Genomic DNA, 111,612 nt, shown 5'->3' with positions numbered 1-111,612 from the left:
GCCATTCTCTCGCTCGGCGCCAAAAAAGTCATCGCGGTTGAGCGCGACAGCCGCTGCCTGCCGGCGCTGGCGGAAATCGAAGCGCATTATCCGGGACGTCTCGAGGTCATTGAGGGCGATGCTCTCAAGACCGATTTCGAGGCACTGATTCCTCCCGGCGAACCTGTCAGGATCATCGCCAACCTGCCTTACAATGTCGGCACGCAATTGCTGGTCAACTGGCTTCTGCCGAAACAATGGCCGCCCTTCTGGCTCTCGATGACGCTGATGTTCCAGAAGGAAGTCGGCCAACGCATCGTGGCGGAAGAAGGCGACAATCATTATGGTCGCCTGGGTGTTCTCACCGGCTGGCGCACGGTCTCGGAAATGGCCTTCGACGTTCCGCCGCAGGCATTCAGCCCGCCACCAAAGGTAACCTCCACCGTCGTGCACCTGCTGCCGAAGGAAAAGCCGCTGCCCTGCGATGTCGCCAAGCTTGAGAAGGTAACGGAGGCCGCCTTCGGCCAGCGCCGCAAGATGCTGCGCCAGAGCCTGAAAAGCCTCGGTGGCGAGACACTGCTGGAAAAGGCGGGTATCGATGCGACCCGGCGAGCGGAAACGCTGTCTGTTGAGGAATTCGTGACATTGGCGAATAGCCTGTGAGTAGCGCGGAGCTTCGGCAACGCCATTCATGGGCGCACGCCAAACCGATTCGTCGATAGAGGTCGAATAAGGAGACCAGTGCGTGGAGAATGCCGGTTTTCACTACGAACTCCACACCCCTGCCGGATCGCCTGATTGCGTGGTCGTTTTGCTGCATGGATCTGGGCGAACGGAAGATGACCTCGTTTCCTTTGGCCGCACGGTCTTTCCCGATGGAGTTTTATTTGCGCTCAGAGGGGCAGTCCCCTGGGAAGATGGCTTTGCGTTTTTTCGCAGAAAGCCCGACCGGCAACTGGATGTCGATGATCTGAAACATCATGCCGAAAGCCTTTGCCGGTTCATCGACTTCGTCTTTCAGGAAACGGGACAACGGCCCTTCCTCGTGGGATATTCGAACGGGGCGATTATAGCCGCTGAGACGATCTGCCAGAATCATCGTCTGTCGAGAGGCGCCATTCTGCTACGGCCGTTATCGCCTCGAGAAGGCGAGCATTTTCCGGCCCTCACCGGATATCCCGCACTTCTGCTTGCAGGCGCCCATGACGAACGGCGGCAGCCTGCCGATGCGCCTCATCTGGCGGATCAACTTGCAAGAGCCGGAGCAGATGTTGCGCTGGAGACAATTCCCACAGGACATGGCTGGGCAGAAGATGCTGCGGATGAGCGCTTCTCTCGCCAATGGCTGCTTAATCACTGGACAAAGTAGATATCGCGGTCTGACTGCAACAATCAGAGCTTCGGCTCTTCCTCAAGCAGCGCCCGCACGAAATCGAACATGCCGTGGCGGCGGTCGCGGCGCACGCGTTCGGCCTTCACGATCGCCTCTACGGCCTCGAAAGCGGCCTGCAGGTCGTCGTTGAGGATGACATAGTCATAATCGCGCCAATGCTCGATCTCGGCGCGGGAATTGAGAAGCCGGGTCTTGATCACTTCCTCGGTGTCTTCGGCGCGGCGGTGCAGGCGCGATTGCAGCTCTGTCATCGTGGGCGGCAGGATGAAGATCGACACGACATCTGCCTTCATCTTGTCCTGAAGCTGTTCGGCGCCCTGCCAGTCGATATCGAACAGCATGTCGCGCCCGGCGGCCATTGCCACTTCAACAGGTTCGCGCGGCGTTCCGTAAAAATTGCCGTGAACCTCCGCCCATTCCAGAAGCGCGTCGCCATCACGCAGGCGCTCGAATTCGCGCGGCGAAATGAAGTGATAGTGGATGCCTTCAATCTCGCTGTGACGGCGCGGGCGGGTCGTCACGCTGACGGACAGGCTGATATTCTTGTCCTTGTCGAGCAGATTACGGGCAATCGTCGACTTGCCTGCACCCGATGGCGACGAGATCACCAGCATCAGCCCTCTGCGGGCAATCGTGACGGGGGAATCGTTCATCGGGACCATGGGTCTACTCCAGATTTTGGACCTGCTCGCGGAACTGGTCGATAACCACTTTCAGCTCTATGCCTGCTGCGGTTACCGCACTGGCGTTCGATTTGGAACAGATTGTATTCGACTCGCGGTTAAATTCCTGTGCAAGAAAATCGAGCTTGCGGCCGACAGGCCCGCCATTTTGCAAAAGCTCGCGCGACGCCTCCACATGGGCGTGCAGCCGGTCGATCTCTTCGCGCAGATCGGCCTTAGTGGCGATCAGCGCCGCCTCGGCGTGAAGACGGTCGCGATCAAGCCCGTGCATGCCCTCGCCGATCAGGGCGATCTGCTGGGCAAGCCTTGCCGCGATCTGCTCCGGCTGGCGGGACGGGTCGCTTTCAATGATGCCCACAAGCTGCTCGATCCTGTCGATATGGCCGGAGAGGATGGCAAACAGGGAAGCCCCTTCCCGCTCGCGCATGTCCTTCAGCTTCAATACGGCGGCGGCAAAGCCGGCCAGCACATCGCTGTTACGCGCAGCCTGCGCCTGCGCATCGTCTTCCGCCTCGCGAAAATCGACCAGCCCGCGCAGCGTCAGCAGCGTATCAAAGCTCAGCGGCTTGTCATCGACGACATCGCCCAGCTCCTTCTTCAGAGCGAGGACTGCCGCAAGCGCATCGCGGTTGATCACCGCTTCCAGCCGGTTCTCCGCAATAGACAGCGTCAATCCCGCCTGGATATTGCCGCGCGAAAGATACTCACCGGCAATCTCCCGCAGGTTCGTTTCCAGCGCTTCCAGACCGGTTGGCAGGCGAAGGCGCACATCCAGCCCCTTGCCGTTCACGGAGCGCAATTCCCACGCCCAGCGGTAACGGCCGGATGTTCCCTCGCTGCGCGCAAAGCCGGTCATCGATTGCAATGTCATATTCAGAAAGCCCCCCATCATGCCTTGCAAAACCGGGCCTTGCGATGACAAGGCCCGGTCAGGATTATCAGTTGTTGGCGGGTTTTTCCGCCTCGGCGCCGCCGGGCTGTCCATCCACGGCAACATCGGGATTAGCGCCGGCAGCCGCCTTTTCCGCCTCGATCTTGCGCCAGCGGCGCACATTGGCGTTATGCTCGTCCAGCGTTTTTGCAAAGACATGGCCGCCCGTGCCATCGGCAACGAAATAAAGGTCGTCCGTGCGCCACGGATTGGCAACCGCCTCCAGCGCTGCCCTTCCCGGATTGGCGATGGGAGACGGCGGCAGGCCCTTGATGACATAGGTATTGAACGGCGTCTGCTTCTGCAGGTCCGACTGGTAGATCGGCCTGTCGGAAGGCTTGCCGTCGCCGCCAAACAGACCATAGATGATCGTCGGATCGGACTGCAGGCGCATGCCCTTCTTCAGGCGATTGTAGAAGACGGAAGCGACGTGGGCGCGCTCGTCATCCTTGCCGGTTTCCTTTTCGACGATCGAGGCGAGCGTCACGAATTCCTCGACCGTCTTGATCGGCAAATCGGGGTCGCGACGCTCCCAGATCATGTCGATCAGCTTGTCCTGCGCCGCGCTCATCTGGTTGATGATTTCCTCGCGCTTGGTGCCGCGCGTAAAGCGATAGGTATCAGGACGCAGGCTGCCTTCCGGCGGCAGGGCCGAGGGAAGTTCACCGTCCAGAACCTCATCAGCGCCAAGGCGTGCGAACATCTGCTTGACGGTCAGGCCTTCGGGAAGCGACACGGAATAGAGAATAGACTTGCCGGATTCCAAGAGCATCATGATGTCCTTCATCGATGCCCCGGCCTTGATCTCGTATTCGCCCGCCTTCAGCGTCTGGTCTTTTTGCAGGTAGCTGCCCGTCATGAGGCGGAATACACGGGCGTTCGAGACGACGTCGTTGCGCTCGAGATTATTGGCGATCTCGATGATGCCGGCGCCGTTGCGCACCGTGAAATGCGTATTCGTCTGGAGCGGACCAGGCTCCTGGAACGCGTTGATCATGTAATAGAAGGCGGCGATGGCAAGCACACACACTGCAACGGCAAGCGTCATCAGAAAATTCAGGAAGATCACCAGCTGGCCGTGAGCCTTGCGGGAGCGCTTCGGCGGTGCCGGCACCTTTTCCGGCCGCAGCGCCTCGGTCGGGGATTTCGGAATGATCGGGCCGCGATTGCCCTCGCCCGCGCCGTTCTGTCCGTATGGTCCCTGGCTGTTCTGGTTCGTGTCGCTCACCGTCGGTCCTTTTCAGTTCGGCGTTGTCAGCGCTTTTTGCGCAGGTAATGCGGCAAAAACAGGTTCGGAATGTCTTCCTGCACCACATAGAGACATCGTGAAGGCCTGTTGTTCGGCTTCACGACCATCGTTTCGGACAAAGCCGATGAAGGAGGCCGTCTACGGCCGGAAATCAACCGAACCCACAAACGTCTTCCATAAACGACTACAATATCGGCGCGAAAACCGGAATGGCTTTCGCAAGCCGCAAATGCGTTCTTCAAGTGAAAGAACACCCTTTTCAGCGCCCGTCAGGAGAGCACCGCACCCGCCGGAGACGGTTTGCGGCGCGGGCGCAACCGCGACGGCAAAACCGCCGCCGCAATTTATGCTTCGTAACGACGCAGCACGAGGGAGGCGTTGGTGCCACCGAAGCCGAAGGAGTTCGACAGGGCGACGTTGACCTGCCTCTTGCGCGCCTTGTGCGGCACCAGATCGATCTTCGTCTCCACGTCGGGATTGTCGAGGTTCAGCGTCGGCGGAACGATGTTGTCGCGGATCGCAAGCGTGGCGAAAATCGCCTCGATCGCGCCGGCTGCACCGAGAAGATGGCCGGTGGCCGACTTGGTCGACGACATCGAGATTTTCGAGGCCGACTCGCCAACAAGCCGCTCGACGGCGCCAAGCTCGATCGTATCGGCCATGGTGGAGGTGCCGTGGGCGTTGATATAGTCGATATCATCAGGCGTCAGGCCCGCGCGCTTCAGCGCCATAGCCATGCAGCGATAGGCGCCCTCGCCGTCCTCGGACGGAGCCGTGATGTGATAGGCGTCACCGGAAAGGCCGTAACCGACGACTTCGGCATAAATCTTTGCGCCGCGTGCCTTGGCATGTTCCAGTTCTTCCAGAACGACGATGCCGGCGCCTTCGCCCATGACGAAACCGTCACGGTCGCGGTCATAGGGGCGGGATGCCTTCTGCGGATCGTCATTGTGCTGGGTGGAGAGCGCCTTGCAGGCAGCGAAACCGGCAAGCGCAATGCGGCAGACCGGCGATTCGGCGCCACCCGCGACCATGACGTCGGCATCGCCGAACGCGATGAGCCGTGCGGCATCGCCAATGGCGTGCGCGCCGGTCGAGCAGGCCGTCACAACGGCATGGTTCGGTCCGCGCAGCTTGTGGCGGATGGAAACCTGGCCGGACACGAGGTTGATCAGACGGCCGGGAATGAAAAATGGAGAAATGCGGCGTGGACCCTTGTCGCGCAGCGTATAACCCGCCTCGACAATGCCTTCCAGACCACCAATGCCGGAACCGATCAGAACGCCGGTTGCGATCTGGTCCTCGTCCGTTTCGGGATGCCAGCCAGCGTCGGCAAGCGCCATGTCGGCTGCCGCCACACCATAAAGGATGAACGGATCGATCTTGCGCTGCTCTTTGACTTCCATCCAGTCGTCGGCATTGAAGGTGCCGTTGGACCCATCGCCGACGGGAATGCGGCAGGCGATCTTGGCGGGCAAGTCTTCGACTTCGAATTCAGTCACGAGACGGGCGCCGTTCTGGCCGGCCAGCAGCCGCTCCCAGGTCACTTCCGTTCCGCATCCAAGAGGAGATACCATGCCGGTACCGGTGATAACGACACGCCTCATCGCCAACGCTCCGCCCTTATCCAAATCATCGGTCTTCTTTGCAACGTCAAACGTCTTGGAAGAGACGCTGCAACATTTTCTGTTTCCGCATGACGCCAACCACAGACCTGTTCCGGTCAAGAGGGTCAGGCGTCAGCCCGGACTATGCACCATCTCGGGCGCGATCCGTCTCACGATAAAATATTGGCCCGGACAAGCCGGGCCAAGACGGGAGGGTATTTCACCTCCCCTGCGAAGGTCGATCAGGCCTGGGCCTTCTCGATGAACTTGACGGCGTCGCCGACAGTCAGGATCGAGTCAGCTGCGTCGTCGGGAATTTCGACGCCGAATTCTTCTTCGAAAGCCATGACCAGTTCAACGGTATCGAGCGAATCAGCGCCCAGATCGTCAATGAAGCTAGCGCCTTCAACAACCTTGTCGGCGTCAACGCCAAGATGATCAATTACAATTTTCTTTACGCGTTCTGCGATATCGCTCATGTCGGTTTCCTCGACCTTTATTTTGAAGGGAATGCCTCGCGGCACCCTGCCCTGTTAGAAGCCCTCATGCGCCGTTCAAATCCGGCACTGCGGGCAAACCCGTTCAACCCGGTCCAAGCTAGACATCGTCGCGCAAAACCGCAACGGCTTCCTGTCTCTCCGGGACGACTGTTCACAGTCTTGGCCCGCTTAACATGGTTTCAATCGGTCGAAAAGCCTGAAAACGCGCTAAGCACAGCGTATGACAGGCAATTTCGCCGGAAACCCGTCGGCGGAGCTTGCGGCGCCAGCTACCCAAGAAGGTGCTTAAACAGCGCCGCAATCGTTTTCAAGACGGCCTTCAGCGCCGTCAGATCATCGCCATGCCGCCATTGACGTGCAGAGTTTGACCCGTCATGTAGCCCGCCTCATTGGAAGCCAGATAAAGAACGGCGGACGCGACTTCCGCACCGGTTCCCATGCGCTTCATGGGAATGGCGCCCATAATGGCGTCCTTCTGCTTGTCGTTCAGCTTGCCGGTCATGGCGCTTTCGATGAAGCCGGGCGCCACGCAGTTGACGGTGACGTTGCGGGTGGCGATTTCCTGCGCCAGCGACTTCGAAAAACCGATCATGCCTGCCTTGGAGGCGCAATAGTTGGCCTGGCCGGGATTGCCGGTGACGCCGACGATGGAAGTGATGTTGATGATGCGGCCGAAACGGCGGCGCATCATCGGGTGCGTCAGTTCACGCGTCAGGCGGAACATCGCGGTCAGGTTCACTTCGATGACGTTGTCCCAGTCCTCGTCGCTCATGCGCACGAAGAGGCCGTCCTTGGTGATACCGGCATTGTTGACGAGAATATCGACGCCTTCCAGCTCGGCTTCGGCCTTTTCGCCGAGTGCCTTGACCTCGGCGCGATCGGCAAGGTTGGCCGGGAAAATCTTGACGCGTTCGCCAAGGTCCGCCGCCAGCGCTTCGAGCTTTTCGACGCGCGTGCCGTGCAGGCCGACGGTTGCGCCCTGGCTGTGCAGAAGGCGGGCGATTTCTTCGCCGATGCCGCCGGTCGCGCCGGTTACGAGAGCCTTGCGGCCTGTCAGATCAAACATGTTCCGTTCCTTCTTTAGAGCAATTCCGCAAAAGCCTTTTAGCGGAATTGCGTCGGGAATTACCGTAAAACAAAAGGCCGTTACGGGGCGAGGCCCGTCTCAGCCGATAAGGGTGGCGAGAAGCTGGTCAATATCGGCAGCGCCGTTGACGGCAACGCCGTTCACCGTCTTGTCGATGCGGCGGGCAAGGCCCGTCAGCACCTTGCCGGAGCCGATCTCGTAAAGCTGCGTCACATTGTTGGCGGCGAACCATTCAACCGTTTCGCGCCAGCGCACCTGGCCCGTCACCTGCTCAACCAGCAAGGCGGCGATCTCATTGGCGTCGGAAACGGGAGCGGCGCGCACATTGGCGATAACAGGCACGACCGGGTTGTTCTTTTCGACGGTCGCCAGCGCCTCGCGCATCGCTTCTGCAGCAGGCGCCATCAGCGCCGAGTGGAAGGGTGCGGAAACCGGCAGCATGATGGCGCGCTTGGCGCCCTTTTCGGAAGCGATGGCCGCAGCCTTTTCAACCGCAGCCTTGCTGCCGGAAATGACCAGCTGGCCGCCGCCATTGTCATTGGCGATCTGGCAGATGCCAAGAATGGCGGCCTCCCCGCAGATCGCCGAAACCGCATCATGCTCCAGCCCGATGATCGCCGCCATGGCGCCCTCGCCAACCGGCACGGCGGCCTGCATGGCATTGCCGCGGATGCGAAGAAGACGGGCGGTGTCGGCAATCGAGAAGGTGCCGGCAGCACAGAGCGCCGAATATTCGCCGAGCGAATGGCCAGCAACATAAGAGACGGCGTCGGAGAGCTTCAGGCCGCGTGCTTCCAGAACCCGCATGACCGCCATGGACACCGCCATGAGCGCCGGCTGGGCATTCGCCGTCAGCGTCAGCGTTTCCTCCGGGCCGTTCCACATGATGTCGGAAAGCTTCTGGCCAAGCGCCTCATCGACTTCCTCGAAGACGGCGCGCGCCTCGACATAAGTGTCGGCGAGTTCCTTGCCCATGCCGACGGCCTGGCTTCCCTGACCGGGAAATGTGAATGCAATACCCATGGGATGTGGTCCTTCTTGTCTGGCCTTGCCTTTATTCTTTCGGACTTCCATTCACATTCCGGCCCGCGAAGTCAAGGCTTCAAGCCCTCAGACAGCCCCACCCAAGGGGTTTTGCCGACCTATTTTCCGCATTCTTTTCATCATATTTTTTCTTGCACTGCGGCAATTCCCCATTACTTTCATGCCACCTTTCAAAACATCTCGCCAAGTACCGGGACATTTCCATGAAACAGAGACTATTGGGCCGCACGGGTATTTCCGTGTCCGAAATTTGCCTTGGCACGATGACGTGGGGCACGCAGAACACCGAAGCCGACGCGCATGCGCAGATGGATTACGCCGTTGAGAACGGTGTCAATTTCTTCGATACCGCCGAACTTTACCCCACCACGCCGGTTTCCGCCGAAACCCAGGGGCGCACCGAAGACTATATCGGCACATGGTTCGAAAAGACCGGCAAGCGCGACCAGATCGTGCTCGCCACCAAGGTTGCCGGCTCCGGTCGCGACTATATTCGCGGCGGCCGCGATATCGACGCCGCAGCCATTCGCGAGGCGGTGGACACCAGCCTCAATCGCCTGAAGACGGATTACATCGATCTCTATCAGGTCCACTGGCCGAACCGCGGCACCTATCATTTCCGCGGCGCCTGGAGCTTCGACGCTTCGGGTCAGGAAAAGCAGCGCACGCTCGCCGAAATCACCGAGAAGCTCGAGACGCTCGGCGAACTGGTGAAAGCCGGCAAGATCCGCGCCATCGGCCTTTCCAATGAGAGCGCCTGGGGCACCCAGAAATATATCGACATCGCCGAGGCCCACGGCCTGCCGCGTGTCGCCACCATCCAGAACGAATATAACCTGCTCTATCGCAGCTTCGATCTCGACATGGCGGAAGTCGCCCATCACGAAGATGTCGGCCTGCTGGCCTACTCGCCGCTCGCGGCGGGGCTGCTTACCGGCAAGTATCAGGACGGCGCGCGCCCGGCCGGTTCGCGCGCCACCATCAACAAGGACCTCGGCGGCCGCCTGCAGCCGCTTCAGGAAGCGCCGGTCAAGGCCTATCTGGAGCTTGCCGCGCAACACGGTGTGGATCCGGCAAAGCTCGCCATCGCATTTTGCCTCACGCGTCCCTTCATGGCCTCCGTCATCATCGGTGCAACCACGATCGAACAGCTGAAGACCGATATTGCGGCCGCCGATGTGGCACTGTCGGAAGAGGTGCTGAAGGGCATCGCCGCGATCCATCGGCAATATCCGATGCCGATCTGACACGATCACGGCGCGCTTTTTCGTCCCTTGCCCTTGCATTCCGGGCAAAATTGCGTATAAGCGCGCTGTTCACAACACCCGGTCCAATTGGCTGGTGGCTGAACGGAGGGCTGGTTTCGGTAACGAAACAGCAGGAACCATAAGGTTTTTCCGGCCTCCCGTGTCTCCGCTCTCGACCGTCTCGAACAACGCTTTTCTTGCTTTAAGGCTTTACCGCCTACCCAAGAGCAGTCGTTGAGGCTTAGCGCCGTTGCCGGGTGAAGGACGAAACGCAAGAAAGGCAAAGCTTAAATGGCTCTTTACGAACACATCTTCCTTGCCCGGCAGGATATTTCTGCCCAGCAGGTCGACGCACTTGTCGAGCAGTACAAGGGCGTTATCGAATCGTTCGGCGGTAAAGTCGGACGCGTCGAGAACTGGGGTCTGAAGTCCCTCACCTACCGCATCAAGAAGAACCGCAAGGCTCACTACGCTCTCATGGACATCGACGCTCCGGCGGCTGCAGTTCATGAAGTCGAGCGCCAGATGCGCATCAACGAAGACGTTCTTCGCTACATGACCATCGCCGTCGAAGCCCACGAAGAAGGCCCGTCCGCGATGATGCAGAAGCGCGACCGTGACGACCGTCCGCGCCGCGATGGCGACCGTCCGGACCGTGGCCCGCGTGAAGATCGTGGCCCCCGCGCACCGCGCGAAGGTGGCTTCGGCGACCGCGAAGACCGTCCGCGCCGTCCGCGCGAAGACCGTGCATAAGGAGAATTGACCAATGGCTGATACATCCTCTTCCCAGGCACGCCGCCCGTTCCACCGCCGTCGCAAGACGTGCCCCTTCTCCGGCGCAAACGCTCCGAAGATCGACTACAAGGACGTTCGCCTCCTGCAGCGCTACATTTCCGAGCGCGGCAAGATCGTTCCTTCCCGCATCACGGCCGTTTCCCAGAAGAAGCAGCGCGAACTCGCCCAGGCGATCAAGCGCGCCCGTTTCCTCGGCCTGCTGCCTTACGTCGTAGCGTAATGAATTGAAGCGAGGCTGCGTTTCGGCGCGGCCTCGTTTTCTCTAAAGCAACTGACTTTTAATCAGTAGGTTGCGAGTTCAGATCCTTCCGCGTTGGGCGCGGATCGATACCATAAAACCCATGTTGGGGATGAGGCTCTCAGGAGCGATCCTCTAACTGCTTTAGTTTCAGCAGGACAGCGAAGTGCAAAAGTTGAACCAGACAGTGCTGATCACCGGCGTTCTCGCCGGCATATGCGCCGCGTTTCTAACGCTTGGCGCAACGGCACAGTCGTCCTTTTCCTTCCTGCTCTACGCCGGTTCGGCCATGCCCATCTTCATCGCCGGCATGGGCTGGGGCAATCGCGCCGCCATTGTTGCAATCATCACCACGGCCATCATCGGCGCTCTTGTCATCTCGCCGCTTTTCGCGCTGACCATCGCGATCTTCACGCTGATCCCGGCCGGCTGGCTTTCGCATCTCGCCAATCTCGCACGCCCGGCCTCCGAACTTGGCGGCCCGGATGATCTTCTTGCCTGGTATCCGCTCTCCGGCATCATCCTGCATCTTTGCCTTCTGGTTGCGGTTGCCGTCGTCATTCTTGGCTGGATGATCGGTTACGGCCCTGATCTCGTCGCGCGCATGGTCGACCTGATGATGACCTCGGTGCAGAACCGCGAGCCGCTGTTCGAACCCAATGCCGAGGCGCTCGCCCAGACAAAATCGCTGCTGGTGCTGATGCTGCCGATCGTTCAGGGCGGCCTGTGGGTCATCCTTTTGTTCGCGGCTTATTATTTCGCGACCCGGTTGGTCGGTTCCTTCGGCAAGGGCCTTCGCCCGCGTGAGGACATTGCTTCCGCGCTGCGCATGCACCGCAACGCGATCTTCATTTTTCTTGGCGGTATCGTCGCCATGTTCTTCGGTGGCGTCGCCGCCATGGTTGGCGCAGTCGTCTGCGGCACCTTTGGCGCGGGCTTCCTGATGGCTGGTTATGCCTCGCTGCATAAACGCGCGCGTGGAAAAGACTGGCGTCTGCCGGTTCTCATCCTCGCCTATCTTTCAGCGGTCTTCGTCTTTCCGCTGTTCATCATTCTCGTGCTCGGCTTGAGCGACGTGCGCAGCACGATCTCGCTGACGCCTGCACGGAAAACCGACAATACGAACGAAACCAACACATAGAAAGGATCAAGAAGATGGACGTTATTCTTCTCGAACGCATCAACAAGCTCGGCCAGATGGGCGAAACCGTAAAGGTTCGCGACGGTTACGCACGTAACTTCCTGCTGCCGCAGGGCAAGGCGCTGCGCGCCAACGCCGCCAACAAGACCCGTTTCGAAACCGAGCGCGCAACGCTTGAAGCCCGTAACCTCGAGCGCAAGTCGGAAGCCCAGAAGGTTGCCGAAGCACTCGAAGGCAAGTCCTTCATCGTCGTCCGTTCGGCTGGCGAAACCGGTCAGCTGTACGGTTCTGTTGCTGCCCGCGACGTCGTCGAAATCCTCGGCGCAGAAGGCTTCAACATCGGCCGCAACCAGGTTGAACTGAACACGCCGATCAAGACCATCGGCCTGCACAACGTCACCCTGCACCTGCACGCCGAAGTCGAGCTTCAGGTCGAGCTGAACGTTGCCCGTTCCGCCGAAGAAGCCGAGCGTCAGTCCAAGGGCGAAAGCCTCACCTCCGCCGACGCCATCTACGGCGTTGACGAAGACGCCCTGCGCCCGGAAGACTTCTTCGATCCGGAAGCTGACGGCAACGACGACGACGAATAAGATCTGGCCTAGCGGCCATAAGGAAAACCCCGGGTGGAAACATCCGGGGTTTTTTGTTGGGTTGTGTTCGCGGGAAGGTTTACCCCCCTCTGCCCTGCCGGGCATCTCCCCCACAAGGGGGGAGATCGGCAAGAGGCGCTGTCACCACTTCATTCGCAACTATTGAGATGGGCGAGACCCAACCGCGAGTCGATCTCCCCCCTTGTGGGGGAGATGTCCGGCAGGACAGAGGGGGGTCCTCCCTCTCCGCACACTCCCAAGCAAGACTACTTCGCCGCCGTCTCCGCCGCCTCCGGCGCGATGCTCTTGTCCAGGTGCACGACCACCGACATGCCCGGCGACAGATCCGCCACCAGCGGCTGATCGGGATCGATCGAGATGCGCACGCCGACACGCTGGGCGATCTTCACGAAATTGCCTGTCGCATTGTCGGGTTTGATGACGGCGAATTCCGACCCCGTGGCGGGCGAGAACCGCTCGACGCGGCCGTTGAGCTTGCGGCGATGCAGCGCATCCACCGAGATCGTCACCGGCTGGCCGACCTGCATGCCGGAAAGCTGGGTCTCCTTGAAATTGGCGATGACCCAGACATCATGCGGCACGACCGCCATCAATTGCGTCCCTGCCGTGACATATTGACCGGTGCGCACGCTGACTTCGCCGAGCCTGCCGTCGACCGGCGCATGAATCTCGGTATTGTCGAGATCGATCTTCGCGAGTTCGACGGCGGCCTCAGCATTGGCGACTGCCGCCTGCAGGGAGCTGCGGTTGACGATGATCGTCTGCAGATCTTGCCGCGAGACCTCGAGGGCCGCTTTCGCCTGCGACAGGGATGCGTGCGCCTTTTCAAGAGCGGCATGCGCCTCTTCCTGAAGGCTTGAGGTGCCGACGCCGCTCTTGATGAGATTATCCTGCCGGTCGGATGCAAGCTGCGCCTGCTTCAGAGAGGCCTCAGCGGCATCGACTGCCGCCTGGCTGGAAAGGATATTGGCATTGGCGGCGTTTTCCTGCTGACGGGAATTATCGAGCGCCGCCTTCTGCGTATCGAGCGTGGCTTCCGCCTGCGCCTGTTTCTGGCGGTAGATGCGGTCATCGATCTTTGCCAGCAAGGTGCCCTTCTTGACCTCCTGATAGTCCTTGACCGGCACGTCGACGACATAACCGCTGACCTGCGGGCTCATGGTCGTGACGTAACCGCGCACGAAGGCGTTGTCGGTCATTTCGACCGTGGAGAGGAACGGCGGCAGCCGCCAGGCGTAAAGCACCAGTGCGACGCCGGCGAGGCCGCCGAGCAGCACGAGAATGGAAACGGGGGTAAAAAACTTCTTCAGCATTTTATCACTCTTGGAAGGTTCAAGACTGTTGTGCCGGTGCGGCATCGACATTGTCCCTCAGGAGGAACGGGCGGATGCGCAGCCATGCAAGGTGGATCAAAAGCGCGACGAGCGCCAGCGCCGAAACAACGGAGATCAGCAGGAACGTATCATTATAGGCGAGCACATAGGCCTCCTTGCTGACCTGCTGGCCGAGAAGGGAAAGCCCCTCGGCCTTCAGCAGCGCCGGGTCGGTAATGACATGGCTGTAGGCGCCGGAAAGCTGGGATACGCGCTGGGCGACCACGGGATTGGTGAGCAGGACATTTTCCACCAGTATATTGGAATGGAATTTTTCGCGCAGCGTCACGAAGCTACCAAGCAGACCGGTCATCAGCATCGAACCCGTGATCTGGGTGAACAGGAAGATGGTGATGAAATTCACCAGATAGGGTGCGCCTCTGGCAAGTGCTGCGGCAAAACCCTTGGACATGACGGGCGGCAGGAACATGGCCGCGCCGAAGGCAATCATCATCTGGCTGAGATACATTTCGCCCGGCCGCGTCAGATTTGTTGACTGGCTGTCCATGAACGAGCCGGCGGCGATCAGCGCCAGCGCAATCACATGCGCCGTATCCACGTATTTCGTCAGCATCAGCCAGGCGCAGGCCGCACCGCCAAGCACCGTCGCCAGCAACACCAGCGCATAAAGCGTCGTCGTCTGGTCGTTCAGCAGGCCAAGCTGCTGGTAGAAGCTGACCGCCGTTGAGGATTGTTCGGAAGAAACCGCGCGATAAACGAGCAGCACCGCGATAATATGCAGGTTGGTTTTCGAAAAAATCCAGCGCAGGTCGAGTAGCGGGTTTTTGCGCGGCAATTCGATGAAGGCCATCAGCGTCAGGAGCGCGATCGACGTTGCCAGAAGCACGCCCAGCCACCATGTCTCGAACCACCAATAGAACCGGCCAAGGGTGAGCATGACGGCAAGGCAGCCGAGACCGCCCGCAAACAGCAGATAGCTCAGAATATCCATGCGCTCGATGACTTTCGCACGCGGCGGCGGCGTGACTTTCAGGACATAGATCATCGCGAAGGAGATCAGCGCAAACCCCACCTCCATGGAATAGAGCGCGTTCCAGCCATCGATTTCCAAAAGAGAGGGCGAAACGATGCGGGCGATGGGTGCCGACAGCAAGGTGCCGGTCAGCGCGATGCTGAAACCGAGCGAGAATTTCCGCGCGGGCGGAAAGGCTTCCAGAATGTAGAGAAAGCCGAGCGACGAAATCGGCGCGGCGGCCATGCCGCTGACGAAGCGGATGACGATGGCCGAATGCAGGTCCGTCACGAAGAGGTTGAGGCAGGAAGCAACCACAAAGGCGATGATCGAGAGTTCGGCAAAGGGCCGCAGGCCATATTGCGCCCTGATCTTGAAGAGAGCGATGGAAAACGTGGCATAGGGCGCCATATAGGCGGCGGAGAGCCATGCCACTTCCGCCACCGTTGCGGAAAACTCGCCCTGAAGCTGGTAGATATTGGCCATGACGAGGTTCATGCCCAGGCCCTGGGTGATGAAGAAAGACAGGCCCGCGAAGATGAAGCACAGCCGCAGCCACACTGGTCGTTCCACCGGTTGCGGTGCAGCGGGAGCGGCGGCTTCCGGCGCGGTCTCGCCTGTGTCTGCTCCACGCGCCGGTGCGCTGGCTTCCTCTTTCGGAAGGTCGGCCTGTTTCACGGCCGGCTCGGCGTTTTCGGAAGCGGCCTTCTCTGTTGTCTGCGGCAACACGGTGCTCACGATTGCACCCTCCCGGCCGCCAGATTTTGCAGGTTGGCCGAAAGCCGGCGCATGACATCAAGCGCCATTGCGAGTTCCTGCGAGGAAATATCGGCAGCGATTTCCGAACGCAGCGATTTTGCCACCGCCTGCACCGTCTGCGAGGTTTTCTCTCCTTCCGCCGTCATATGGATGCGTTTGGCACGGCGGTCGTTTTCGTCGGAGCGGCGTTCGATGAGGTTCTGTTTCTCCATGCCGTCCAGCACGCGCACCAGCGTGGGCGTTTCGATTTCCATTTCCTCGGCTAGTTCAGTCTGGGTCAAAGGCCCGCGCCGCGACAGGGCAAAAAGCGCACGCGCACGCGCCAGCGTCAGGCCGCTTTCCCCTACCCTCGCGTCGAAAAACGCGCGCAGTTTGCGGGTAAAAGCGGAGACTTCATCGAGGAGCTGTTCCTTGTCGGTCTCGCGGGACATATCAGTCAGCCTTATAATTAGCACACTACTTATTTTCTGCCTATTTATTCGGAAGCCTGACGATTTTCAAGTTTCTTTCATGCCGGGTCTGCCATGCGGTAAACTCATGGCAGCGAATCACGTTGCCGGGAAATTCCGGCACCACGTTCCCACCCGCCTGTGGATTGCTGGGGACAACTGAAGATGTGATCCAGCTTTTCAGAACGGACGTCAGCCTGCCGTATAGTGTTGCAACAATATCATTGACTGCCATGCCCCAGGAAGCCAAACCCGAGGTTTAAGGACAAGGCAAAGGGAGATCGCGCAAACCATGAACGACGCTGTGAGAAAGATCACCCCCGCGCAGCCGGCGGAGCCGCACTACCGCGAAGCGCCCAACAACATCGAGGCCGAACAGGCGCTGCTCGGCGCCATCCTCGTCAATAATGACGCCTATTACCGCGTGTCGGACTTTTTGAAGCCCGTGCATCTTTACGAACCCCTGCACCGGAAGATTTTCGAGGTGGCGGGCGATATCATCCGCATGGGCAAAACCGCCAATCCGGTGACGATCAAGACCTTCCTGCCGGCCGACGACAAGATCGGCGACCTGACGGTGGCGCAATATCTCGCGCGTCTTGCGGCGGAAGCCGTCTCCATCATCAACGCGGAAGATTACGGCCGCGCGATTTACGATCTGGCGCTGCGTCGCGCGCTGATCCAGATCGGCGAGGATGTCGTCAACATCGCCTATGACGCGCCGCTCGACATGCCGCCGCAGGCACAGATCGAAGACACCGAGCGCCGCCTGTTCGAACTGGCGGAAACCGGCCGTTACGATGGCGGCTTCCAGTCGTTCAACGACGCAGTGGCGCTGGCGATCGACATGGCGGGGGCTGCCTTCGAGCGCGACGGCAATCTCTCCGGCATCTCCACCGGCATTCATTCGCTCGACGCCCGCATGGGCGGTCTGCAGCGTTCCGACCTTATCGTTCTTGCCGGTCGTCCGGGTATGGGCAAGACATCGCTTGCCACCAACATCGCCTATAACATCGCGGCGTCCTACGATCAGGAAGTCCAGCCCGATGGTTCGTTCAAGGCGAAAAACGGCGGCGTCGTCGGTTTCTACTCCCTCGAAATGTCGTCCGAACAGCTGGCGACCCGTATCATTTCCGAGCAGACGGAAGTGTCTTCCTCGAAAATCCGTCGCGGTGACATTACCGAGGCCGATTTCGAAAAGCTCGTCGCCTGCTCCCAGATGATGCAGAAAGTGCCGCTTTATATCGACCAGACCGGTGGTATCTCCATCGCCCAGCTTTCCGCCCGCGCCCGCCGCCTGAAGCGCCAGCGCGGCCTCGATGTTCTTGTCGTGGACTATATTCAGCTGATGACCGGCGGCGGCAAGGGCGGCGAAAACCGCGTGCAGGAAATCACCCAGATCACCACGGGCCTGAAGGCGCTGGGCAAGGAACTCAATGTTCCCATCATCGCGCTGTCACAGCTCTCCCGTGCGGTGGAAAGCCGAGAGGACAAGCGCCCACAGCTTTCCGACCTGCGTGAATCGGGCTCCATCGAGCAGGACGCCGACGTGGTGCTGTTCGTGTTCCGTGAGGAATATTATGTGAAAAACATGGAGCCGCGTGACCCCGGCGATGTGAAATATGCCGAATGGGAAGCACATTTCGACCGGGTGAAGGGCACGGCTGATGTCATCATCGCCAAGCAGCGCCACGGACCGACCGGCACGGTAAAGCTCGCCTTCCAGTCCGAATTCACCCGCTTTGCGGATTTGGCCGACCCGAGCTTCAGCCAGTACGAAGAGCATTGAGCCGATCGAAGTCATGAGGGCGAACGGTTTTCGCCCTCATCTTCCGCCTCACATTCGGAATGAAACGGGCGGAGTCTTTTCAGGGTCTTGACGGGATTGTCTCACAATCCGATTCCGCGCAGCAGCGCCACGCACGCCACGCCGAGTGTTGCGGCCGGCAGGAGGCTGAGGCGGAGTGCCGCGACTGCCGTCACCGCGCAGGCGATGGTTTCGGCCAGTCCGCTCGCAAGCGCCGTCGGCGTGACGACGGCCATCAGAACGGCGGGCGGAACCACGCCAAGCGCCTTCTTCAGGCGCGGCGTCAGGGTGAAATGATTGACCAGCAGCAGACCGCCGAGCCGTGTGGCGACGGTTGCCGCCATCATGGCGAGGATCGCCAGCAGCGTATTTTGATCGAGCGTCATGCCGGCTGCTCCGCCTGATCTTCATGACCGAAGGCCGCAGCGGCAAGCCCTGCCAGCGCGCCGGCGGCAATATACCAGGCGCCCGGAACCAGCGCGTGGGTGAGATAAGCAGCAGAAGCACTCGCCAGAAGCACGAAGCCGGTTTCCCTGCCCTTCCAGAACCCCATCAGCAACACGATGAAGACGGCCGGGAAGGCGAAATCCAGACCGATGACCGACATGTCTCCCATGACGGAGCCGAGCAGCGCGCCTGCCAGAGTGGCGAGGTTCCAGACGAGGTAGATCGACAGTGCAGCACCCGCGAAGAAAGCCGCCGTCAGCCTGCCAGCGATGACCCGAAACTCCGACAGCGCCCAGGATTCATCGGTCAAAACCAGCATCGCCGCATATTTTCGCCATCCGGTAAAATCATCCAGCTTGCCGGCAATGGAGGCGCTCATCAGTACATGGCGCAGATTGACCAGCAGGGCTGCGAAACCGAGCGCGCTCCAGCTTGCCGGATGCATCCACAAATCCATTGCCACGAATTGCGAGCCGCCGGCAAAAACCAGCAGCGACATCAACGAGGCTTCCAGCGGCGACAGGCCCTTGCCGACCGCGACTGCCCCGAACACCACGCCAATCGGCACCATGGCCACCAGCAGCGGGGCGGCAGCCCTCAACCCCGCGCCGAATTCCGCGCGCTTTTCCAATACGGACATCGCATTCTCCCTTGCAGAACAGTGCGATTACGCCCGACAAGCCCCCCGGTCTTGAATGAAAGTGACATTGCGCGGAAAAATCACGCCGAACGGAATTGCCCGGGCGTGACGCCGGTGCGCGCCTTGAAATGCCGGGTAAAATGCGCCTGATCGGCAAAACCGCACAAGGCCGCCACTTCGGCCGGCGTCTCACCCGCACGCAGAAGGCGGCGCGCCTGCCGGATGCGCACATCCGTCAGATAGGCGTGCGGGGTGATGTGAAACTCCTTGCGGAAGGCGCGTATGAGGTGGGCGCGGCTGAGACCGGCTATCGATGCCAGTTCCTCAAGACCGATATCGGTCTCGTAATTGTCCGCGAGATAGTCCCGGGCGGCATAGACCGCCGTTTTCTCGCGGGTTTCGACCGGCAGAATGATGGCGCTGCCGTGCCTGCCGAACAGGGCCGCAAGCACCGAGAACATGCCCTCATCCGCCTCCAGAGCGCCGGACTTGGCCTCCAGCCGCCGATGCGCCATCTGGAAAGCAATAGCCATCTGCGGATCGCGTGGCAGAAACCGTGGAAAGGACGGCGTGCCGTGAAAGGCCCTGCCCGTTACATCCTCGATAATATCGCGCAGCAGCGCCGCATCGGGATAGATCATGCGGTAACGATAACCGCCGCCGCCCGGCGCACCATCGTGAATTTCATCCGGGTTGATAAGGTAAAGATGCCCCGGCCCTGTCTGCTCGGTGGTGCCCTGAATGGTGGAAATCTGCGAACCGCTTTCGATCGCGCCGATCGAGAAGGTGTCGTGCGCATGCGGGGAATATTCATGGGTCAGGAATGTGGCGCTCAGACATTCCATGCCGCCAAAACGCCCGTCGCGCCAGAAACGGGTCGTTTCCGTCGCGGCAATGGGCATGACGTCTATGGCCTGTTCCTGCGAAACATTGTGCATAGAAGGAGTTTAAAGCATTCGGTCATTACCGTCTTGAACAAAAGTGCTAGGGTCCGAACCGGTTCCAAATCAACCGGACGCATGGCATGACAGACGACTTCGAAGACAGCTTTCCCGAAAACGAAACCGACGCTTTCGAGCAAGCGCCGCTGAGGCTTACCGTCGATCTCGGCGCGCTCGCCGACAATTGGCGCGACATGAAGAAGCGCTCCGGCAAGGCGCGGACGGCGGCTGTCGTGAAAGCGGATGCCTACGGGCTTGGTATCGAGGATTGCGGCGCGACGCTTTACCATGCCGGCGCACGCGACTTCTTCGTGGCGACGGTGTCCGAGGGTGCGACTCTCCGTTCCTATGCACCGGAGGCGCGCATTTTCGTGCTATCAGGCATCTGGCAGGGCCAGGAGCGTCAGGTCTTCGACAATGATCTGGTTCCGGTTCTGGCCTCAGAGGAGCAGCTTTCCTTCTGGATGGCGACAGTGGCCGAGCGGGGCGACCACCCCTGCGCTTTGCATGTGGATACCGGCTTCAACCGGCTCGGACTGCCGCTGGACGATGCGCTGTTTCTGGCCGACGACGTGACGCGGCCGGCGAGTTTCGATCCGGTTCTGGTACTGTCGCATCTCGCCTGCGCCGACACGCCGTCTTCGCCGATGAACAGGGTCCAGCTCGAATCATTCCGCAGGGTTAGCGCTGCTTTCGAAGGTATCGAATCAAGCCTTTCGGCTTCGGCAGGCATATTTCTGGGCAACGAATATCATTTCGACCTCACCCGCCCCGGCATCGCGCTTTATGGCGGCGAAGCGGTCAATGACGTGACAAACCCGATGCGGCCCGTCGCCAAGGCCGAAGCGCGGATCATCCAGCTTCGCGAGGCTGGTGAAGGCCAGACCGTGAGTTATGGCGGCACCTATTTGCTGAAACGGGCGAGCCGCCTTGCCATCGCTTCCGTCGGTTATGCGGACGGATATCAGCGGTCGCTTTCTGGTTCCGGCATTCCCCTGCGCGAAATGGGCCACGGCGGCGCCTATGGCGTCGTCAACGGCCACAAGGTGCCGGTAGCCGGCCGCGTCACCATGGACCTCACCATTTTCGACGTCACGGATATTCCGGCCAATGCCATCCGTGCCGGCGACTATATCGAGCTTTTCGGTCCCAATGTGCCTGTCGACGAGACCGCGCGGGCGGCCGGCACCATCGGTTACGAGATGCTGACGGGGCTTGGCCTGCGTTACGAGCGGCAATATCTGATGGCCGATGACTAAGCCTCGCCTTTAGCCCTTGGAAAGCCGATGCCACCTGTGCTAAAAGAGAACAAAAGGAGATCGAAATGCCCGAAATCCATTTGAGCGAGCAGGACGAGAAGTTCATCGAAGAACAGGTGGCGGCGGGCATCTACAGCGATGCGGACGCGGTTATTCATGCGAGCCTGCAATTGTTGAGCAGTGATGAAGGCAAGAGAGCCGCCCTTAAATTGCTGATACAGGAGGGCATTGATGATGCGGAAGCCGGACGGGTTCACCGTTATGCCTCCCAGGACGACTTTCTGAGCGATATCAAACGCATTGCTGCGCAACAAAAAACGGGGATCGATCATTAAGATTCGAATCCCTGTATGGACCACCAGGGCGAGGCGCGATCTCGTTGACGATCATGCCTATATCGAGACTGAAAATCCCCTTGCTGCGGATCGCCTCGTTCTTGATATCTACAATAAAATCGAATCGACGGCGGCACTTGGTTTGACCGGCGTTTCAAGAAGCGGATACGGCGTTGGGATTCGCAGTATTGCGCACCGGGAGCGCGTGATTTTCTTTCGTGTCAGCGATAGCGAGCTTACCGTCATGCGCGTGCTTCACGGCCACCAAGAAATCTCCGCCGACCATTTCAAACAAGAAGAAAACTGACACAAGATGGCCAAAGCCAAGACCCAATTTGTGTGCCAGAACTGCGGCACGGTTCACACCCGCTGGGCGGGAAAATGCGAAGGCTGCGGCGAGTGGAACACCATCGTCGAGGAAGACCCGATGGGCGGCATCGGTTCCGGCCCCGGCAAGACGCCCAAGAAGGGTCGGCCTGTCACGCTCACCTCGCTTTCCGGCGAGATCGAGGAAGCGCCGCGCATTCCGACCGGCATCAGCGAACTCGACCGGGCGACCGGCGGCGGCTTTGTGCGCGGTTCGGCGGTCTTGATCGGCGGCGATCCGGGTATCGGCAAATCCACCCTGCTTATGCAGGCGGCCGCTGCCCTTTCGAGGCGCGGACACCGCATCATCTATGTTTCGGGTGAAGAGGCGGTGGCGCAGGTGCGCCTGCGCGCCCAGCGCCTTGGTGCAGCCGAGACCGATGTGCTGCTGGCCGCCGAAACCAATGTCGAGGATATCCTCGCAACGGTTTCCGAGGGCAAGCGGCCCGATCTCGTCATCATCGATTCCATCCAGACGCTGTGGAGCGACACGGCCGATTCCGCCCCCGGCACGGTGACGCAGGTGCGCACCGGCGTGCAGGCGATGATCCGGTTTGCCAAGCAGACCGGCGCGACCATGGTGCTTGTGGGCCACGTGACCAAGGAAGGCCAGATCGCCGGTCCGCGCGTGGTGGAGCACATGGTCGACGCCGTGCTGTATTTCGAAGGCGATCGCGGTCACCACTACCGCATTCTCCGTACCGTCAAGAACCGCTTCGGACCGACGGACGAGATCGGGGTGTTCGAAATGTCAGACAAGGGATTGCGTGAGGTTTCCAACCCTTCCGAACTGTTTCTGGGCGAGCGCAACGAAAAATCGCCGGGCGCCGCCGTTTTTGCCGGCATGGAAGGCACGCGCCCCATTCTGGTTGAGGTGCAGGCGCTGGTCGCCGCCACCTCGCTCGGCACGCCGCGCCGCGCCGTGGTCGGCTGGGACAGTTCGCGGCTTGCGATGATCCTTGCCGTGCTGGAGGCCCATTGCGGGGTGAAGCTCGGTCAGCACGATGTTTACCTGAATGTCGCCGGTGGTTACAGAATTTCTGAGCCGGCTGCTGATATGGCGATCGCGTCTGCGCTGGTTTCCTCGCTGGCCGGTCTTGCCCTGCCCGCCGATTGCGTCTATTTCGGCGAAGTCAGCCTGTCGGGCGCGGTGCGGCCGGTCTCGCACACGGGCCAGCGATTGAAAGAAGCTGAGAAACTCGGCTTTTCCGCCGCACTTCTGCCTTCCGCTTCGGCTGAATTGCCGAAGGGCGGCAAGGGGCGCTGGACGGAAATTGAAAGCCTGCCAGACCTCGTGGCGCGCATCGCCGGCTCCGGCAACCGGTTCAAACAGGTTGAGGACGACGAATATTGATCCTTTCGCCAAGGGAAACAGTGGTGTAAGAGGATCGCAAAATTGGCAAGGCAGCGTCTGACAAGGCGTCGCACCTCCGGAGTTGGTATATGCCCATTACAATTTTCGACGGCATCGTCATCGCCGTTGTTCTTTTCTCCGCCATTCTCGCGATGGTACGCGGCTTTTCCCGCGAGATTCTGTCGATCGCGAGCTGGGCCGGTTCGGTCGCCGCCGCCTATTATCTTTATCCGGTCCTGCTGCCCTATGCGCGCAACTATACCGATGACGACAAGATCGCCATTGCCGGCTCGGCGGGCGTGGTCTTCCTCGTCTCGCTGATCGTCATCTCTTTCATCACCTCGCGCATTGCCGATTTCATCATCGACAGCCGCATCGGCGCGCTGGATCGCACGCTTGGTTTCCTGTTCGGCGCGGCGCGCGGCATTCTGCTGCTTGTTGTCGCGGTCGCCTTCTGGAACTGGCTGGTGGATGTGAAGACGCAGCCGGAATGGGTAACGCAGGCCAAGTCCAAGCCTTTCCTGGATGGTTTGGTGGGCAAGCTGGAGGCGGTTCTGCCTGACGATATCGAACCGCAGATCCGCGCCCGCATTCTCGGAAAGCCACAGGAACCGACAGCTGCGCAGGCGCCAGCGGAAGATGCACCGGCGACAAATCCGCCGGCAACGAATAATTGACACGAGGGTGCGCCTTGCAATGCATGCAAGGCGCGCTATTTGTGCTAAATATCAAGCACGACACAGACAGGCCGACCGGGAGACAAGCTCACCGGAGAGGTCTTTCGTTTTTCTCGGTAGAGAGCAAGGGCAAGCCGGATGATTGAGCCGCTTTCGCATTCCAAGTTCCATGGGGCCACTTTCAAGGAAGAGATCGACGGCGACACGTTGCACGAAGAGTGCGGCGTTTTCGGCATTCTCGGTCATGCCGACGCCTCGGCGCTGACCGCTCTCGGCCTGCATGCGCTGCAGCATCGCGGCCAGGAAGCGGCGGGCATCGTCTCTTTCGACGGCAAACGCTTCCACCAGGAACGCCATATGGGCCTCGTTGGCGATCATTATACGGATCCGGCAACCCTTGCCCGCCTGCCCGGCTCCATCGCGATTGGCCACACCCGTTATTCCACGACCGGCGAAGTGGCGATGCGCAACGTGCAGCCGCTGTTTGCCGAACTGGAAGAAGGCGGCATTTCCATTGCCCATAACGGCAATTTCACCAATGGCCTGACGCTTCGCCGCCAGATCATCGCCACCGGCGCCATCTGTCAGTCGACCTCCGATACCGAAGTCGTGCTGCACCTCATCGCCCGCTCGCGCCACTCTTCCACCGCCGATCGCTTCATCGACGCCATCCGGCAGATGGAAGGCGGCTATTCGATGCTGGCAATGACGCGCACCAAGCTGATTGCCGCCCGCGACCCGATCGGCATCCGCCCGCTGGTCATGGGCGAGCTTGATGGCAAGCCGATCTTCTGCTCGGAAACCTGCGCTCTCGATATCATCGGCGCGAAATTCGTGCGTGATGTTGAAAACGGCGAAGTCATCATCTGCGAGATCCAGCCGGATGGTTCGATCACCATCGATGCGCGCAAGCCCTCGAAGCCGCAGCCGGAGCGTCTCTGCCTGTTCGAATATGTCTATTTCGCCCGTCCCGATTCCGTTGTCGGCGGCCGCAACGTCTATACGACGCGCAAGAACATGGGCATGAACCTGGCCAAGGAAGCGCCGCTGGAAGCCGATGTGGTGGTTCCGGTTCCCGATGGCGGCACGCCGGCAGCACTTGGTTTTGCGCAGGAAAGCGGTATTCCCTTCGAATACGGCATCATCCGCAACCACTATGTCGGGCGCACCTTCATCGAGCCGACGCAGCAGATCCGCGCTTTCGGCGTCAAGCTCAAGCATTCCGCCAACCGGGCGATGATTGAAGGCAAACGCGTGGTGCTGGTGGATGATTCCATCGTGCGCGGCACGACCTCGGTGAAGATCGTGCAGATGATCCGCGAGGCGGGAGCCAAGGAAGTGCATATCCGCGTTGCCAGCCCGATGATCTTCCATCCGGATTTCTACGGCATCGACACGCCGGATGCCGACAAGCTGCTCGCCAACCAATATGCCGATGTGGACGCCATGGCAAAATTCATCGGCGCCGATTCGCTGGCCTTCCTGTCGATCGACGGGCTTTACCGCGCCGTCGGCGGCGAAAACCGCAACCATGCGCGGCCGCAATTCACGGACCATTATTTCACCGGCGACTACCCGACCCGCCTTCTCGATCAGAACGGCGAGTCGATGGGCAGCAAGATTTCCATGCTGGCCAGCAACGGCTGATAGTCCGGACGAACAAGCGGCCACCGGCCTCCGGTGGCCGCTTTTTTCTTGCCTGCGATTGAAACTGTGCCCGCTGCGGCATTTTGATTGCTTGCGGTTGGCGCCAGTCGTTTCATAAAAGGAACGGAATCAATTTCGGAGGGGGCAACATGACCATCAATCTCAAGGGCAGGATCGCGCTCGTCACCGGTGCTTCGCGGGGCATCGGTTATTTCACGGCGCTGGAACTTGCCAAGGCCGGTGCGCATGTCATCGCCTGCGCGCGCACGGTGGGCGGTCTGGAAGAGCTGGACGACGCCATCAAGGCTGTCGGCGGCACCGCCACCCTCGTCCCTTTCGATCTCTCCGACATGAACGCCATCGATGCACTGGGCGCCAATATTTTCGAACGCTGGGGCAAGCTCGATATTCTGGTCGCCAATGCCGGCGTGCTCGGCGTCATCTCGCCGGTCGGCCATATCGAGGCGAAAGTCTTTGAACGGGTCATGACCATCAATGTCACCGCCACATGGCGGCTGATCCGCTCTGTCGAGCCGCTGCTGATGAAATCTGATGCGGGCCGTGCGCTGATCCTATCGTCGGGGGCCGCCCATAGCTGTCGTCCCTTCTGGGGCGTCTACTCCACCTCCAAAGCCGCCGTCGAAGCGCTTGCCCGCACCTGGGCTGCGGAAACCCAGAAGAGCGCGCTTCGCGTCAACAGCATCAATCCCGGTGCGACACGCACGGCCATGCGTGCGCAGGCCATGCCCGGCGAAGACCCGGCCACCGTGCCGCATCCATCAGAGGTGGCCGCCGCGATCCTCCCCCTCGCCTCACCCGAGCTGACCGAAACCGGCAAGCTCTTCGTGGTGCGCGACAGGAAATTCGTGGATTATCGCCAGCCGGAATAGGCTTTTGGTCAAGGCAGTTCTGGCACCCGCGAGAAACGCTTGACCGCGCAGGGCCGGCGCGCCATAAGGCAAGGCATGAAAACAACGATCTGCACCTGCTGCTGAATAAATTTTGCTGGTTCGCCACCGGCCAGATCGTTTTCGTCTTCCCGCAAGGTCCAACAGACAAACGGTCCGGTCAGGACAATTGACTGCCTCTAGGGAACACCCGCATGTCCTTGCGCCTGAAATTTCACAATACACTCACACGCGAAAAGTCGGAATTTGCGCCGATCGACGCAGATAATGTGCGCATGTATGTCTGCGGACCAACGGTTTACGATTTCGCCCATATCGGCAATGCGCGCCCGGTCATCGTTTTTGATGTTCTTTTCCGGCTGCTGCGCCACGTCTATGGCGAAAACCATGTGACCTATGCCCGCAACATCACCGATCTCGACGACAAGATCAACGCGCGGGCGTTGCGCGACTATCCGCATCTGCCGCTGAACGACGCCATCCATGCGGTGACGAAAAAGACCGCCGACCAGTTCCATGAGGATGTGGCCACGCTCGGCTGCCTTCCGCCGACCGTCGAACCGCGCGCCACCGACTACATCGCGGAAATGATCGACCTCATCGAGAAGCTGATCGCCCGCGGCCATGCCTATACGGCGGGCGGCGAGGTGCTGTTCGATACCCGCTCGATGGCCGATTACGGCCAGCTCTCCAAACGCCCGCTGGACGAGCAGCAGGCGGGTGCGCGCGTGGCGGTGGAAGCCCACAAGAAGAACCCGGGCGATTTCGTGCTGTGGAAACTTTCCTCGGACAATGAGCCGGGCTGGGAAAGCCCCTGGGGCCGCGGCCGTCCGGGCTGGCACATCGAATGCTCGGCCATGGCCGGTCGCTACCTCGGCGAGGTCTTCGACATTCACGGCGGCGGGCTCGATCTCATCTTCCCGCACCATGAGAACGAAATCGCGCAATCCCGTTGCGCCCATGGCACGCATGTCATGGCCAATGTGTGGATGCACAACGGCTTCGTGCAGGTGGAAGGCCGCAAGATGTCGAAGTCCGAGGGCAACTTCGTGACCATCTACGAATTGCTGCACACGGAGAAATTCGGCGGCCGCCAATGGCCGGGCGAAGTTCTTCGCCTGGCGATGCTGATGACGCATTATCGCGAGCCGATCGATTTTTCGGTGAAGCGGCTGGAAGAGGCCGAACGCCTGCTGGCCAAGTGGCCGGCGGCGGAAGCCTCCGATTCTGCACCGGACGACACCGTGCTCGAAGCGCTTGCCGACGATCTCAATACCGTTGCCGCCGTGCAGGCGCTGCACGCGCTGGCGCACGCCGCCAATTCCGATCCAACTCGCCTGCCAGCCTTTGCGGCCAGCGCCGCCCTGCTCGGCGTGCTGCCGAAAAAAGCGGAAATGGACGAGGCCATCGTTTCGGCGGTCGATGCGCTGGTGCAGCTGCGCCTTGAAATGTTGAAGGCGAAGAACTTTGCGGAGGCGGATCGTTTGCGCGACGAGCTTTCCGAGAAGGGCATTCAGCTGAAGGATGGCAAGGACAAGGAAACCGGCGAGCGGACGACGACTTGGGAGTTGAAGCGGTAGGGGCCTCGTCTGCGGCATACCCCCCTCTGCCCTGCCGGGCATCTCCCCCTCAAGGGGGGAGATCAGCCAGAAGCACTACCTCAACTTCACTTTTAAGCGTCGAGATGGGCAAGGCCGAGCCACAGATCGATCTCCCCCCTTGAGGGGGAGATGCCCGGCAGGGCAGAGGGGGGGTGAGCCCCACGACGCGCCCTTGCTTTCGACCACGCCATGTTCCAATCTCGCCGCACCCCATCAAGCCGCGAGCATCCCGTGCCCCACGCCAAGGTCAATCCTCAACATCGGTCACACGCCCGGCGGATGCGGAAGGCTATGACCGATGCAGAACTGAAGTTCTGGAACGCCGTCCGCGCTCACCGCCTAGACGGCATGTCTTTCAGACGCCAGCTGCCGGTCGCCGGATATATCGTTGATTTCGCTTGCCCCTCGCATAAGATCATTATCGAACTGGACGGGTTTCAGCACGCGGGCGACGTTGCGGCAGCCTATGACCAGCAGAGAACACGGACGTTTGAGGAACTGGGCTGGACAGTCCTCCGTTTCTGGAACGAGGATATCCTCAGAGACATCGACAATGTCTGTCTCCACATTATCCGAACGGCGAAGGAGGACCGACCATGACGACATATACCGGCGGATGCCAGTGCGGCGCGATCCGTTTCCGTGCAACCGGCGACCTGAAAGACAGTTCCATCTGTCACTGCCGCATGTGCCAGAAGGCTTTCGGGGCCTATTATGCGCCGCTGGTCTCCGTACGCGACGTTGAATTCGAATGGACGCGCGGTGAGCCGAAACGCTTCCAGTCCTCCAGCGTCGTCAAGCGCGGTTTCTGCCCCGAATGCGGAACGCCGCTGACTTATGAAGCGCCTGACGGTGTGGCGGTGGCGGCCGGGGCCTTTGACGATCCCGCTGCGCTGCCGCCGACCATCCAGTGGGGCGTGGAGCGCAAGATCGATTTCGTCGACACGCTTCACACGCTGCCTGCCGTTGCCACCGAAGACGACCTGACGCAGGTGGATTACCTCGCCGATCTCGTTTCCTATCAACATCCCGATCACGACACTGAAAACTGGCCACCGGAGAACAGATGATGAGCGAAGCGGGATTTTCCGGCGGTTGCCAGTGCGGCGCCGTGCGTTTCCATGCGGGCAAGCTCGGCCGGGCCTCCATCTGCCATTGCCGAATGTGCCAGAAACATTTCGGCAATTTCTTCGGCGCGCTGGTCAGCGCCGATCAGGCGCATCTGACCTGGACGCGCGGCCAGCCGTCCCTCTTCCGCTCCTCGGGAAAAATCCATCGCGGTTTCTGCAACAAATGCGGCACGCCGCTGACCTATCATTATCCCGGCGGCGTGGAGATCGCCATCGGCGCCTTCGATGAACCCGAGCGGATCGAGCCGCAGGTGCAGGTCAATTTCCATAAGCGCATGCCGTGGATCGAGCAGCTGTTCGGCAAACCGGCCGTGGAACAGGGCGTGGACGAGGCCGAAATCACCTCCTATCAGCACCCGGATCACGACACGCAGGTCTGGCCGCCGGAAGACGGTCGCGCATGAGCGAAACCGAGGGTTTCAGCGGCGGATGCCAGTGCGGCGCGGTGCGTTATCGGATAGGAGGCGGTCTTCGTTATCCGCATCTGCGCCATTGTCGCATGTGCCAGAAGGCATCGGGCAATTATTTCATGCCACTTGCCGCAAGTACGCTTACGCAGTTTGAAATGACCCGTGGCGAAGCAGCGTGGTTCCAGTCGTCCGATCACGTGCGCCGCGGTTTTTGCGGACGCTGCGGCACGCCGCTGTTCTACGACATGCCGGATGCCGATTTCATCAACATCACCCTCGGTTCGCTGGATGAGCCGCAGCGGGTGAGACCCGAGGCGCAATCCAATCTCGCCGGCAAGATGCACTGGTTCGGCGCACTCGATGGCTTGCCGGTCGAGCCGGAACCTGCAACGGATAGCCCTCCCCCTCGGGTGAACAATTGCCAGCACCCGGACCATGATACGGCCGAATGGCCAGCGAAGGATGATGACCCATGACCGAAGAACTGCGCGGCTTTTACCCGGAGATCGAACCCTTCGAGACCGGCATGCTTGATGTCGGTGATGGCCACACGATCTATTGGGAAAGGGTAGGCACACGGGGTGGAAAACCGGCGGTATTCCTGCATGGCGGCCCGGGCGGCGGGGTGAACCCCACACATCGGCGCGTCTTCGATCCGGCACTTTACGACGTCATCCTGTTCGATCAGCGCGGCTGCGGTCGCTCCACGCCGCATGCGGAGCTTGAAGCCAACACCACATGGCATCTCGTTGCCGATATCGAAAGGCTGCGCGAACTCTGCGGCTTCGAAAAATGGCTGGTTTTCGGCGGCTCATGGGGTTCGACGCTGGCGCTCGCCTATGCCGAGACCCATCCGGACCGCGTCAACGAACTGGTTCTGCGCGGCATCTACACCGTCACCAAGCCGGAGCTGGACTGGTACTACCAGTTCGGCGTCTCCGAAATGTATCCCGACCGCTGGGAAAACTTCATCGCGCCGATTCCCGAGGCCGAGCGCGGCGAGATGATGCAGGCCTATAATCGCTATCTCACCGGTAAGGACGAGGCAAAGAAGCTGGAATGCGCCAAGGCATGGAGCCAGTGGGAAGGCGCAACCATCGCGCTCGTGACAGATCCGGAGCGCGTCGAGGATTTCGGCGAGGACAAATATGCCATCGCGTTTGCGCGCATCGAGAACCACTTCTTCGTCAATGGCGGCTGGCTGGAAAAAGGGCAATTGCTGCGCGATGCCGGCAAACTCCGGGATATTCCCGGTGTCATCGTGCATGGACGTTACGACATGCCCTGCCCGCTGAAATATGCCTGGCAGCTGGCCAAGGCCTGGCCGAAGGCCGATTTCCATATCGTCGAGGCCGCCGGACATGCCATGAGCGAACCCGGCATTCTTGACCAGCTGATCCGCGCAAACGATCGGTTCGCAGGGAAATAATCAGCTCTTTCAGTAGCTTGGAACGGTCGGATGAGACAATGATTCATGCGAATTGTCGGGCGTGGATCATCCGGCCGGTCAGGACGCCGCCTGTTTCAACGGCAAAGCGCCTTTTATTCATGCAGTTTTTCTCATGAACCCTTCACGGAAATGAATTGGCTCCCGTCACGCCGATCCGCTATGAAAGAACCATCCGAACAATTTGGCGGTACTCCCATGGCACTCGACAAAACGCTCCCGGCCCAAGAGGGCGGCGACAGCGCGCGCGGTTTTGCTTTCGCGCTTTCCGCATATCTGCTGTGGGGGTTTCTTCCCCTCTACATGAAAGCGGTCGCGCATATTTCGCCGATCGAGGTCATCGTTCACCGCGTCATATGGTCGGTGCCGATCGCAGCAGCGGTACTGATTGCCATCGGCCGGACGGCGGAAATCAGGGCGGCGCTGAAAAACCCGAGAATGCTGGCCATGGCGAGCCTCACGGCCGCTCTCATCAGTATCAATTGGGGCGTCTATATCTGGTCGATTGGCGCCGGACGTGCGCTCGATGCGGCGCTCGGTTATTTCATCAATCCGCTGTTCAGCATCTTCCTCGGCGCGGTGCTTCTGAAGGAAAAACTTTATCCGGCGCAGATCGCCGCCATCGCTCTGGTAGCGCTTGCGGTCGCAATCCTCACCTGGCATGCTGGCAGCCTGCCGTGGGTTTCCATCGTGCTCACCGTCTCCTGGGGCTTCTACGCCTTCTTCCGCAAGACATTGCCGATTGGTGCAACACAGGGCTTTCTGCTGGAAGTCATGCTGCTGTCCATCCCGGCCGTGCTGGTCATGGCATGGCTGGGCTTCAGTGGACAGGCACATTTCATGGCGGGCAATGCGACGGACACCTGGCTTCTGGTCGCCAGCGGCCTCATCACCGCCGTTCCGCTCATTCTTTACGGCAATGGCGCGAAACTCCTGCGGCTGTCGACCATTGGCATCATGCAATACATCGCACCGACGATGATCTTCCTGATCGCCATTTTCATCTTCAAGGAGCCTTTCGACATGGTGCGGATGGCGGCCTTTGCGATGATCTGGGTGGCGCTGGCGATCTATACCGGTTCGAGCCTGTTGCGGCTCAAGCGGTAAGGAAGTACGTCGAAGTTTCTCTCCCTCATTCCTGTGCTTGTCACAGGAATGAGGGATTCCATCATAGCGCCCCTTGCAGAGGCACAGCACTCCAAGGTCAATAATCCATCAGCAATTCCGGTGCAGCGTCATAACCGAAGCGCGGCTTGACGCCGAGAAGTGCGGCTGTCTGGGTGACGATTTCGCGGATCATCGGTGCCGCGGTGGAGGCTGCCGTGCGGCCGCCGTTCTCACCCGTCTTCGGCGCATCGATCATCGAGAGCACGACATATCTCGGCTTGTGCATCGGAAAGGCGGCAACGAAGCTGTTGAAGTTGATGTCCTTGGCATAACGGCCGTTGATGACCTTCTCGGCGGTGCCGGTCTTGCCGCCCACGTGAAATCCATCGACCTGCGCCCGCCTGCCGGAGCCCTTGATGCCGTTCCAGTTGAAAAGATAACGCATGTCTGCGCTGGTCTTTCCGTTGATGACAGCACGGGAAAGCGCTGCGGCCTCGTCTTTGGAGCGCGACAGGAAGGTCGGCGAAATCAGGTTTCCGCCATTGATGAGCGCTGCGGCGGCAACCGCCGTCTGCAACGGGGTGGTGGCGATGCCGTGCCCGAAGGAAATGGTGACGGAATTGATCTTTTTCCAAGCCCTCGGCTGGGTGGGCGTGGCGACGCCGGGCATCTCGGTTTCCATCCGCGACAGAAGCCCGAGTTTCGTCAGGAACTGCTGATGGCTTTCGACGCCAACCATGTCGGCAACCGCCGCCGTGCCGATATTCGACGAGTATTGAAACACTTCCGGGATTGAAAGCGGGCGGTTCCTGCCCCAGAAATCCTTGATGGTGAAGCCGCCAATGCGGATCGGCCGCGTCGCATCGACCACCGAATTCAGCGTGATCGCGCCTGCATCCAGCCCCATGGCCAGCGTGAAGCTCTTGAAGGTGGAGCCCATCTCGAAGGTGGCGTTGCTCATCCGGTTGAACCAGCCTTTTTCATACTCCCTGTCGATGCTGCCATCGGCAAGGGTGCGGGAGGGTTCGTTCGGATCGTAATCGGGCACTGATGCCATGGCGAGCACTTCGCCCGTTTCCACATCCACGATCACCGCACCCGCCGCTTCCGCCTGATAGTCGGTTTTCGCCTTTACGACGATCTCCCGGACGATGTTCTGCACCCGCAGATCGATCGACAGTTTCACCGGCTCCAGCGCCACGCCGCTCGCCAGACCCGTCGCGCGCAGATCAGCCAGCCCCTGCTGGTCGAGATAACGCTCCATGCCGGCGAGGCCCTGATTATCGACATTGACGTGGCCGATGATATGCGAGGCCGTCGGGCCGCCCGGGTAAAACCGCCGCTTTTCCGGCCGGAAACCAATGCCGGGTATACCGAGGTTCAGGATATCCGCCTGCTGCCGGGGCGTAAGCTGGCGTCGCAGCCACTGGAAACCGCTGTCCATGCGCAATCTGCGATGTGTCTCGCGCCAGTCGAGATTGGGAATGACGGTTGCGAGCTTCTCGACGACTTCATCGGCGTCCACGACCCTGCGCGGATCCGCATAGAGCGACACCATGTTGAGATCGGTCGCCAGCAACCGGCCATTGCGGTCCACAATATCGGGGCGGGATGCGACTGCGGTCGCGCCGCTATTGATCCAGGCGGTCGTGACAGGTTCGGCAAAGCCGTATTGAACAAGGCGCGCGGCAACCACACCATAAAGGACCGCGAAGACCGCGATGAGCAGCCCGAGCCGCATTTTCGCATCGACCCTGCGGCGGGCGGCGGAGCCGAGAATGGCCTCCCTGCTCCGCAGCGGACTTCTTTGAATAATGAAATGCGCCCGGCTTTTTAGCCGCACCACAAAAGCAATCATTTCCGATAACACCCACGCTCTTGGCGGCGAAACAAATTTCGCGGTCAACCAACGCCTTGTTGACGCTGGCACAGGATCGGTCACGGGGCCATGAAAAGAGCGGGCGCGGCAATGCCGCAGTTAAAACTGTATTAATATACACTTAAAATTATAACGGACCGCGCGGCGGCTCGTTAACGCTCTTTTGCTGAGTGATGGAGATCGTTACCCCGAAACCGCTGCCCACGCAGGGACCGCATGGATTACAGGCGGGATATGACCGAAGGATCGCCTTCAGGGTTCTGCTGCGCCAGCGCCCGGTCGATGATGGCGGGCACGATGTCCTTCACCTCGTCGATGACCAGCGGGTTCAGAAGATGCGCGCGGTGGATGAAGCCCTGGTCGCGCATGTGCTGCACCAGTTCCAGCATCGGGTTCCAGAAACCGTTGATATTAGCAAAGACCATCGGCTTGGCATGACGGCCGAGCTGCGCCCAGGTCATGATCTCGACGATCTCTTCCAGAGTGCCGACGCCGCCCGGCAGCGTCACGAAGGCATCCGAGCGCTCGAACATCATATGTTTGCGCTCATGCATGTCCTTGGTGACGACAAGCTCGTTCAATTGTCCGAGAGAATGGCGCGTCGCCTCCATATCGACCAGAAATTCCGGTATGATGCCCGTCACTTCGCCGCCATTCGAAAGAACGCCGCTGGCGACCGCGCCCATGATGCCCTTGGTGCCGCCGCCATAGACGAGGCGAATGCCGTTTTCGGCAATGGATTTCCCAAGCGCGCGGCCCGCTTCCATGTGAGCCGGATCACGTCCGGGCTGGGAGCCGCAATAAACGCAGATGGATCGAATCGCTGTATTTTTGTCCGTCATGAGGGGAAGGAACTATGCTGGATGCGGCACGTCAAGAAAATTTGGGAAATCCCTTGCAAATATGGCCTTTTGACCACACGCCGCTTGTCTGAGGCAAGGTAAGACGCTAGCAATCTCAACTCGTGTGAAACGCTTGAAATATCCGGAGATTCCAGGATGAAAAACAATAAAGCCGGTTTGCTGGCGCTGATCGTGCTGGGCATTGCGTCCCTGCTCATGATCTTTTTCGTCCTGCCGAGGATTTCCAATGACGGCAAACCGATCGGCGACGCCATCAACGAGGCGGGCAATGCCGTGAAGAACAGCGTCGAAATGGGCAGCGACAAGGCCGGAGACATTCTGTCCGACGCCGCGCAGGAGACTGCCAATATTGCCGACAAGGTCGGGCGTCTCGCCGCTTCCGCGACCCAGTCGATCAAGGATCTGACCACGCTTTTCGCCGATAGCAAGGTTCCTTCCGACGCCGATTTCGCGACAGCGCGCAAGAAGGTCGAGGCATCGCTCAAAGAACTCACCAACATCGAAATTCCTGAAACGCTGGATGAAACCACGTCGCGGCTGATCACCACGGCCCGTTCGGCGGCCGAACGCACCACGGCCTTCCTGCGCGGCCTGCCCGACAGCGCGGCGGCGGCGGCAGCACAGGTCCGTCGCCTGGCAGGCGTTTTTGCCGGCACCGATGATGGCGCAGCCCAGCCGGCGCAGCCCGCAGCGGCCCCCGCTCCCGGCGATGCCGCCCAGGCCACGCCCGGCGCGCCGACTTTCGACGTGCTGCGCGTCGAGCCGGATGGCTCGGCCGTGGTCGCTGGCAAGGCACAGCCCGGCGCGAAGCTCGAAATTCTCAGCAACGGCAAGGTGATCGCGCAGACGACCATTGACGGCACCGGCGATTTCGCCGCCGTTTTCGACAATCCCCTGCCCCCCGGCGATCATGAGCTGGTGCTGCGCTCGACCGACGCGAGCGGCAAGGCGACGCAATCGGAAGAAGTCGCAACCGTTTCCGTGCCCGAGAACAAGGCGGGCGAGCTTCTGGCCATGGTTTCCAAGCCCGGCAAGGCAAGCCGCGTGCTCGCAATGCCTGAGGCCGCACCTCCAGCCCTTCAGCCCCAGCAAGCCGCTCAATCGCAGCAGCCTGCGGCAACCTCCGAAACAGGCGCCAGCAACACGCCCGCCCCTGCTGCCGGCGTCATGGCTCCGGCCGCTGCCCCGCTGACGTCAACCGTTCAGGTCAGCGCCGTTGAATTCGAAGGGTCGAAGATTTTCGTTGCCGGTTCAGCACCTGCTGCCTCGACGGTGCGTGCGCTGGTCGATGACAGCGAAATCGGCAAGACCACCGCGGAAGCCTCCGGCCATTTCGTCATCGAGGGCGATGTCGATCTGACTGTTGGCAGCCATATCATCACCGTCGAAGAGCTGAATGCCGACGGCACGGTGAAGGTGCGCGTGCGCGTTCCTTTCGAGCGTCCGCAGACCGATCAGGCAACCGTCGCCATGCAGGCACCTCCTGCCGCCACCGCAACGGCTGCGCCGTCTGAGAACCAGAGCACGGCCAGCGACCGCGCCGCTTTCGAAAAACTGCGCACGGATATCGCCAAGGCCTTCGGCATTCTTTCCAATCTCTACAAGGATCAGGCCACGCCTGCACTCGACCAGGCGATTGCCGGCCGCTCCGCCGTGGTGATCGGCCTGAAGTCGCTCTCCGAATTCCGCACCGCTGCCGCGACCGAACCGGCCTTCACCGCCTTTGCAGGCGACATTGCCGCCAAGGCACGTCAGCTGCTGACAACGGTCGAGGCATGGCCGAACGACGTGGCGGCAATCGGCAAGGGCATCGCTTCGCTCGCAAGCCGCCTTGCCGAACTCCACATCACCGCGCCGCCCGCTCCCGCGCCGCAGGCGCCGGCCGGTCCGCAGACCTTCGAGCAGGCGCCGCTCGCCGAAAGCCAGAACAGCGTCATCATCCGCCGTGGCGATACGCTCTGGCAGATTTCCCGCCGCGTTTATGGTCAGGGCGTGCGTTACACCACGATCTACCTCGCCAATGAGGACCAGATCAAAAACCCCGACCTGATCGAGCCCGGCCAGATTTTCGGCGTGCCGAAGGAGGCGCTGCCGAATGCTGAAGAACTTCACCGCAAGCGGCTGAAGGGCGGCTCCTGAGCATTTGAATCGTTGCGGTGAACCCGCGGCGACCCTATCTGTGACACGCGCGGCGGCTTGAGCAAAGCCGCCGTCCTGCTGTCGGCTTCCGGCAGTGACCGGAGAGAATGATGGCCACGAAGAAAAAAACCATTTCGGCGGATTCCAGCAACCCCACCCAGACGCTGATCAATCTCTGGCCCTATATGTGGCCGGAGGGCCGCTGGGACCTGAAGATGCGGGTGGTGTGGGCGACGATATTCCTTGTTGTCGCCAAGCTGGTGCTGATTGCCGTTCCCTATTTCTTCAAATGGGCAACGGATGCGCTGAATGGCAAGCTGGATATGGCAGGACTGGTCCCGGCCTTCCTGCTCGGCGCAGTTGCGCTGGTCATCGCCTATAATCTGACGCGGCTGATCCAGGTCGGCCTCAACCAGCTGCGCGATTCACTGTTTGCAAGCGTCGGCCAGCATGCGGTGCGCCAGCTCGCCTACAGAACCTTCGTGCACATGCACCGGCTTTCCCTGCGCTTCCATCTGGAGCGCAAGACCGGCGGGCTTTCGCGGGTTATCGAACGCGGCACCAAGGGCATCGAAACCATTGTCCGCTTCACCATTCTCAACACCGCCCCAACCTTCATCGAATTCCTGCTGACCGCCATCATCTTCTGGGCGTCCTACGGCTTTTCCTATGTTCTGGTCACGGTCGTTACCGTCTGGGCCTATATCTGGTTCACCGTCCGGGCCAGTAACTGGCGTATCGGCATTCGCCGCGCCATGAATGACAGCGATACGGACGCCAATACCAAGGCTATCGACTCGCTCCTGAATTTCGAGACCGTAAAATATTTCGGCAACGAGGAGATGGAGGCGAAACGCTTCGATGTCGCCATGGAGCGTTACGAAAAATCGGCGATCTCGATCTGGACCTCGCTCGGCTGGCTGAACTTCGGCCAGGGCGTGATCTTCGGTATCGGCTCCACGATAATGATGGTGATGTCGGCGCTGGCCGTGCAGCGCGGTGAACAGACCATCGGCGATTTCGTGTTCGTCAATGCGCTTCTGCTGCAGCTTTCGGTGCCGCTGAACTTCATCGGTTTCGTTTATCGCGAAATCCGCCAGGGCCTGACCGATATCGAGCAGATGTTCGAGCTTCTGGAGGTCGAGGCCGAGGTCACCGACAAGGCGGATGCAAAACCGCTTGGCACCGGACCGGGCGCCATCTCCTTCCGCGATGTGCATTTTGCCTATGATCCTGAAAGGCCGATTTTGAAGGGTGTCTCCTTCGATGTGCCGGCGGGCAAGACGGTGGCGATCGTCGGGCCTTCGGGTGCGGGAAAATCGACGATCTCGCGTCTGCTTTACCGTTTTTACGATATTCAGGAAGGCGCCGTCACCATTGACGGGCAGGATATTCGCGACGTGACGCAAAAGAGCCTGCGCTCGGTGATCGGCATGGTTCCGCAGGATACGGTGCTGTTCAACGACACGCTCGCCTATAACATTCGTTATGGCCGCCCTTCGGCGACGAATGAGGATGTCACGGCGGCGGCGGATGCGGCGCAGATCAGCGCCTTCATCGGCAAGCTGCCGGAAGGTTACGCCACCATGGTCGGCGAACGTGGCCTGAAACTGTCGGGCGGTGAAAAGCAGCGCGTGGCGATAGCCAGAACCATTCTGAAAGCGCCGCCGATCCTCATCCTCGACGAGGCGACCTCTGCGCTGGACACCCATACCGAGCAGGAAATCCAGAGCGCGCTCGATATCGTCTCGAAAAACCGCACGACGCTGGTTATCGCCCACCGCCTCTCCACCGTCATCGGCGCTGACGAAATCATCGTTTTGAAGGAAGGGCTGATCGCCGAGCGCGGAACACATGCCTCGCTGATGGCGCAGAACGGGCTTTATGCCTCGATGTGGAGCCGCCAGCGCGAGGCGATCCGGGCGGAGGAGATGCTGCGCCATGTTCGCGAAACCGACGACCTCGGCGTGGTGGACCGCGGCGAACCCGCGCATTAACCGGCAGAAACCCCGGGGAACTTGGGGCGGCACAGCAACCGGGCCATTGCCGGGCGGGGCGTTTGGCTGTAACCAGCTAGGCAAAATTTGTCGCATTGCCGTAGGGATCGTGTCGTATCACGACTACATATAGACGCGGCAGACGAAAACCGGAGCAAGGAATCTCATGAATCTGTTCGACACCATTCGCAACACCATCGTACCGATCCACAAGGAAGGTTATGTCTTCGTAGCCGCCTTCTTCGTCGCATCGCTGGTGCTCGGCTGGATATCCGAACCCCTGTTCTGGGTCGGCCTCGTACTGACGGCCTGGTGCGCATACTTCTTCCGCGATCCCGAACGCGTGACGCCGCAGGATGACGACCTGATCATCAGCCCCGCCGATGGCAAGGTCTCCGCCATCCAGACCGTCGTTCCGCCGCTGGAGCTGGAACTCGGCAAGGAGCCGATGGTGCGCGTCTCGGTCTTCATGAATGTTTTCAACTGCCACGTGAACCGCGCGCCGGTGCGCGGCCGCATCGTCAATGTCGCCTACCGCCCGGGCCTCTTCCTCAATGCGGAAGTGGACAAGGCGTCCGAAGACAATGAACGCAACGGCCTCGTCATCGAGACCGCACATGGCAAGGTCGGCGTGGTGCAGATTGCCGGCATGGTCGCCCGCCGCATCGTCTGCTGGGTCAAACCGAATGAACCAGTTGATGCCGGCGAGCGTTTCGGTCTTATCCGTTTCGGATCGCGCCTCGATATCTTCCTTCCGGAAGGTTTTCAGCCCCGCGTTTCGGTCGGCCAGACGGCGATTGCGGGTGAAACCGTGCTCGCCGAATTCGGCTCCGCCAAGGGCCCGGTCGTCAGCCGCCGCGGCTGACGAAAACAGGAAGGGCATGCGCCATGGAAACGCCGATCTCGGAGCCGCAACAGAACGGAAAAGCTGAGGGCCGCAACGATAGCGGCCGTGGGCCTCGCCTGAGGGAAATTCCCTTTCGCCTCGTGGTTCCCAATCTCATCACCGTTCTGGCCATCTGTGCGGGCCTGAGCGGCGTTCGCCTCGCCATCGAAGGCCGCTTCGAGCTGGCCGTCGGCATGGTGCTGCTCGCCGCCTTCCTCGACGGTATTGACGGGCGCATCGCCCGGATGATGAAGGCGACCTCCAAATTCGGCGAACAGATGGACAGTCTGGCCGACATCGTCAATTTCGGCGTCGCCCCTGCCCTCGTGGTCTATGCCTATCTGCTCGATCAGGCGCGCTCGCTCGGCTGGATCGCCGCCCTCATCTATGTCATTGCCGCCGGCCTGCGGCTGGCGCGCTTCAACGTCATGATCGAGCGGCCGGTGAAGGCACCGTGGCAGAATGAATTCTTCGTCGGCGTGCCTGCGCCGATGGGCGCGATGCTGGTGCTTCTGCCCGTTTATCTCGGCTTCCTCGGTGTCGAGCCGGACAAGCCCTTCGCTTATGTCGCCGCCGCCTATACCGTGCTGATCGGTTATCTTCTCATCAGCCGCCTGCCGGTCTGGTCGGGAAAATCCGGCACAAGCCGCATTCGCCGCGATCTGGTGCTGCCGATGATCCTCGTCGTCGTGCTTTACGTGGCAATGCTGATGAGCTTCACCTGGGAGGTGCTGGTTCTGACGGTGGCCGCCTATCTCGTCTTCATTCCCATCAGCGCCCGCCTGTGGCACCGCCGTTATGGCACGCTGACGATTGAGGAAGACGCGCATGACGACGCCAATGGCGGCAACGGCCTCGATCGCGGTATTTGAAACCGCAGGTATTATTTTTCTCCCGCGAACCAGCGTTTGACGTGACGCAAAATGTCGCAGCCCGAAAAGCGGGCTTCGTCTTCTTTCGCCTCGAATCCGTCAAGATTACCCACGAAAGAAGTGGCTCACACGTATCGAAACGGCGATTGACGTGAATTGTGGAGAAAGAGAAATGACGAACGAGACGAAGGCGCAGCCGCAGGCGAAGCCCGACCTCAACAGCCACTACCGACCGCTCGGACTGAAGGCCGTTGCGGCCGCAGCCCTGATGCTGAAGCGCAAGCCCGCCGCCAAAACCGCCTGAAAACATTCGCTTTTCTTAAAAGCACACCATCCAGGGCCTGGCAGGACTTGCGATGGCAACGGTCAATCCGAAAAACATCCGGATAAATGTGCGGCGCTAATATTAGCGCCGTCTCCATTTGTGCGGCCCCCATCGCGAACCGCATGAAACCGGCCTGTTTCATAAAATTTCCCAATCCGTAACGAAGCTGCAACGAAAACGAAGTAAAGTATTCGACTTCCACGGGACGACTGTACGGATAGTCTCGCATCGATTACTGAGCATCAAAAAATTTTCTACTTTAGCGATTCTTCCTGCTACAGCGAACAAGGCCGATTTTCGATGCCGTTGACAGGCGGTATCGGACCAATTCGGATGTTGCGGGAAAAACAACGAAGACGGGCCATGGGGGGCTTCATACGGCATGCAGGATAAAATCCTTCTGATTGAAGATTCCGTTGCTCTTTCCATGCTGCTGAAGTCGCGGCTTTCGGAGGAAACGGCAGCCGAAGTGATCCATTGTGACAGCATGGCGCAGGCCGATATCCTGCTGCGCGCCCATGATTTCACGCTGGCACTGACCGGTCTCAATCTGCCCGATGCGCCGAAGGGTGAAATTCTCGCACTTCTTGCCGACCACAAGGTGCCGGCGATCGTCTTCACCGCAACGGTGGATGAAGAGGCGCGCAAGCGCTACGCCGAAAAGAAGATCATCGACTACATCGTCAAGGATGGCCATCGCACCGTTGATGCCGTGGTGAAAACGGTCGACCGGATTTTGACCAACAGGCTGTTTTCCGTGCTGGTGGTGGATGATGCGCGCACCGCGCGCTCCGGCCTCGTGGAAATTCTCGAGCGGCAGAATTTCAGGGTCAGCGAGGCTCATTCGGGTAAGCGAGCGCTGGAAATCCTGTCGCAGGATCCATCGATCCAGCTTGTCATCACCGACTACCATATGCCTGACATGGACGGCTATGAATTGACACGCCGCATCCGCGACAGCAGTTCTTCGGAAGACCTGCGGGTCATCGGCATCTCGTCCTCCACGGACCGGCTGCTTTCGGCAAGTTTTCTCAAGGCCGGGGCGTCGGATTTCGTCTACCGCCCCTTCGTGCCGGAAGAATTGCAGTGCCGTATCGACAACAATATCGAAACGCTGAAACAGCTCAAACGCCTGCGCGAACTGGCCGAGCGGGACCATCTGACCGGTCTGCCGAACCGTCGCTCCTTTTTCGAGCGTACGCGGGCACTGATGGACGTCATCAACGACAATGACGAGAACGGCGCGGTCGCCATTCTCGACATCGACCATTTCAAGAAGATCAACGACACGCTGGGGCATGATGCCGGCGACAGGGCGCTGAAGAAGCTTGCCGAACTGCTGCACGACATGTGCCATGAGCAGCGCCACATTCCCGCGCGCCTTGGCGGCGAGGAATTCGCCGTGTTCCTGCGGGGGCTCAACGCGCGGGCGGCCTATCAGTTCTGCGAGGAGCTGCGCGGCGCCGTCGAAAAGAACGGTCGCCAGCTGAGCGGCAGCAGCCTGGCGCTGACGATTTCGCTCGGCGTCGTGGAAATCGAAAAGGGCGAACCCTTCGACAATCAGCTCAATGCCGCAGACCAGCTGCTCTATCTCGCCAAGGCGAACGGCCGCAACCGCGTCTATTCCGACATCATGATCCAGGAAGGCCTGCAGAAAATCGGGCGGAACGGCTGAGGCTCTCCACTCGTCAGAACAGCGACATCTGCCCCTCATCCTTCGCCGGCTTGATCTTTACCAGCGGCACGCTTTCCGGCACCGGTTCAATGAGGTCAGCGCCGATATTGGCGACCTTGTTGACCTTGTCCGACACCGGGATCATCTCGAAAAAATCATCCTGAACCGGGCGCATCAGATCGGCCACCTCGCGGGGCTCCTGCGTCTTGCAATCCAGCCAACGGCTGAAATCCTCGGGCGCAATCACCACCGGCATCCGGTCGTGGATGCGGCCGATCGCGGCATTGGCGGCGGTGGTGAGGATCGCGCCGGTGTCGACCTCTGATCCGTCAGCGGAAGACCAGGTCTCCATGAGGCCGGCGAAAGCGACGATGCCGCCGCTTTTCGGGCGGATGAAATAGGGCTGGGGCTTGCCGCCCTCCTCCTTGGGTGGGCGTCGCCATTCGTAAAAGCCGGTTGCGGGCACAAGCACGCGGCGATGGCGCATGGCGGCGCGGAAGGATGCCTTGCCGATGGCCGTTTCCGAGCGCGCATTGATGAGCAGCGGAAAATCCTTAGGGTCCTTGACCCAGCCGGGCATAAAACCCCAGCGCACCAGCATGGCCCGCCGGTTGGGCAGGTTGCTGCCGCGCTCCTGCCGCTCGCCCTCCAGCACGATCAGGATGGGCTGGGTGGGCGCGATATTGAAGCGGGCGGGAAAATCTTCAAGGCCGATCAGGTCGAGATAATCGGCGATCTCTTCTGGCGTCGCTTTCAGAACAAAACGTCCGCACATGCTTGTCTCCTCAGGCGCGCGGGCCGAATAGAATGATGGCAGTGCCGGCAAGGCAGACGACCCCGCCGGCGATATCCCACTTGTCCGGCACATGCCCTTCCACGCCCCAGAGCCAGAAAAGCGACGCGGCGATATAGATCCCGCCATAAGCGGCATAGGCCCGGCCCGCCGCCTCGGTCGGCACCAGTGTCAGAAGCCAGGCAAAAGCGGCCAGCGCGAGCATGCCCGGCAGCAATATCCATCCCGTCTTGCCGAGTTTCAGCCAGGCCCAGAAAGAAAAGCAGCCGGCAATTTCCGCAAGCGCCGCCAGGGCATAAATAAGATAGACCTTCATTCCACCGTCTTCTGCGTGCACAATCCAATCGATTCCGGACTATAACATCGGCGCAGAAAGCGGAATCGATTTTTGTGCGGCGCAACTTCGGCTCCCCGGGTTCATGCGCCCAATAGAGACTGGCCCAGAGGGCTGAAACAGGCGACCCATTCAATGACCCTTCGTATCAAGCCCCGCCCCGCTTCTTCCGCCATCGTCAGAAACGGAGACCGGCTGCTTCTCGTGCGCCGCATCAATCCGCCTTCCAAGGACATGTTCGCCTTTCCGGGCGGGCGCGGCGAAGAGGGGGAAACGCCGGCCGAGACGGCGCTTCGCGAACTTCACGAGGAAACCGGTATCCTTGCGCGCAAGCCGCAACTGTTCGCGACCTATGATCTGCCGTCCCACGATGGGCAAGGCGTACTGACGAGCCACTATTTCCTCTCCGTCTTCACCGTGGAAACGGATGAAGACCCGGAGGTGACGGCAGCCGACGATGCGGCGGATGCGGGCTGGTACACATTGGCGGAAATCCGCCGGTTGCCGGCGCCGGAAAGCGTCGTCGAATGCGCGGAGCGTCTGCTTGCATGATTGCCAGGCGGCCAGAATCGCGATTATTTAGGAATAATCCGCCCGCCGGGTGTTCACGAGTATGTGTGGGGCAGAATAGAATTTTGATGCGGCAAACCATTTTCCTGTCTCTTTTACTGACCATGCTGGCCATGGCCGGGCTGGAAGGCGTCGCTTACGCGCAGCCTTCGAATGCCGTTTCCAGGGAGGCACGCCCCCCGGAAGCGCTGCCCCCCAAACCCGCCCCCTATGACGACAGGCTGGCCCGGTTGTCCGAGATACTGGGCGCGGTGCAATACTTGAGAACCCTGTGCCCCTCCTCCGGTCCAGAGGACTGGCGCAGATCCATGAGCGATCTTCTGGCTGCGGACACAGCCAACGAGCCTGAGCGGCGTCAGCGCATGACGGCTGCATTCAACCGTGGATACCGCTCCTTTGCGGCTATCCACACCAGTTGCACACGCGCCGCCGTCATGGCAGAAGAGAGCTACCGTAACGAAGGGGCAACACTTGCTCAGGAAATCGCGTCCAGGTTCGGAAATTAGCGGATTATTAACCTCTTTTCGCCGCAGGCCGTGCCGTTTTGATAAAAGACTGATAGTGTTGTTAACAGGGTGGTAAGGACTTGCCCGCCCTGTCGAGGATGAAAAATGCAGACGAGCCGTAACGAAATCGACGACATGATCGTGCATGAAAAGATGCAGGTCGCTCTGGAACACCAGAACGAGGCATGGGCTGACGGCATGGCCGACGGCATCGAGCCTGAGATCATCGCCGATGCCGCAATCGCTCTGGCCATGCGCGAAACCATTCGCATGCATGGCGAGGCCGGCGCTGAAGCAATGCTGGAATCGCTGCGCCAGCGCATGCTTGAAGGCGAATTTTCTCCGCAGCGGGTGATACAGTAAAGCAGGGGTCTATCATGTCTTGCCTGAGCAAGGGGCTTTTGCGCTCTTCCGCCATGCTGTCCATCCTGCTTGCCATGACCGCCGGGTCTGTTGGCTTGCCGAGCCGTGCCTTTGCTCTTTCCGAGCTGAAACCGGCACAAAACACCGAAAGTGAGCCAAAGGCTGAAAACGGCGCGGAGCCGCAGCAGCCCCAGCCGCCGGAACCGGATGAGATCGAAGGCGATTCGGATGGCATTCCCCTGCCCGACCCGTTGATCGACCGTTCCGCCGGTCAAACGAACCAGAAGCCCGCCGCCACGGACAACGCCCCTGAAATGTCCGTCGTGACCGAGCATGATATCTCGAAGGCGCCGGAAGCCGTGCGCAAGCTCCGCCAGGAGATCATCGACGCGGCCGCATCGGGCGATATCGAGAAATTGCGGCCCTTCATCGCGGCCGGCCAGAAAGAATTCCGCATAGACGGCAATGACGGCGAAGACCCGATTGCGGCGCTGAAAAGCTATTCCGGCGATCCAGACGGGCTTGAAGTGCTGGCCATCATCATCGACCTGCTGTCGACCGGTTATGCCCATGTCGACGCCGGCACGCCGGATGAAGCCTATGTTTTCCCCTATTTCGCCGGAAAGCCGCTCAATACGCTGACCGCGCCTGAAAAAGTGGAGCTGCTGCGCATCATCACGGCGGGCGATCTGGCGGACATGCAGGAATACGGCAATTACAGCTTTTACCGCATCGGCATCTCGCCTGACGGCAAGTGGAAGTTCTTCACCGCCGGCGATTGATCGCATCGCGGCGCTTGCCGTTCTTTTGTAAAAATCCTAACTGTGCGGAATGAGCATTCTGGCAAAAGCGCGGTCGCGTTGTTGCCGTGATGTGTGAAGCAATCGAGGGAGCATTTCTAAGATTCGTTTTCAAAGTGAACGACACGAGGATTGAGATTGACGCGGCCAGCTCTGGTTTGCTGCGGTTCTTAAGTTTCCTTCTCCCGTCATTCCGGCCTTGAGCCGGAATCCAGCCAGCCCAGGTCCTTGGGCTGAAAGGAGCCCTCCCGCCGCGCCGACGCGCGTGGACTGGATTCAGGCCCCAGGCTGGAATGACGGAGACAGCGAGCCTTTTCGACGACCGTAAGCCCTGCGCTTGCCGGACCAATCTTGGACTTTGCGCCATACACTCTAAAAGGTTTCGACCAGATGCGCTCGATGAACCGAATGGTGACGCCATGCCTTCCGCCTTTCTTGCCGACCGCCGCCTGATCAGAGTTTCCGGCACGGGTGCCGAGGAGTTTCTGAACAATCTCATTACGGCCGATGTTGAAAATCTGCCGCAGGGAGAAGCCCGCGCCTCGGCACTTCTGACGCCGCAGGGCAAGATCCTGTTCGATTTCCTGATCGCGCGCGATGGGTCAGGCTATCTGATCGAAACGGGTGCGGCTGAACTGGATGCGCTGCTGCGCCGCCTTACCATGTACAAACTGCGCGCACCCGTCGATCTCAAGGCCGAACCTGTAGAAGGCGTGAGCCTGTTCTGGAATGAGAGCGCGCCTGAAGCGGGTGTGAGGGACGGCCGTTTTGCCAAGGCCGGTATCGATCTTTTCCGCGTGCCGGGCGCATCGGCCTCCGGCGATGCCGCTGCCTACGATGCGCTTCGCATCGAACACGGAATTGCCGAATCCGGCCGGGATTACGCGCTACAGGATGCCTTTCCCCATGATGTGCTGATGGATGTGAATGACGGCGTCTCCTTCAAAAAGGGCTGCTTCGTCGGTCAGGAGGTCGTCTCGCGCATGAAACATCGTGGCACGGCAAGACGGCGCGTCGTCACCGTCACGGCCGACGGCGAACTTCCCGCTAAGGGGACGGACATCACCGCCAATGGAAAACCGGTGGGCACGCTTGGAACCGTTTGTGGCACCAAAGCGCTTGCCATCGTGCGGATCGACCGTGTAGCCGATGCGCTGGCATCCGGCACGCCGCTGCTTGCGGACGATATCACTGTCTCCGTGGCGCTGCCGGTCTGGAGCGGCATTTCCTTCCCGACAGTCGATCCGGCGCAGGCGGAGGAATAAGCGTGGCGCCCGCAAAAAGTCCACGCGCCTGGCAGCGCATGCTTTCCGGGCGGCGTCTCGACCTGCTCGACCCTTCGCCGCTTGACGTGGAAATCGCCGACATCGCCCATGGCCTTGCCCGCGTCGCCCGCTGGAACGGCCAGACCCGCGGCGATCACGCCTTTTCCGTCGCACAGCACTGCCTCATCGTCGAAACGATCTTCTGCCGGATGTGCGCGAGTGCCACGCCCGATGACATGCAGATGGCGCTTCTGCATGACGCGCCGGAATATGTCATCGGCGACATGATCTCGCCGTTCAAATCGGTCGTCGGCGGCGGTTACAAAACCGTGGAGAAGAGACTGGAGGCCGCCGTGCATCTGCGCTTCGGCCTGCCGCCGCATGCCTCGCGTGAATTGAAGGACCGCATCAAGAAGGCCGATACGGTTGCCGCCTTTTTCGAGGCGACGGAGCTTGCCGGCTTTTCCATCGCCGAGGCGCAGAAATTCTTCGGCCTGCCGCGCGGCATCACCCGCGACATGTTCGATATTACCCCCCTTCCCTCGACGGAGGCGCAGTCGCTGTTCGTCAGACGTTTCGAGGCGATCGAAGCGCTGCGGGCCGGGAAGACGGGTGACGTGACATGACGGCCATCGTCGTATCGCCGCTATCGCGGATCGCCGAAATGGCCGTGAAGCACAAGGCCCGCGAAATGGTGACGCTGATCGCCAAGGAGCAGACCTTTCACCGCCCGGCCGTGATTGCCGCAGAGCGGCACCTCACACTCGCCATGAACGACATCGCCTTCAAGGGCACGGGCGATCTTATCGCGCCCGATGATGCGCATGTGCTGCGACTGATCGATTTCGCACGCGAATGGGATCAATCCGCGCCGCTTCTCATCCATTGCTGGATGGGCGTGTCGCGCTCGCCCGCCGCCGCCGTCATTGCGGCGCTCAGCCTCTATCCGGATCAGGACGAGATGGCGCTTGCACTCAGCCTTCGCGCCGCCTCGCCCTATGCGACGCCCAATGCCCGTATTATCGCCATTGGCGACCGGCTGCTCGGGCGGGACGGCAGGCTGGTCAAGGCAATCAAGTCAATCGGCAGAGGCGCGGATACGGATGGCAACGTGCCGTTCGTATTGCCGCTCGGCGCCTGAAAGCATCCATTTTTGCGGAACCCGGGCGGCATCCGTTCGTTAGCAACCCTGAACAGCAATGAAAATCACGGGATAATTCATGGAACAACAGGCAACCGATATCATCGTCGCATCGCAGGCGGCGGTTCGACAGGCGAGCGCGCTTGCGGTGCAATATTCCTTCTCGATCGTCGGCGCGCTTCTGCTGCTCATCGTCGGCTGGCTGGCCGCCACCTTCCTGCAGCGCTGGGCTTTTCAGGGCCTGTCGCGCATCCGTGGTTTCGATGCGACGCTTGCCGGTTTCTTCGCAGGCGCCATTCGTTACGTGGTGCTCATTCTGGTGCTGGTCATGGTGCTTGGCCAGTTTGGGGTGCAGACGGCCTCCATTCTTGCCGCACTCGGCGCCGCCGGTCTCGCCATCGGCCTTGCGTTGCAGGGCACGCTGCAGAACATTGCCGCCGGCATCATGCTTCTGGTGCTGCGCCCCTTCCGGGTCGGCGAATATATCGAAACCAGTTCGGTCAGCGGTACGGTTGTGGAAATCGGGCTGTTTGCGACCGAGCTTAAAACCAGCGACGGGCTTTATCGCCTCGCCCCCAATTCCACGCTGTGGAACGTGCCGATCACCAATTACAGCCGCTTCCCTTCACGCCGCCACGAACTGAGCCTGACGGTCAAGAATGACGAAGATTTGTCCGCCGCTCAGGACATGCTGATGCGCGTGGTGCGTTCCGAAAGCCGTGTGCTGCTCGACCCCGCACCCGTCACCTTCGTGGATTCGGTCGCCACGGACAGCGCCACAGTCAAATTGCGCTACTGGGTGCGCAGCGACAATTACTTCGCGACAACGCGTGAGGTGACAAAGGCGATGAAGCTCGCTTTCGACGAGCGCAAAGCGGAAGTAAACGCGCAACCCGCTTGAGGACCGCGCTCCCTGACTTAGTGTTAGACGCTTCTCCAAACTTGAAGGCCGGCGCTCAGCCGGCCTTTTGCGTTTTCAGATACCTCCCTTGCGTCTGTAGACGGACGTGTTTATACCATGAATCGTAATGTTATTACATAACTTATTTTTCGCTTTACAGACACACAAGGGCCAGAAGAATGCAAAAAACGATCACCCGCGTCACCGGCGCGCTTGCAATCGGTTCCATGCTGCTGATGACAGCCCCGGCACTGGCGGCCGGCAAGGACAAGGCTTCCTCCGCGCATAGTCACAGCCACGAACACAGCCATGGCCAGACCGAAGCCGAGAAGCAGATTTACAAGGGTTATTTCGAGGATGCCCAGGTGAAGCCGCGCACGCTTTCCGACTGGGAAGGCGACTGGCAGTCGGTCTACCCCTATCTGCTGAACGGCTCCCTCGACCCGGTGATGGCGGAAAAGGCAGCGCATGGCGACAAGAGCGCCGAAGAATACCGCGCTTATTATGCCATTGGCTACAAGACGGACGTCAATCGCATCGTCATCAAGGGCAACAGCTTCTCCTTCTATCGCGGAGCCAAGCCCGTTGAGGCTACCTATGCCGCCGACGGCTACGAAATCCTGACCTACAAGAAGGGCAATCGCGGTGTTAGGTACATTTTCAAGAAGACCATTGGAGATGCCGCAGCTCCGCAATTCGTCCAGTTCAGCGACCACACCATCGCACCCGCCAAGGCCGGCCATTACCACCTTTATTGGGGCAATGACCGCAAGGCGCTGCTCGACGAGGTGACCAATTGGCCGACCTATTATCCCTTCATGATGGACGGTCCCGAGATCGTGAAAGAAATGGCGGCGCACTAAGCCCTTTGCAGGCATGGCGTTTCCGCCAGAAGCGAGCGCGTGAGGTTTTCGCCTTCTCCCCGAGGGGGAGAAGGTCGCGGCAGCGGGATGAGGGGGCAAGGGTCGAGATATTCGGCAACATTGCCCCCTCATCCGACCCTTCGGGCCACCTTCTCCCCCTCGGGGAGAAGAAACAAGCGGGGAGCGCTCACTGCCCCATGGTCGAACGATGCGCCCAGCCGGTCATGCGCTTTTCGAGCCAGGCCATGATCGCATACATGACGATGCCCTCCACGGCGAGCATGAGCAGGCCGGCGAAGACCAGCGGTACGTTGAACTGGCTCTGCGCCGAACTCATCATGTTGCCAAGGCCATAGTTGGAGGCGACGGTTTCCGATACGACCGAGCCGACGAAGGCGAGCGTGATGGCGATTTTCAGGGAGCCGAAGAAATAGGGCATGGAGCGCGGAATACCGACCTTCAGCATGATATCCATCTTCTTTGCGCCGAGCGCGCGCAGCACATCCTCCGTTTCCGGCTCGATGGTGGCAAGGCCGGTCGCGACGTTGACGACGATGGGAAAGAACGAGATCAGGAAGGCGGTCAGAACGGCGGGCACGGTGCCGATGCCGAACCAGATGACGAGGATCGGGACCAGCGCCACCTTCGGGATAGCATTAAAGCCGATCATAAGCGGATAAAGCCCGGCATAGATGGTTTTCGACCAGCCGATAAAGAGGCCGATGGCGAGGCCGGCGGCCACGGCAATGGCAAAGCCCAGCGTCGTCGTATACAGCGTCTGAAGCGAGTTCTTCCAGATCGGCGACCAATATTGCACGATGGCCTGCCCTACTCTGACAGGCGACGGCAGAATGGTCGGCGGCATTTTCAGCGCGTAAACCAGGAGTTCCCACAGCACGAACAGCGCCAGCGTATAAAGCCAGGGGGCGGCTTTCACCCAGTTGACCCGGTCGATCAGGGGCTTGCGCGGCGCGGCCGCCACGGTGCTTTCAACAATCGCGCTCATGCTGCCACCCTCGCCTGCGCTATCTCACCATGCAGTTCCTGCACCATGTCGTTGAAACCCTTGTCATACATGATATCCAGCTGGCGGGGGCGCGCGAAAGGCACGCGGTGTTCAGCCAGCACGCGGCCCGGCCTTGCACTCATCACGAAAATTTTGTCGGCGAGAAAGGTCGCTTCGCGCAGATCGTGCGTTACCAGAATGATGGTAACCCGCTGCGCGGCATGCAGATCGCGGATGACGCACCACAGTTCCTCGCGGGTAAAAGCATCGAGCGCGCCGAAAGGCTCGTCCAGCATCAGAAGGTCCGGCTCGTGGATCAGGGCGCGGCAAAGATTGGCGCGCTGCTGCATGCCGCCGGAAAGCTGCCAGGGGAATTTCGAACCGAAGCCTTTGAGACCGACGATTTCCAGCAACCGCTCTGCCTTTGCGACATATTCGGCCTTGTGGGCGCGCAGGCGGCGGCGATGTTTCTCGACGATCTCCAGCGGTAGCAGGATGTTTTCAAGCGTGGTGCGCCAGGGCAGCATTGTCGGGTTCTGAAACGCCATGCCGACGATGGAAACCGGCTCCGTGACCTGCCGCCCGGCAACGATGACATTGCCCTTCTGCGGAATATGCAGCCCCGTCACCAGCTTCATGAGCGTCGACTTGCCACAGCCCGAGGGGCCGACGACGGCCGCGAACTCACCCTTGTCGACCGTCAGATTAAGGCCGGATACGGCCAGCGTGCCGGCCGACCCGCCGTAACGCATGTCGACATTGTCTATTTCCACGAGATGTGACATCGCAGTCCCCAGTTTTTTCGGCCGGTACGGGCGTCTACAGCCTTCGTTGCCCCGCCTCACTTCCAAAGCCGCCGATTATGCCCGGCGTCGCCGCATGTTTCTTCTCCCCGCCGGGGAGAAGGTGGCCCGAAGGGTCGGATGAGGGGGCAGGTTCTCCGAATACGGTGGACGTTTCCCCCTCATCCCGCTGCCGCGACCTTCTCCCCGGCGGGGAGAAGAAATTCGCGGCACCCACTCGTTCTATCCGCAACAGCTCCCCCCCCTTAGGGAAGCATGCGCTCTTCCTTGGCCGGGAGGTAGGCCGCGTCGAAGACCTGATCCGCCTTGACGTTACCCTTGAGCCCAAGCGAAACTTTCAGCGTCTCGACGGAAGCGGCGAGTCTCGCCGGATCGACGCCGCCCATGCCATTTTCCACCACATAGGGCGTCTTGATATTCATGCTGTTGGCCATGTTGAGGCGTTCGAGCTCGATGGCGCTGTCGAGCGTTTCGTTGCGCTTGAGCACGGCCGCCACGCCCTCTTCCGGGGTCTTGACGGAATCGGCGAAGCCCTTGGCCAGCGCCTTCAGGAAACCCTTGACGGCATCAGGGTTTTTCTCAGCGAAATCAGTGTTTACCAGCACCGCATTGCCATAAAGATTCAAGCCGTGCTCGGCCATCAGAATGGTCGAGATATCGTCATCGGCAATGCCCTGCTTCTTCAAGTTGAGGATCACCGAAAAAGCGAAACCGAAGACGGCATCGACATCGCCCTTGGCGAGCATCGGCTCACGCACCGGAAAGCCGATCGATTCGATCTTGATCTTGCTGTCATCAAGCCCGGCGACCTGTTTGAAGGCCGGCCATTGTGCAAAGGCTCCATCCGGCGGCGGCGCGCCGAGCTTCTTGCCTTCCAGCGACTTCGGATCGCCGGTGACGCCGAGCGACTTGCGGCCGACTACGGCAAATGTCGGGCGTTCATAGACCATGTAGACGGCCTTGATCTTCTGGCTCGGATCCTCATCGAGGAACTTCATCACCGAGTTGATGTCGCCGAAACCCATCTGGTAGGCGCCGGTCGCCACGCGCGGAATGGCTTCCACCGAGCCGTTGCCGCTGTCGATCGTCACATCGAGGCCTTCAGCCTTGAAGTATCCCTTGTCGAGCGCCAGCAGGAAGCCGGCGGCGGGGCCTTCGAACTTCCAGTCGAGCGTGAATTTCACCGGCGTTTCGGCATGAGCGCCCGTTACGGGCAGCGTAAATCCGGCGGCAGCGCCGACAGCGGCGATGGCCAGAGCCCTGGACAACAACCTGCGCGTTAACATCATCTATTCCCCCTAATGGTTTTGTTGGATTGGTTGCATAAGACCCAATTCCAGCCCTCAAGGCAAGATAAAATTGCATACAAAATAGCCATTATTTTGTATGCTTATTTTATGCGCATCATTGATTGATATGAAGGCAAAAAGCCCGATCTCTGCCTATCTCGCATGCAACGAAGCCAGGGTAATTCCGTTCATGCAGAGAACACAGCGTTCTCATTTGCCGGGGTTGCGGATCAGGTGCAGGGTAAGACAAATAGAGCCACGAATGGCAGGCAAAACGACGGGACGGCAAGATGAATTCTGCACTGGGCATACACCACATCACCATGATCACCCGGAAGGTGCAGGCGAATGTCGATTTTTACGCCGGCTTCCTCGGCTTAAGGCTGGCCAAGCGCACGGCGGGCTTCGAAGACGCGATGCAGCTTCATCTGCTCTATGGCGACGATATCGCCTCGCCCGGCTCGCTTCTGACCTTTCTGGTCTGGGAAGATGGCGGCCAGGGTCGTGTGGGTTATGGCCAGACGCTGGAAGTGTCGCTGGCGATCGATCCCGCCAGCATCGGTTTCTGGCTGACGCGGGCGCTGAAATTCGGCATCCGCGCCGAGGGACCATCCGACGAATTCAGCGCCCCGGTCATCCGGCTGAAAGACCCTGATGGCCTCATCGTCAAGCTGGTCGGCACCCACGCCTTCCCCGATGCCACGCCGCATGTGACCAACGACGTTCCAGCAGAAGACGCCATTCGCCGCATCTATGGCGCAACCGTGCTGAGCGAGGTACCGGAAGAAACGGTGGCTTTCCTCACAAAATATTTCGGTTACGAACAGGAAAGCCAGACGGGCGCTATCCGCCGGCTCGTTTCGAAAAGCGACGACATCATCGATGTGCGTGACGCCACCGGCTTCTGGTCCAGCGCACCGGGCACCGGCACCGTCGATCATATCGCTTTCCGCGCACAGGATCTGGACGAGCTGAACGCCGTGCTGGGTGAGCTGAAATCGTTGAATTCCAGCACCACTAATGCCCATGACCGGAAATATTTCCACTCGCTTTATGTCCGCGAACCGGGTGGAGTGCTGATCGAAATGGCGACCGACGCGCCCGGCATGACCGTTGACGAACCCCTGGAAGCGCTTGGCGAAAAGCTCTTCATTCCGCCGCTTTTCATGAAGGATGAGGCGGATGTGCGCGTCGCCCTGCCGCAATTTTCGATGCCGGGCGAAGAGCGTATCGTCTATCGCGACCTGCCCTTCGTGCACCGCTTCTACACGCCCGAAAAGCCTGACGGTAGCACCGTCATCCTGCTGCACGGCTCCGGCGGCAGCGAGACGAGCCTGATGCCGCTGGCGCACCGGGCGGCACCGGCGGCCACGCTTCTCGGCGTTCGCGGCCGCAGCACGGAAGAGGACATCGCCCGCTGGTTCCGCCGCTATCCCGATTTCAGCTTCGACCAGAAGGATATCGTCACGGAGGCGGAAGCCTTTGCCGCCTTTGTGGATGGCGCGATCCGGTCCTATGGCCTTGATCGTTCGAGGCTTCGCTTTGTCGGCCATTCCAATGGCGCGAATTTCTATACGGCCTTTGCAGCGCTTTACCCGGAGCTTGCCGGAGACGCGCTGCTTTACCGTCCGATGCCGGTTCTCGAAACCTGGCCGGAAACCGATCTTTCCGGGCGGAACTTCCTGCTTGTGGCCGGCGAACGCGATAAATACCGCGATAAGGCGACGGAGCTGCGGGACAGGATTTCCTCCAGCGGCGCGCAGGCCGGGGTGGAAACGGTGGATGACGGACACGAGCTTGGGCTTGCAGATATCGAGGCGGCGCGGCGCTGGCTTGCGGCGTGATCATCTGAAGACGCAGCGTCGCCTCTTGGTTTCTTCTCCCCGCCGGGGAGAAGGTGGCCCGAAGGGTCGGATGAGGGGGCGACGTTTCCGAATATCTCTACCGTCACCCCCTCATCCCGCTGCCGCGGACTTCTCCCCGGCGGGGAGAAGAAACAGGCAGCGCGGCTTCATCAACCGGGCCTTGCATAAATTCGCCAAAAGGGCTTTAAAAACAGCTTCGTAATTGGAGAGTTCTGTTTGGAAATCCCGCTGCTTATCCTCGCCGTCATCGCGGCCTTCATCTACACGCTGGTCGCAAGCATCCGCAATTCAAGCCGAATCAAGTCTCTCGAGCGCGAGGTTGTCAGCCTCAAGCGGCTGATGGCGGCCGGGGTAGCCGCCCCTGTGGCAGCGCAGGCGGAGACGGCCGATTCGGCGCAGAAGGCGGATTTCGACGCGGAAGAGGAAAGCGCGGCATCTGAGGAAGACGCAGCCTTCCAGGCCGAACACCCGTCCGAAGCGGAAGTGGCCGCCGCCATGGCGGAGGCGGAAGACCTTGCCAGCAAGGAAGAAGAGCGCGTGCTTGCGCGTGAGGCTGCATCCACACCGGCAACGAAGGAAAGCTTCGAAAGCCTGCTCGGCGCACGCTGGGCCGTCTGGGCTGGCGGTCTGGCGCTGGCGCTCGGCGGCATTTTCCTTGTCAAATATTCCATCGAAGCCGGGCTCCTGAGCCCGGCCGTGCGGCTTTCGCTCGCCGCCATTTTCGGTCTCGTTCTCGGCCTTGCCGGCGAGGCGATCCGCCGCAAGGCGGTGCCAAGCATCGCCACCACCTATGCCAACGCCATGATACCGGGCGTGCTGACGGCCGCCGGCGCCTTGACGCTGTTCGGCGTGGTTTATGCGGCCTATGGCATTTATGACTATATCGGCTCCGGCACCGCCTTCATTCTGCTTGGGCTCGTCGCCTTCGCCACCATCGGCCTGTCGCTTCTGCACGGACAGGCGCTCGCCGGTCTCGGCCTGCTGGGATCGATGCTGACGCCTGCGCTGATTTCCAGCGAAACACCGAATATCTGGGCGCTGTTCGTTTTCCTGACGATCTCGTGGCTCGCAACCGCGGCGGCCGCGCGCAGGCAGGGCTGGACCGTGGTTCCTTCGCTTGCCAATGCGGGCCTCGGCCTCTGGGTGCTCGGCTATATCGCTTTTTCCGAGACGATCAGCGCCGAACCGCCGACGCTTTCACTGCTTGTCATGCTGGCCGGCACCCTCTTCCTCTGGCCCGGCAGGCACTTCGACACGCCGCCCGCCGAGGAAAGCGAAGCCAGCACCACGCCTGAGCGGCGCGCCATTCGCGCCATGCGGCTTTTGTTGCGCCCGTCGCTTGCCATCAGCCTCACTGTCTCGATGGCCGTGATCCTGCCGGCAATCGGCTTCCTCTTCACTGATGGCAGCATCGACACCCATCCTGCCCTCATCGTTTCCGCACTCATCGCAACGCTTGCCGCTCTTGGCGCTGCGCGACACAATGCGGTGTGGCCGGCCATTATCGCCGCACTCGGCGCACAGGCTGCGGTATCCCTGATGTCGCGGCAGGGCATCGATTTCATCGGCCTGATAAATGATACCGCCGTCACGCTTCCTCCCGTCGGAACGGGCTACACCGCGGCCATCGCGATGGCGCTCGGCCTTGGCGCCATCCTTCTCCTCTGCGGTTTCTCGTTCCTGAAACGCAAAGGCGCGGATGATCCGGATTTCGCCCAGCTCTGGGCGGGGATTGCAGCGCTTTTCCCGGTTTGGCTCGGCACGGCCAGCTTCGTCGAATATGGCAATCTCGGCCGTGACTGGCTGCATGCGACCTATGGTCTTGGCCTCGGACTCGTGTTGATCGCCGGCGCGGAATGGCTGCATCGGCAGAACAACGAGGTCTATCGCAAACCGCTCAACATCCTCGTGCTCGGCTCGTTCGCCGCCTTCGCGCTTTGCCTGCACACGCTGACGGAGGGGCTCGCCACAACCGTGCTGCTCTCCGTCATCGGCTTCGGTTATGTGCTCGCGACCCGCCATCGCAACTGGGATATTCTGCCCTGGGTGATGGCGGTGGCAAGTGTTGCCGTTCTTGGCCGCATCGCCTGGGAACCCACCATTGTCGGGCCGCAAAATCTTGGGCCCACACCGGTCTTCAACGCGCTGCTGCCGGGTTATGGCATTCCGGCCCTGCTCGCCATCGTCTCCGCCTGGATGCTGCGCGACTGGCCGAACTTCCGGGCAAAGAACTTTCTGCAGGCCATCGCCAGCGTCATGGGTCTGCTGGCCATCGCCATCCTCATCCGCCATGCGATGAATGGCGGCACTCTCAATGACAGCGTGCCGACGCTCGGCGAACAGTCGATCTATACGCTGCTGACCATCGGTTTCTCAGGCGTGCTGATGACGCTGGATCTCAAGAGCCCCAGCCCCGTCTTCCGTTACGGCTCGATGATTGCCGGCGTGATCGCCGTCATCAACGTGCTGACAATGCATTTCTTCACGCTCAATCCCTATTTCACCGGCGAAAATACCGGCCGCATTCCGTTCCTCAATCTGTTGCTGATCGGCTATCTGTTGCCGGCGCTCGCCTATGGCGGTCTTGCCTGGTATGCGCGCGGCAAACGGCCCGCCGCTTATGTCAGCCTGCTGGCGGTGGCGGGTGCGGCACTCGGTTTCGCCTGGGCAACACTTTCGGTCCGCCGCTTCTGGCAGGGCGAAAATATTGCTGACTGGAAGGGCTTCCTGCAGGGTGAAACCTACAGCTATTCGGTGGTGTGGCTGCTGATCGGCGTGCTGCTGCTCGTGCTCGGCTCGCGCTTCAATGCCCGCAGCCTGCGTCTGGCCTCCGCCGCCTTCGTGTTGATCTCCGTCGCCAAGGCCTTCCTGATCGACATGAGCAATCTTGAAGGCGTGCTGCGGGCGCTGTCCTTCATCGGGCTTGGCGCGGTGCTGATCGGCATCGGCCTGTTCTACCAGAAAATCCTCACCCGGAAGCCGCAGGCATGATCGCGGCCGAGGCTTTCGCGCCCTTTGAGGCGCTTGCGCAGGAACTGATCCCGCACGCTGCCGATGCGGGTGACGGCTCGCATGATCTTGCCCATATCCACCGCGTCTTCCGCAACGCCATGCGCATCCATGCGAGCGAAGGTGGCGACGGCACGGTGCTGGCGGCCAGCGTGCTTTTGCATGATTGCGTGGCGGTGGAGAAGAACTCGCCGCTCCGCGCGCAGGCATCGCGGCTGGCGGCGGAAAAAGCTGCCGGCATTCTGGCCGGGCTCGGCTGGCGGCAGGTCGACATTGAGGCCGCCGCGCATGCCATCACCACCCACAGTTTTTCCGCCCATGTCGAACCCCACACGCTGGAAGCAAAAATCCTTCAGGATGCCGACCGGCTGGACGCCATTGGCATGGTGGGGGCAGCCCGGTGCTTTTATATTGCCGGGCGCATGGGTTCGGCGCTTTATGATCCGGCCGATCCGCTGGCCAAAGCCCGGCCGCTGGACGACCGCGCCTTTGCCATCGACCATTTCGAAACGAAGCTGTTCAAGCTTGCGGATGGTTTCCGCACGGCAACCGGACGAGAACTGGCCAAGGCCCGCCATGAACGCCTGCAACAGGTACTGGACCTGTTTCTCGACGAAATCTGAGGAGACGCGACATGCGTGTGACCGAACTCAACATCTACCCGCTGAAGAGCGCGCGCGGCATTGTCCTCTCGCAAAGCGATATCACGGCAGAGGGCCTGCCCGGCGACCGCCGCGCCATGCTGACCGATCCTTCCGGCCACTTCATCACGCAGCGCGAATTGCCTGATATTGCCACTATTCTGGCACGCCATGAGAATGGCGGCATGGCGCTTTCGAGAGAAGCGGGCAGCGAGATTTTCGCGCAACCTTCCGGAGAGCGCATGGATGTGGCGGTATGGAAATCGGTCGTCAGCGCCAATATCGCCGATGGCGAAACCAACGATACGCTTTCGGCCTGGCTTGGGCGCGAGGTGAAGCTGGTGTTTTTCGACGACGCCTCCAGACGCATCGCAAGCCTCGAATGGACCGGCAATGAAACGCCCGTCACTTTCGCCGACGGTTATCAGATCCTCGTCACCACCACCGCCTCGCTTGCAGCCCTTAACGACAATATGCGCGACAATGGCGAGGACGCCGTCGGCATGGAGCGATTCCGGCCCAATATCGTGCTCGAAACGGACGAGCCGTGGGCCGAGGACCGCTGGGCGGCCATCGAGATCGGCGGCATCCGTTTCGACCTCGTCAAACCCTGCGCCCGCTGCATCATGACCACGCAGGACCAGACAACCGGTTCCCGCGATGTGCCCTCCCCCATGAAGGCCATGGGCCGTATCCGCATGTCCGGTGACCGGCGCGTGCCCGGCCCGCTTTTCGGCTGGAATGTCACGCCGCGCGGCGAAGGCAGGCTGTCTGTCGGCGATGTGGCAAGGGTGGTCGAGGAACGGCCGGACGGCTGGGCTATCAAGCGGCGGTAAGTCGGTCCGGTTCAAACGGAATCCACAGCAAACGGCGCGGTGTTCTCATACGCCGGCACACCCTCGCTCCCTCATTCCTGTGCTCGTCACAGGAATCCAGCCGACGCGCGTCTGCGCGGCGAGAGGACTCTTTTCAGCTCAAGGACTTGGGCTGGCTGGATCTCTGTGACAAGCACAGAGATGAGGAGAGGACGGGAGCACTATGGACAACGGCAAGCTTCGAGCCTGACGCGCCGATCTCAATCTTCGTGCACGCCGGCGGTACAACGCACGAGCTATGTCACGCTTTACGTGCACCGACGATCAGGAAAATCGGGCGGCGGTCTTCATGTTTCATGTCCGGGCGCTCCGCCAGCAGAGCGGGATCGGGCCTTGGTTCCGCCAGCCGCGTGATCGTAAAGCCAGCCGCCAGCAGGGCGTTGAGAATGCCTGACACCGTGCGGTGATATTTGACGACATCATCCGCCATCCAGTTGGAATGGCGTACGCCTTCGTTCTGATAATTATCGAGCGGCCAATGCAGGATTTCGCCGTCCTCGCCGTAGAACCAGTCCTGTTTGTCCAGCGCCGTGAATACGGGATGCTCGATGGAAAAGACGAAGTCGCCGCCGGATTTCAGGACGGTGAAAACCTTCGCGAAGGCCGCGCCGAGATCGCGGACGTAATGCAAGGCGAGCGAACTCAGCACCAGATCAAAACTATCAGGCGCAAAGTCGATATCCTCGATCGCGGCGCGGCGATATTCGATACCGGGTCCGCCGTTTATCTCGGCTGCACGGCGCAGCATGTTCTCTGAAAGATCGACACCGACGACATGCGCCGCGCCCTCTTCCGCCGCATAACGGCAATGCCAGCCGAAACCGCAACCGAGATCGAGCACGGTCCTGTCTTTCAGCCTGGGCAACATGGCGCGCAGCTCATGCCATTCGCCCGCCTGCCTCAGCCCTTCAAGCGAGCGTGGCATGGCGCTGTAGCGCTCGAAAAACTGCGGGTCGTCATAAATATTCTGCTTCATCGCTTCCTCATATTACCCGATGGCATTCAACCCTGGGCGTCTCATCAATCGCACGAATAATGCCGTCAAGAAAAGTCGCTAGTGGGGCGGCCTGACAAAAGATAATATTCCTCTCATCAACGGGGAATCTGCAGCAAGCCTTGCGCCAATCCGCAAGGTGCTTCAGCGGGAGAATTTTCATGTCGCAAGCCACACGCCAGACGATGCCCTGGCTGATTATCGTCGCCGGGTCGCTGATTGCGGTCATGACCTTCGGGCCACGGTCAGCCATGGGCTTTTTCCAGTTGCCAATGCTTGCCGATACTGGCTGGGACCGATCCACCTTCGGTCTTGCCATGGCGTTGCAGAACCTCTTCTGGGGTCTCGGCCAGCCCTTCTTCGGCGCCATCGCCGACAAGTTCGGCACGGGCCGCGTGCTCGTGCTTTCCGGCTTTCTTTATGCGGCCGGCCTCATCTGCATGTCCTTCGGCACCTCGCCCTTCTGGCTGCATTTCGGCGGCGGCGTTCTCGTCGGGCTTGGCATCGCCGCCGGCTCCTTCAGCGTCATCCTGTCCGCTTTCGCGCGCCACGTCACGCCGCAGCAGCGCTCACTCGCCTTCGGCATCGGCACGGCGGCGGGCTCGGCCGGCATGTTCCTGTTTGCGCCCATCAGCCAGGGCCTGATTTCCACCTATGGCTGGTCCGATAGCCTCGTCTGGCTTGCCGTGATGATGATGCTCGTGCCGCTGCTCGCCTATCCGATGCGCGGCAACTCCTCTTCCGGCAGCCAGTCACAGACGCAGTTTCAGCAGACGGCGGGCGAAGCGCTGAGGGAAGCACTCGGCCACAAGAGCTATCTGCTTTTGACCACCGGCTTCTTCGTCTGCGGTTTCCAGGTGGCCTTCATCACCGCGCATTTCCCGGCCTATCTCGGCGATATCGGCATCGAGCCGCGTTATGCGGTGATAGCAATGGCGCTGATCGGTTTCTTCAACATCATCGGCTCGCTGGCGGCAGGCGTCATCGCCCAGCGTTATTCGAAGCCCTATATGCTGGCCTATATCTATATTGCCCGCTCTATCGCCGTCACCGCCTTCCTGCTTCTGCCGCAGTCGCCGCTTTCGGTCATCATCTTCGCCGCCGTCATGGGCATCCTCTGGCTTTCGACCGTGCCGCCGACCAACGCGCTGGTGGCGATCATGTTCGGCACCCGCCATCTCGGCATGCTGGGCGGCGTCGTGTTCCTGTCGCATCAGATCGGCTCGTTCCTCGGCGTCTGGCTCGGCGGCTTTCTTTACGACCGGCTCGGCTCCTATGATCTCGTCTGGTGGCTCGGCGTCGGCATGGGGATTTTTGCGGCCATCGTGCACTGGCCCATTCAGGAGCGGCCGGCACCCCGGCCCGCAATAGCCTGAAGCTATACGGCTCTATCGAGCGTGGGCGGCAGCGCCTTTCGATCCAGCGCCTTCAGCGCCGCCTGCACGAAACCGTCGCGGGCGGCGTTTTCATTCAGGCCGCGCGGATCGTAGACATGCCGGTTGAGGAAATGGGCGGTGAGGCGGAAGGCAGCCGCGAGGCTATCGCGGTCTGCGGCCTTCGACTGGCCTTCGCTCAAGAAAGCCGGCAATGACAACATCCGCTCCGCATAGGGCGCGCCCGCGGTGCGGCAGACCGCCCTGCCCGTTTTTGGCGATACATAGATGAGATCGGTGCGCAGGCCCGTTGCCGCGCATTCGGTGAGATCAAGGCCGAAACCGAGATCGTTCAACACCGCCAGCTCGAAGCGCACGAACAATTCCCCTGCATCGGCAGGATCGTGGAGATTGTCGAGAATGACGTCGAGCGCCTGATAGAGATGCGGATGGGGATCACGCTCCGGCAAGAGGCGCAGCAACGCACCCATGGCCTGAACGCCATAAACGGCGGTTGCCGTTTCCATCAGCTGCGCTGCCCGCAATTGCAGCGGCTCGATGCGATATTCGCCAAGATGATCGTCAAGCCGCGCCCGCCAGATGACATCCACCCGGTTTCCCGCCTGGAGAACCGGCTGCATGCTGCGGGACCGCCCCGAGCGCACCAGCCCCAGATGGCGGCCGCGCGAACGGGTCATCACCTCGGCGATGACGCTTGTCTCGCCGTGACGTTTTACGCCAAGAATGATTGCTTCGTCCTGCCACTGCATGAAACGTGTCCGAATTCCGATTCAGGCCCGATCATAACCGATCTGGCGGGGAAACGTTATTCTTTTGCGGCCTCACCCGTCGCACCAGACGCGCCAACGAGCCCGAGGACGAAATCGGTAATCTCGTTTTCACCGAAAGGCTTGCCGAGCAAGGGCGCATCCGCAAGATCATCGGGAAAACCACTCGTGTCCCCGTAACCGCTGACGAAACCGAAAGGAATGCCCTGATCGCGCAGCTGACGCGCGAAATCGTAACTCTTGCCGTCGGAAAGGCTGACATCAAGAAGCACGCAGTCGGCGCCATCCTGCCCGATGGTCTCCTTCGCCTGCGCCAGTGTCGTTGCAATCGTGATGGTTTCGACGCCGATGGACTGGAGGACCGCCTCGACATCGAGCGCCACCAGATACTCATCTTCAACGATGACACACCGTTGTGGCACCATATGTTTTCTTCTTTCAAATTGAGGGGAACCACCCGGATATCCGCTGCGGTCTCCGAAATGTCTTTTGTGCGATAGCACGAGAGGATTCGCAAATTACGGCTGGACCGTCATTTAAAAAAGACATGTCGAAAGACGATCAGATGAAGGGTCTTTGCCGCTTTTCATCGCTTTGCCAACCGGCCACATGGCTCAGCCCATCATTGTCCAGAACGAGGCATCCCTTGTCCGTCCAGCGGATCAGATCGCGATCAACAAGCTTTCTCAACGTCTTGTTGGTGTGGACGATGGAGAGGCCGAGCGTATCGGCCACATGCTGCTGGGTCACGGGGATTGGCGTTTGCCCCTGAATGAGATTGACCGCCTTGGCCTTGCTGTAAAGGAAGGCGATGAGGTAGGCGGCGCGCTCCAGCGCGGTACGCCGGCCGATGCTGAGCAGATGGTTGTCGAGCATGCGCTCCTCGCTTGCCGCAATCCAGGTCAGGTCATAGGCAAGGGTCGGATGATCCGTGAAGAGATTGTTGAGGCGGGACCGCTCGAAGACGCAGAGCGTCACCGGCGAGAGCGCCTCGACGGAATGCTGCATTTCCCCCATCACCGTGCCCTGCAGGCCGACCAGATCGCCCGGCATGACATAGTTGAGGATCTGCCGCCTTCCGTCTTCCAGCGTCTTGTAGCGAAACGCCCAGCCATGCAGCACGGTATAAAGATGGGCGCTGTGCGACCCTTCCATCAGAATGACGGAGCCGCTTTCAACCGCCAGTTCCCCCGTTTTGAAACGGGAGACGAAATCCAGCTCGGGCGATGAAAAATCCCTGAAATGCGGCAGGTCGCGCAAGGGACAGTGCTGGCAAGGCGTGGTGGAAATTCCGTTCGGTTTTTTTGGCGACATGAATGCCCGTCATCGAAAAAGGTTGCGCCCAATTGTTTTGGAACAACCCGCCCGAACGCAATCGGTTCCCGATGGAGGCTGAAGATTTGTGAGGCGTACCTTGCGCACCTCCCTCATGCCTGTGCTTGTCACAGGAATCCAGTCGACGCGTGTCTACGCGGCGGGACGAGTCCTTTCAGCCCAAGGACTTGGGCTGGCTGGATTCCTGTGACAAGCACAGGAATGAGGGATGGAGAGGATGTGCTTCAGCCTCGCGGAAATTCCAGGCCCATTTCCCGGAAACGCTCGGGGTCGTCGCCCCAGTTCTCGCGCACCTTGACGAAGAGGAAAAGGTGGACCGGCTGCTCGAGGATTTCCGACAGTTCCTTGCGCGAGGCGGTGGAGATCGCCTTGATGGCGTCGCCGTTCTTGCCCAGTGCAATCTTCTTCTGGCTGTCACGCTCGACATAGATCACCTGCTCTATGCGTACCGAGCCGTCCTTACGTTCTTCCCACTTCTCCGTCTCGACATGCGAGGCGTAGGGAAGCTCCTGATGCAGGCGCAGGAACAGCTTCTCGCGGGTGATTTCGGCGGCGAGCTGGCGCATCGGCAGATCGGAAATCTGGTCTTCCGGGTAATACCACGGACCTTCCGGCAGGGCATCCACCAGATAATCCATCAGATCTTCACAACCCGAACCATTGGTGGCTGAAATCATGAAGGTGCGGTCAAACGCCACCGTCTCATTGGCGGCGGCGGCAAGCTTCAGAAGATCTTCGCGCTTCACCTGGTCGATCTTGTTGAGGCAGAGGATCTTCTTCTGCGGAACATCCTTCAGGCCTTCGAGAATGGCCTCGGCGTCACCTTTAAGACCACGCTCGCTGTCGATCAGCAGCAGGATGAGATCGGCATCCTTCGCGCCGCCCCAGGCGGAAGTGACCATGGCGCGGTCGAGCCTGCGGCGCGGTTTGAAGATGCCGGGCGTGTCCATGAAAACGATCTGCGCGTTCTTGTGGATGGCGATACCGCGCATCACCGCACGCGTCGTCTGAACCTTGTGGCTGACGATCGAGACCTTGGCGCCCACCAGCCTGTTGACCAGCGTCGACTTTCCGGCATTGGTCGGGCCGATGAGGGCGACGAAGCCGGAACGGGTCGGAAGGTTATTGTCTTCGCCTGCAATGGCGGGGTTTTCGTGATCGGTCATGATATCCATCAAGGTCAGAGGTATTCAACATGCGGCCGTATCGGTCCGCCACGCGCTCGATTTAGCACCCTATGGCGGGCGCTCAGTTCTGGGTGGAGCCCTTCTGCCAGACGCCTTCGCGTTCCAGCAATCTTGTTGCCGCCACCTGTTCGGCCGCGCGCTTGGAGCGCTCGACGCCGGTTTCCGGCTTTACTCCGGGAATTTCGACAGTCACCGTAAAGCGGGGATCGTGATCCGGTCCGGATCGGTCGTCAACCCGGTAAGCGGGCGTGGTCGCAAATCTGGCATGCGCCCATTCCTGCAATTCGGTCTTGGCGTCGCGCCGACCGGCATCCACGCTGGTCGCGCGGCCCTGCCAGTATTTCAGAATGAACTTGCGCGATGCTTCCAGCCCGCCATCCAGGTAGATGGTGGCAATCAGGCTTTCGACCACATCGGCGCGCACGTTCAGCATCGCCTTGCCGGTCAGTTTCTTCACATCCGATCCGGTGCGAATGAAATTGTGCAGGCCCATCTCGTCGCCGATCGCGGCGCAGGACTCAGCGCTGACGAGCTGGTTCAGGCGAACGGAAAGCTCGCCTTCGGAGGCATGACGGAAAGTCGAGAACAGCAATTCGGCGACGCAGAGACCAAGAACACGGTCGCCCAGAAACTCCAGCCGCTCGTAATTGCCGGCGGCGGCAGAGCGGGCGCTGGCATGGGTCAAGGCCCGATCAAGCCGGGCCTTTTCCTTGAACTCATATCCGATCAACGCTTCCAGACGGGAAATCTCTTCCTTCGAAAGCGGCTTGGTCTTGCTCATTCCACAACCTTGAAGAGGCGGTCCCAACGCATGTTGGCCGGCCATTCCCAAATGCGGCTGAACGGCGTGTCGTTGCCCAGCGAGAAGAAGATGACGCTGGCGCGGCCGATCAGGTTTTCCTCAGGCACGAAACCGACGTCGAAGCGGCTGTCGAGCGAATTGTCTCTGTTGTCGCCCATCATGAAATAATGGCCTTCCGGCACCACGAATTCGCGCGTGTTGTCGCCGCGCGAATCGGGCGACTGGTCGAGCGTGTCGTAGGTGACGCCATTATCCAGCGTTTCGCGGAAGACCGGCACATTGGCACCCGGATCCGCACGGTAATCGGAGGTGAAAGTGCCGTCGGGCTGCTTGGGTACCGGCTGGCCATTGATGAACAGCACGCCGTTCGTCACCTGGATGCGATCACCGGGCAGGCCGACGAGGCGCTTGATGTAATCAACCTCAGGATTGGGCGGCAGGCGGAAGACCACGACATCGCCGCGCTTCGGCTTGCTGAATTCGAGAATGCGGCCCGAAAACAGGTTCGGCGAAAAGGGCAGCGAATATTTCGAATAGCCGTAGGAGAACTTGTTGACGAAAAGATAGTCGCCCACGAGAAGCGTCGGCATCATCGAGCCTGACGGGATCGTGAAGGGCTGAAACAGCACGGTGCGGATGACCATGGCCAGCAGCAGCGCCTGAATGATGACCTTGACGTTCTCCCAGAGGGCGTTCTGCTTCTTCTCAGCTTTTTCGGACACTTAAAGACCTGCCTGATTGTTTACCGGTTTCTCCGACTTTACGAAGCATCCGGGCCGTTGTTTTATCGCATTTGCGGCGGGCAAGCGGTTTTCACGCAGCCGGCAACGCTTTCATATTTCTGCGACTTCTCTAGAACCTTTCCAGCCCGAAGGGAAGCGCTTCTGTGACACGCCCGCAAATAGGCGGCCATTGCGGCTTCACCGGGTCTTACCCGGTCACGGGAAGCGCCTCGATAATCACAAATGCCTGAGCGTAAGGGTGATCGTCCGTGATCGTCAGGTGAATATTGGCGCGGTGACCGGCAGGCAGCATTTCGGCCAGCCTTTCCGCAGCGCCGTTGGTCAGCTTCATGGTCGGCTTGCCGCCCGGCAGATTGACGACGCCCATATCCTTCCAGAAAACACCGTTCGCAAGTCCGGTCCCCAGCGCCTTGGAACAGGCTTCCTTGGCGGCGAAGCGCTTGGCATAGGAAGCGGCACGGTTCCTGCGGCCATCGGATTTAGCGCGCTCGATATCGGTAAAACAGCGATGCGTGAACCGTTCGCCGAACCGTTCGATCGACTTTTCGACGCGGCGGATGTCGATCAGGTCGCTGCCCAATCCAATGATCATTTCAGCATCTCCAGAGAAGCGTTCTTGTTGGCGGCACGGTGCGCGAGATTTTCCATCTTGCGCCGTTGAAAGCCGCTGATGAGGCCATAAACGGCGACATAGGCGATAACCGCGCTGATGGCGGCGGGCAGAATCGCGCCGATGGTCATGGGTTCCAGCACCGGCGTCCATATCTGCCGGAATTCAAGATGGCTGAATAGCGCCACGAAATCCACATGGGCAGCGCTTTCCGCCGTCTGCCGGCCGAGGATGAAATGCCCCAGTTCCCAGGTGGATGCCCATATGAAGGGAAATGTCAGCGGATTGGCGAAGGTGGTGCCGAGTGCGGCCGCAACAAGATTGACGCGCATGAGGAAGCCAAGCGCCATGGCGATGATGATATGAATGCCGAGAAACGGCGTCCATGCCACGCCGACACCAATGGCGACACCGGCAGCAACGGAATGCGGAGAGGCGGAAAGCCGCAGCAGACGCAGCTTCATATAGCGCAGCGAACGGGTAAAACCCGTACGCGGCCAAAAAAGGTCACGAATCTTCTCTGAAAAACCAACGGGTTCACGACGGCGAAACGGCATGGGCGCAGTCTATTTCATCGCCCCGGTTGAGCCAAGAGCATCATAGACGACGAGAGGATTTCTTTTGCAGGTGTATTTTCCGCTTCAGTCATTCCGGCCTTGAGCCGGAATCCAGCCGATGTGCGTCTGTGCGGCGAGAAGACTCTTTTCAGCCCAAGGACTTGGGCTGGCTGGATGCCGGATCAAGTCCGGCATGACGGACGCGGGATGTCACGAATACAGTGGATATCGAGCCTTCGATGCCAGTCCCAATTTAGTGTCGTCTATTGCGACAGGGGACTGAATCGGGATTTTTTGCGGCGTATTGGTCAACCAGTTTGGGACAAACGCTTGAAGCGCGCATTCACATAGTTTTGCAGGATACGGGGGCAAGCATGCCAACAACGGCCGCGCACCCTGCGAGTCTCATACGCATGGCGATGGGCTGCCATGCGCTGTGTGCATTACCGACGGAACAGGCCGCGGTCGATTTCGCGCTGGCGGAACTCGAGGTCGACATTCGACACGGAGCCGCTGAGATATTCGAATTCGCGTTCCTGGGTGGTCTTGCCACGAACAGCGCGGGCGATCTTGCGAAGCGGAGTAAACATAATTTTCGGTCCTTTCGGTTTGGAAGCGGCGTTTCTCATCGGTGTCAATCCACCGGCACGCCTCATTTCCTTTTCTTCAATTTCTGAAAGGAAGATAGTCGCAAACCCCACCAACGACCAGAGACAGGAAAAGGCCGCTGCCATGCATTCAGCGCATAACAACGGCCTTTTCAAATGTGCAGACGGTCAAAAATGCCTCAATCGAAGGCACGCGTGACCGTGGATACGCAATCGAGATCCTTGAGCTGCGACAGGAGCTGGTTCAGCTGCCTGAGATCCCAGACTTCGACATCCAGCGCCAGCTCGGAAAAATCCGTGCCGATGCGGACCATGTTGAGGCCGCGAATATTGACGTCCAGCGTTGCGATGGATTGCGCCACCGAGGCGAGCGTGCCCGGCTCGTTCAGCGCATTGATCATCACCCGTGCCATGAAGCGCGACTTGTTCGCCTCATCGAGATCCCAGCGCACGTCGATCCAGCGCTCCGGCTCGTCATCGAAGCGCTGCAGCGCAGGCGCCTGAATGGGATAGATGGTGATGCCCTTGCCTTTTTCCATGATGCCCACGATGCGGTCACCCGGAACGGCGCCGGCGGCGCCGAAATGTACGTCGACATTGCCGGAAAGGCCACGGATGGGCAGCGGGTCCGGTCCATCCAGCATCTCGGCCGCACCATCATCCTCCAGAACGGAGCGCGACTTTCCGGGGATCTTGAAGACCATGCCGGAGGCGCTGCGCATGTTGAACCAGCCATCGTCGCCGGTCATCTTCACCGTGACGCGCTCATCCTGATAATCCGGATAGACCGCACGCAGCACGTCGAGCGAGGAGACCTCACCGCGGCCGACGGCGGCGATGGCGTCCTCGACATCCTTCTGCGCCAGGCGATGCAGCACGGGCTTCAGCGCTTCCCGGGAGAAGGCCTTGCCGGCGCGCTCAAAGGTGCGCTCCAGAATGCGATAACCGAGGCCGGAATATTGCTTGCGGATGGCCATGCGGGTGGCGCGGCGAATGGCCGAGCGGGCCTTGCCCGTCACCACAACCTCTTCCCATGCGGCAGGCGGCACCTGCACGCCGGAGCGGATGATCTCCACCTCATCGCCATTGTTGAGCCGGGTTACGAGTGGCATGATCCGCCCGTTGATCTTCGCGCCGACGGTCGTATCGCCAATATTGGTGTGCACGGCATAGGCGAAATCGATGGGTGTTGCGCCGCGCGGCAGCGCAATCAGCTTGCCCTTGGGCGTGAAGCAGAACACCTGGTCCTGGAACAGTTCCAGCTTGGTATGTTCGAGGAACTCTTCCGGGCTGTCGCCCTCGGCCAGCGATTCGATGGTGTGGCGCAGCCACGAATAGGCGTTCGACTCCTTGGAGAGCAGATCGCCCTCCCCGTTTTCGCCGTCCTTGTAGAGCGCGTGGGCGGCGATGCCGAATTCGGCGATCTCATGCATGCGCTTGGTGCGGATCTGCAGCTCGATACGCTGGCGCGACGGGCCGACGATCGTGGTGTGGATGGAGCGATAGTCGTTCTGCTTCGGCGTGGAAATGTAATCCTTGAAGCGGCCCGGCACCACGCGCCAGCGGGTGTGCACGATGCCGAGCGCCCGGTAGCAGGAGGGAATATCGTCCACCAGAATGCGGAAACCGTAGACGTCGGAAAGCTGCTCGAAGGAGAGCGACTTCGACTGCATCTTGCGGAACACCGAATAGGGCTTCTTCTGACGCCCTTTGACATTGGCCCCGATCAGACCGTTCGCGACGAGAAGCTCGCGCAACTCGTCCTCGATCTTCTTGATCAGCCCTTCATTGCGCGTTTCCAGTTCCTGCAGGCGGTTGGTCACCGTCTCATAGGCTTCCGGGTTGAGATAACGGAAGGACAGGTCTTCCAGCTCGTCGCGCATGTCCTGCATGCCCATGCGGCCGGCGAGCGGCGCATAGATTTCCATGGTTTCTTCGGAAATGCGGCTGCGCTTGTCGGCCGGCATATATTCCATGGTGCGCATGTTGTGCAGGCGGTCGGCGAGCTTGACCAGAAGGACGCGCACGTCATCGGAAATGGCGAGCAGCAGCTTGCGCAGGTTTTCGGCCTGCTTGGCCTTGCGGGTGACGAGGTCGAGTTTCTTGAGCTTGGTCAGCCCCTCCACCAGCCTGCCGATATCTTCGCCGAAAAGCTCGTCGATTTCTGCGCGGGTGGCGGTGGTGTCCTCGATCGTATCGTGCAGCAGCGCCACCGCGATGGTCGATTCGTCGAGATGCATTTCGGTGAGGATGGCGGCAACTTCCAGCGGATGCGAGATATAGGGGTCGCCGTTCGCCCGCTTCTGCTGGCCATGTTTCTGCATGGCATACACATAGGCCTTGTTCAGCAGGGCCTCATTCGCATCCGGTTTATATTTTTGAACCCGCTCGACGAGTTCGTATTGCCGCATCATGCGATATTCCACAAAAAGAAAGCGCGCCAACCTTGGGGTCGGCGCACAATGCTGCATCAATAAGGATCAGATTATGACGGCAAATATTGACAGACGGTAACCACCGCCTGCCATGGCGTCATAAAGTCAGATCAATAGTCGTCATTTTTTTCCGGCGGCACAAGGCCTTCGATACCGGCCAGCAGTTCTTCTTCCGACATCTGGTCGAAAGTAACCGTTTCCGGCTGGTCGTCGTCTTCGCCATCGGCAGCAGCGGAAGCTGCGAGCGTGACCGGATCGGGCTCGGGCTCGTCCACTTCCACATGCTTCTGCAGCGAGTGGATGAGATCTTCTTTCAGATCGTCGGGAGACAGCGTCTCGTCGGCGATTTCACGCAGCGCCACGACAGGGTTCTTGTCGTTGTCGCGGTCAACCGTGATGGAAGAGCCTTGAGAAATCTGGCGTGCACGGTGGCTGGCAAGAAGCACCAGCTCGAAACGGTTGTCTACTTTATCAATGCAATCTTCTACTGTGACGCGGGCCATTGCCTGTCCTTTGCGGGTCGTAATGTCGTGGATCAGAGCGCCGTGCGTTCCCGGGGGTGCACAAGGGACACTCTAACCTATTGAATCTGTGCTTCGTGCCTTGAGAAAAACGCTGGATATTTTTCGCGACGATGCCTTCCAGCTTCCGATACAGCCATTGGCCGCGGAATTCAAGTTTTTCCTGTCTTTGGCGTCTTTTGGCACCTTATTGCCCATGTTTGGCGTCTGATGAACAAAATGTCTAGAAGAATTGTCTTGGAATACGGGGGAAGGTAGCTTACTTAAAACGCAACGGCGACGCGCAAAATTCGTTGATACGACATGATTTTTTGCGTTAGCGACCGGAAATAAAAGCCAGATAATGGCCTTTCCAAAAAAAGGAATGGGATGGAATGTTCGATCCACGGGAGAAAATTGCGCTCTTCATAGACGGAGCCAATCTTTATGCAGCATCGAAAAGCCTGGGGTTCGATATTGACTATCGCAAGCTTCTGAAGGCGTTTCAGAAGCGTGGCTATCTGCTGCGCGCTTATTATTACACCGCGCTTATCGAAGATCAGGAATATTCCTCGATCCGCCCGCTGATCGACTGGCTGGATTATAACGGCTACAAGGTCGTGACCAAGCCCGCCAAGGAATTCACGGACGCGCTGGGCCGCCGCAAGATCAAGGGCAACATGGATATCGAACTTGCCGTCGATGCCATGGAGCAGTCCGAGACCGTCGATCACCTGGTGCTGTTTTCCGGCGACGGCGATTTCACCACGCTCGTTGATGCGCTTCAGCGCAAGGGCCGCAAGGTTTCCGTGGTATCCACCATGGCAACGCAGCCCGCAATGATTGCCGACGACCTGCGCCGGCAGGCCGATCACTTCATTGATCTCATGACGCTGAAGGCCGAGATCGGCCGCGATCCGAACGAGCGCCCTGCCCGTCACGCCGAAAGCTCCGAGACGATCTGATCTCGGTTTTCGCTGCGATTACATCACGAACGCGTCCGTCCAAAAGACGGGCGCGTTTTTTGTTTGGCGTCCTCGCCTCGCGCAGCCGCCCGGCGTGAGAGGTAAAAATTGCCCTTGAAATTAACAAACATCAAATTCAGACAGTGAAAATTATAACTTGGTTAATTTTAGACGTGTCTAAATCACCGTAACGGCGCCAACCACATGATTTCGGTGCCAAATCAGGATGACTAGACATGCATGGCCAAGCAAAAACCGACCGACAACTCGATGAAAGACTGAATTTTCTGGGGCTTGGTCACGAGCAACGGCAAAACCTTTCAGAAATTAAGGGTGTCATCACCGGTTCTCTCGATGCTTCTCTCGACCGTTTTTATAGCAAGGTGCGCACGGTGCCGGAGACGGCGAAGTTCTTTTCGAGCGATGCGCATATTCAGCACGCCAAGAGCATGCAGGTGAAACACTGGACGCGAATTGCCTCCGGCACGTTCAATTCGGATTACACCGACGCCGTGACCGCCATTGGCCGCACCCATGCCAAGCTGGGGCTGGAGCCGCGATGGTATATTGGCGGTTATGCGCTGATGCTTGATGGCATCGTCAAGGCCGTCATCGATTCCGAATTGAAGGGCCTTTTCGTGGAAAAGAAGGCCAGAAAGCTGAAGGACGCCCTGACGGTGACCGTCAAGGCCGCCCTTCTCGACATGGACTATTCCATCTCCGTTTATCTCGACGTGCTCGCAGCCGAGCGACTGAAGGTCGAGGCACAGCAGGCGCAGATGAAGAAGGAGCAGGACCACGTTCTCGAACTGCTCAACAACGCGCTCACCAAGCTGGCGAATGGCGACCTCACCTCCAGCATCGGCGAAAAAACCGCGCCGCAATTCGAAGGGCTGATCGCCAATTTCAATGCCGCCGTCGGCAATCTCTCCGGTGCATTTGCGCAGATCGTCGAGGAAGCCAACAAGATATCGGGCAATACGCGCGAGCTGACGTCGGCGACAGACGACATGGCCCGCCGGACGGAGCAGCAGGCGGCAGCCCTTGAGGAAACCGCCGCCGCCGTTGAGGAAATCACCACCATTTCCAGGCTTTCGGCGCAGCGCTCCGAAGAGGCCAAGGCCATCGTCGAAAGCTCGGCTGTTGAGGCGGCACGGTCGCGCGATGTGGTGACTGAAGCGGTCAAGGCGATGGGCGCCATCGAGGAATCGTCGCAGAAGATCACCCAGATCATTTCCGTCATCGACGAGATTTCGTTCCAGACCAATCTTCTGGCGCTGAATGCCGGCGTGGAAGCCGCCCGTGCCGGCGATGCCGGCAAGGGTTTTGCCGTCGTCGCCCAGGAAGTGCGCGAACTCGCCCAGCGTTCGGCCACCGCCGCCAAGGAAATCAAGACCCTGATCGCCAAATCCTCCGATGATGTGATGCAGGGTGTATCGCTGGTCAACAAGACAGGCGAGTCCCTCAACACGATCGGCAACAAGGTCGATCATATCCAGGATCACATCACCTCGCTGACCAAGGCGGCGCAGGAGCAGTCCGTCGGCATTCAGGAAATCAGCGCCGCCATCAACAGCATGGACAATCTGACGCAGAAAAATGCGGCCATGGTGGAAGAAACCAATGCGGCGACGCATAATCTGAGCGATGTCAGCGCCAATCTCGCAGCGCTTGTCAGCCGCTTCAGCGTCTCGGCGTCTAAATCCTATGTGGAGCGGACTTATCGGGCTGCTTAACGGCTCGCTGCCGCGAAAGTATCCTCGCTCTCCTCATTCCTGTGCTTGTCACAGGAATCTAGCCAGCCCAAGTCTTTGGGCTGGAAAGACTCTCTCTCCGCGCGGACGCGCGTCGGCTGGATTCCTGTGACAGGCACAGGAATGAGGGAGTAGGGTTTAAGCGTTGCCGCCCTTCAGTAGCCGCGACTTCTGCCGGTTCCAGTCGCGTTCCTTCTCCGTTTCGCGCTTGTCGTGCAGCTTCTTGCCCTTGGCGAGCGCCAGTTCCAGCTTCGCGCGGCCCTTTTCGTTGAAATAGACCTTCAGCGGCACCAGTGTCATGCCGTCGCGGTTGATGCCGGCGCGCAGGCGGCTGATTTCGCGTTTGCTCAAAAGCAGCTTGCGGCGGCGGCGCGGCTCGTGGTTGAACCGGTTGGCCTGCAGATATTCCGGCAGGTGGGAGTTGATCAGCCAGATTTCATCGCCCTCGTCCGAGGCATAGGATTCGGCGATGTTCGCCTTGCCTTCGCGCAGCGACTTGACCTCGGTGCCGGTCAGCACGAGGCCCGCCTCATAGGTGTCGATGATTTCGTAGTTGAACCGGGCCTTGCGGTTTTCCGCAACGATCTTGTTCACCACGCGCTGGCTGCCTTTGGGGGCCATGATATTTCAATCCCTTGTTTTTCTTATTGCGCCGCAGCCTGCCGGCCGGAGCGGTTTTCGAACTATATTTTTGCGCATGTCTTTGTCCCAAAACCGGTGACCACTTCTGGGAGGCATGCTCTATTTAGTATCGTTGTCGCAAAAAGAAAAGGCGCGCGGAACCGCTTCTGTCGCGAAGCAGGTCCATTGCGCGCCTTTAAGGCTTTCAGGCGTCTCTTAGTTCATCAGGCCGGCATGCTTCAGCGCCGCGTCGATGGCTGCTTCCGTTGCCGGTTCCAGCGTGCTCATCAATGGCGAGCGAACCTTGCGGTTGCCGCCACGGGTTTTCGAAAGCGCATATTTGGTGCCGCAGACGCCGGGCTCCATGAAGATGGCCTTGTGCAGCGGCATCAGGCGGTCCTGATACTCAAGGGCCTTGGCATAATCGCCGGCAAGCATCGCCGCCTGGAACTCCGAACAGAGGCGCGGCGCGACATTGGCGCTGACCGAAATGCAGCCGACGCCGCCATGGGCGTTGAAGCCGAGCGCCGTGCCGTCTTCACCCGAAAGCTGGATGAAATCCTTGCCGCAGGAAATGCGCTGTTCGGAAACGCGGTCGATCTTGCCCGTCGCATCCTTGACGCCAACGATGTTCTTATGGGCCTTGACCAGCGCGCCCATGGTTTCCGGCGACATATCCACGACCGAGCGCGGCGGGATATTGTAGATGACGATCGGCAACTTCACCGCTTCGGCGACAGCGGCAAAATGGGCGAAAAGCCCCTTCTGTGTCGGCTTGTTGTAATAAGGGGTGACCACCAGCAGCGCGTCCGCACCGGCATCCTGCGCATGCAGGGCAAGCTCGATCGCCTCATCGGTATTGTTGGAGCCAGCACCTGCAATGACCGGAACCCGTTTCGCCGCTACCTCAATGCACAGCTCGACCACACGTTTGTGCTCGTCGTGGGACAGGGTCGGAGATTCCCCCGTCGTGCCCACGGGCACAAGTCCGTTGCTGCCTTCGGCGATCTGCCATTCCACATGGGCGGCAAATGCCTGTTCGTCCACGGCGCCATTGTCCGTGAACGGGGTAATGAGGGCGGGAATTGATCCCTTGAACATGCAAAGCTCCTGGCGCCGAGCCGGTTCATGCTTCGGCCGCATTCGATGGTTAAAACCGGCACACATTAGTGCCAGCCCTTGGCGCCGACAAGCGCAAAGGAAGCCTATTTTGTCCGAAATTGTCGGAAGTGTGACACTCTTCGAGCGCCACACGGCAGCTGAAAAAACGAGGCGGTGGAAATGCGCGCCGCTCGCGAGCCGGTGAATAAAAGTTGATAGGATTGCGCGGCGGCAGGTAAGATTTCGTTAACCTCGATCTCCGTAGATTTGAAGGCGGGATTTCGGACCAGAACCACAGGCGCTTCCCGCAATCCCGCTGCAATGAATTGACAATACAAGAAGGTCGATTGTTTCCGTCCGGTGATGAAGAGCGGTATGAAAAAGACAGTTTGGGCATTGATGGCGGCAGGTCTTGCCGCAACCGTTTGGAACGCGCTGGCCGGCCCCGTGCCGGAAGGTTCGGTGCCGCTTCCCTATGTGAAGCCGAATGCGCCGACCGTTCCTGCCTTCATGCCCGCCTCCCCCGAAATTACCGGTGCGATACCGCGGCTTAACCGTCCCGACGATGCCGGCCAGTTGAAGGCGGGCCTCGACGCCCTTTCCAGCCGCGATGCCGCGCGCGCCATTGCACTGCGCAACGCCATGCCCACGGGCAGCCTTGACCGGCATATTCTTTCCTGGGCGATTGCCGTTTCCGGCCAGAAGGACGTGCCTTCCGCCGAGATCGCCGCAGCCCAGCGCGAGTTGAGCGGCTGGCCGGGTGCGGCGACCTTGCGCGGCAATTCCGAAAAAGCGCTCTACCGTGAAGATCCACCCGCGTCCCAGGTGCTTGCCGCCTTTGGCAGCAGCCGGCCGGAAACGGCCGAGGGCACGGTGGTGCTCGCCAAGGCCTTTGCTTCTTCCGGCAAGGGTGCCGAAGCACAGAACCTCATTCGCCAGCTCTGGGTGAGCGAAGGCATGGACAAGGACATGGAAGACCGTGTTCTTGCCGAGTTCCCCAGCTATCTGACGCCCGCCGACCACAAGGCGCGCATGGATTACCTGATGTATCGCAGCCGCATCGGCCAGGCGAAGCGCTTTGGCGATCTGGGCAAGGCGCAGTCGCTTTACAATGCCTGGGCCGCCGTGTTGCAGCGATCCGCCAATGCCGGCGCGCTCCTGGGCAAGGTCGACGCGACATGGCGCAACGACACGGCTTTTCTCTTCGCGCGCGTTGAAAACCTGCGCAACCAGCAAAAATACCCCGAAGCGGCCGCCCTGCTGCGGCAGGCACCCAAAGAAGCGGGCAAACTCGTCAATCCCGGCGAATGGTGGAACGAGCGGCGCATCATCGCCCGCGGTCTTGCCGATCTCGGTGATTTCGCCGAGGCCTATCGCATCGTCGCCAATCATTCGGCCACCTCCGCCGTTGATATTGCCGATGCGGAATTCCACGCTGGCTGGTACGCGCTGCGGGCGCTGCGCGACCCCGCGGCGGCCTCCCGCCACTTCAATACGCTTTTGCAGACCTCGAACCGGCCGCTTTCGGCCTCGCGCGCCTATTATTGGCTCGGACGGGCGGCGGAAGCGGGCGGGCCGGGCAATGCGCGAGATTTCTTCACCAAGGCCGCCGGTCATCCCGGCACCTTTTATGGCCAGCTCGCCGCTGCACGGATAGGCGCAAAGACACTGAACGTGACCTATCCCGCCCCCAGTGGCGGCGACCGTGAACGTTTTGCCAACCGCGAAGCCGTGCGCGCCATCGACCGGCTGGAGGCCGCAGGTTATGGCTGGCGGGCCGACAGCCTTTACCGGTCGCTGGCGGATCAGCTCGACAGCCCGGGCGAACTTGCCATTCTGGCCGCCCGCGCGGAGGGCAACGGCAACCATCAGGTTTCGCTGCAAATCGGCAAGACGGCCTTCAGCCGCGGTATCGATGCGGCAGCGCTCGCCTATCCGCTTGGCGTCATTCCCGCGAGCGCCAATATTGCCGGCTCCGGCAAGGCACTTGCCTATGCCATCGCCCGGCAGGAGAGCGCCTTCAACCCGGCCGCGGTCTCCGCCGCCAATGCCCGTGGGCTGCTGCAATTGTTGCCAGGAACCGCCAAGGGCGTGGCCGGACGCCATGGCCTGCCCTATACACAGGCGATGCTGACGAGCGACGCGGGATATAACGCCACACTCGGTGCTCACTATCTTGGCGAGCAGATCGACAGTTTCGGCGGCTCCTACATCCTCACCTTCATCGCCTACAATGCCGGCCCGAAGCGCGTGCCGGAATGGATCTCCCGCTACGGCGACCCGCGCGGTAAGCCGATCGACGAGGTGGTTGACTGGATCGAGCGCATCCCCTTCCCCGAAACCCGCAACTATGTGCAGCGGGTGATGGAGAATTATCAGGTTTACAAGACCCGGCTTGGACAGACCGCCGATATCGTCGATGATTTGCGTCATGGGCGGGCGGGATAACGGCCAGCATCGGCCGATCGCTGCATGCATTCGAGCACCGGCTGGTCCGGTGCTTTTTTGTTTTCCGCATTTGAACGGAAGACTTTTCTGCCTTTGATGGGCTTCAAAAGAAAAAGCCCGGCTCGAGAGCCGGGCTTTCCATCACTGACAATGTCAGATCAGATTAGAACGTGCGCTGAAGGCGAACGAAACCGGTGACTTCATCGTCACGACCATCTTCGTCGTAGTAGTTGGCGGTGATCTTGGTGGCCAGACCTTCAGTGATCTTGTAGTCAACCGTCAGACCAGCAGTCCAGGCGTCGCGGTCGCCAGTGAAGTCGCCGTCAACAGGGTTGACGTCCAGCTTGCTGAGGTATTCGAAGCCGGGGGTAAGCGTCAGACGATCCGTAGCCTTGATCGCGTACTCAACGGCAACAGCCCATTCAGACTTTGCGTAGTAAGCGTTGTCGCCCGAAGCCCATACACCAGCAAGACCGAAGGTGCCCGGACCAATGTCAGCGAACAGGATGCTGCGGATAGCAACGTTTTCTGCATCGAAGTCGTAGCTGGCGATCAGGTTGGCGGTAACTGCGCCGAACTTGCCGCCGATCATGCCGCCGATGCCGACGTTGTTGTCCGGACCGTACTGGTACTGACCGTACGAACCTTCAAGCTCGTCAACCGAGAGAGCAGCCTGGAAAGAACCTGCGTCGTAGGTGTACTTGATCGAGTTGAACAGGGTGTTCGTGGACAGAATGTCGGTTTCGCCATTCAGATCGTCGTCCCACCAGCTGTAGAACTTACCGACCTTCAGGCCGCCGAGTTCGATGAAGGCCTGATCAACGAAAACGCTGGAACCAGAAGCCGTACCGTTGTCGGCATTGCCACGGAAGCCGATGAAGCCACGCAGAGCACCGAGTTCGGTGTCGGTGCGGGTGTCAACTTCGAACTGGGCGCGCGTGAACGAGTTCCAATCAGACGTGCCCTTGGCGTCGCGGCCAAAGTTGGTCTGGAAACGGATGTAACCGCCGAACTTCAGGCAGGTTTCGGTGCCGGGGATGTAGAAGAAGCCGGTGCCGAAAGCGTCGCAAACGCGAACGTATTCAAGGGGCTCAGGCTCAGCAGCGACGATAGCGTCAGCAGCCTGTGCGCCGGATACTGCTGCGAGAGCCGCAGCGGAGCCGATGAGAAGGCTCTTGATGTTCATGGTTGACCTCCAGTCAAACGCTTAATCTTCTAAGCAGCGAGTGGGAAACACAAATCGATGCGTGCCGCTTATGGAGATGATTAGAGCCAAAACCGGCCGGACAGGCAATCGCAATCGTGACAAAAGGAAGACAGTAAGGTGTCCTTAGTTTTTCATTGTTGCGAAATAGCTACAATTCTAATTGCCCCCACTCCAATTCTTAATGAATCGTTAATTTCCTATTTATTTCATATACTTACGAGGAAAGGTGAAATTCCCTCGCGAGCAAGATCCGGCCTGCAAGCAGAATACTGACGCAATCAGGCCACGCGAAGTTGTCAAAAAAGGAGATTTACGAGGCTTTAGAATCGGACAGATTCAGCGCTCAGAACCACCTCACCGCCCCGCTTGATATATTGCGCCCAAGCAAGAGATGCTGAACGAATCGGCAGCCATGGACGCTGTCTGAGGCCAATCGGAGAAAATGAACTCGAAGCGCCGCAGTCAATCGTATCTCGACCACCTACCCAGTGATGCATCACACGCGCCTTCCGAGGGCAGATTGACAGAAAATAAAAAAGCCCGACTCGAGAGCCGGGCTTTCCGTCACTGACAATGTCAGATCAGATTAGAACGAACGCTGAAGGCGAACGAAACCGGAAACCTGGTCGTCACGGTTGTCGATGTCGATGTAGTTAACAGCGATCTTCGTGGAGAGGCCCTGCGTGATCTTGTAATCAAGCGTCAGACCAGCCTTCCAGCCGTCGTCGTTCGAGAAGTCGTCCCAGGAAACCAGGCCGTAGTTGCCGTAGTACTGAACGCCGGGGGTGATCGTCAGCTTGTCGGTTGCCTTGATGGCGTATTCCGCAGCAACTGCCCACTCGGAGACGTTGTAGTAAGCGTTTGCGCCAGAAGCCCAAACACCAGCCAGGCCAAGCGTGCCCGGACCAACGTCAGCCGTTGCGATCAGGCGTACAGAGCCGTTTTCGCGGTCGGTGTCGTAGCCGCCGATGAGCTGGAAGGAAGCTGCGCCGAGCTTGGCGCCAACGCCGAGAGCGATACCAACGTTGTTGTCAGCTTCATTGAAGCCCTGAACGTTGATGCCTTCGAGTTCGTCAACCGAAGCGCCTGCCCAGAAGGAGCCAGCGTCGTAGGTGTAACGAATGGAGTTGAACAGAGCGTTGGAAGACAGCTCGTCCGTTTCGCCAGAGAGGCCATCGTCCCACCAGCTGTAGAACTTACCGACCTTCAGGCCGCCGAGTTCGATGAAGGCCTGGTCAACGAAAACGCTCGAAGAAGAAGCAGAACCGTTGTCAGCATTGCCACGGAAGCCGATGAAGCCACGCAGAGCGCCGAGTTCGGTGTCGGTGCGGGTGTCAACTTCAAACTGAGCGCGCGTGAACGAGTTCCAGTCAGACGTGCCCTTCTTGTCACGACCGAAGTCGGTCTGGAAACGAACGTAGCCCTGGAACTTCAGGCAGGTTTCGGTGCCGGGGATGTAGAAGAAGCCGGTGCCGAAAGCGTCGCAAACGCGAACGTATTCGAGGGGCTCAGGCTCAGCAGCGACGATAGCGTCAGCAGCCTGGGCGCCGGATACTGCTGCGAGTGCCGCAGCGGAGCCGATCAAAAGGCTCTTGATGTTCATGGTTGACCTCCAGTCAAAGTTTTTAAAAGGGTCTGGGTACTTTCGCTGAAGGACAGCATTCCCTGCCCCATTCCCGTGTTCTTAGAAGCCAAACGATCCACCGCCTCGCTTCTGGTCGTGAAAATACAAAAGGTTTCGCGGCTTGCAATCGCCAACATCCGATAAACCGCATTTACGTATATGCTTCATTTCGGTTTGTTGCGGAAACAACACACAGCGCGCCGCCAGCTGGCAGGCGGCTTTACAATGCGTTAAGAAGTTCTTTGAAAATCCGTTAGTTAGCGCGGTTAACAAGGCCTTTCTAAACTACGAGCCTTTTCCATGAACTATTGCTTCGCCGGCCAAGGATAACGGAAATTTTTGCTTTCCCTTATCCCGTCCCCGATACGGCATCACCAACAGCACCGATAAACACAGACGGGTCGACGCCGTTTCATCAGACAACGAATCGGAAAGCTGGTTCCGGTCCGTCATACGGCGTGCTGATTTGCATCAAACAGGTGCGTGTCGCTGAACACGACACAATGTGAGTCGTTCAGTTCACACGGTTGGCGCATAGCCCCAGCATGAGCCTCATGGGACCGGCATCTCAATTTCGTGAGCGCCGTGAGAAAACGCGCGCTCCGCTCTGCGCGGGACTGTCGGAAGGAGCGAGGGCTGGTTACCAGGCTTGATCACGCAAAGGTTGGCGCGATCCGATAGTACAATGGCGCGGTCCGATACTGACGCCGAAAAACCAATCCCATAAACAGTCGCTCATCACGAAATTGGGAAGCGCAAGATGACTGGAACGATCCTCATTACCGGAACTTCGAGTGGACTTGGCCGTGCCACGGCCAAGCTCTTTCAGGCGAAGGGATGGAACGTCATCGCAACGATGCGCGACCCTGCGTCCGAAACAGAGCTGACGCAGCTTGCCAATACCCTCGTCACCCGCCTCGATGTTCAGGATGCCGTGTCGATCACTGCCGCGGTGGTCGCCGGCCTGGCAGCGTTCGGGCGTATCGACGCCCTCGTCAACAATGCGGGCTATGGCGCTTACGGCCCCCTTGAGACAACGCCTCTGAAAAGTATTCGCCGCCAATATGAAGTGAACGTCCTTGGACTGATGGCAACGACCAAAGCCCTTCTGCCACATTTCCGGGCAAACCGCAGTGGTACAATCGTCAACATCTCATCGATGGGTGGACGGATCGCCTTTCCGACCGGCACGCTTTATCACGGTACCAAGTTCGCGGTGGAGGGCTTTTCTGAAGCGCTGCAATATGAGCTGGCGCCAATTGGCATCCGTGTGAAAATTGTCCAGCCCGGCATGATCAATACCGATTTTTCCGGGCGGTCCTTCGAATACAACAACGATCCGGCGCTTGTTGAATATCAGCCCCTTATTCAGGGCATGGGGGATCTTGTGAGTTCGATGAAGGAACACACCTCGTCGCCGGAGGCGATTGCGGAAGTCGTTTACGAAGCGACAACGGACGAGAGCGACCGGCTCCGCTATATCGCTGGCGCTGATGCGGAGCGGTTTCTGGCCGCGCGCGACGCGTCAGACGATGCAGAGTTTTTTGCTGCTCTGAAGGCGCAGGTCGGGATGGTTTAAGTTGTATCGCCGGCCCATCGGACGATCTTCTGCAACGCCCATCTGTTCGCCCGCTGCTTGATGAATATCACCGCCTCTGGAACGAAATCGAGGAGGAACGGGCGATGGACTTCGCCCGTTGCGGGCGTGCGAAGTGATAGGCCCAAATTAAAGCCGGTATCAACAGCAGGTATATTTTGATGTCTTGGACGCAGGGTTATGTAGACGGCCTGGACTATACGTTCGATTTTTACCGGGAGTTGACGCCTTCATTGCTGGGCTTCGCAGCCCTTTGCAGGGGGCAGAAATTTGCCTTTGAAGGCCGGCCACTGAAATATTGCGAGCTTGGCTGCGGCCAAGGATTTTCGACTAATCTTCTTGCCGCCGCCAATCCCGACATCGAATTTTATGCCAATGATTTCAATCCCGCCCACATTGCCGGCGCGCGATCGCTGGCCAATGACGCCGCACTCGCCAATGTCCACTTTTACGAGCATGCGTTCGCAGATTTTACCGACGAGCCCGCGCTTCCGGATGGCTTCGATATCATCTCCCTCCACGGGGTCTACAGCTGGATATCGGCAAAGAACCGCGGGGAGATCGCAGACTTCATCTTTCGCAAGCTGAAGCCCGGTGGTCTCGTCTTCATCAGCTACAACACACTTCCCGGCTGGTCGTCTGTCCTGCCTTTGCGGCGCATCCTTATCGATCGGGCAAATCGAAGTTCAGGACCATTGCAGGCGCGCATCGAGGAAGCCCTCGCTTTCGCGGACACGCTTCTCAAATCAGATGCAGGATATTTCAAAAACAATCCTTCGGTGAAAACGCATTTCGGCCAGATGCAGCCGATGCCGCGCAATTATCTCGCGCACGAATATTTCAATGAGGACTGGCATCCCATGTATTTTGCGGATGTCGTCAGGGAGTTGTCTGCGGCAAAGCTCTCATTCCTCGGCTCGGTCGATCTGCTTGATGTGGTAGAGAGCCAGTTGCTGAGCCCCGCGCAGCAGGATTTGCTGGGCGGTGAGGCGGATCCGATACAGCGCGAGGCGTTGAAAGCCATCGTGACGAATGAGCAGTTTCGCCGAGATCTGTTCGTAAAGGGCGCAATCCCCCATTCGGTTCGAAGTTCGGCAGGCGGATGGATCGATGCCCGGTTTGCGCTTTCCAGACCGCGCGACGTGGTTGCCGCAGCCCTGAAACGGCGTTTTACAAATCAGCAGCTTCAAGAGGCGGTTTACGAGCCGCTGCTGAATGTTCTGTCTGGCGGTCCCGTTACCGTGCGGGAAATTTTGAGCGACGGTATCGTTGGTCGTTCTCTGTCCTGGGGGCAAGTGACGGACACGCTGAGCACACTCGTCGGCGCAGGATACCTCCAGCCATGCCTGCGGGCGGAGGGACAGGCGAAGCGCGATAAAAGCTGCGCCGCGTTCAACGCTGCTGTTTGCAGGAGCGCGAAGGACAGCGAAACTCTACAGTTTCTCGCCTCTCCGGTGACCGGCGGTGGCGTCAGGCTGGACAGGTTCGAACAGCTTTTTCTTCTGGCGATAAGTGACGGTAAAGAGCAGCCGGAAGAATGGGCCATTTATGCCTGGTCAGTGCTTGCTCCCCAGGGACAGAAATTGTTGAAGGAGGGAAAAACGCTCGAAACCGACGAAGAGAATTTGACCGAACTCTTCGCACGGGCGAACGCGTTTACCAATAATCTGCTTCCAGTATGTCGCTCCCTGCGCATCGTGCAATAAACGTCCGGTCGGTATTGCTGAAAGTTGCTGGCCGTTGAAATATGCGCTGCAAGTGGACGGCTGACGTCACCGCGCGCGAGAAACCAGAATGGCCTCATCGAACACCTACGCGATTGATACAACTTGGCGGATGATTCTCAAGGACCTCGGCATCGTCCCTGCCAACGCCCTGCGGCGTGCGGGCCTGTCAGACGATCTTCTGCAACACCGCTCAGTTCGCCTCCTGCCCGATGAATACCACCGTCTCTGGAAAGGAATGGAGGCGGAGGCGGGTGATGGACTTCTCCCGCTGCGGGTGTGTGAAGCGATCCGCGGCGAAGCTTTTTCGCCGCCGATCTTCGCCGCCTTGTGCAGCCCGAACCTCGTAACGGCCATCCGCCGCATCGCTCAATACAAGCGGCTGATCGCGCCAATGCACATCGAGGTATTGGAGGAGCATGATGCGATGACCTTGGTGCTCTCGTGGATCTGTGCGGACCAGCCGCCGGATTCCCTGATCCTGCTGGAACTGATCTTTTTCGTGTCGCTCGCTCGCATGGGGACGCGCGAGACGGTTATTCCAATCGCAGTGACGGCGACCGCCCTGCCCTCACCGATCGCCCCTTACGAAGCTTTTCTTGGGATAAGCCTGAAACAGGGGGCGCACTATCAGCTCGTCTTTAGTGCAGCCGATGCGACCCGCCCCTTCCTGACCTCAAATTCGCAAATGTGGGCGACATTCGAGCCCCATCTACGGCAGCAGCTCGCCGAACTGGATGGAGATGTCACGACGTCGCAACGCGTTCGTGCGGCCCTTCTCGAGGGAATCCCGAGCGGGCGTATTTCCGTTGAGGCGATCGCCGGGAAGCTCGCGATGAGCAAGCGAACCTTGCAACGGCGCATCGAGTCTGAAGGCGCCAGCTATCAGCAACTCCTGGCGGAGACACGCGAAGCTCTTGCACACCACTACCTCATGAAGACGGCCCTGCCCCTGACAGAGATCTCTTTCCTGCTCGGGTTTGATGAGCCGAACTCGTTTTATCGCGCCTTTCGGACGTGGACGGGAAAGACCCCGGATAGTGTCAGGTGTACGCACTGAGCGGAGCCGCTTGTTCGACCCGCAGAACCCCCTGTGAACGCTTTTCTGGCCTCATCTCTATTCGGGATCTGGCACGCACCGACGCGGCTTGTATCGGCGCCCATGCTGCGAAGCGCATCGCCTCAAGAGGCGGTGGATGATTCAATCCGCACACGATAAAAATGCTTAAGGCCTGGTAGCGGGGGAAGTCGGCGGTACGGAATTTCCCGTTTGTGCCGAAATGGCGGAGAGGATGGGATTCGAACCCACGATACGCTTTTGACGTATACTCCCTTAGCAGGGGAGCGCCTTCGACCACTCGGCCACCTCTCCGGTGCGGCCTGATTATTGCTTAAAAAAAATGATTGCAAGGCTTTTTCGCCGAGAAGCCGAAAAACCTGTTGGTGGAGCAACGGTCAGTGAAACTTTGCAGGCAATTGGGGAACTTCTTTAAGGCCGGCACGTTCTCGCTTCGGAAACAAAAGAGGTGTTCTAATGGCTCAGACCAAACTGAATGTTGTCGAAGACACGATCGAAAACCAGATTGCGGAGTTGCGCACGCAAATCGCGTCTCTCTCCAAATCCGTTTCCGCCCGCGCGGAAGGTGTAGGCGAGGATGCATCCGAATTTCTGGATGAGGCACGTGGCCGCGTTCGCAAGGCGGCAAGCAACGTGCGCGCCCAGGGACAGAACGTCGTGGAGGCGGTCAAGGAAAATCCCGGCACCGCGACCTCGCTGCTGACGATCGTCGGCGCACTCGGTTTTGCCATCGGTTATGCGGTCGGCGCGGGCACACAGCAGAGCTCGTCCAACAGCAGCCTTTATCGCTGGCGCTGATAGTCTGCCTATACGACCAAAACCCAGGGCAAGGCGGGATTTATTCCGCCTTGCTTCTTCGCGTTAATTCCAAAGACATGAAAAATGGGGGCGAACATGCAGTTCAGCGACGATCTTGAAGAGGCATTGTCGGATTTTGCGAGAGATCACGGCATTAACAGGGATGAGGCGATCCAGCGCATCGTCCGCGCCGCCCTCATCAACAACGGTTATCTTGCCTCCGGCGAAGAGGGCATTCCGCCGGAAAAGCTGAATGCCAGCAACGACGATTGAGCGTCAATATCCGGATTTCGCCGCAGGTGCTACGCCGCCCTTGTAGCGGCTGGAGAGCGACCGCAACGTGTTGGCAAATTCCGTGACATCGGCACCGACGGCGACAAAGGACGCACCGAGTTCGAGATAGCGGCGATTGAAAGTCTCATTGAAGGTGAGAATGCCGGCAGCCTTGCCGGCTGCGACGATCTTGACGATTGCCGCCTCGATGACCGCCTGCACTTCAGGCTCATCCAGCCTGCCGAGATAGCCCATATCCGCCGCAAGATCCGCCGGGCCGATGAAGACGCCGTCCACCCCTTCCACCGCGAGAATATTGTCGAGATCGTTGATCGCCGCACGGGTTTCGGCCTGCACCAGCAGGCAGACGCTATCGGAGGCGCTATCGGCATAGTCAGTTATCGTATTGAAGGCGGATGCGCGGGCAACGGCCGCCCCCATGCCGCGAATACCGCGTGGCGGATAATGCATGGCGCTGACCAAACCTTCAGCCTGAGCTGCCGAATCAACCATCGGAACGAGCAGCGTGCGGGCGCCCGCATCCAATAGCTGCTTGATCATCCAGCTTTCGCCGACCGGCACACGCACCACCGGTTCGGCGGGCGAGGTGGCGAGCGCGCGCAGCTGGTCGATGATGCTGCGCAGATCGTTCGGCCCATGCTCGCCGTCAATCACCAGCCAGTCGAACCCCGCTGTTCCGGCGATTTCCGCCGTGATGGCCTCACCCATGTCGAGCCAGAGACCGATTTGCGGCTTCCCGGCATGGATGGCTGTTTTGAAACGATTTTCGGGAGCGGGCATGATGTCCTCAGGAGAGCAGTAATTTCAGATCGGCAGACGGGTCCGCCAGGATGGTGCGGTCAGGCTCTGCGCCGGTATCGAGCAGTTTCTTGCCGGAGACATAGGCCTTCGCGTCATTGACGGCATCGACGGCCACGAAGCGGCCATCGCGGAAATACCAGACAGACCAGCTGCCTTCGCGTGCGCCGGGCCGCAGCACCGTCTCGTCATAACCGAGATTGAAACCGGCAATCTGCAGCTTCACCTCGTATTGATCCGACCAGAACCACGGCTTGGCGTCATAGGCGATTTCGGTGCCCGCCAGCACATGAGCGGCGGCCTCGGCCTGATCGACCGCGTTCTGGACCGATTCGATTCGCACATGCTGGCCACGCCAGGGCAGCAAGGCACAATCGCCCACCGCATGAATATCCTTGTCCGAGCTGCGGGTATATTCGTCCACCACTATGCCATTGCCGACATCGAGGCCCGATTCGCGCGCAAGACGATCATTCGGGGTCACGCCGATGCCGACGATGACGAAATCCACGTCGAGCGTCGAGCCATCGGAAAGTTCAGCGGCGGCAACCCGGCCATCCATGCCGACAAGACGCACAAGGCCGGTCTTTTCGCGGATCGCGACGCCGTTTGCCTGATGGATGCCGCGCATGATGTCAGCCGTTTCCGGCGCTGCCACACGCTGGAGAATGCGGTCGGCCATTTCGATCAAGGTCACATCGAGGCCGAGCTTGCGGGCGACAGCCGCCGCTTCCAGACCGATATAACCGCCGCCGATAACCAGCAGCCTGCGGCCGGGCTTCATCTCTTCCATCAGCCGGTCGGCATCGCGCTTGTCGCGAACGGTCAGAACCCCTTCGAGATCGCCGCCGATGCTGGCGGGCAGCAGGCGTGGTGAAGCACCGGTTGCCAGCACCAGCCTGTCGTAGGAAAGCGTGCTGCCATCCTGCATGCGCAACGATTTGGCCGCGCGGTCGATCTCCTCCACCCAGGTGGAGAGCCGGATATCGACATTGTTTTCCGCGTACCATTCCACGGGGCGAAACATCAGCCGGTCGAAGCTCATCTCGCCGAGAAGGTATTTTTTGGAAAGCGGCGGCCGCTGGTAAGGATAGGCATCCTCGGAACCGATGATGGTGATGGGGCGCTCATCCTTCAGCGCCCTGAGCTTTGCGGCCAGCGCGAAAGCGGCCTGCCCTGCCCCGACGATTACCAGCCTTCCCGTCACATTCCACTCCCAGAACAATCGCGATGGGACGATCCTGCCGCATTCACGAAGCCATATTGCCGGATCAGGCGTAACGCCAAGTACGGCCCGCGTCAACCGCGCAGCCACGCCAGCCCTGTGCAAGCATGACGCATTATCAGCACTGGCTCAGACAGGACTGCAACCGGAAGGAGCCGGGCGCATTTCCATCAAGGGAAACATCGTTTTGCGAAATGGATGTTGGCCCATGTCGAGACGGACAAGGTATAATTGCGCGGATTTCCTTCACGACCTGGCAAGGAAGCCGCGTTAAAATAGGCACCAGGAAGAGGCAATCCGGGAGGTTGTCATGGCTTTACATATGGATCCCCGTCAAAGCGTCCCCCAGGACGAGCAGTACGAGAAATTTCAGATCGACCGGCCCGGCAAGATCACCTTCATCGGGCATCATCTCAGCGCCAAGGACACGATGCGCTGCCTCGTGCGCACCATTTCCCTTTACGGCGCGGAACTCGAAGTCAGCCCGCATCTGGAGATGCCTGCCAATTTCTATCTGGAAATCCTCGGTATTCGCGACGAAATCGGCTGCACGCTGATCCGTCGGGAGGAGGAAAAGGTGACCATCGGCTTCAACATGCTGATCGATGCCGAATTCCTGCACCATGTGCGCAGGTTGAGTTTCGAGACCAGCGCCTGAACCCGACACGGCGTGCCGACCGATTCGCCGGCAGGTTTTTCTGTCGGGGAGTGGCAAAAACTGTTCCAAAACAGTCATCCGATAACCGGGCGCAGCTTGCGTCCGGTTTTTTTGCACCTATTGTGTGCCGGGTTTTAAAACAGGTACCGGAACTCTCAGCCAATGTCCGCTTTTTCACGCCTTACGCCGCTTGCCGTCTCGCTCCCTTCAACCGTTCCTTTCGTTGGCCCCGAGGCCATCGAGCGAAACCGCGGCCTGAAGGTGGAAGCGCGGATAGGCGCCAACGAAAGCGGCTTTGGCCCCGCCCCTTCCGTGCTTCTGGCCATGCGGGATGCGGCCGCCGACACCTGGATGTATAGCGATCCGGAAAATTTCGAGTTGAAGGAGGCGCTGGCCATCCACCACGGCGTTGCGCGCGGCAACATTGCCATTGGCGGCGGGGTCGATGGGTTGCTGGGTGAGATCGCAAGGCTGATCGTCGAGCCGGGAACGCCGGTGGTCACGTCGCTCGGCGGTTATCCCACCTTCAATTACCATGTGAACGGCTTCGGCGGAAAACTCGTGACCACGCCCTATGTCGACGATCACGAGGATCTCGACGGGCTTCTCGATCTCGTTATCCGGGAAAATGCACCGCTCGTCTATTTCGCCAATCCCGACAATCCGATGGGAAGCTGGTGGGAGGCAAGCGAGGTCGTGGCCTTTGCCCGCGCGCTGCCGGAAACCTGCCTGCTCATTCTGGACGAGGCCTATTGCGAGACCGCACCTGCCAGCGCCGTTCCGGCCATTGACGCGCTGATCGGCCAGCCGAACATCCTGCGCATGCGCACTTTCTCGAAGGCCTATGGGCTGGCTGGCGCCCGCGTGGGTTATGCCATCGGCACGCTTGGCAATGTCGAAGCCTTCGACAAGATTCGCAATCATTTCGGCATGGCGCGCATTTCCGTCGCCGGCGCATTGGCGGCGCTGAAGGACCAGGCCTATCTGCATGAGGTCGTCGGGAAAATCTCAGAGGCCCGCGATCGCATCTCGGCGATTGCCCGCGATAACGAGTTTTCGCCACTCCCCTCCGCCACCAATTTCGTCACCATCGATTGTCACCGCGACGGCACTTACGCCCGCGCCATCGTTGACGGCTTGATGGAACATGGCGTGTTCATCCGCATGCCGGGCATCGCTCCGCTCAACCGCTGCATTCGCGTGAGTGTGGGACCGGAAGACAAGCTTGATCTTTTTGAAACGGCGCTGCCGAAGGTTATCAAGGCGATTGGGTGATATTTAATGCTTTCCTTTCCGTCATTCCGGCCCTGAGCCGGAATCCAGCGCGATCAAGTCCTTGATCGCGAAAGACTCTTTCACGCCGCAGACGCGGCGTGGCTGGATGCCGGATCAAGTCCGGCATGACGGAAGAAGGAAGCAAATCGAAAACCGCATCTGCCATGTCTGCCGGAGCGGTTTCATCCCCACCACAGCGTGATGCGAATGCGATTCAAAATCCGCCCGCAAGCCCCTGCCCGCGAATCATTTTCCAGAAAACGACATTGCCAAACATAAGAAAACCGCGCCGGCCTTGTTCCTGCCGGTCGCGGTTTGATGTGTCAGCGCAAAAGCCCTTTTCAAAGCCCTCGCCGCATTCCCCTTCGGGTTTACTTTCGTTTGCACCGGTCATCGGGACTGGAGGGAACCTGACCGGAAATTCTATCGCGGATGCGGGTGCGTCAGTGCATCGTCATCCAGTCGCGGGCGGCACGCAGCGCTTCGGCCAGTTCCGCCTTGGTCATGTTGCGGGCAAGATCGGCGCGCAGCGAAGCGGCTCTTTCCGATCCGCGGATCGCGGCGATGTTGAGCCATTTGTGGGCCGCAACCAGGTCCACCTTGCATCCCCGCCCGGTCGCATAGACCAGGCCGAGATTGCAAAGGGTGTCGGCGCGGGTTTCGCCACCGGCAACTGCCATTTCGATATCGCGAATTTCAAAGCGTGCCATCGTTTTTATCCCTGTCTTCTCGCCTGTTTCATCAAGTGCCTTCTTGCCGAGGCTACCGTTCGAACCTGCCGTCTTATGCGGCTTTTTTGTCCTTCCGGCCGGCAGGTTTTCCCTGCGCTTTTGATGAGCCCAATATGCCATGAGGCCTTCAACGGGCACTTAAAAGGCATGATTAATGTGACGCAAACAAACTGCAAACGATTGGTAAAATTGGGTTTTTGTTAAATATCGCAAGGTGCGGAAATTAAGGACTTTGCGGCGAATTTTACGAAAACTTCAGAATTGGATTTCAACCCTTCATTCACCACGATCAAAACAACGATTTTTGGATTTCCCGCTTTTCCGCTCCTTCAGCGGGTGCTGAGGCCCCATAAAGACCGCAAATTTCTGTTTCCTTTTACGTGAACGTAAAATAACATCCGCCTGCCTGTCATGAGGATGAAACAGGCAAAGGACAAAGCAGGCGTAGCGAGCAATCGTTGCGCCGCCGGGCGGCCGTGCATCATGGATGGCGCATGGCATGCCAAAGGGTTTGGATCTGCGCATTGGTCCCTGACACGGTTCAGGGAAGCGGCGCGAATTTCGGGAGGAGTTTTTATGAAGCGTGTAATGATGATTGCCGCCGCCCTGATGATGGGTGGCAACCTTGCCTTTGCGGCCGAGCCCATTGAAGGCAACTGGAAGACGGCAAGCGGCGAGACAGCCGCAATCGGTCCCTGCGGCGCGGCTTTTTGCGTGACGCTGAAGACCGGCAAACATGCCGGAAAACAGATCGGCAAGCTTTCCGGCAAGGGAAACAGCTATGCCGGTGACATTACCGACCCCGCCAATGACAAGACCTATAGCGGCTCCGGCACCGTTTCCGGCAATTCGCTGAGCATGAAGGGTTGCGTTCTGAAGATACTGTGCAAGTCGCAGACCTGGACGCGGCTGTAAAATCAGGCACGGCGGGTGAGCCTTTGAAAGCTCGCCTGCCGTCGCAGGCGGATGTGGCGGGGAACGGACCTATCCGTTGATGTATCGTTGCGGTCCCGCCGAACACGATTAAGATCGACGCATGCGACCCACCCTTTCCACGATCCTGATCTCGGGCACCTCACATGTCGGCAAAAGCACCCTTGCCGGTCTGTTGGGCGCAAAGCTTGGGTGCGAGGCAATATCGACCGATAGTCTCGCGCGCCACCCGGGACGGCCCTGGCCCGGCATACCGGCGCCTGTCGAGGAATATTACACACAGCTATCGGCAGAAACGATCCATTGGTTTCTGAAGGTCCACCACCAGAATATCTGGCCGCTGATCCGCGGGCTGATCGACAGCAAAGCGCGCACCGGCCATCAAGCCGTTTTCGAGGGCGCGGCCCTGCGGCCGGAATTCGTTGCGCCCCTTCTTGGCGAGGCGACCGCCGGTGTCTTTCTCCATGCCGAGAACGACTTTCTTCTGGAGAGAATGCGCTCGCAGGCACGATACAACGATGCGGCGAGCGGCCAGCGCCGGATCATGGATGCCTTCATCGAACGCTCGCTGCGCGAAAATGCCGAGATGATGGCATCGGCGCGGCAACTTGGCATGCCGCTTGTCGATGTTGAAAACCCCGCCGCACTCGACAGCCTTGTCACCGAATTTGTCGAGCGTTCCAGCGCCTCTCCGGCATGATTCGATAGGCGGATGTGCACGCTCCGAAGCCATCGAAAGCTTCAATTGTCCCGCAGCGTACCCCGTTAACCTCCCTGAATGCCATATGAACCGGGGTCTCAGGGTCCGTTCAGTCCGACTATGGCAAAACTCTGTCCATCAACTCCAATAAAGGGGAATGGACATGGCAAAGCTGATCAGCCGGCTGGCAATCTTCGCGTTTCTCATGGCGATCTTCGCCATGTCCTTCGCTTCGCTCGTCGTCAATCCCAACCGCAGCTTTCAGCGGGTGAATGCCGGTGCGGCCATCGCCTGCCAGCATAGCCCGGCACCCATCGCCAATTGCCCCGTTGTGCTCTAAGAAGGACAGGTCCATGACCGGCAGCTTTTCCAATGGCCTGTTTTCCGCACTGAGACTGGTGCTGATGGCCTCGATCTTTCTCGGCCCGGTGGCGGGACTTGCGGTTTACAAGGCCGATCCCCGCCCGGCATCCAAGGGCGCCGGTTTCGTGCTTCTGATGAGCCTGCAACGCGGCGCGCTCGGCTGAAATTCCGTCACCCTACCCTCACCCCGGCCGTATTTTCCGTTTCTTTTCAGTTTCTTCGTATTTCTGTCGCTTGCCTGTCGAAATTGCCCTCTTATAATGGGCCATGACAATAGCAAAACCAACGATTCCGCCCCTCACCTTCGTCACTCCTGAGCCTTTCGCGCCGCAGACATTCACGGACCCGAAAGAAGCCGTGGCGGCTTTGAACGCGCTTTACGAACGCAATACGGCGTTCCTGATCAATTCCTTCACCGAACTGGCCAAGGGCGCGCCGATTGCCGGCCGCTACCGCGCCTGCTATCCGCAGGTCAGCCTTGAGACCGCCACCTTCGGCCATGTCGATTCGCGTCTCTCCTACGGCCATGTCACCGCCCCCGGCGTCTATACAACGACGATCACACGGCCGGAGCTTTTCCGCCATTATCTCAAGGAACAGCTGGGGCTTCTGATGAAGAACCACGGCGTTCCGGTCACGGTGTCGGAATCGGCCACGCCCATTCCGCTGCATTTCGCTTTCGGCGAAGGCGCCTATGTCGAGGCGGCGGCGGCCTCCTCGCTGTCTGACGTGCCGCTGCGCGATCTGTTCGATACGCCCGATCTCAACAATACCGACGATCTCATCGCCAATGGCGAATATGATCAGGTACCCGGCGAACCGGCACCGCTTGCGCCCTTTACCGCGCAGCGCATCGATTATTCGCTAGCCCGTCTCAGCCACTATACGGCAACCAGCGCCAGCCATTTCCAGAACTTCGTGCTGTTCACCAACTACCAGTTCTATATCGATGAATTCGCCGCATGGGCGCGTCAGTTGATGAAGAATGGCGGCGAGGGTTACACCGCCTTCGTGGAACCGGGCAACATCGTCACCCCGGCCGGCTCCGACAAGCCGGAAACGGACGCCGTGCTGGCCCGCCTGCCGCAGATGCCCGCCTATCACCTGAAGAAAAAGGGCCATGCCGGCATTACGCTCGTCAATATTGGCGTCGGCCCTTCCAACGCCAAGACGATCACCGACCATATCGCCGTGCTGCGCCCGCATGCCTGGCTGATGGTCGGCCACTGCGCCGGCCTGCGCAACAGTCAGCGACTGGGCGATTATGTTCTGGCGCATGCCTATGTGCGTGAGGACCACGTTCTCGACGACGACCTGCCGGTCTGGGTGCCGATCCCGGCGCTCGCCGAAGTGCAGCTGGCGCTGGAAGGCGCTGTCGCGGAAGTCACCGGTTACGAAGGCTTCGAGTTGAAGCGCATCATGCGCACCGGCACCGTCGCCACCATCGACAACCGCAACTGGGAACTTCGCGATCAGGCCGGCCCCGTCAAGCGCCTGTCGCAATCGCGCGCCATAGCGCTCGATATGGAATCGGCCACCATCGCCGCCAACGGCTTCCGCTTCCGCGTGCCCTATGGCACCCTTCTCTGCGTCTCCGACAAGCCGCTGCATGGCGAACTGAAGCTGCCGGGCATGGCAACGGAGTTCTACCGCACGCAGGTCGCCCAGCACTTGCAGATCGGCATCCGCGCCGTGCAGAAACTGGCCGCCATGCCGACGGAAACGCTGCACTCTCGCAAGCTCAGAAGCTTTTACGAGACGGCGTTCCAGTAAAAATAGATATCGCTAAAAACGTCCTTGGTGTATTGTTTCGAAAATCGATACACCAAGGGTTTCCCAATGCGCACCAACATTGAAATTGATGACGCCTTGATCGCCGAGGCGATGGAAATAACCGGTCTCTCCACCAAAAAAGCGACGGTAGAAAAGGCATTGCGGGATCTCGTGCGCATTCACCGTCAAATGCGTGCGCTTGATGCATTAGAGGGCATGGGCTGGGAAGGCAATCTGGATGAGATGCGGACGGACTGGGATGCGGAAACGGATTGGGACATAGAGGATTCCAAATGATCGTCGCAGATACGTCTGCATGGATTTCGCTCATTCGAAAAGATTCACCCGCCCTCGCTTTAAAGCTTCGCACCGCCATAACGCAGAGTAACATCCTTGTCGGAGACATTGTTCTCCTGGAGGTTCTTCAGGGTGCACGCGACGGCCAATATGCTCGCCGTCTGGAGCAAATGTTAAGCGAATTTCCCTGCGTCGCGATGATGTCTCCCCAACTCGCTATCAAGGCTGCCGCGAATTACCGCTTCCTACGGGCGCGCGGTTATACGATCCGTAAAAACAACGACCTCATCATCGGCACTTACTGCATCGAAAACGGATACGAACTGCTGCACAACGACCGAGACTTTCAGCCTATGGCCGATCATCTCGGTCTGCAACTGGCCTGAATTTCAAACTACCTTCACTATCCCCTCCACACGCACCGGAAAATTCACCGACCGTGCGATGAAGCATTTATCGTGTGCGTCGTGATGCAATTCGTCCGCTCTGGCGAGGTCGCCTTTGGAGATGGTGATAACGGGCTTCAGCACCACTTCGCTGAATTGCCCCGCGCCGTCCTTTTCCATCACCAGCGTGCCTTCGGCATTGTCGATATAGTCTTCAACGATGATGCCGTTGACGGAGCAGAAATGCAGATACCAGAGCTTGTGGCAGGCCGAGAGCGAGGCGACCAGCAGGTCTTCCGGGTTCCAGCGGGAAGGATCGCCGCGGAAGGCTGGGTCGGAGGAGCCGGCGATATCGGCTTTTCCCGAAGTGGAAATCGTGTAGTCGCGTTCGTAGTCACGGTAGCCCGAGGTGCCCTTGCCGCGATTGCCGGTCCACTTCACCTGAACGGCATAGTGATGTTCCTGTCCTGCCATGTTAATTCCTCCCTTAAGAGTTTTTTGTCGCATTTTTCCGAACGTAAATCGCTATACGCTTTTATCGGATATGCTCTCGCGTATCGCGCAGGTGATCTAGCCCGTGGCGCAGCGTCTCGATGATCTGGTCCACCTCAGAACGGCTGATCGTCAGCGCCGGCGAAGCCAGCATGCGGTCGCCGGTGGCGCGCATCACGAGGCCGTTTGCCAGGCAATGGTTGCGCACTTCAGTGCCGATATCATCCGGCTTGTCAAAACGCCTGCGGGTCGCCTTGTCGGCCGTCAGCTGCAGGCCGCCCATGAGGCCGACATTCACCGCCTCACCCACCAGTTCGTGGTCGGTGAGGCTTTTCCAGCCCTCAGAAAAATAAGGGCCGATATCGTCACGCACCCGCTCCACCAGCCCCTCATCCTCGATGATGCGAAGGTTTTCAAGGGCAGCAGCGGCGCAGACGGGATGGCCGGAATAGGTGAAGCCGTGGTTGAAATCGCCAACCTCGGACAACATCACCTCCGCCACACGGTCGGAAACGATGACCCCGCCAATCGGCAGATAACCGGAAGACAGGCCCTTGGCGACGGGCGCGAGGTCCGGCTCCACACCGAAATGCTGGTAACCAAACCAGGAGCCGAGACGGCCGAAACCGCAGATCACCTCATCCGACACCAGCAGAATGTTGCGCGCCTTGCAGATGCGGGCGATTTCCGGCCAGTAGGTTTCCGGCGGCACGATGACCCCACCGGCGCCCTGAATGGGTTCCGCCACGAAAGCGGCGACATTCTCTTCGCCCAGTTCGTCGATCTTCGCTTCCAGTTCGCGGGCGACTTTCAGGCCGAATTCCGCGGGTGAGAGATCGCCGCCCTCGGCATACCAATAGGGCTGACCGATGTGAGCCACGCCCTCGATCGGCAGGTTGCCCTGCTCATGCATCCACTTCATGCCGCCGAGCGAAGCGCCGGCGACCGTGGAGCCGTGATAACCGTTGCGGCGGGCAATCACCTTGGTCTTGGTCGGATGGCCGAGCGCCTTCCAGTAGACCCGCGCCATGCGGAACCAGGTGTCGGTGGCCTCCGAACCGGAATTGGTGAAGAACACATGGTTCATCTTCGGCCCGGCGCGCGAGGCGATCTTCTGCGCGAGAAGCGTGGCTGGTGGTGTCGTGGTGCCGAAAAAGGCGTTGTAATAGGGCAGTTCGTTCATCTGGCGCTGCACGACATCGGCGATCTCGCGGCGTCCATAACCGATATTCACGCACCACAGGCCCGCAAAGGCGTCGAGATATTTCTTGCCGGTGCTGTCATAGATGAACACCCCTTCCGCGCGCTCGATGATGCGGGTGCCGGCGGCATTCAGCTTGCCCATGTCGGAAAAGGGATGGAGGTGATGGGCGGCATCGATGGCGGCGAGATTGGACATCGGCTTGGAGACTTCATTCATGACAGATCGCACTCCCATAAAGGCGACGGCGCTCACGCTGCCGCGCCCGCCGAACATGGCCGGGCGGCTTCGATTTGGCAAGACTGGCGTTTTTTAGGGGGCGGCCTGGACGAGCGGAGGACGAGCGGAGGTGGCCAGGTTTCTTCTCCCCGCCGGGGAGAAGGTGGTCCGAAGGGTCGGATGAGGGGGCTAGCTCTCCGAATATATCGCCCCTCGCCCCCTCATCCCGCTGCCGCGGACTTCTCCCCCTCGGGGAGAAGAAACAAGCGGCGACCAGCCGATCCTTCGCGGTTGTCTCGCATCTCAGCCACACATCATGCGAAAAAGGCCCGCCCCACCAGCACCTTCAATTCGCCGGCATGGACCGTGAGCACCACGTCGCGTTCCATCGGCAGCAATTCGCCGTCGATGACGCAACGCACGTCGTGGCGTTTCTTTGGAAAATGCAGCTCCACATCCGTCACGGTCATGGCCGTTACGGCGGCGTTTTCCTTCAGCCTGCCGCGCAGAATGTCGAAAACGAGCCTTGCGACACCCGAAGGCGGCAGCGGATCGGTGAGGTAAAAACCGAGATGGCCGCCCGACACACTATCCGCCACCAGCAGCGAATTCTGCCCGAACTCATTGTTGGAGACCGAAATGGCCGAGACCTTGCGGTGCTGCACCGTGCCGTTGACCGTGTAGTCCACCTCGAACACAGGCGGATTGAGAATGACGCTGATGGCGGCGCGGATGCTCGCCTTGATCTTGCCGAGACGGGACGCGAAGGCGAGGTTGTTGCGATAGCGCACCATGCGCGAATGCAGGCCCGCCGAAAACTGGTGGACGAAAAGCCTGCCATTGGCGCTGGCAATATCGACATTGGCAACCTCTCCATTTGCCAGCGTTTCCAGAGACTGGCGAATATCGAGCGGCAGCTTCAGCGAGCGGGCAAACAGGTTCATGGTGCCGGCGGGCACGATGCCGAGCGCGATGCCGTGTTTCCAGGCGATACCGGCAGCCGCCGAAATCGTGCCGTCACCGCCGCCGGCAATGATGCCTTCAATGCCCGGCTCATCGGCGGCACGCTCCATTTCCTCAACGATATCCTTTCCGGAAACCAGCCGGCAATCGATCGTGTGGCCGGCGCGGGAAAAGACCTCGCGGGCGTGTTCGCAATAGGCATCCATATCCGTGGTGCGAAAGGTGCCGCCGTCACGATTGAAAATTGCTATGAGCTTCATGTTCCAACCTGATCCCGTGAGGCAGCCGCGCGTAAATGCCTGGGGTTATATAGGGTTCCAAACACCATCGCGTGAAGATGCTCTTTTGCCGAGAATCGCTCTACCGCAACGCATCATTTCATGTTAGGGATGACTTAAGGTCATTTTCATGACCGCGCATCTCCAGTCAGGGCAGACCGCTCCCATACGGTCTTGCCCTTTTTTCTGTGGGGCCCTCCCCTTCTCAGGTCACAATGAGCCAGTCGAATATTTCCGAAGTCCGCTCCGGAGCGGAAAATGAAACCGTTTACACGGCTATACCGGCTGTGACCCTGTCACCGTTTGCCATCGCTCTCATCGAGCTGGCGCTTGCCGCCGGCGGCTTCGGTATCGGCACCGGCGAATTCGCCATCATGGGCCTCTTGCCGGATGTCGCAACGACCTATGGCGTGACGGTGCCGCAGGCGGGTTACGTCATCACGGCCTATGCGCTGGGTGTCGTCATCGGCGCACCCATCATCGCGGTCCTTGCCGCGCGCATGACGCGCCGCACATTGCTTCTCGGCCTCATGGGGCTTTTTGCGGCTGGCAATATCCTGAGCGCCCTCGCACCTGACTTCCTGAGCTTCACCGTTCTGCGCTTCATCACCGGCCTGCCGCACGGCGCCTATTTCGGCGTTGCGGCGCTGGTGGCGGCCTCCATGGCGCCGATCCACAAGCGCGCCCGCGCTGTTGGCCGCGTCATGCTCGGCCTCACCATCGCCACTCTGCTCGGCACGCCGCTTGCCACCTTCTTCGGCCAGCTGCTGTCCTGGCGCGCGGCCTTCATGCTGGTGGGCGGCATAGCACTGCTGACTGTTGCCCTGCTGTGGCTGTTCCAGCCGCGTGACAAGGTGGAGGAAGGTGCCAGCGTCTGGCGCGAACTCGGCGCTTTCCGCCGCGTACAGGTGTGGCTGACGCTCGCCATCGCCTCGGTCGGCTTCGGCGGCATGTTCTCGGTCTTCAGCTATATCGCCAAGACGACCACGGATGTGGCGATGATGCCGGTTTCCACCGTTTCCATGGTGCTGGCGCTGTTCGGCATCGGCATGAACGTCGGCAATGTGGTCGGCTCGCGGCTTGCGGATATCTCGCTCAACGGCACGATTGGCGGCATGCTGGCCTTCAACGTGGTGGTCATGGCGGTGTTCGGCATGACGGCGCATGATCCTTTCATGCTGTGTCTCTGCGTCTTCCTGATCGGCTGCGGTTTCGCCGCCTGTCCGGCCGTGCAGACGCGCCTGATGGATGTGGCGGCGGATGCGCAGACGCTTGCTGCCGCCTCCAACCATTCCGCCTTCAACATCGCCAATGCGCTCGGCGCCTGGCTCGGCGGCCTCGTTATCGCCATGGGCTATGGTTATGCCTCGACAGGTTATGTCGGCGCGGTTTTGTCCCTTCTCGGGCTTGGCGTTTTCCTCGTTTCCGTCACCGTCGAACGACGCGAAAAGGCGGCTTGAAGTCGCCTTTTTTACAGCCTGCATCGCCGCCCCTCGCCGCGGTGCAGAACCTTGCGGAAATTTCATAATCGGGTGCTTGACTCTTTTCGGTTTCAGGCGCAACACGGCCTTACGCGCATGCCAACCAGCACGGCGCGGATTTCAACGGAGCATCATTGGATGTCTAGCGACAGTAGTAGTCGATTGCCTTTGCCGAGACCGGCGAACGTGAACTGATCCGACCGCTGTCGGCTCACCACCGCGTTCGCCGTTATCGGCGAATCGACGGAAAGGTGAGCAATCATGAACTTCCACAACCTCTCCCAGAGGGCCAGCAAGGCCGCACGTCTTCTTCGTAGCGGAACCACCGGTTCTTCCACCACCATCGCCGAACGCGTCGAGCACCTCAACACGCTCGATGTCAGCGAAGCTGCAACCGCCCTCCTCGCCATGCCGCAGGCAAAGGCCGTCGCCATTCTCGACCGGCCCGAACTGCATGGCGCAGCAGCCATCATCGCCCATATTCCTGTCGAACAGGCAGCCCGCTTCGTCAATCTGATGTCTGACGACCGGGTGGCCGACGTCATGGCGGAAATGGAAGAAGAGCCGCGCGCAAAGCTGTTTTCCCGGCTGGACCGGACGACGGCTCTCTCCATCAAGCACCTGATGGGTTATCCGCCGCGCACGGCCGGCTCGATCATGACCACGGAATTCGTCAGCGTGCCTGATGACTGGACGGTGGAACAGACCCTTTCGCACATCCGCGTCGTCGAGCGGTCGCGTGAAACGGTCTATGCCATCTATGTGCTGGCTGAGGACGGAACGCTCTCCACCGTCGTGACGCTGCGTCGCCTTGTGACCGGTGAACCCGGCGCTTCCATCCTCTCCGTCGCATCGAAGGAAGGCATCGTCTGTGCGAGCCCCCTGATGTCGCAGGAGGATGTCGCCCGGCTGATCCGCAAGCACGACCTTCTGGCGCTGCCAGTCGTCGATGACCACTCGCATATTCTCGGCATCGTCACCGTTGACGACGTGATCGACACCATGATCGCAGACACCACGGAAGACGCCCACAAGTTCGGCGGTATGGAAGCGCTGGGCAAGCCCTATATGACGATCGGCTTTCCGGACATGATCCGCAAGCGCGCCGGCTGGCTCGCAGCACTCTTCCTCGGTGAAATGCTGACGGCCAGCGCCATGCAGCATTTCGAGGGCGAGCTGGAAAAAGCCGTGGTGCTGACGCTGTTCATTCCGCTCATCATGTCGTCGGGCGGCAACTCGGGTTCGCAGGCCACCTCGCTCATCATCCGGGCGCTGGCGCTCGGTGAGTTGAAGCTTTCCGACTGGTGGCGGGTGCTGCTCAGGGAAATCCCGACGGGCCTGACGCTTGGCTGCATTCTGGGCGCCATCGGTTTCCTGCGTCTGACGGTCTGGCAGCAGGCGGGCTTTTATGACTATGGCGAGCACTGGCTGCTGGTGGGCGCCACCGTCTTTGCGGCGCTCGTCGGCATCGTCACCTTCGGTTCGCTCGCCGGCTCCATGCTGCCCTTCGTGCTGCAGCGCCTGCGGCTTGACCCCGCCAGCGCATCGGCCCCCTTCGTCGCCACGCTGGTGGATGTCAGCGGCCTCGTCATCTACTTCTCGGTGGCGTTGGTGATCCTGAGCGGCACATTGCTTTGAAAGACGAAAGGCCCGCTCGGAGGAGCGGGCCTTCTACATTTCGCGGCACGTCATAATCTCTCCTCCGTCATGCCGGACTTGATCCGGCATCCAGCCACGGCGCGTCTGCGCCGTGAGAAGAGTCTTTTGCGCTCAATGACTTGATCGCGCTGGACCCCGGATCTAGTCCGGGGTGACGGCGTGCGGATGATGCAACTTTGCCAAAAGCATGGTTCCTGGAAAGCCCCTCACCCACCGGCGCTGATGACGCCCGTTCCCAGGAGCCCCAGCAGGATGAAGCCGATGACCACGCGGTACCAGACGAAGGGCATGTAGCTTTTGGTCGAGACCAGCTTGAGGAAGACGACAATCACCGCATAACCAACGATGAAGGCGATCAGGGTCGCCAGCCCCGTCTGACCCCAGCCGACGGGATTGTCCTCGCCGATGCTCTTGAAGAGCTGGTAGAAGCCGGAGCCGAAGACGGCGGGAACGGCGAGCAGGAAGGAATAACGCGCTGCCGCCTCGCGGGTATAGCCCAAAAGCAGGCCGGCGCTGATGGTGCCGCCGGAGCGCGAGACGCCGGGGATGAGCGCCATGGCCTGCGCGAAGCCGAACAGGATACCGTCGCGCCAGATCAGCTGGTTCAGCTTGTAACGCTTTTCACCGATCCTGTCGGCGATGCCGAGGACGATGCCGAAGACGATGAGCATTACGGCGGTGATATAGAGGTTGCGCAGCGAGTGCTCGATGGCGTCCTTGAAGAACAGGCCGAGAAAGACGATCGGCACCGAGCCGACGATGATCAGCCAGCCAAGCCGGGCATCGGCCTTGTCATAGGGGCCGAGGCGAAGGTTCTGCCGCAGCCAGGCGGCGGCGATCCGCATGATGTCGGACCAGAAGTAAACCAGCACTGCCATTTCCGTGCCGATTTGGGTAATCGCGGTGAAGGCGGCACCCGGATCCGTGCCGGAGGGCAAAAACTCCCCGGCGATCCGCAGATGCGCGCTTGAAGAAATCGGAAGAAATTCCGTAAGTCCTTGCAAAAGGCCGAGGAATCCGGCCTCCATCCAACCCATGCTCATGTGCTTTGATGTCCCTGCTGCGAATCACGATGGCAGCATTATGCATCAATCGGGGCAAATCCGTGTTGCGTCGCACCATCCCCGGCCCGCAAGTGTGGATGTGGTTTTACCCGTGATTTTTCAGGCTGCCTTCTCTTCAGTCGCTGGAAGCTGGGTGTATTTCGCGCCGTTCTTGCAGACGACATGGGCGTCGCCCCAGACTTTCAGCGCCGAAATCACCGGCCGCATGGTTTCGCCAAGCGGCGTCAGCGCATAGTCCACGCGCGGCGGCACCACCGGAAAGACGGTGCGCGAAATCAGGCCCGCCTCTTCCAGCTCGCGCAGCTGCTTCGTCAGCATGCGCTGGGTGACGCTGGGAATATGGCGGCGCAGCTCGTTGAAACGCAACGTGCCCTCATTGATGAGGTGATAAAGGATCACGCCCTTCCATTTTCCATCGAGGAAACTTAAGGCCGATTCCACCGGGCAGCCGGGAAAGTTGCCGGTCAGTTTGGCGCGCGGTCGCGACATCACAGTATCCTTTTTGTATGTATCATCACAAAATGTGCATTCTTGCGATCGATGTTCATATGTATCAAGTAAGAGGCACGCAAACAAGCAAAGGAGACTGTTCATGCGCGCCATCGGTTACAGGACGAACCAGCCAATCACCGCAAAAGAAGCCCTTGTCGATATCGACCTGCCCCAGCCGGAGGCGAAGGGGCACGATATTCTGGTGGAGGTGAAGGCCGTTTCGGTAAACCCCGTCGATACCAAGGTGCGCCGAAATCAGGCTCCGGAAAACGGCACGGCTCGCGTGCTCGGCTTCGACGCGGCGGGTGTGGTGAAGGCCGTCGGCGACAAGGTTTCGCTGTTCAAGCCCGGCGACGAGGTGTTTTACGCCGGTGTCATCAACCGCCCCGGCTCCAATAGCGAATTCCATCTGGTCGACGAGCGCATTGTCGGCGCCAAGCCGAAATCGCTGAATTTCGAGGAAGCAGCCGCCCTGCCGCTGACCGCGATCACCGCTTACGAAACGCTGTTCGACCGGCTGCGGGTGAAGGAGCCGGTTCCGGGTGCCGCGAACGCCGTTCTGGTGATCGGTGGCGCCGGTGGTGTGGGCTCCATCGCCGTCCAGCTCCTGCGGGCGCTGACCGATCTGACCGTCATTGCCACCGCTTCACGGCCTGAGACGATTGCGTGGGTGAAGGAACTCGGCGCGCATCACGTCATCGACCACAGCAAGCCGATCGCTCCGCAGGTAGAGGCGCTCGGTCTCGGTGCGCCGGGCTTCGTCTTCTCTACCACCCATAGCGACATCCATGCCGCCGACAGCGTGGCGGCCATCGCGCCACAGGGCCGTTTCGCACTGATCGACGATCCCGCCGGCGGTTTCGACGTCATGGCTTTCAAGCGCAAATGCGTGTCGATCCATTGGGAAATGATGTTCGCCCGCGCGGTTTTTGAAACACCCGACATGATCGAACAGCATAAGCTGCTCAACCACGTTGCTGCACTGGTCGATGCCGGCAAGATCAAGACGACGCTGACGGAGGTTTTCGGCACCATCAACGCCGCAAATCTGATCAAGGCGCATGCGCTGATCGAAAGCAACAAGGCCAAGGGCAAGATCGTGCTTTCGGGCTTCTGATCGAAGATGAGGCGTCCGCATCGCGGACGCTTCTATCCCCTTTTACGGAAAACGCATTTGCCGCGTAAAAACCGCGCGGCCCCTCCCGTCACTCGTCGTCCGGATCTTCCGGGCATGGCCAGGAGGCGGGTACCGTCAGGCCGTTCGGCAACTTGGTCTTGGCGTCGCCGCAGGCGATATCCACCTGCTTTTGCTCCAGCCCGGTCGCGGTGGAAAGATCAACCCCTTCGATCCGGGTCAACAGCAGGAAGGCGCTGGTGAAATCCACCGGGCCGCCAAGCTTTGCGCCACCGAAACGGGCACGCGACAGGTTGGTCAGGGAGAATTTCGAGCCGTTCAGCGTCGCGCCTTCAAAATCGGCACGGCCGAGTTCGGCCTTGGTGAAATCCGTGCCGTCGAGCTTGGTATTCTCGAACTTGGTCCGCTGCATTTCGGCATTGATGAATTTGGCATTGGTGGCATCGGCGGCTGAAAAATCGCTGCGATAGGCTTCCACCTTGGTCAGGTTGGCGCCCTGAAGGTTGGCTTCTCCCAGAGCCGTGCGGATGAGTTTCGCCTTTTCGAGATTGGCGCCCTTCAAAGAGGAACCGCGCAGGTCGGTATAGGTGAAATCCGTGCCGTAAAGCATTGCTGAATCGAGATTGCTACCGCCCAGCATCAGCAGGCGCTTGTTGCATTCGCGCCAGTCGATGCCGGCCATGGCATCAGTACGGCAGCTGGCAGCCACCAGCGGGCCGCCGCTCAATGAGACTGCAACGATCACCCCCGCCGCCAAAGCGACGCCAAACCTTGTGTTCCGCACGATATTCAGCCTTTGAAAGCCGGACATTCTCTTAACTCCCTGCCGCCGGGCGACGGCACCTAGGACCATATGCACATCAAGGCGTTACCGCATTTACGGCCCGCACTCCACGCGCCGTTGACGCTACAACACCCCAACATCCTATATGTAAGAAATCGAAGAGCAATCCACAAATAGACAGGGGGCAACGGGGCTGTGGATACCAAATCTCGTCAATCCGGGCTTGACCCGCCAACCAGTCAGGGGGCGAATGCGCCGTGGAAAATGAGTCCTTGCAATCAAAGACTTGCTCGTTCCGAAAATAACGGTCGAGAGTGATTGCGAGCGGTCTTCCCACGCTCGACGTCATCCTCGGGCCTGCCCCGAGGATCCACTCACGTATCGTAAAATCAGCCCGTTGCAGATGCTCGGGACAAGCCCGAGCATGACGGAGGAGAAGGCCTCAGCCGTAATCGCCATCACATATTGGCGTAAACCGGCCCTTCGCCACCCTGCGGCGGCACCCAGTTGATGTTCTGGTTGGGATCCTTGATATCGCAGGTCTTGCAGTGCACGCAGTTCTGGGCGTTGATGACGTAAACCTCTTCGCCGTCCTTCTCCACCCACTCGTAAACACCTGCCGGACAATAACGCGTCGAGGGGCCGGCATAGACGTCGTGTTCGGAGCGCTTCTGCAATTCCATATCCTTCACCTGAAGATGCACCGGCTGGTCCTCCTCATGGTTGGTGGAGGACAGGAACACCGACGACAGGCGATCGAAGGTCAAAACGCCGTCCGGCTTGGGATAGGCGATCGGCTTGTGCTTCGAAGCCGGTTCGAGGCTTTGCGCATCCGTCTTGCCGTGCTTCAGCGTGCCGAAGAAGGAGAAACCGAACAGCTGGTTGGTCCACATGTCCAGACCGCCAAGACCGACACCGACGAGCGTGCCGAATTTCGACCAGAGCGGCTTGACGTTGCGAACCCGCTTCAGGTCCTTGCCGATATCGCCGTCGCGCCATTCGGCCTCGATCTCGGCCACCTCGTCATGGGCGCGGCCGGCGGAAATCGCCGCGGCGATCTTTTCCGCCGCCAGCATGCCCGACAGCACCGCATTATGGCTGCCCTTGATACGCGGAACGTTGACGAAACCGGCGGAACAGCCGATCAGCGCGCCGCCCGGGAAAGTCAGCTTCGGCACCGACTGGTAACCGCCCTCGGTGATGGCGCGTGCGCCATAGGAAATACGCTTTCCGCCCTCGAACGTATCGCGGATGGCCGGATGGGTCTTGAAGCGCTGGAATTCCTCGAAAGGATAGAGATAGGGGTTCTTGTAATTGAGGTGCACCACGAAGCCGACGGCGACGAGATTATCCTCGAGATGGTAGAGGAACGAGCCGCCGCCGGTCTTGAAACCGAGCGGCCAGCCGAAGGAATGCTGCACGAGACCCTGCTTGTGGTGTTCCGGCTTGACCTGCCAGAGCTCCTTGATGCCGATGCCGAATTTCTGCGGCTCGCGATCTTTCGAAAGGTCAAATCTGGAAATCAGCTGCTTGGCAAGCGAACCGCGCACACCCTCTCCAACAAGCACATATTTGCCGTGCAGTTCCATGCCGCGGGTGAAGGCAGGGCCTGGTTCGCCGTTCTTCTCGATGCCCATATCGCCGGTGGCGACACCGATCACCGCGCCCTCGTCATTATAAAGCACTTCGGTGGCGGCAAAGCCCGGATAGATCTCGACGCCGAGAGCCTCCGCCTTTTCCGCCAGCCAGCGACAGACGAGACCAAGCGAGACGATGTAATTGCCGTGATTATTCATGAGCGGCGGCATCATGAAGTTCGGCAGGCGGATGGAGCCGGCCGGCCCTAAGAACATGAACTGGTCGTCCTTGACCTCGGTCTTGAAGGGATGCCCCTCCTCTTCGCGCCAGCCGGGCAGCAGCCTGTCGATGCCGATGGGATCAACCACCGCGCCGGAGAGAATATGCGCGCCGACTTCCGCGCCCTTTTCGAGAACGACAACCGAAAGCTCCGGCTCCACCTGCTTCAGGCGGATCGCGGCGGCAAGACCCGCAGGACCCGCGCCGACAATCACAACGTCGAATTCCATCGCTTCGCGTTCGGGCAGTTCCATCACTTCCGTCATCTTGTCCTCTCCGCATCGCCGGTCCCATCCGGCTGTTGTTATATCCGCTTTTTGGCATCTTCGCCGCATTGGCTGCGCAGGTCAAAAGCCATCCGCGACACCGCATCCACCAGCGCCTGTCTTCGCAAAGCACAACGCCTTTGTCGAGCTTCTATAGCGGCAAAACATGTCGCACGCCACTCTATTGTCAGACAACCTGATGACTAATTTATTACTTTTACGTTCACGTAATATAGAGGATAGGCGCAGCTGGTGTGGGCGTCAAGCTTGTCAGTGTTTGCAGATTAGAGAGCGACGTTAAGTTGGCGTCGGGTCTCGCACCCAAAAACCCATCCCGTCGTTCGGCCGATGAGGGCTTCGTGGCAAGGTCATTACTTCGGATATGCGCCATATGTGATCATCTTGGCATTTAGAAAAGTATCCACTATGTTTATCCCAAAGCCACCAATAATTGTTCAGCAGAGCTTATATGGTGCTCTCGGTTCAGGTGGATTTTCAATGACGCAAACGTCAAACGATCAAAGCCAGCGATTTATCCACGCCGCCTTGGCTGCCTCGGACGACTGCATAAAAATTATTGGTTTGGATGGCTCCCTTCAGTTCATGAATGAGGGCGGGCAACGGGTCATGGAGATACAGGATTTCGAAGCCGTAAAAGGCTGCCCCTGGCCGGATTTCTGGGAAGGAAAGGGAAATATCGCAGCTGTAGCGGCCATCAACGAGGCACGTGAAGGCAGAAGCTCCCGATTTCTCGGATTTGCGGACACGGCAACGGGAAACCGCCGCTTCTGGGACGTCAAGGTGTCCCCGATTTTTGACGACAGCGGCTCGGTCGACAGCATTCTTTCCATCTCCCGGGACATCACCGGCGTGAAGGAATTCGAAGAACAGCAGCTTCTTCTGCGCAACGAATTATCACACAGAATCAAGAACATTCTGGCTCTCGTGCAATCCGTTGCGGGTCAAACCCTTAAAGACGATGACGAAATGTCAGTGGCAAAGCCCGCCTTTCTTGCCCGGCTGGCTGCACTTGGCCGCGCGCATGACCTGTTGCTGCGCCCGAGCCACGACATGACGACGCTGAAAGCCGTCGCCGAAACGGTGGCAAACGAGCAGTCCGCTGATCGAATAAGGATCGACGGACCCAAGGTTACCCTCGCGCCTAAAAGCGGTCTCGCAATCGCGCTCGCCTTTCACGAGTTGACGACCAACGCCATCAAGTATGGCGCCCTGGCAAATGAGAGCGGAAATATCTCCATCAGCTGGGAGATTGAGAAGGTCAACGAAAAAGACTGCCTCAATCTCGTCTGGCGGGAACGGGACGGTCCTGCGGTCATTGATCCCGCCAAAAAAGGCTTTGGCTCACGAATGATCGAAAGGGCGCTTGCCAGCTATGTTCATGGCACGGTGGATCTTGCTTTCGAGCGTGATGGTCTGGTCTTTTCGCTATTTGCTCCTGTTGAAGCGCTCACGCAGGATTAGCGGCGCGCGAAGATCGCCGCCGAATTCTCCGCTTCAAACCGCCCACTCCTCATCCGTCGTAAACACGATTGTCAGCCACCGATCTGTCCCCTCGCCGCCGAGCGCATCGCCGATTTCGTCGCGGATGGCGTCCCATTCTTCCAGGCGCCGGGCCGGCCAGTTCTTCGGCACGATGAAGAAGAGTTCGATCTGCCGACCGCGGCCGACACGGGCGACATAGGAATAGTGCGAAGAGAAGCCGAACTTCGCCACGATCTCCCCTGCCACCCTGTCCACGTGCTGCTTGAATTCCAGCGGTGTCACCAGAAGAATATCCGCCAGCGCCTGTTTCACATTGCCGAACGGCATGGGGATGATGACGAGGCAGACGAGCGCCAGCACGGCAGGGTCGATATAGGGCGCGATCCACTGATGCGCCGTTCCCGTCAGCCCGTAACCGATGGCGAAGGCCAGGAACAGGGCCACGCTCAGGAGCGCGCTCATCAGCCAGCTTTTGGCGTCCAGCGCCACGAAAGCCGATTTCAGCCTGCGGTTCTGGCGTTTGACGAACCACGCCATGATGAGCGAGACGGCAAAGCTGACGAAGGTGACGATGATGGCGTAGTCGAACTCGATCGATCTGCCGCCGTCCATCAGGCTGTCGATGGCATTGATCAGGGCGTAGATCGCAGCCCCCATCAAGAGCGTGCCGTTAAGGCCAAGCACCATCGGCTCCAGATGCCAGAAACCCATGGTGAAACGTTCCGCCAGCCGGCCACCGGGCCTTGGTGCTGCCGAGGCCGCGATCAGCCGCGCGACGAGCAGCGCCAGCACCGTCATGAAAGCATCTGTCAGCGCATAAACGCCATCGAACACCACCGCGAAGGAGCCCGAGAACAAACCCGCGCCGATGCCGAACGCGGCCAGAAGAACCGTGACGGCAATGGAAAATTTAAGCAGAGATTGTTCTGTCATGACGCGTATTTGACCTTCAAAAGCGGGTTTCACCTTCCTATAAACAGCGAAGACATCGCAAACAAGACAGGACAAAACCCATGGATCTCGGCATTTCCGGCAAACGCGCCCTCGTTCTCGCCTCCTCACGCGGCCTTGGGCTGGGCATTGCAACGGCGCTGGCGGAGGAAGGCGCAAATGTTCTTCTCGTCGGCAGAAGCGGCGAGAAGCTGGATGCGAACTGCAAGGCGATCAACGCGCTGGGCAAGGGCAAGGCAGACTGGGTGTGGGGCGATCTTGCCGATGACAATTTCGTCGAGGCCATGGTTCAGGCCGTGAAAGACAAGCTCGGCGGCATCGATATTCTCGTCAACAATACCGGCGGCCCGACACCGGGTCTTGCGCAGGAGATCACGGCCGAGAAACTGGAAAACTTCTTCCAATCCATGGTGCTGCGCGTCATCACGCTCACCAATGCGCTTTTGCCGCAGATGAAGGAACAGGGTTTTGGCCGCATCCTGACCGTCGCTTCCTCGGGCGTTTTCGAGCCCATCCCCAATCTGGCGCTCTCCAACACGCTGCGCGGGGCGCTGGTGGGCTGGAGCAAGACGCTGTCCTCCGAAGTGGCCGGTTTCGGCATCACCTCCAATCTTCTCCTGCCCGGCCGCATCCATACCGACCGCATCGACGAACTCGATGGCGCCAATGCCAAGCGTCTGGGTAAAAGCCTTGAGGAAATCCGTGAGGCTTCCGTCAAGAGCATTCCGGCGGGCCGGCTCGGCACGGTGGAAGAATTCGCCGCCGCCGGCGCCTTCCTCTGCTCGGTGCCGGCAAGCTACATCACCGGCACGATGCTCAGGGTGGATGGCGGTGCGGCGAAGTCGAACTGACGCCGGGAAGAGCTCAACCGGTCAAGAAGCCGCTCCGTAGATCACGAAGCGGTTTCGGCCGGTATTCTTGGCTTCGTAAAGCGCTGTGTCAGCACGGCGCAAGACATCGCTGGCGCTCTCGCCGGGATTGGCAAAGGCGATGCCGGCCGAGCAGCTATAGCGGAAATCCGGCACGTCGCTCAGCGGCGATGCCGCGGTCAACGACGACAGCAGTTGCTGCATGATGATCTCCGCGCTCAGCATGCGTGAACCGCCGAGAACGAGGAGGAACTCCTCGCCCCCGATCCGCCCAAGCAGATCGTCGCGGCCGGCGGCGGCGCAGAGGCGGCCGGCGAAATC

At 59.8% G+C, this 111,612-nt stretch carries 114 protein-coding genes, 1 tRNA gene and 1 pseudogene (2 of these 116 only partly in view); 65 read left to right on the top strand and 51 right to left on the bottom strand.

Going from position 1 to position 111,612, the window contains the following annotated elements:
* Positions 1-642: the 3' portion of a 16S rRNA (adenine(1518)-N(6)/adenine(1519)-N(6))-dimethyltransferase RsmA gene (gene rsmA / locus JZY08_RS04140; RefSeq protein WP_082184061.1), read on the top strand. 189 nt of this gene lie to the left of the window's left edge; only the last 642 of its 831 coding nucleotides appear in the window; the start codon falls outside the window, past its left edge; its stop codon occupies positions 640-642.
* An 82-nt stretch (positions 643-724) separates the two neighbouring features.
* The gene (locus tag JZY08_RS27530; protein WP_253204050.1) at positions 725-1,348 is read left to right on the top strand and encodes an alpha/beta hydrolase; all 624 of its coding nucleotides are present in this window, start codon (positions 725-727) and stop codon (positions 1,346-1,348) included.
* A 23-nt stretch (positions 1,349-1,371) separates the two neighbouring features.
* On the opposite strand, the gene gmk is transcribed toward JZY08_RS27530, so the two are convergent.
* The 7 genes from gmk to fabD form a co-directional block, all read right to left on the bottom strand.
* The gene (gene gmk / locus JZY08_RS04130) at positions 1,372-2,034 is read right to left on the bottom strand and encodes a guanylate kinase (RefSeq protein ID WP_035242673.1); all 663 of its coding nucleotides are present in this window, start codon (positions 2,032-2,034) and stop codon (positions 1,372-1,374) included.
* Between the two features lie 4 nt (positions 2,035-2,038).
* Positions 2,039-2,926, bottom strand: coding sequence for a YicC/YloC family endoribonuclease (locus JZY08_RS04125; RefSeq protein ID WP_216331083.1), 888 nt, complete (start codon positions 2,924-2,926; stop codon positions 2,039-2,041).
* 67 nt (positions 2,927-2,993) lie between these two features.
* Complete coding sequence (gene mltG / locus JZY08_RS04120) at positions 2,994-4,214, bottom strand: endolytic transglycosylase MltG (protein WP_003496813.1); 1,221 nt, start codon at positions 4,212-4,214, stop codon at positions 2,994-2,996.
* A gap of 365 nt (positions 4,215-4,579) precedes the next feature.
* Positions 4,580-5,842 (bottom strand): beta-ketoacyl-ACP synthase II, encoded by a 1,263-nt coding sequence (fabF, locus tag JZY08_RS04115; protein ID WP_035242677.1) that lies wholly within the window; start codon positions 5,840-5,842, stop codon positions 4,580-4,582.
* A gap of 242 nt (positions 5,843-6,084) precedes the next feature.
* A complete protein-coding gene (locus tag JZY08_RS04110; RefSeq protein WP_003502080.1) occupies positions 6,085-6,321 on the bottom strand; it encodes an acyl carrier protein in 237 nt (78 codons plus the stop codon).
* Between the two features lie 349 nt (positions 6,322-6,670).
* On the bottom strand, positions 6,671-7,408 hold the full coding sequence (gene fabG / locus JZY08_RS04105) for a 3-oxoacyl-[acyl-carrier-protein] reductase (protein WP_003496820.1): 738 nt from the start codon (positions 7,406-7,408) through the stop codon (positions 6,671-6,673).
* A 99-nt stretch (positions 7,409-7,507) separates the two neighbouring features.
* Entirely contained in the window at positions 7,508-8,452 is a 945-nt protein-coding gene (gene fabD / locus JZY08_RS04100) for an ACP S-malonyltransferase (protein ID WP_137067530.1), read from the bottom strand.
* Positions 8,453-8,676: 224 nt separating this feature from the next.
* Between fabD and JZY08_RS04095 the strand changes: the two genes are divergently transcribed.
* From JZY08_RS04095 to rplI, 5 genes are all read left to right on the top strand, one after another.
* The gene (locus JZY08_RS04095) at positions 8,677-9,720 is read left to right on the top strand and encodes an aldo/keto reductase (RefSeq protein WP_216331082.1); all 1,044 of its coding nucleotides are present in this window, start codon (positions 8,677-8,679) and stop codon (positions 9,718-9,720) included.
* A gap of 291 nt (positions 9,721-10,011) precedes the next feature.
* A complete protein-coding gene (gene rpsF, locus JZY08_RS04090; RefSeq protein WP_003496829.1) occupies positions 10,012-10,473 on the top strand; it encodes a 30S ribosomal protein S6 in 462 nt (153 codons plus the stop codon).
* A gap of 13 nt (positions 10,474-10,486) precedes the next feature.
* A complete protein-coding gene (gene rpsR, locus JZY08_RS04085; protein ID WP_003496832.1) occupies positions 10,487-10,735 on the top strand; it encodes a 30S ribosomal protein S18 in 249 nt (82 codons plus the stop codon).
* Positions 10,736-10,919: 184 nt separating this feature from the next.
* Complete coding sequence (locus JZY08_RS04080; RefSeq protein WP_082184055.1) at positions 10,920-11,894, top strand: DUF2232 domain-containing protein; 975 nt, start codon at positions 10,920-10,922, stop codon at positions 11,892-11,894.
* Positions 11,895-11,908: 14 nt separating this feature from the next.
* Positions 11,909-12,484, top strand: a complete 576-nt coding sequence (gene rplI / locus JZY08_RS04075; protein ID WP_003512362.1) for a 50S ribosomal protein L9 — start codon at positions 11,909-11,911, stop codon at positions 12,482-12,484.
* A 266-nt stretch (positions 12,485-12,750) separates the two neighbouring features.
* On the opposite strand, the gene JZY08_RS04070 is transcribed toward rplI, so the two are convergent.
* The 4 genes from JZY08_RS04070 to JZY08_RS04055 are packed head-to-tail and all read right to left on the bottom strand — an operon-like array spanning position 12,751 to position 16,294.
* On the bottom strand, positions 12,751-13,818 hold the full coding sequence (locus JZY08_RS04070) for an HlyD family secretion protein (RefSeq protein WP_216331081.1): 1,068 nt from the start codon (positions 13,816-13,818) through the stop codon (positions 12,751-12,753).
* A 19-nt stretch (positions 13,819-13,837) separates the two neighbouring features.
* A complete protein-coding gene (locus JZY08_RS04065) occupies positions 13,838-15,589 on the bottom strand; it encodes an MFS transporter (RefSeq protein WP_216331080.1) in 1,752 nt (583 codons plus the stop codon).
* On the bottom strand, positions 15,586-16,041 hold the full coding sequence (locus JZY08_RS04060; protein WP_082184054.1) for a MarR family winged helix-turn-helix transcriptional regulator: 456 nt from the start codon (positions 16,039-16,041) through the stop codon (positions 15,586-15,588). The genes JZY08_RS04065 and JZY08_RS04060 overlap by 4 nt, the downstream gene beginning before the upstream one ends.
* Before the next feature lie 40 nt (positions 16,042-16,081).
* A complete protein-coding gene (locus tag JZY08_RS04055; RefSeq protein ID WP_216331079.1) occupies positions 16,082-16,294 on the bottom strand; it encodes a hypothetical protein in 213 nt (70 codons plus the stop codon).
* A 57-nt stretch (positions 16,295-16,351) separates the two neighbouring features.
* On the opposite strand from JZY08_RS04055, the gene JZY08_RS04050 reads away from it, so the two are divergent.
* Entirely contained in the window at positions 16,352-17,848 is a 1,497-nt protein-coding gene (locus JZY08_RS04050; RefSeq protein WP_035217974.1) for a replicative DNA helicase, read from the top strand.
* Between the two features lie 101 nt (positions 17,849-17,949).
* Here the strand turns inward: JZY08_RS04050 and JZY08_RS04045 are convergent, their stop codons facing one another.
* The 3 genes from JZY08_RS04045 to JZY08_RS04035 all read right to left on the bottom strand — a co-directional run bounded on the left by JZY08_RS04045 (position 17,950) and on the right by JZY08_RS04035 (position 19,891).
* On the bottom strand, positions 17,950-18,252 hold the full coding sequence (locus JZY08_RS04045) for an AzlD family protein (protein ID WP_082184053.1): 303 nt from the start codon (positions 18,250-18,252) through the stop codon (positions 17,950-17,952).
* Positions 18,249-18,953: an AzlC family ABC transporter permease gene (locus JZY08_RS04040; RefSeq protein ID WP_216331078.1), complete on the bottom strand. Its 705-nt coding sequence runs from the start codon at positions 18,951-18,953 to the stop codon at positions 18,249-18,251. The genes JZY08_RS04045 and JZY08_RS04040 overlap by 4 nt, the downstream gene beginning before the upstream one ends.
* Before the next feature lie 80 nt (positions 18,954-19,033).
* Entirely contained in the window at positions 19,034-19,891 is an 858-nt protein-coding gene (locus JZY08_RS04035) for an AraC family transcriptional regulator (RefSeq protein ID WP_216331077.1), read from the bottom strand.
* Positions 19,892-19,977: 86 nt separating this feature from the next.
* On the opposite strand from JZY08_RS04035, the gene alr reads away from it, so the two are divergent.
* From alr to rarD, 14 genes are all read left to right on the top strand, one after another.
* Positions 19,978-21,153 (top strand): alanine racemase, encoded by a 1,176-nt coding sequence (gene alr / locus JZY08_RS04030; RefSeq protein WP_216331076.1) that lies wholly within the window; start codon positions 19,978-19,980, stop codon positions 21,151-21,153.
* Between the two features lie 65 nt (positions 21,154-21,218).
* Positions 21,219-21,488: a type II toxin-antitoxin system ParD family antitoxin gene (locus JZY08_RS04025; RefSeq protein ID WP_082184051.1), complete on the top strand. Its 270-nt coding sequence runs from the start codon at positions 21,219-21,221 to the stop codon at positions 21,486-21,488.
* A complete protein-coding gene (locus JZY08_RS04020; RefSeq protein WP_246231166.1) occupies positions 21,454-21,795 on the top strand; it encodes a type II toxin-antitoxin system RelE/ParE family toxin in 342 nt (113 codons plus the stop codon). Before JZY08_RS04025 ends, JZY08_RS04020 begins: the two co-directional genes overlap by 35 nt.
* A gap of 6 nt (positions 21,796-21,801) precedes the next feature.
* Complete coding sequence (gene radA, locus JZY08_RS04015) at positions 21,802-23,208, top strand: DNA repair protein RadA (protein WP_216331075.1); 1,407 nt, start codon at positions 21,802-21,804, stop codon at positions 23,206-23,208.
* An 89-nt stretch (positions 23,209-23,297) separates the two neighbouring features.
* Positions 23,298-23,885, top strand: a complete 588-nt coding sequence (locus JZY08_RS04010; protein ID WP_003496865.1) for a CvpA family protein — start codon at positions 23,298-23,300, stop codon at positions 23,883-23,885.
* Positions 23,886-24,023: 138 nt separating this feature from the next.
* A complete protein-coding gene (gene purF / locus JZY08_RS04005) occupies positions 24,024-25,532 on the top strand; it encodes an amidophosphoribosyltransferase (RefSeq protein WP_003496866.1) in 1,509 nt (502 codons plus the stop codon).
* 149 nt (positions 25,533-25,681) lie between these two features.
* The gene (locus JZY08_RS04000; RefSeq protein ID WP_137037384.1) at positions 25,682-26,422 is read left to right on the top strand and encodes an SDR family NAD(P)-dependent oxidoreductase; all 741 of its coding nucleotides are present in this window, start codon (positions 25,682-25,684) and stop codon (positions 26,420-26,422) included.
* A 212-nt stretch (positions 26,423-26,634) separates the two neighbouring features.
* Entirely contained in the window at positions 26,635-28,020 is a 1,386-nt protein-coding gene (gene cysS, locus JZY08_RS03995; RefSeq protein ID WP_216331074.1) for a cysteine--tRNA ligase, read from the top strand.
* Between the two features lie 312 nt (positions 28,021-28,332).
* Entirely contained in the window at positions 28,333-28,641 is a 309-nt protein-coding gene (locus tag JZY08_RS03990; RefSeq protein WP_253204049.1) for an endonuclease domain-containing protein, read from the top strand.
* On the top strand, positions 28,638-29,111 hold the full coding sequence (locus tag JZY08_RS03985; protein WP_082184045.1) for a GFA family protein: 474 nt from the start codon (positions 28,638-28,640) through the stop codon (positions 29,109-29,111). The genes JZY08_RS03990 and JZY08_RS03985 overlap by 4 nt, the downstream gene beginning before the upstream one ends.
* Positions 29,111-29,575, top strand: a complete 465-nt coding sequence (locus JZY08_RS03980) for a GFA family protein (RefSeq protein WP_216331502.1) — start codon at positions 29,111-29,113, stop codon at positions 29,573-29,575. The genes JZY08_RS03985 and JZY08_RS03980 overlap by 1 nt, the downstream gene beginning before the upstream one ends.
* A complete protein-coding gene (locus tag JZY08_RS03975) occupies positions 29,572-30,057 on the top strand; it encodes a GFA family protein (RefSeq protein ID WP_216331072.1) in 486 nt (161 codons plus the stop codon). The genes JZY08_RS03980 and JZY08_RS03975 overlap by 4 nt, the downstream gene beginning before the upstream one ends.
* The gene (pip, locus tag JZY08_RS03970; protein WP_216331071.1) at positions 30,054-31,010 is read left to right on the top strand and encodes a prolyl aminopeptidase; all 957 of its coding nucleotides are present in this window, start codon (positions 30,054-30,056) and stop codon (positions 31,008-31,010) included. The genes JZY08_RS03975 and pip overlap by 4 nt, the downstream gene beginning before the upstream one ends.
* A gap of 216 nt (positions 31,011-31,226) precedes the next feature.
* Positions 31,227-32,135: an EamA family transporter RarD gene (gene rarD, locus JZY08_RS03965; RefSeq protein ID WP_216331070.1), complete on the top strand. Its 909-nt coding sequence runs from the start codon at positions 31,227-31,229 to the stop codon at positions 32,133-32,135.
* 97 nt (positions 32,136-32,232) lie between these two features.
* On the opposite strand, the gene JZY08_RS03960 is transcribed toward rarD, so the two are convergent.
* Both JZY08_RS03960 and JZY08_RS03955 read right to left on the bottom strand, forming a co-directional pair.
* A complete protein-coding gene (locus JZY08_RS03960; RefSeq protein WP_216331069.1) occupies positions 32,233-33,993 on the bottom strand; it encodes a penicillin-binding protein 2 in 1,761 nt (586 codons plus the stop codon).
* 242 nt (positions 33,994-34,235) lie between these two features.
* A complete protein-coding gene (locus JZY08_RS03955) occupies positions 34,236-34,856 on the bottom strand; it encodes a TIGR00730 family Rossman fold protein (protein WP_065115288.1) in 621 nt (206 codons plus the stop codon).
* 156 nt (positions 34,857-35,012) lie between these two features.
* Between JZY08_RS03955 and JZY08_RS03950 the strand changes: the two genes are divergently transcribed.
* From JZY08_RS03950 to JZY08_RS03930, 6 genes are all read left to right on the top strand, one after another.
* A complete protein-coding gene (locus JZY08_RS03950; protein ID WP_216331068.1) occupies positions 35,013-37,016 on the top strand; it encodes a LysM peptidoglycan-binding domain-containing protein in 2,004 nt (667 codons plus the stop codon).
* A gap of 110 nt (positions 37,017-37,126) precedes the next feature.
* Positions 37,127-39,013, top strand: a complete 1,887-nt coding sequence (locus JZY08_RS03945) for an ABC transporter ATP-binding protein/permease (RefSeq protein WP_216331067.1) — start codon at positions 37,127-37,129, stop codon at positions 39,011-39,013.
* Between the two features lie 166 nt (positions 39,014-39,179).
* On the top strand, positions 39,180-39,878 hold the full coding sequence (locus tag JZY08_RS03940; protein WP_003496881.1) for a phosphatidylserine decarboxylase: 699 nt from the start codon (positions 39,180-39,182) through the stop codon (positions 39,876-39,878).
* Between the two features lie 23 nt (positions 39,879-39,901).
* Entirely contained in the window at positions 39,902-40,771 is an 870-nt protein-coding gene (gene pssA, locus JZY08_RS03935; RefSeq protein WP_216331066.1) for a CDP-diacylglycerol--serine O-phosphatidyltransferase, read from the top strand.
* Positions 40,772-40,943: 172 nt separating this feature from the next.
* Complete coding sequence (locus JZY08_RS27740; protein ID WP_003496883.1) at positions 40,944-41,075, top strand: hypothetical protein; 132 nt, start codon at positions 40,944-40,946, stop codon at positions 41,073-41,075.
* A gap of 403 nt (positions 41,076-41,478) precedes the next feature.
* Positions 41,479-42,771 carry a PleD family two-component system response regulator gene (locus JZY08_RS03930; protein WP_003496884.1) on the top strand — a complete coding sequence of 431 codons (1,293 nt, stop codon included), beginning with the start codon at positions 41,479-41,481 and terminating at the stop codon, positions 42,769-42,771.
* A 13-nt stretch (positions 42,772-42,784) separates the two neighbouring features.
* On the opposite strand, the gene JZY08_RS03925 is transcribed toward JZY08_RS03930, so the two are convergent.
* Together JZY08_RS03925 and JZY08_RS03920 are read right to left on the bottom strand one after the other, a co-directional pair.
* Positions 42,785-43,546, bottom strand: coding sequence for an SOS response-associated peptidase (locus JZY08_RS03925; protein ID WP_216331065.1), 762 nt, complete (start codon positions 43,544-43,546; stop codon positions 42,785-42,787).
* Between the two features lie 10 nt (positions 43,547-43,556).
* A complete protein-coding gene (locus JZY08_RS03920; RefSeq protein WP_216331064.1) occupies positions 43,557-43,880 on the bottom strand; it encodes a YnfA family protein in 324 nt (107 codons plus the stop codon).
* Between the two features lie 153 nt (positions 43,881-44,033).
* On the opposite strand from JZY08_RS03920, the gene JZY08_RS03915 reads away from it, so the two are divergent.
* From JZY08_RS03915 to JZY08_RS03875, 9 genes are all read left to right on the top strand, one after another.
* A complete protein-coding gene (locus tag JZY08_RS03915; protein ID WP_216331063.1) occupies positions 44,034-44,450 on the top strand; it encodes an NUDIX hydrolase in 417 nt (138 codons plus the stop codon).
* An 83-nt stretch (positions 44,451-44,533) separates the two neighbouring features.
* Positions 44,534-44,974, top strand: a complete 441-nt coding sequence (locus JZY08_RS03910; protein WP_216331062.1) for a TIGR02301 family protein — start codon at positions 44,534-44,536, stop codon at positions 44,972-44,974.
* A gap of 105 nt (positions 44,975-45,079) precedes the next feature.
* A complete protein-coding gene (locus tag JZY08_RS03905; RefSeq protein ID WP_003496894.1) occupies positions 45,080-45,337 on the top strand; it encodes a hypothetical protein in 258 nt (85 codons plus the stop codon).
* Positions 45,338-45,351: 14 nt separating this feature from the next.
* The gene (locus JZY08_RS03900) at positions 45,352-46,119 is read left to right on the top strand and encodes a hypothetical protein (RefSeq protein WP_216331061.1); all 768 of its coding nucleotides are present in this window, start codon (positions 45,352-45,354) and stop codon (positions 46,117-46,119) included.
* Positions 46,120-46,556: 437 nt separating this feature from the next.
* Positions 46,557-47,402, top strand: coding sequence for a folate-binding protein YgfZ (locus JZY08_RS03895; protein ID WP_216331060.1), 846 nt, complete (start codon positions 46,557-46,559; stop codon positions 47,400-47,402).
* Between the two features lie 2 nt (positions 47,403-47,404).
* A complete protein-coding gene (locus JZY08_RS03890; protein ID WP_216331059.1) occupies positions 47,405-48,028 on the top strand; it encodes a YfbR-like 5'-deoxynucleotidase in 624 nt (207 codons plus the stop codon).
* Positions 48,025-48,543: a tyrosine phosphatase family protein gene (locus JZY08_RS03885; RefSeq protein ID WP_003496901.1), complete on the top strand. Its 519-nt coding sequence runs from the start codon at positions 48,025-48,027 to the stop codon at positions 48,541-48,543. The genes JZY08_RS03890 and JZY08_RS03885 overlap by 4 nt, the downstream gene beginning before the upstream one ends.
* Positions 48,544-48,622: 79 nt before the next feature.
* On the top strand, positions 48,623-49,444 hold the full coding sequence (locus JZY08_RS03880) for a mechanosensitive ion channel family protein (protein WP_003496903.1): 822 nt from the start codon (positions 48,623-48,625) through the stop codon (positions 49,442-49,444).
* 179 nt (positions 49,445-49,623) lie between these two features.
* On the top strand, positions 49,624-50,307 hold the full coding sequence (locus JZY08_RS03875) for a metal-binding protein ZinT (protein WP_003496905.1): 684 nt from the start codon (positions 49,624-49,626) through the stop codon (positions 50,305-50,307).
* Between the two features lie 187 nt (positions 50,308-50,494).
* Here the strand turns inward: JZY08_RS03875 and JZY08_RS03870 are convergent, their stop codons facing one another.
* The 3 genes from JZY08_RS03870 to JZY08_RS03860 form a co-directional block, all read right to left on the bottom strand.
* Positions 50,495-51,313 carry an ABC transporter permease gene (locus tag JZY08_RS03870; RefSeq protein WP_216331058.1) on the bottom strand — a complete coding sequence of 273 codons (819 nt, stop codon included), beginning with the start codon at positions 51,311-51,313 and terminating at the stop codon, positions 50,495-50,497.
* Entirely contained in the window at positions 51,310-52,098 is a 789-nt protein-coding gene (locus JZY08_RS03865) for an ABC transporter ATP-binding protein (protein WP_035242696.1), read from the bottom strand. The genes JZY08_RS03870 and JZY08_RS03865 overlap by 4 nt, the downstream gene beginning before the upstream one ends.
* A gap of 263 nt (positions 52,099-52,361) precedes the next feature.
* Positions 52,362-53,405: an ABC transporter substrate-binding protein gene (locus tag JZY08_RS03860; protein WP_216331057.1), complete on the bottom strand. Its 1,044-nt coding sequence runs from the start codon at positions 53,403-53,405 to the stop codon at positions 52,362-52,364.
* 290 nt (positions 53,406-53,695) lie between these two features.
* Between JZY08_RS03860 and JZY08_RS03855 the strand changes: the two genes are divergently transcribed.
* From JZY08_RS03855 to JZY08_RS03840, 4 genes are all read left to right on the top strand, one after another.
* The gene (locus JZY08_RS03855; protein ID WP_216331056.1) at positions 53,696-55,249 is read left to right on the top strand and encodes a VOC family protein; all 1,554 of its coding nucleotides are present in this window, start codon (positions 53,696-53,698) and stop codon (positions 55,247-55,249) included.
* A gap of 237 nt (positions 55,250-55,486) precedes the next feature.
* Positions 55,487-58,261 carry a DUF2339 domain-containing protein gene (locus JZY08_RS03850; RefSeq protein WP_216331055.1) on the top strand — a complete coding sequence of 925 codons (2,775 nt, stop codon included), beginning with the start codon at positions 55,487-55,489 and terminating at the stop codon, positions 58,259-58,261.
* Entirely contained in the window at positions 58,258-58,902 is a 645-nt protein-coding gene (locus JZY08_RS03845) for an HD domain-containing protein (protein ID WP_216331054.1), read from the top strand. Before JZY08_RS03850 ends, JZY08_RS03845 begins: the two co-directional genes overlap by 4 nt.
* Positions 58,903-58,913: 11 nt before the next feature.
* Positions 58,914-59,756, top strand: coding sequence for an MOSC domain-containing protein (locus tag JZY08_RS03840; protein ID WP_216331053.1), 843 nt, complete (start codon positions 58,914-58,916; stop codon positions 59,754-59,756).
* 280 nt (positions 59,757-60,036) lie between these two features.
* On the opposite strand, the gene JZY08_RS03835 is transcribed toward JZY08_RS03840, so the two are convergent.
* Entirely contained in the window at positions 60,037-60,771 is a 735-nt protein-coding gene (locus JZY08_RS03835; protein WP_216331052.1) for a class I SAM-dependent methyltransferase, read from the bottom strand.
* A gap of 179 nt (positions 60,772-60,950) precedes the next feature.
* Here JZY08_RS03835 and JZY08_RS03830 point away from each other — a divergent pair, with 179 nt between their 5' ends.
* A complete protein-coding gene (locus JZY08_RS03830; RefSeq protein ID WP_216331051.1) occupies positions 60,951-62,165 on the top strand; it encodes an MFS transporter in 1,215 nt (404 codons plus the stop codon).
* Positions 62,166-62,167: 2 nt separating this feature from the next.
* Here JZY08_RS03830 and recO read toward each other — a convergent pair whose 3' ends face one another.
* From recO to rpoZ, 11 genes are all read right to left on the bottom strand, one after another.
* Positions 62,168-62,932: a DNA repair protein RecO gene (gene recO, locus JZY08_RS03825; protein WP_216331050.1), complete on the bottom strand. Its 765-nt coding sequence runs from the start codon at positions 62,930-62,932 to the stop codon at positions 62,168-62,170.
* A gap of 56 nt (positions 62,933-62,988) precedes the next feature.
* Positions 62,989-63,375, bottom strand: a complete 387-nt coding sequence (locus tag JZY08_RS03820; protein ID WP_216331049.1) for a response regulator — start codon at positions 63,373-63,375, stop codon at positions 62,989-62,991.
* 136 nt (positions 63,376-63,511) lie between these two features.
* Positions 63,512-64,264, bottom strand: a complete 753-nt coding sequence (locus JZY08_RS03815) for a Crp/Fnr family transcriptional regulator (protein WP_003496932.1) — start codon at positions 64,262-64,264, stop codon at positions 63,512-63,514.
* Positions 64,265-64,509: 245 nt separating this feature from the next.
* Positions 64,510-65,451 carry a GTPase Era gene (gene era, locus JZY08_RS03810; RefSeq protein WP_137037369.1) on the bottom strand — a complete coding sequence of 314 codons (942 nt, stop codon included), beginning with the start codon at positions 65,449-65,451 and terminating at the stop codon, positions 64,510-64,512.
* A gap of 82 nt (positions 65,452-65,533) precedes the next feature.
* Positions 65,534-66,253 carry a ribonuclease III gene (rnc, locus tag JZY08_RS03805; protein WP_003496936.1) on the bottom strand — a complete coding sequence of 240 codons (720 nt, stop codon included), beginning with the start codon at positions 66,251-66,253 and terminating at the stop codon, positions 65,534-65,536.
* Positions 66,250-66,996 carry a signal peptidase I gene (gene lepB / locus JZY08_RS03800; protein ID WP_003496938.1) on the bottom strand — a complete coding sequence of 249 codons (747 nt, stop codon included), beginning with the start codon at positions 66,994-66,996 and terminating at the stop codon, positions 66,250-66,252. Before lepB ends, rnc begins: the two co-directional genes overlap by 4 nt.
* Before the next feature lie 208 nt (positions 66,997-67,204).
* Positions 67,205-67,609 carry a holo-ACP synthase gene (acpS, locus tag JZY08_RS03795; protein ID WP_035242703.1) on the bottom strand — a complete coding sequence of 135 codons (405 nt, stop codon included), beginning with the start codon at positions 67,607-67,609 and terminating at the stop codon, positions 67,205-67,207.
* On the bottom strand, positions 67,606-68,184 hold the full coding sequence (locus tag JZY08_RS03790; RefSeq protein WP_216331047.1) for a DUF2062 domain-containing protein: 579 nt from the start codon (positions 68,182-68,184) through the stop codon (positions 67,606-67,608). Before JZY08_RS03790 ends, acpS begins: the two co-directional genes overlap by 4 nt.
* Before the next feature lie 443 nt (positions 68,185-68,627).
* Positions 68,628-68,774 carry a hypothetical protein gene (locus tag JZY08_RS03785; protein ID WP_003496944.1) on the bottom strand — a complete coding sequence of 49 codons (147 nt, stop codon included), beginning with the start codon at positions 68,772-68,774 and terminating at the stop codon, positions 68,628-68,630.
* A gap of 197 nt (positions 68,775-68,971) precedes the next feature.
* Positions 68,972-71,206: a bifunctional (p)ppGpp synthetase/guanosine-3',5'-bis(diphosphate) 3'-pyrophosphohydrolase gene (locus JZY08_RS03780; RefSeq protein WP_035242706.1), complete on the bottom strand. Its 2,235-nt coding sequence runs from the start codon at positions 71,204-71,206 to the stop codon at positions 68,972-68,974.
* A 131-nt stretch (positions 71,207-71,337) separates the two neighbouring features.
* Entirely contained in the window at positions 71,338-71,730 is a 393-nt protein-coding gene (rpoZ, locus tag JZY08_RS03775; protein ID WP_082184018.1) for a DNA-directed RNA polymerase subunit omega, read from the bottom strand.
* A gap of 392 nt (positions 71,731-72,122) precedes the next feature.
* Between rpoZ and JZY08_RS03770 the strand changes: the two genes are divergently transcribed.
* Positions 72,123-72,692 (top strand): NYN domain-containing protein, encoded by a 570-nt coding sequence (locus tag JZY08_RS03770; RefSeq protein WP_003496951.1) that lies wholly within the window; start codon positions 72,123-72,125, stop codon positions 72,690-72,692.
* 236 nt (positions 72,693-72,928) lie between these two features.
* Positions 72,929-74,428: a globin-coupled sensor protein gene (locus tag JZY08_RS03765; RefSeq protein ID WP_216331046.1), complete on the top strand. Its 1,500-nt coding sequence runs from the start codon at positions 72,929-72,931 to the stop codon at positions 74,426-74,428.
* Positions 74,429-74,584: 156 nt separating this feature from the next.
* Here JZY08_RS03765 and smpB read toward each other — a convergent pair whose 3' ends face one another.
* Positions 74,585-75,067: an SsrA-binding protein SmpB gene (gene smpB / locus JZY08_RS03760; RefSeq protein ID WP_035218083.1), complete on the bottom strand. Its 483-nt coding sequence runs from the start codon at positions 75,065-75,067 to the stop codon at positions 74,585-74,587.
* A 216-nt stretch (positions 75,068-75,283) separates the two neighbouring features.
* Entirely contained in the window at positions 75,284-76,168 is an 885-nt protein-coding gene (gene dapA / locus JZY08_RS03755; RefSeq protein ID WP_216331045.1) for a 4-hydroxy-tetrahydrodipicolinate synthase, read from the bottom strand.
* Positions 76,169-76,543: 375 nt separating this feature from the next.
* On the opposite strand from dapA, the gene JZY08_RS03750 reads away from it, so the two are divergent.
* Positions 76,544-78,616 carry a lytic transglycosylase domain-containing protein gene (locus tag JZY08_RS03750; protein ID WP_216331044.1) on the top strand — a complete coding sequence of 691 codons (2,073 nt, stop codon included), beginning with the start codon at positions 76,544-76,546 and terminating at the stop codon, positions 78,614-78,616.
* A gap of 163 nt (positions 78,617-78,779) precedes the next feature.
* Here JZY08_RS03750 and JZY08_RS03745 read toward each other — a convergent pair whose 3' ends face one another.
* Complete coding sequence (locus tag JZY08_RS03745; protein ID WP_216331043.1) at positions 78,780-79,802, bottom strand: porin; 1,023 nt, start codon at positions 79,800-79,802, stop codon at positions 78,780-78,782.
* A gap of 607 nt (positions 79,803-80,409) precedes the next feature.
* A complete protein-coding gene (locus tag JZY08_RS03740; protein ID WP_216331042.1) occupies positions 80,410-81,426 on the bottom strand; it encodes a porin in 1,017 nt (338 codons plus the stop codon).
* A gap of 781 nt (positions 81,427-82,207) precedes the next feature.
* On the opposite strand from JZY08_RS03740, the gene JZY08_RS03735 reads away from it, so the two are divergent.
* The 4 genes and pseudogenes from JZY08_RS03735 (at position 82,208) to JZY08_RS03725 (ending at position 85,828) form a co-directional block, all read left to right on the top strand.
* Positions 82,208-83,026 carry an SDR family oxidoreductase gene (locus JZY08_RS03735; protein ID WP_216331041.1) on the top strand — a complete coding sequence of 273 codons (819 nt, stop codon included), beginning with the start codon at positions 82,208-82,210 and terminating at the stop codon, positions 83,024-83,026.
* A gap of 179 nt (positions 83,027-83,205) precedes the next feature.
* Positions 83,206-83,604: pseudogene (locus JZY08_RS27525) on the top strand (class I SAM-dependent methyltransferase); the annotation flags it as partial.
* Between the two features lie 135 nt (positions 83,605-83,739).
* Entirely contained in the window at positions 83,740-84,750 is a 1,011-nt protein-coding gene (locus tag JZY08_RS03730; RefSeq protein WP_253204065.1) for a methyltransferase regulatory domain-containing protein, read from the top strand.
* Positions 84,751-84,838: 88 nt separating this feature from the next.
* On the top strand, positions 84,839-85,828 hold the full coding sequence (locus JZY08_RS03725) for an AraC family transcriptional regulator (protein WP_035242714.1): 990 nt from the start codon (positions 84,839-84,841) through the stop codon (positions 85,826-85,828).
* A gap of 221 nt (positions 85,829-86,049) precedes the next feature.
* Here the strand turns inward: JZY08_RS03725 and JZY08_RS03720 are convergent.
* A tRNA-Ser gene (locus JZY08_RS03720) sits at positions 86,050-86,140 on the bottom strand.
* 162 nt (positions 86,141-86,302) lie between these two features.
* Here JZY08_RS03720 and JZY08_RS03715 point away from each other — a divergent pair.
* Positions 86,303-86,644: a hypothetical protein gene (locus tag JZY08_RS03715; protein ID WP_003496975.1), complete on the top strand. Its 342-nt coding sequence runs from the start codon at positions 86,303-86,305 to the stop codon at positions 86,642-86,644.
* Positions 86,645-86,740: 96 nt separating this feature from the next.
* Positions 86,741-86,917: a hypothetical protein gene (locus tag JZY08_RS03710; RefSeq protein ID WP_167373896.1), complete on the top strand. Its 177-nt coding sequence runs from the start codon at positions 86,741-86,743 to the stop codon at positions 86,915-86,917.
* 3 nt (positions 86,918-86,920) lie between these two features.
* Here JZY08_RS03710 and JZY08_RS03705 read toward each other — a convergent pair whose 3' ends face one another.
* Both JZY08_RS03705 and JZY08_RS03700 read right to left on the bottom strand, forming a co-directional pair.
* Positions 86,921-87,718, bottom strand: coding sequence for an aldolase/citrate lyase family protein (locus tag JZY08_RS03705; RefSeq protein WP_216331039.1), 798 nt, complete (start codon positions 87,716-87,718; stop codon positions 86,921-86,923).
* A 7-nt stretch (positions 87,719-87,725) separates the two neighbouring features.
* A complete protein-coding gene (locus tag JZY08_RS03700) occupies positions 87,726-88,943 on the bottom strand; it encodes an FAD-dependent oxidoreductase (protein ID WP_216331038.1) in 1,218 nt (405 codons plus the stop codon).
* 328 nt (positions 88,944-89,271) lie between these two features.
* Here JZY08_RS03700 and JZY08_RS03695 point away from each other — a divergent pair, with 328 nt between their 5' ends.
* Together JZY08_RS03695 and JZY08_RS03690 are read left to right on the top strand one after the other, a co-directional pair.
* Positions 89,272-89,619 (top strand): hypothetical protein, encoded by a 348-nt coding sequence (locus tag JZY08_RS03695; RefSeq protein WP_035242718.1) that lies wholly within the window; start codon positions 89,272-89,274, stop codon positions 89,617-89,619.
* Between the two features lie 162 nt (positions 89,620-89,781).
* Positions 89,782-90,894, top strand: coding sequence for a pyridoxal phosphate-dependent aminotransferase (locus JZY08_RS03690; RefSeq protein ID WP_216331037.1), 1,113 nt, complete (start codon positions 89,782-89,784; stop codon positions 90,892-90,894).
* Between the two features lie 214 nt (positions 90,895-91,108).
* Here JZY08_RS03690 and JZY08_RS03685 read toward each other — a convergent pair whose 3' ends face one another.
* Together JZY08_RS03685 and JZY08_RS03680 are read right to left on the bottom strand one after the other, a co-directional pair.
* Positions 91,109-91,288 carry a hypothetical protein gene (locus tag JZY08_RS03685; RefSeq protein ID WP_082184010.1) on the bottom strand — a complete coding sequence of 60 codons (180 nt, stop codon included), beginning with the start codon at positions 91,286-91,288 and terminating at the stop codon, positions 91,109-91,111.
* A gap of 49 nt (positions 91,289-91,337) precedes the next feature.
* Complete coding sequence (locus tag JZY08_RS03680; protein WP_003496982.1) at positions 91,338-91,604, bottom strand: sel1 repeat family protein; 267 nt, start codon at positions 91,602-91,604, stop codon at positions 91,338-91,340.
* Between the two features lie 597 nt (positions 91,605-92,201).
* Between JZY08_RS03680 and JZY08_RS03675 the strand changes: the two genes are divergently transcribed.
* The 7 genes from JZY08_RS03675 (at position 92,202) to JZY08_RS03645 (ending at position 96,077) form a co-directional block, all read left to right on the top strand.
* The gene (locus tag JZY08_RS03675; RefSeq protein WP_035218140.1) at positions 92,202-92,540 is read left to right on the top strand and encodes a DUF2147 domain-containing protein; all 339 of its coding nucleotides are present in this window, start codon (positions 92,202-92,204) and stop codon (positions 92,538-92,540) included.
* A 121-nt stretch (positions 92,541-92,661) separates the two neighbouring features.
* On the top strand, positions 92,662-93,258 hold the full coding sequence (locus JZY08_RS03670) for a hypothetical protein (RefSeq protein WP_216331036.1): 597 nt from the start codon (positions 92,662-92,664) through the stop codon (positions 93,256-93,258).
* A gap of 157 nt (positions 93,259-93,415) precedes the next feature.
* Positions 93,416-93,598 (top strand): hypothetical protein, encoded by a 183-nt coding sequence (locus JZY08_RS03665; protein ID WP_216331035.1) that lies wholly within the window; start codon positions 93,416-93,418, stop codon positions 93,596-93,598.
* Positions 93,599-93,611: 13 nt separating this feature from the next.
* Positions 93,612-93,785: a hypothetical protein gene (locus JZY08_RS03660; protein ID WP_216331034.1), complete on the top strand. Its 174-nt coding sequence runs from the start codon at positions 93,612-93,614 to the stop codon at positions 93,783-93,785.
* Between the two features lie 103 nt (positions 93,786-93,888).
* Positions 93,889-95,394, top strand: a complete 1,506-nt coding sequence (amn, locus tag JZY08_RS03655; RefSeq protein WP_035218143.1) for an AMP nucleosidase — start codon at positions 93,889-93,891, stop codon at positions 95,392-95,394.
* A 66-nt stretch (positions 95,395-95,460) separates the two neighbouring features.
* A complete protein-coding gene (locus JZY08_RS03650; protein WP_216331033.1) occupies positions 95,461-95,691 on the top strand; it encodes a type II toxin-antitoxin system VapB family antitoxin in 231 nt (76 codons plus the stop codon).
* Positions 95,688-96,077, top strand: a complete 390-nt coding sequence (locus JZY08_RS03645; RefSeq protein ID WP_216331032.1) for a PIN domain nuclease — start codon at positions 95,688-95,690, stop codon at positions 96,075-96,077. Before JZY08_RS03650 ends, JZY08_RS03645 begins: the two co-directional genes overlap by 4 nt.
* A gap of 3 nt (positions 96,078-96,080) precedes the next feature.
* Here JZY08_RS03645 and JZY08_RS03640 read toward each other — a convergent pair whose 3' ends face one another.
* The 3 genes from JZY08_RS03640 to JZY08_RS03630 all read right to left on the bottom strand — a co-directional run bounded on the left by JZY08_RS03640 (position 96,081) and on the right by JZY08_RS03630 (position 99,212).
* The gene (locus tag JZY08_RS03640) at positions 96,081-96,551 is read right to left on the bottom strand and encodes an OsmC family protein (protein ID WP_216331031.1); all 471 of its coding nucleotides are present in this window, start codon (positions 96,549-96,551) and stop codon (positions 96,081-96,083) included.
* Between the two features lie 61 nt (positions 96,552-96,612).
* Positions 96,613-97,989, bottom strand: a complete 1,377-nt coding sequence (locus JZY08_RS03635; protein ID WP_035242839.1) for an aspartate aminotransferase family protein — start codon at positions 97,987-97,989, stop codon at positions 96,613-96,615.
* A 314-nt stretch (positions 97,990-98,303) separates the two neighbouring features.
* On the bottom strand, positions 98,304-99,212 hold the full coding sequence (locus tag JZY08_RS03630) for a diacylglycerol kinase family protein (protein ID WP_216331030.1): 909 nt from the start codon (positions 99,210-99,212) through the stop codon (positions 98,304-98,306).
* A gap of 233 nt (positions 99,213-99,445) precedes the next feature.
* Between JZY08_RS03630 and JZY08_RS03625 the strand changes: the two genes are divergently transcribed.
* Together JZY08_RS03625 and mgtE are read left to right on the top strand one after the other, a co-directional pair.
* Complete coding sequence (locus JZY08_RS03625) at positions 99,446-100,690, top strand: MFS transporter (protein WP_216331029.1); 1,245 nt, start codon at positions 99,446-99,448, stop codon at positions 100,688-100,690.
* 282 nt (positions 100,691-100,972) lie between these two features.
* Complete coding sequence (gene mgtE / locus JZY08_RS03620; RefSeq protein WP_216331028.1) at positions 100,973-102,349, top strand: magnesium transporter; 1,377 nt, start codon at positions 100,973-100,975, stop codon at positions 102,347-102,349.
* Positions 102,350-102,576: 227 nt separating this feature from the next.
* On the opposite strand, the gene JZY08_RS03615 is transcribed toward mgtE, so the two are convergent.
* Together JZY08_RS03615 and JZY08_RS03610 are read right to left on the bottom strand one after the other, a co-directional pair.
* A complete protein-coding gene (locus JZY08_RS03615; protein ID WP_035242722.1) occupies positions 102,577-103,413 on the bottom strand; it encodes an undecaprenyl-diphosphate phosphatase in 837 nt (278 codons plus the stop codon).
* Between the two features lie 120 nt (positions 103,414-103,533).
* Complete coding sequence (locus JZY08_RS03610; protein ID WP_082184000.1) at positions 103,534-103,923, bottom strand: helix-turn-helix domain-containing protein; 390 nt, start codon at positions 103,921-103,923, stop codon at positions 103,534-103,536.
* Between the two features lie 103 nt (positions 103,924-104,026).
* Between JZY08_RS03610 and JZY08_RS03605 the strand changes: the two genes are divergently transcribed.
* Entirely contained in the window at positions 104,027-105,043 is a 1,017-nt protein-coding gene (locus JZY08_RS03605; RefSeq protein WP_216331027.1) for a zinc-binding alcohol dehydrogenase family protein, read from the top strand.
* An 88-nt stretch (positions 105,044-105,131) separates the two neighbouring features.
* Here JZY08_RS03605 and JZY08_RS03600 read toward each other — a convergent pair whose 3' ends face one another.
* Both JZY08_RS03600 and JZY08_RS03595 read right to left on the bottom strand, forming a co-directional pair.
* On the bottom strand, positions 105,132-105,872 hold the full coding sequence (locus JZY08_RS03600) for a pentapeptide repeat-containing protein (RefSeq protein ID WP_216331026.1): 741 nt from the start codon (positions 105,870-105,872) through the stop codon (positions 105,132-105,134).
* Between the two features lie 431 nt (positions 105,873-106,303).
* Positions 106,304-107,968, bottom strand: a complete 1,665-nt coding sequence (locus JZY08_RS03595; protein ID WP_216331025.1) for an electron transfer flavoprotein-ubiquinone oxidoreductase — start codon at positions 107,966-107,968, stop codon at positions 106,304-106,306.
* 426 nt (positions 107,969-108,394) lie between these two features.
* Here JZY08_RS03595 and JZY08_RS03590 point away from each other — a divergent pair, with 426 nt between their 5' ends.
* On the top strand, positions 108,395-109,450 hold the full coding sequence (locus tag JZY08_RS03590; RefSeq protein WP_082183996.1) for a sensor histidine kinase: 1,056 nt from the start codon (positions 108,395-108,397) through the stop codon (positions 109,448-109,450).
* Positions 109,451-109,483: 33 nt separating this feature from the next.
* On the opposite strand, the gene JZY08_RS03585 is transcribed toward JZY08_RS03590, so the two are convergent.
* A complete protein-coding gene (locus JZY08_RS03585; RefSeq protein WP_082183995.1) occupies positions 109,484-110,404 on the bottom strand; it encodes a cation diffusion facilitator family transporter in 921 nt (306 codons plus the stop codon).
* 80 nt (positions 110,405-110,484) lie between these two features.
* On the opposite strand from JZY08_RS03585, the gene JZY08_RS03580 reads away from it, so the two are divergent.
* Entirely contained in the window at positions 110,485-111,273 is a 789-nt protein-coding gene (locus JZY08_RS03580; RefSeq protein WP_216331024.1) for an SDR family oxidoreductase, read from the top strand.
* A 21-nt stretch (positions 111,274-111,294) separates the two neighbouring features.
* Here JZY08_RS03580 and JZY08_RS03575 read toward each other — a convergent pair whose 3' ends face one another.
* Positions 111,295-111,612 carry the 3' end of a sensor domain-containing diguanylate cyclase gene (locus tag JZY08_RS03575; RefSeq protein ID WP_216331023.1) on the bottom strand. Its footprint extends 660 nt past the window's final position, so only the last 318 of its 978 coding nucleotides appear in the window; its start codon lies off the right edge, out of view; it ends in the stop codon at positions 111,295-111,297.

This window comes from Rhizobium sp. X9, assembly GCF_018873185.1.
GTDB lineage: Bacteria > Pseudomonadota > Alphaproteobacteria > Rhizobiales > Rhizobiaceae > Agrobacterium > Agrobacterium oryzihabitans.
This window is presented reverse-complemented; position numbering and strand designations above follow the sequence as displayed.

What these genes read in the sequence shown, in the direction of transcription:
- gmk (WP_035242673.1), bottom strand. Translation starts at nt 2,034, where the DNA reads ATGGTCCCGATGAACGATTCCCCCGTCACGATTGCCCGCAGAGGGCTG.
- JZY08_RS04125 (WP_216331083.1), bottom strand. Translation starts at nt 2,926, where the DNA reads ATGACATTGCAATCGATGACCGGCTTTGCGCGCAGCGAGGGAACATCC.
- fabF (WP_035242677.1), bottom strand. Translation starts at nt 5,842, where the DNA reads ATGAGGCGTGTCGTTATCACCGGTACCGGCATGGTATCTCCTCTTGGA.
- JZY08_RS04110 (WP_003502080.1), bottom strand. Translation starts at nt 6,321, where the DNA reads ATGAGCGATATCGCAGAACGCGTAAAGAAAATTGTAATTGATCATCTT.
- fabG (WP_003496820.1), bottom strand. Translation starts at nt 7,408, where the DNA reads ATGTTTGATCTGACAGGCCGCAAGGCTCTCGTAACCGGCGCGACCGGC.
- fabD (WP_137067530.1), bottom strand. Translation starts at nt 8,452, where the DNA reads ATGGGTATTGCATTCACATTTCCCGGTCAGGGAAGCCAGGCCGTCGGC.
- JZY08_RS04095 (WP_216331082.1), top strand. Translation starts at nt 8,677, where the DNA reads ATGAAACAGAGACTATTGGGCCGCACGGGTATTTCCGTGTCCGAAATT.
- rpsF (WP_003496829.1), top strand. Translation starts at nt 10,012, where the DNA reads ATGGCTCTTTACGAACACATCTTCCTTGCCCGGCAGGATATTTCTGCC.
- rpsR (WP_003496832.1), top strand. Translation starts at nt 10,487, where the DNA reads ATGGCTGATACATCCTCTTCCCAGGCACGCCGCCCGTTCCACCGCCGT.
- rplI (WP_003512362.1), top strand. Translation starts at nt 11,909, where the DNA reads ATGGACGTTATTCTTCTCGAACGCATCAACAAGCTCGGCCAGATGGGC.
- JZY08_RS04070 (WP_216331081.1), bottom strand. Translation starts at nt 13,818, where the DNA reads ATGCTGAAGAAGTTTTTTACCCCCGTTTCCATTCTCGTGCTGCTCGGC.
- JZY08_RS04060 (WP_082184054.1), bottom strand. Translation starts at nt 16,041, where the DNA reads ATGTCCCGCGAGACCGACAAGGAACAGCTCCTCGATGAAGTCTCCGCT.
- JZY08_RS04055 (WP_216331079.1), bottom strand. Translation starts at nt 16,294, where the DNA reads ATGGCAGTCAATGATATTGTTGCAACACTATACGGCAGGCTGACGTCC.
- JZY08_RS04050 (WP_035217974.1), top strand. Translation starts at nt 16,352, where the DNA reads ATGAACGACGCTGTGAGAAAGATCACCCCCGCGCAGCCGGCGGAGCCG.
- JZY08_RS04045 (WP_082184053.1), bottom strand. Translation starts at nt 18,252, where the DNA reads ATGACGCTCGATCAAAATACGCTGCTGGCGATCCTCGCCATGATGGCG.
- JZY08_RS04040 (WP_216331078.1), bottom strand. Translation starts at nt 18,953, where the DNA reads ATGTCCGTATTGGAAAAGCGCGCGGAATTCGGCGCGGGGTTGAGGGCT.
- JZY08_RS04035 (WP_216331077.1), bottom strand. Translation starts at nt 19,891, where the DNA reads ATGCACAATGTTTCGCAGGAACAGGCCATAGACGTCATGCCCATTGCC.
- alr (WP_216331076.1), top strand. Translation starts at nt 19,978, where the DNA reads ATGACAGACGACTTCGAAGACAGCTTTCCCGAAAACGAAACCGACGCT.
- JZY08_RS04025 (WP_082184051.1), top strand. Translation starts at nt 21,219, where the DNA reads ATGCCCGAAATCCATTTGAGCGAGCAGGACGAGAAGTTCATCGAAGAA.
- radA (WP_216331075.1), top strand. Translation starts at nt 21,802, where the DNA reads ATGGCCAAAGCCAAGACCCAATTTGTGTGCCAGAACTGCGGCACGGTT.
- JZY08_RS04010 (WP_003496865.1), top strand. Translation starts at nt 23,298, where the DNA reads ATGCCCATTACAATTTTCGACGGCATCGTCATCGCCGTTGTTCTTTTC.
- purF (WP_003496866.1), top strand. Translation starts at nt 24,024, where the DNA reads ATGATTGAGCCGCTTTCGCATTCCAAGTTCCATGGGGCCACTTTCAAG.
- JZY08_RS04000 (WP_137037384.1), top strand. Translation starts at nt 25,682, where the DNA reads ATGACCATCAATCTCAAGGGCAGGATCGCGCTCGTCACCGGTGCTTCG.
- cysS (WP_216331074.1), top strand. Translation starts at nt 26,635, where the DNA reads ATGTCCTTGCGCCTGAAATTTCACAATACACTCACACGCGAAAAGTCG.
- JZY08_RS03990 (WP_253204049.1), top strand. Translation starts at nt 28,333, where the DNA reads ATGACCGATGCAGAACTGAAGTTCTGGAACGCCGTCCGCGCTCACCGC.
- JZY08_RS03985 (WP_082184045.1), top strand. Translation starts at nt 28,638, where the DNA reads ATGACGACATATACCGGCGGATGCCAGTGCGGCGCGATCCGTTTCCGT.
- JZY08_RS03980 (WP_216331502.1), top strand. Translation starts at nt 29,111, where the DNA reads ATGAGCGAAGCGGGATTTTCCGGCGGTTGCCAGTGCGGCGCCGTGCGT.
- JZY08_RS03975 (WP_216331072.1), top strand. Translation starts at nt 29,572, where the DNA reads ATGAGCGAAACCGAGGGTTTCAGCGGCGGATGCCAGTGCGGCGCGGTG.
- pip (WP_216331071.1), top strand. Translation starts at nt 30,054, where the DNA reads ATGACCGAAGAACTGCGCGGCTTTTACCCGGAGATCGAACCCTTCGAG.
- rarD (WP_216331070.1), top strand. Translation starts at nt 31,227, where the DNA reads ATGGCACTCGACAAAACGCTCCCGGCCCAAGAGGGCGGCGACAGCGCG.
- JZY08_RS03960 (WP_216331069.1), bottom strand. Translation starts at nt 33,993, where the DNA reads ATGATTGCTTTTGTGGTGCGGCTAAAAAGCCGGGCGCATTTCATTATT.
- JZY08_RS03955 (WP_065115288.1), bottom strand. Translation starts at nt 34,856, where the DNA reads ATGACGGACAAAAATACAGCGATTCGATCCATCTGCGTTTATTGCGGC.
- JZY08_RS03950 (WP_216331068.1), top strand. Translation starts at nt 35,013, where the DNA reads ATGAAAAACAATAAAGCCGGTTTGCTGGCGCTGATCGTGCTGGGCATT.
- JZY08_RS03945 (WP_216331067.1), top strand. Translation starts at nt 37,127, where the DNA reads ATGGCCACGAAGAAAAAAACCATTTCGGCGGATTCCAGCAACCCCACC.
- JZY08_RS03940 (WP_003496881.1), top strand. Translation starts at nt 39,180, where the DNA reads ATGAATCTGTTCGACACCATTCGCAACACCATCGTACCGATCCACAAG.
- pssA (WP_216331066.1), top strand. Translation starts at nt 39,902, where the DNA reads ATGGAAACGCCGATCTCGGAGCCGCAACAGAACGGAAAAGCTGAGGGC.
- JZY08_RS27740 (WP_003496883.1), top strand. Translation starts at nt 40,944, where the DNA reads ATGACGAACGAGACGAAGGCGCAGCCGCAGGCGAAGCCCGACCTCAAC.
- JZY08_RS03930 (WP_003496884.1), top strand. Translation starts at nt 41,479, where the DNA reads ATGCAGGATAAAATCCTTCTGATTGAAGATTCCGTTGCTCTTTCCATG.
- JZY08_RS03925 (WP_216331065.1), bottom strand. Translation starts at nt 43,546, where the DNA reads ATGTGCGGACGTTTTGTTCTGAAAGCGACGCCAGAAGAGATCGCCGAT.
- JZY08_RS03920 (WP_216331064.1), bottom strand. Translation starts at nt 43,880, where the DNA reads ATGAAGGTCTATCTTATTTATGCCCTGGCGGCGCTTGCGGAAATTGCC.
- JZY08_RS03915 (WP_216331063.1), top strand. Translation starts at nt 44,034, where the DNA reads ATGACCCTTCGTATCAAGCCCCGCCCCGCTTCTTCCGCCATCGTCAGA.
- JZY08_RS03905 (WP_003496894.1), top strand. Translation starts at nt 45,080, where the DNA reads ATGCAGACGAGCCGTAACGAAATCGACGACATGATCGTGCATGAAAAG.
- JZY08_RS03900 (WP_216331061.1), top strand. Translation starts at nt 45,352, where the DNA reads ATGTCTTGCCTGAGCAAGGGGCTTTTGCGCTCTTCCGCCATGCTGTCC.
- JZY08_RS03895 (WP_216331060.1), top strand. Translation starts at nt 46,557, where the DNA reads ATGCCTTCCGCCTTTCTTGCCGACCGCCGCCTGATCAGAGTTTCCGGC.
- JZY08_RS03885 (WP_003496901.1), top strand. Translation starts at nt 48,025, where the DNA reads ATGACGGCCATCGTCGTATCGCCGCTATCGCGGATCGCCGAAATGGCC.
- JZY08_RS03880 (WP_003496903.1), top strand. Translation starts at nt 48,623, where the DNA reads ATGGAACAACAGGCAACCGATATCATCGTCGCATCGCAGGCGGCGGTT.
- JZY08_RS03875 (WP_003496905.1), top strand. Translation starts at nt 49,624, where the DNA reads ATGCAAAAAACGATCACCCGCGTCACCGGCGCGCTTGCAATCGGTTCC.
- JZY08_RS03870 (WP_216331058.1), bottom strand. Translation starts at nt 51,313, where the DNA reads ATGAGCGCGATTGTTGAAAGCACCGTGGCGGCCGCGCCGCGCAAGCCC.
- JZY08_RS03865 (WP_035242696.1), bottom strand. Translation starts at nt 52,098, where the DNA reads ATGTCACATCTCGTGGAAATAGACAATGTCGACATGCGTTACGGCGGG.
- JZY08_RS03860 (WP_216331057.1), bottom strand. Translation starts at nt 53,405, where the DNA reads ATGATGTTAACGCGCAGGTTGTTGTCCAGGGCTCTGGCCATCGCCGCT.
- JZY08_RS03855 (WP_216331056.1), top strand. Translation starts at nt 53,696, where the DNA reads ATGAATTCTGCACTGGGCATACACCACATCACCATGATCACCCGGAAG.
- JZY08_RS03845 (WP_216331054.1), top strand. Translation starts at nt 58,258, where the DNA reads ATGATCGCGGCCGAGGCTTTCGCGCCCTTTGAGGCGCTTGCGCAGGAA.
- JZY08_RS03840 (WP_216331053.1), top strand. Translation starts at nt 58,914, where the DNA reads ATGCGTGTGACCGAACTCAACATCTACCCGCTGAAGAGCGCGCGCGGC.
- JZY08_RS03835 (WP_216331052.1), bottom strand. Translation starts at nt 60,771, where the DNA reads ATGAAGCAGAATATTTATGACGACCCGCAGTTTTTCGAGCGCTACAGC.
- JZY08_RS03830 (WP_216331051.1), top strand. Translation starts at nt 60,951, where the DNA reads ATGTCGCAAGCCACACGCCAGACGATGCCCTGGCTGATTATCGTCGCC.
- recO (WP_216331050.1), bottom strand. Translation starts at nt 62,932, where the DNA reads ATGCAGTGGCAGGACGAAGCAATCATTCTTGGCGTAAAACGTCACGGC.
- JZY08_RS03820 (WP_216331049.1), bottom strand. Translation starts at nt 63,375, where the DNA reads ATGGTGCCACAACGGTGTGTCATCGTTGAAGATGAGTATCTGGTGGCG.
- JZY08_RS03815 (WP_003496932.1), bottom strand. Translation starts at nt 64,264, where the DNA reads ATGTCGCCAAAAAAACCGAACGGAATTTCCACCACGCCTTGCCAGCAC.
- era (WP_137037369.1), bottom strand. Translation starts at nt 65,451, where the DNA reads ATGACCGATCACGAAAACCCCGCCATTGCAGGCGAAGACAATAACCTT.
- rnc (WP_003496936.1), bottom strand. Translation starts at nt 66,253, where the DNA reads ATGAGCAAGACCAAGCCGCTTTCGAAGGAAGAGATTTCCCGTCTGGAA.
- acpS (WP_035242703.1), bottom strand. Translation starts at nt 67,609, where the DNA reads ATGATCATTGGATTGGGCAGCGACCTGATCGACATCCGCCGCGTCGAA.
- JZY08_RS03790 (WP_216331047.1), bottom strand. Translation starts at nt 68,184, where the DNA reads ATGCCGTTTCGCCGTCGTGAACCCGTTGGTTTTTCAGAGAAGATTCGT.
- JZY08_RS03785 (WP_003496944.1), bottom strand. Translation starts at nt 68,774, where the DNA reads ATGTTTACTCCGCTTCGCAAGATCGCCCGCGCTGTTCGTGGCAAGACC.
- JZY08_RS03780 (WP_035242706.1), bottom strand. Translation starts at nt 71,206, where the DNA reads ATGATGCGGCAATACGAACTCGTCGAGCGGGTTCAAAAATATAAACCG.
- rpoZ (WP_082184018.1), bottom strand. Translation starts at nt 71,730, where the DNA reads ATGGCCCGCGTCACAGTAGAAGATTGCATTGATAAAGTAGACAACCGT.
- JZY08_RS03770 (WP_003496951.1), top strand. Translation starts at nt 72,123, where the DNA reads ATGTTCGATCCACGGGAGAAAATTGCGCTCTTCATAGACGGAGCCAAT.
- JZY08_RS03765 (WP_216331046.1), top strand. Translation starts at nt 72,929, where the DNA reads ATGCATGGCCAAGCAAAAACCGACCGACAACTCGATGAAAGACTGAAT.
- smpB (WP_035218083.1), bottom strand. Translation starts at nt 75,067, where the DNA reads ATGGCCCCCAAAGGCAGCCAGCGCGTGGTGAACAAGATCGTTGCGGAA.
- dapA (WP_216331045.1), bottom strand. Translation starts at nt 76,168, where the DNA reads ATGTTCAAGGGATCAATTCCCGCCCTCATTACCCCGTTCACGGACAAT.
- JZY08_RS03750 (WP_216331044.1), top strand. Translation starts at nt 76,544, where the DNA reads ATGAAAAAGACAGTTTGGGCATTGATGGCGGCAGGTCTTGCCGCAACC.
- JZY08_RS03745 (WP_216331043.1), bottom strand. Translation starts at nt 79,802, where the DNA reads ATGAACATCAAGAGCCTTCTCATCGGCTCCGCTGCGGCTCTCGCAGCA.
- JZY08_RS03740 (WP_216331042.1), bottom strand. Translation starts at nt 81,426, where the DNA reads ATGAACATCAAGAGCCTTTTGATCGGCTCCGCTGCGGCACTCGCAGCA.
- JZY08_RS03735 (WP_216331041.1), top strand. Translation starts at nt 82,208, where the DNA reads ATGACTGGAACGATCCTCATTACCGGAACTTCGAGTGGACTTGGCCGT.
- JZY08_RS03725 (WP_035242714.1), top strand. Translation starts at nt 84,839, where the DNA reads ATGGCCTCATCGAACACCTACGCGATTGATACAACTTGGCGGATGATT.
- JZY08_RS03715 (WP_003496975.1), top strand. Translation starts at nt 86,303, where the DNA reads ATGGCTCAGACCAAACTGAATGTTGTCGAAGACACGATCGAAAACCAG.
- JZY08_RS03710 (WP_167373896.1), top strand. Translation starts at nt 86,741, where the DNA reads ATGCAGTTCAGCGACGATCTTGAAGAGGCATTGTCGGATTTTGCGAGA.
- JZY08_RS03705 (WP_216331039.1), bottom strand. Translation starts at nt 87,718, where the DNA reads ATGCCCGCTCCCGAAAATCGTTTCAAAACAGCCATCCATGCCGGGAAG.
- JZY08_RS03695 (WP_035242718.1), top strand. Translation starts at nt 89,272, where the DNA reads ATGGCTTTACATATGGATCCCCGTCAAAGCGTCCCCCAGGACGAGCAG.
- JZY08_RS03690 (WP_216331037.1), top strand. Translation starts at nt 89,782, where the DNA reads ATGTCCGCTTTTTCACGCCTTACGCCGCTTGCCGTCTCGCTCCCTTCA.
- JZY08_RS03685 (WP_082184010.1), bottom strand. Translation starts at nt 91,288, where the DNA reads ATGACCGGTGCAAACGAAAGTAAACCCGAAGGGGAATGCGGCGAGGGC.
- JZY08_RS03680 (WP_003496982.1), bottom strand. Translation starts at nt 91,604, where the DNA reads ATGGCACGCTTTGAAATTCGCGATATCGAAATGGCAGTTGCCGGTGGC.
- JZY08_RS03675 (WP_035218140.1), top strand. Translation starts at nt 92,202, where the DNA reads ATGAAGCGTGTAATGATGATTGCCGCCGCCCTGATGATGGGTGGCAAC.
- JZY08_RS03670 (WP_216331036.1), top strand. Translation starts at nt 92,662, where the DNA reads ATGCGACCCACCCTTTCCACGATCCTGATCTCGGGCACCTCACATGTC.
- JZY08_RS03665 (WP_216331035.1), top strand. Translation starts at nt 93,416, where the DNA reads ATGGACATGGCAAAGCTGATCAGCCGGCTGGCAATCTTCGCGTTTCTC.
- JZY08_RS03660 (WP_216331034.1), top strand. Translation starts at nt 93,612, where the DNA reads ATGACCGGCAGCTTTTCCAATGGCCTGTTTTCCGCACTGAGACTGGTG.
- amn (WP_035218143.1), top strand. Translation starts at nt 93,889, where the DNA reads ATGACAATAGCAAAACCAACGATTCCGCCCCTCACCTTCGTCACTCCT.
- JZY08_RS03650 (WP_216331033.1), top strand. Translation starts at nt 95,461, where the DNA reads ATGCGCACCAACATTGAAATTGATGACGCCTTGATCGCCGAGGCGATG.
- JZY08_RS03645 (WP_216331032.1), top strand. Translation starts at nt 95,688, where the DNA reads ATGATCGTCGCAGATACGTCTGCATGGATTTCGCTCATTCGAAAAGAT.
- JZY08_RS03640 (WP_216331031.1), bottom strand. Translation starts at nt 96,551, where the DNA reads ATGGCAGGACAGGAACATCACTATGCCGTTCAGGTGAAGTGGACCGGC.
- JZY08_RS03635 (WP_035242839.1), bottom strand. Translation starts at nt 97,989, where the DNA reads ATGAATGAAGTCTCCAAGCCGATGTCCAATCTCGCCGCCATCGATGCC.
- JZY08_RS03630 (WP_216331030.1), bottom strand. Translation starts at nt 99,212, where the DNA reads ATGAAGCTCATAGCAATTTTCAATCGTGACGGCGGCACCTTTCGCACC.
- JZY08_RS03625 (WP_216331029.1), top strand. Translation starts at nt 99,446, where the DNA reads ATGAGCCAGTCGAATATTTCCGAAGTCCGCTCCGGAGCGGAAAATGAA.
- mgtE (WP_216331028.1), top strand. Translation starts at nt 100,973, where the DNA reads ATGAACTTCCACAACCTCTCCCAGAGGGCCAGCAAGGCCGCACGTCTT.
- JZY08_RS03615 (WP_035242722.1), bottom strand. Translation starts at nt 103,413, where the DNA reads ATGAGCATGGGTTGGATGGAGGCCGGATTCCTCGGCCTTTTGCAAGGA.
- JZY08_RS03610 (WP_082184000.1), bottom strand. Translation starts at nt 103,923, where the DNA reads ATGTCGCGACCGCGCGCCAAACTGACCGGCAACTTTCCCGGCTGCCCG.
- JZY08_RS03605 (WP_216331027.1), top strand. Translation starts at nt 104,027, where the DNA reads ATGCGCGCCATCGGTTACAGGACGAACCAGCCAATCACCGCAAAAGAA.
- JZY08_RS03600 (WP_216331026.1), bottom strand. Translation starts at nt 105,872, where the DNA reads ATGTCCGGCTTTCAAAGGCTGAATATCGTGCGGAACACAAGGTTTGGC.
- JZY08_RS03595 (WP_216331025.1), bottom strand. Translation starts at nt 107,968, where the DNA reads ATGACGGAAGTGATGGAACTGCCCGAACGCGAAGCGATGGAATTCGAC.
- JZY08_RS03590 (WP_082183996.1), top strand. Translation starts at nt 108,395, where the DNA reads ATGTTTATCCCAAAGCCACCAATAATTGTTCAGCAGAGCTTATATGGT.
- JZY08_RS03585 (WP_082183995.1), bottom strand. Translation starts at nt 110,404, where the DNA reads ATGACAGAACAATCTCTGCTTAAATTTTCCATTGCCGTCACGGTTCTT.
- JZY08_RS03580 (WP_216331024.1), top strand. Translation starts at nt 110,485, where the DNA reads ATGGATCTCGGCATTTCCGGCAAACGCGCCCTCGTTCTCGCCTCCTCA.